Source organism: Sorangium sp. So ce124 (assembly GCF_051525235.1).
In the GTDB taxonomy this organism is placed as follows: Bacteria; Myxococcota_A; Polyangia; order Polyangiales; family Polyangiaceae; genus Sorangium; species Sorangium atrum.
Genome location: NZ_CP150312.1, coordinates 5,897,822 through 6,013,164, shown reverse-complemented (window position 1 = coordinate 6,013,164; position 115,343 = coordinate 5,897,822). Strand labels below are relative to the sequence as shown.

General features: G+C 71.9%; 75 protein-coding genes and 2 riboswitches (2 of these 77 running past the window's edge). Of the genes, 38 read left to right on the top strand and 37 right to left on the bottom strand.

All coding sequences use genetic code 11. The features are described from left to right. On the bottom strand, positions 1-610 hold the 5' portion of the coding sequence (locus WMF19_RS22480; RefSeq protein WP_437900952.1) for a Fic family protein. Its footprint begins 575 nt before the window's first position; the window shows 610 of its 1,185 coding nt (coding positions 1-610); the start codon lies at positions 608-610; its stop codon lies off the left edge, out of view. Between WMF19_RS22480 and WMF19_RS22475 the strand changes: the two genes are divergently transcribed. Continuing rightward, on the top strand, positions 564-1,472 hold the full coding sequence (locus WMF19_RS22475) for a hypothetical protein (protein ID WP_437900951.1): 909 nt from the start codon (positions 564-566) through the stop codon (positions 1,470-1,472). The genes WMF19_RS22480 and WMF19_RS22475 overlap by 47 nt on opposite strands. A gap of 95 nt (positions 1,473-1,567) precedes the next feature. Here the strand turns inward: WMF19_RS22475 and WMF19_RS22470 are convergent, their stop codons facing one another. Next, positions 1,568-6,865, bottom strand: coding sequence for a protein kinase domain-containing protein (locus tag WMF19_RS22470; protein ID WP_437900950.1), 5,298 nt, complete (start codon positions 6,863-6,865; stop codon positions 1,568-1,570). A gap of 310 nt (positions 6,866-7,175) precedes the next feature. Here WMF19_RS22470 and WMF19_RS22465 point away from each other — a divergent pair, with 310 nt between their 5' ends. The 5 genes from WMF19_RS22465 to WMF19_RS22445 all read left to right on the top strand — a co-directional run bounded on the left by WMF19_RS22465 (position 7,176) and on the right by WMF19_RS22445 (position 12,957). After that, on the top strand, positions 7,176-7,475 hold the full coding sequence (locus WMF19_RS22465) for an FtsB family cell division protein (RefSeq protein ID WP_437330597.1): 300 nt from the start codon (positions 7,176-7,178) through the stop codon (positions 7,473-7,475). A gap of 314 nt (positions 7,476-7,789) precedes the next feature. Next, entirely contained in the window at positions 7,790-9,427 is a 1,638-nt protein-coding gene (locus WMF19_RS22460; RefSeq protein WP_437900949.1) for a hypothetical protein, read from the top strand. Positions 9,428-9,925: 498 nt separating this feature from the next. Continuing rightward, positions 9,926-11,485 carry a pre-peptidase C-terminal domain-containing protein gene (locus tag WMF19_RS22455; protein ID WP_437900948.1) on the top strand — a complete coding sequence of 520 codons (1,560 nt, stop codon included), beginning with the start codon at positions 9,926-9,928 and terminating at the stop codon, positions 11,483-11,485. Between the two features lie 132 nt (positions 11,486-11,617). Next, on the top strand, positions 11,618-11,794 hold the full coding sequence (locus WMF19_RS22450; RefSeq protein WP_437900947.1) for a hypothetical protein: 177 nt from the start codon (positions 11,618-11,620) through the stop codon (positions 11,792-11,794). Between the two features lie 47 nt (positions 11,795-11,841). After that, positions 11,842-12,957 carry a DUF1566 domain-containing protein gene (locus WMF19_RS22445; protein ID WP_437900946.1) on the top strand — a complete coding sequence of 372 codons (1,116 nt, stop codon included), beginning with the start codon at positions 11,842-11,844 and terminating at the stop codon, positions 12,955-12,957. A gap of 97 nt (positions 12,958-13,054) precedes the next feature. Here WMF19_RS22445 and WMF19_RS22440 read toward each other — a convergent pair whose 3' ends face one another. Together WMF19_RS22440 and WMF19_RS22435 are read right to left on the bottom strand one after the other, a co-directional pair. After that, positions 13,055-13,930: a class I SAM-dependent methyltransferase gene (locus WMF19_RS22440; protein WP_437900945.1), complete on the bottom strand. Its 876-nt coding sequence runs from the start codon at positions 13,928-13,930 to the stop codon at positions 13,055-13,057. A 45-nt stretch (positions 13,931-13,975) separates the two neighbouring features. Further along, positions 13,976-15,574, bottom strand: coding sequence for a protein kinase domain-containing protein (locus WMF19_RS22435; protein ID WP_437900944.1), 1,599 nt, complete (start codon positions 15,572-15,574; stop codon positions 13,976-13,978). 317 nt (positions 15,575-15,891) lie between these two features. Between WMF19_RS22435 and WMF19_RS22430 the strand changes: the two genes are divergently transcribed. Further along, positions 15,892-16,716: an SDR family NAD(P)-dependent oxidoreductase gene (locus WMF19_RS22430; RefSeq protein ID WP_437331151.1), complete on the top strand. Its 825-nt coding sequence runs from the start codon at positions 15,892-15,894 to the stop codon at positions 16,714-16,716. 29 nt (positions 16,717-16,745) lie between these two features. Here WMF19_RS22430 and WMF19_RS22425 read toward each other — a convergent pair whose 3' ends face one another. Next, complete coding sequence (locus WMF19_RS22425; RefSeq protein WP_437900943.1) at positions 16,746-19,148, bottom strand: DEAD/DEAH box helicase; 2,403 nt, start codon at positions 19,146-19,148, stop codon at positions 16,746-16,748. 629 nt (positions 19,149-19,777) lie between these two features. On the opposite strand from WMF19_RS22425, the gene WMF19_RS22420 reads away from it, so the two are divergent. The 5 genes from WMF19_RS22420 to WMF19_RS22400 all read left to right on the top strand — a co-directional run bounded on the left by WMF19_RS22420 (position 19,778) and on the right by WMF19_RS22400 (position 23,394). Continuing rightward, positions 19,778-20,131: a DUF4398 domain-containing protein gene (locus tag WMF19_RS22420; RefSeq protein ID WP_437900942.1), complete on the top strand. Its 354-nt coding sequence runs from the start codon at positions 19,778-19,780 to the stop codon at positions 20,129-20,131. Positions 20,132-20,163: 32 nt separating this feature from the next. Beyond that, complete coding sequence (locus tag WMF19_RS22415; protein ID WP_437900941.1) at positions 20,164-20,631, top strand: DUF4398 domain-containing protein; 468 nt, start codon at positions 20,164-20,166, stop codon at positions 20,629-20,631. A gap of 199 nt (positions 20,632-20,830) precedes the next feature. Next, positions 20,831-21,514: a signal peptidase II gene (gene lspA, locus WMF19_RS22410; protein WP_437900940.1), complete on the top strand. Its 684-nt coding sequence runs from the start codon at positions 20,831-20,833 to the stop codon at positions 21,512-21,514. Between the two features lie 177 nt (positions 21,515-21,691). After that, on the top strand, positions 21,692-22,453 hold the full coding sequence (gene lspA, locus WMF19_RS22405; protein WP_437900939.1) for a signal peptidase II: 762 nt from the start codon (positions 21,692-21,694) through the stop codon (positions 22,451-22,453). 2 nt (positions 22,454-22,455) lie between these two features. Next, positions 22,456-23,394, top strand: coding sequence for a prolipoprotein diacylglyceryl transferase (locus tag WMF19_RS22400; RefSeq protein WP_437900938.1), 939 nt, complete (start codon positions 22,456-22,458; stop codon positions 23,392-23,394). Positions 23,395-23,566: 172 nt separating this feature from the next. Here the strand turns inward: WMF19_RS22400 and tatC are convergent, their stop codons facing one another. Genes tatC through rlmN form a run of 3 tightly spaced genes read right to left on the bottom strand, consistent with a single transcriptional unit; the run spans position 23,567 to position 26,489 of the window. Next, positions 23,567-24,457 (bottom strand): twin-arginine translocase subunit TatC, encoded by an 891-nt coding sequence (gene tatC / locus WMF19_RS22395; RefSeq protein WP_437900937.1) that lies wholly within the window; start codon positions 24,455-24,457, stop codon positions 23,567-23,569. Then, positions 24,454-25,203, bottom strand: a complete 750-nt coding sequence (tatB, locus tag WMF19_RS22390; protein ID WP_437900936.1) for a Sec-independent protein translocase protein TatB — start codon at positions 25,201-25,203, stop codon at positions 24,454-24,456. Before tatB ends, tatC begins: the two co-directional genes overlap by 4 nt. Positions 25,204-25,247: 44 nt before the next feature. Further along, positions 25,248-26,489, bottom strand: coding sequence for a 23S rRNA (adenine(2503)-C(2))-methyltransferase RlmN (gene rlmN / locus WMF19_RS22385; RefSeq protein ID WP_437900935.1), 1,242 nt, complete (start codon positions 26,487-26,489; stop codon positions 25,248-25,250). A gap of 51 nt (positions 26,490-26,540) precedes the next feature. Here rlmN and WMF19_RS22380 point away from each other — a divergent pair, with 51 nt between their 5' ends. The 6 genes from WMF19_RS22380 (at position 26,541) to WMF19_RS22355 (ending at position 33,798) form a co-directional block, all read left to right on the top strand. Beyond that, positions 26,541-27,863 (top strand): OmpP1/FadL family transporter, encoded by a 1,323-nt coding sequence (locus WMF19_RS22380; protein WP_437900934.1) that lies wholly within the window; start codon positions 26,541-26,543, stop codon positions 27,861-27,863. After that, the gene (locus WMF19_RS22375; protein WP_437900933.1) at positions 27,863-29,233 is read left to right on the top strand and encodes an OmpP1/FadL family transporter; all 1,371 of its coding nucleotides are present in this window, start codon (positions 27,863-27,865) and stop codon (positions 29,231-29,233) included. Before WMF19_RS22380 ends, WMF19_RS22375 begins: the two co-directional genes overlap by 1 nt. 144 nt (positions 29,234-29,377) lie before the next feature. Continuing rightward, positions 29,378-30,463 (top strand): hypothetical protein, encoded by a 1,086-nt coding sequence (locus tag WMF19_RS22370; protein WP_437900932.1) that lies wholly within the window; start codon positions 29,378-29,380, stop codon positions 30,461-30,463. A 182-nt stretch (positions 30,464-30,645) separates the two neighbouring features. Further along, complete coding sequence (locus WMF19_RS22365; RefSeq protein WP_437900931.1) at positions 30,646-32,109, top strand: alkaline phosphatase D family protein; 1,464 nt, start codon at positions 30,646-30,648, stop codon at positions 32,107-32,109. Positions 32,110-32,411: 302 nt separating this feature from the next. Then, positions 32,412-32,897 carry a hypothetical protein gene (locus tag WMF19_RS22360; RefSeq protein WP_437900930.1) on the top strand — a complete coding sequence of 162 codons (486 nt, stop codon included), beginning with the start codon at positions 32,412-32,414 and terminating at the stop codon, positions 32,895-32,897. 10 nt (positions 32,898-32,907) lie between these two features. Beyond that, positions 32,908-33,798, top strand: a complete 891-nt coding sequence (locus WMF19_RS22355) for a hypothetical protein (protein WP_437900929.1) — start codon at positions 32,908-32,910, stop codon at positions 33,796-33,798. Between the two features lie 77 nt (positions 33,799-33,875). On the opposite strand, the gene WMF19_RS22350 is transcribed toward WMF19_RS22355, so the two are convergent. The 5 genes from WMF19_RS22350 to mxcG form a co-directional block, all read right to left on the bottom strand. Beyond that, positions 33,876-35,255, bottom strand: coding sequence for an OmpA family protein (locus tag WMF19_RS22350; RefSeq protein ID WP_437900928.1), 1,380 nt, complete (start codon positions 35,253-35,255; stop codon positions 33,876-33,878). A gap of 293 nt (positions 35,256-35,548) precedes the next feature. Further along, positions 35,549-36,466: a trypsin-like serine protease gene (locus WMF19_RS22345; protein ID WP_437900927.1), complete on the bottom strand. Its 918-nt coding sequence runs from the start codon at positions 36,464-36,466 to the stop codon at positions 35,549-35,551. A gap of 137 nt (positions 36,467-36,603) precedes the next feature. Next, on the bottom strand, positions 36,604-37,914 hold the full coding sequence (locus tag WMF19_RS22340; protein WP_437900926.1) for an MFS transporter: 1,311 nt from the start codon (positions 37,912-37,914) through the stop codon (positions 36,604-36,606). A gap of 10 nt (positions 37,915-37,924) precedes the next feature. Beyond that, on the bottom strand, positions 37,925-39,247 hold the full coding sequence (locus WMF19_RS22335; protein ID WP_437900925.1) for an aminotransferase class III-fold pyridoxal phosphate-dependent enzyme: 1,323 nt from the start codon (positions 39,245-39,247) through the stop codon (positions 37,925-37,927). A 45-nt stretch (positions 39,248-39,292) separates the two neighbouring features. Continuing rightward, entirely contained in the window at positions 39,293-43,714 is a 4,422-nt protein-coding gene (gene mxcG, locus WMF19_RS22330; RefSeq protein WP_437900924.1) for a myxochelin non-ribosomal peptide synthetase MxcG, read from the bottom strand. A 601-nt stretch (positions 43,715-44,315) separates the two neighbouring features. Between mxcG and WMF19_RS22325 the strand changes: the two genes are divergently transcribed. From WMF19_RS22325 to WMF19_RS22310, 4 genes are all read left to right on the top strand, one after another. Then, on the top strand, positions 44,316-44,525 hold the full coding sequence (locus tag WMF19_RS22325; protein WP_437900923.1) for a hypothetical protein: 210 nt from the start codon (positions 44,316-44,318) through the stop codon (positions 44,523-44,525). 172 nt (positions 44,526-44,697) lie between these two features. Further along, positions 44,698-47,370: a TonB-dependent siderophore myxochelin receptor MxcH gene (mxcH, locus tag WMF19_RS22320; RefSeq protein WP_437900922.1), complete on the top strand. Its 2,673-nt coding sequence runs from the start codon at positions 44,698-44,700 to the stop codon at positions 47,368-47,370. Positions 47,371-47,419: 49 nt separating this feature from the next. Next, positions 47,420-48,709 (top strand): hypothetical protein, encoded by a 1,290-nt coding sequence (locus tag WMF19_RS22315; RefSeq protein WP_437900921.1) that lies wholly within the window; start codon positions 47,420-47,422, stop codon positions 48,707-48,709. Positions 48,710-48,807: 98 nt separating this feature from the next. Continuing rightward, entirely contained in the window at positions 48,808-49,704 is an 897-nt protein-coding gene (locus tag WMF19_RS22310; protein WP_437900920.1) for a PepSY domain-containing protein, read from the top strand. A 145-nt stretch (positions 49,705-49,849) separates the two neighbouring features. Here WMF19_RS22310 and WMF19_RS22305 read toward each other — a convergent pair whose 3' ends face one another. From WMF19_RS22305 to dhbC, 5 genes are all read right to left on the bottom strand, one after another. Next, a complete protein-coding gene (locus WMF19_RS22305) occupies positions 49,850-50,626 on the bottom strand; it encodes a 2,3-dihydro-2,3-dihydroxybenzoate dehydrogenase (protein ID WP_437900919.1) in 777 nt (258 codons plus the stop codon). Between the two features lie 12 nt (positions 50,627-50,638). After that, positions 50,639-51,499, bottom strand: coding sequence for a siderophore-interacting protein (locus tag WMF19_RS22300; protein ID WP_437900918.1), 861 nt, complete (start codon positions 51,497-51,499; stop codon positions 50,639-50,641). A 31-nt stretch (positions 51,500-51,530) separates the two neighbouring features. Further along, positions 51,531-52,517 carry an isochorismatase family protein gene (locus tag WMF19_RS22295; RefSeq protein ID WP_437900917.1) on the bottom strand — a complete coding sequence of 329 codons (987 nt, stop codon included), beginning with the start codon at positions 52,515-52,517 and terminating at the stop codon, positions 51,531-51,533. Positions 52,518-52,615: 98 nt separating this feature from the next. Continuing rightward, the gene (locus WMF19_RS22290) at positions 52,616-54,286 is read right to left on the bottom strand and encodes a (2,3-dihydroxybenzoyl)adenylate synthase (protein ID WP_437900916.1); all 1,671 of its coding nucleotides are present in this window, start codon (positions 54,284-54,286) and stop codon (positions 52,616-52,618) included. Beyond that, a complete protein-coding gene (dhbC, locus tag WMF19_RS22285; protein ID WP_437900915.1) occupies positions 54,283-55,533 on the bottom strand; it encodes an isochorismate synthase DhbC in 1,251 nt (416 codons plus the stop codon). The genes WMF19_RS22290 and dhbC overlap by 4 nt, the downstream gene beginning before the upstream one ends. A gap of 254 nt (positions 55,534-55,787) precedes the next feature. After that, a riboswitch (cobalamin riboswitch) is annotated at positions 55,788-56,014 on the top strand. A 243-nt stretch (positions 56,015-56,257) separates the two neighbouring features. Here dhbC and WMF19_RS22280 point away from each other — a divergent pair. Continuing rightward, a complete protein-coding gene (locus WMF19_RS22280; protein ID WP_437900914.1) occupies positions 56,258-58,252 on the top strand; it encodes a TonB-dependent receptor domain-containing protein in 1,995 nt (664 codons plus the stop codon). Next, on the top strand, positions 58,246-59,478 hold the full coding sequence (locus tag WMF19_RS22275; RefSeq protein WP_437900913.1) for a hypothetical protein: 1,233 nt from the start codon (positions 58,246-58,248) through the stop codon (positions 59,476-59,478). The genes WMF19_RS22280 and WMF19_RS22275 overlap by 7 nt, the downstream gene beginning before the upstream one ends. Positions 59,479-59,508: 30 nt before the next feature. Here the strand turns inward: WMF19_RS22275 and WMF19_RS22270 are convergent, their stop codons facing one another. Both WMF19_RS22270 and WMF19_RS22265 read right to left on the bottom strand, forming a co-directional pair. Further along, positions 59,509-60,465, bottom strand: coding sequence for a ribonucleotide-diphosphate reductase subunit beta (locus tag WMF19_RS22270; RefSeq protein WP_437901657.1), 957 nt, complete (start codon positions 60,463-60,465; stop codon positions 59,509-59,511). Positions 60,466-60,524: 59 nt separating this feature from the next. Continuing rightward, the gene (locus tag WMF19_RS22265; protein WP_437900912.1) at positions 60,525-63,041 is read right to left on the bottom strand and encodes a ribonucleoside-diphosphate reductase subunit alpha; all 2,517 of its coding nucleotides are present in this window, start codon (positions 63,039-63,041) and stop codon (positions 60,525-60,527) included. Positions 63,042-63,296: 255 nt separating this feature from the next. Continuing rightward, positions 63,297-63,504, bottom strand: a riboswitch (cobalamin riboswitch). A gap of 114 nt (positions 63,505-63,618) precedes the next feature. Here WMF19_RS22265 and WMF19_RS22260 point away from each other — a divergent pair. Then, complete coding sequence (locus WMF19_RS22260; RefSeq protein ID WP_437900911.1) at positions 63,619-64,485, top strand: NAD-dependent protein deacetylase; 867 nt, start codon at positions 63,619-63,621, stop codon at positions 64,483-64,485. Between the two features lie 30 nt (positions 64,486-64,515). On the opposite strand, the gene WMF19_RS22255 is transcribed toward WMF19_RS22260, so the two are convergent. Further along, on the bottom strand, positions 64,516-65,091 hold the full coding sequence (locus tag WMF19_RS22255; protein WP_437900910.1) for a prolyl hydroxylase family protein: 576 nt from the start codon (positions 65,089-65,091) through the stop codon (positions 64,516-64,518). A 123-nt stretch (positions 65,092-65,214) separates the two neighbouring features. On the opposite strand from WMF19_RS22255, the gene WMF19_RS22250 reads away from it, so the two are divergent. Together WMF19_RS22250 and WMF19_RS22245 are read left to right on the top strand one after the other, a co-directional pair. Further along, the gene (locus WMF19_RS22250) at positions 65,215-67,137 is read left to right on the top strand and encodes a helix-turn-helix domain-containing protein (RefSeq protein WP_437900909.1); all 1,923 of its coding nucleotides are present in this window, start codon (positions 65,215-65,217) and stop codon (positions 67,135-67,137) included. Beyond that, positions 67,089-67,991, top strand: coding sequence for a hypothetical protein (locus WMF19_RS22245; protein ID WP_437900908.1), 903 nt, complete (start codon positions 67,089-67,091; stop codon positions 67,989-67,991). The genes WMF19_RS22250 and WMF19_RS22245 overlap by 49 nt, the downstream gene beginning before the upstream one ends. On the opposite strand, the gene WMF19_RS22240 is transcribed toward WMF19_RS22245, so the two are convergent. Beyond that, positions 67,980-68,471, bottom strand: a complete 492-nt coding sequence (locus tag WMF19_RS22240; protein WP_437900907.1) for a type II toxin-antitoxin system RatA family toxin — start codon at positions 68,469-68,471, stop codon at positions 67,980-67,982. The genes WMF19_RS22245 and WMF19_RS22240 overlap by 12 nt on opposite strands. Positions 68,472-68,520: 49 nt before the next feature. Between WMF19_RS22240 and WMF19_RS22235 the strand changes: the two genes are divergently transcribed. Further along, positions 68,521-69,129, top strand: a complete 609-nt coding sequence (locus tag WMF19_RS22235; RefSeq protein WP_437901656.1) for a Uma2 family endonuclease — start codon at positions 68,521-68,523, stop codon at positions 69,127-69,129. A gap of 131 nt (positions 69,130-69,260) precedes the next feature. Here the strand turns inward: WMF19_RS22235 and WMF19_RS22230 are convergent, their stop codons facing one another. The 5 genes from WMF19_RS22230 to WMF19_RS22210 are packed head-to-tail and all read right to left on the bottom strand — an operon-like array spanning position 69,261 to position 87,870. Further along, positions 69,261-75,980, bottom strand: coding sequence for a hypothetical protein (locus tag WMF19_RS22230; protein ID WP_437900906.1), 6,720 nt, complete (start codon positions 75,978-75,980; stop codon positions 69,261-69,263). Between the two features lie 18 nt (positions 75,981-75,998). After that, positions 75,999-80,153 (bottom strand): hypothetical protein, encoded by a 4,155-nt coding sequence (locus WMF19_RS22225; protein ID WP_437900905.1) that lies wholly within the window; start codon positions 80,151-80,153, stop codon positions 75,999-76,001. Then, positions 80,150-82,405, bottom strand: coding sequence for a hypothetical protein (locus tag WMF19_RS22220; protein ID WP_437900904.1), 2,256 nt, complete (start codon positions 82,403-82,405; stop codon positions 80,150-80,152). Before WMF19_RS22220 ends, WMF19_RS22225 begins: the two co-directional genes overlap by 4 nt. Beyond that, positions 82,402-86,487: a DUF6603 domain-containing protein gene (locus tag WMF19_RS22215; protein ID WP_437900903.1), complete on the bottom strand. Its 4,086-nt coding sequence runs from the start codon at positions 86,485-86,487 to the stop codon at positions 82,402-82,404. Before WMF19_RS22215 ends, WMF19_RS22220 begins: the two co-directional genes overlap by 4 nt. A 21-nt stretch (positions 86,488-86,508) precedes the next feature. Continuing rightward, complete coding sequence (locus WMF19_RS22210; protein WP_437900902.1) at positions 86,509-87,870, bottom strand: hypothetical protein; 1,362 nt, start codon at positions 87,868-87,870, stop codon at positions 86,509-86,511. Positions 87,871-88,451: 581 nt separating this feature from the next. Here WMF19_RS22210 and WMF19_RS22205 point away from each other — a divergent pair. The 6 genes from WMF19_RS22205 (at position 88,452) to WMF19_RS22180 (ending at position 98,370) form a co-directional block, all read left to right on the top strand. After that, positions 88,452-89,837 carry a serine hydrolase domain-containing protein gene (locus WMF19_RS22205; RefSeq protein WP_437900901.1) on the top strand — a complete coding sequence of 462 codons (1,386 nt, stop codon included), beginning with the start codon at positions 88,452-88,454 and terminating at the stop codon, positions 89,835-89,837. A gap of 287 nt (positions 89,838-90,124) precedes the next feature. Continuing rightward, complete coding sequence (locus tag WMF19_RS22200; protein ID WP_437900900.1) at positions 90,125-91,492, top strand: serine hydrolase domain-containing protein; 1,368 nt, start codon at positions 90,125-90,127, stop codon at positions 91,490-91,492. A 221-nt stretch (positions 91,493-91,713) separates the two neighbouring features. Further along, positions 91,714-93,222 carry a metallophosphoesterase gene (locus tag WMF19_RS22195; RefSeq protein WP_437900899.1) on the top strand — a complete coding sequence of 503 codons (1,509 nt, stop codon included), beginning with the start codon at positions 91,714-91,716 and terminating at the stop codon, positions 93,220-93,222. Positions 93,223-93,461: 239 nt separating this feature from the next. Next, positions 93,462-95,546, top strand: a complete 2,085-nt coding sequence (locus WMF19_RS22190; RefSeq protein WP_437900898.1) for a hypothetical protein — start codon at positions 93,462-93,464, stop codon at positions 95,544-95,546. 8 nt (positions 95,547-95,554) lie between these two features. Continuing rightward, positions 95,555-96,541, top strand: a complete 987-nt coding sequence (locus WMF19_RS22185) for a hypothetical protein (RefSeq protein ID WP_437900897.1) — start codon at positions 95,555-95,557, stop codon at positions 96,539-96,541. Continuing rightward, positions 96,538-98,370, top strand: a complete 1,833-nt coding sequence (locus tag WMF19_RS22180) for an ArnT family glycosyltransferase (RefSeq protein ID WP_437900896.1) — start codon at positions 96,538-96,540, stop codon at positions 98,368-98,370. The genes WMF19_RS22185 and WMF19_RS22180 overlap by 4 nt, the downstream gene beginning before the upstream one ends. Positions 98,371-98,376: 6 nt before the next feature. On the opposite strand, the gene WMF19_RS22175 is transcribed toward WMF19_RS22180, so the two are convergent. From WMF19_RS22175 to WMF19_RS22160, 4 genes are all read right to left on the bottom strand, one after another. Further along, complete coding sequence (locus WMF19_RS22175) at positions 98,377-99,840, bottom strand: hypothetical protein (RefSeq protein ID WP_437900895.1); 1,464 nt, start codon at positions 99,838-99,840, stop codon at positions 98,377-98,379. A gap of 64 nt (positions 99,841-99,904) precedes the next feature. Next, positions 99,905-100,120, bottom strand: coding sequence for a hypothetical protein (locus WMF19_RS22170; RefSeq protein ID WP_437330541.1), 216 nt, complete (start codon positions 100,118-100,120; stop codon positions 99,905-99,907). A 136-nt stretch (positions 100,121-100,256) separates the two neighbouring features. Beyond that, positions 100,257-101,273 carry a tetratricopeptide repeat protein gene (locus WMF19_RS22165; RefSeq protein WP_437330540.1) on the bottom strand — a complete coding sequence of 339 codons (1,017 nt, stop codon included), beginning with the start codon at positions 101,271-101,273 and terminating at the stop codon, positions 100,257-100,259. A 268-nt stretch (positions 101,274-101,541) separates the two neighbouring features. After that, positions 101,542-101,994: a hypothetical protein gene (locus WMF19_RS22160; RefSeq protein WP_437900894.1), complete on the bottom strand. Its 453-nt coding sequence runs from the start codon at positions 101,992-101,994 to the stop codon at positions 101,542-101,544. A 183-nt stretch (positions 101,995-102,177) separates the two neighbouring features. On the opposite strand from WMF19_RS22160, the gene WMF19_RS22155 reads away from it, so the two are divergent. Then, a complete protein-coding gene (locus WMF19_RS22155; RefSeq protein ID WP_272099667.1) occupies positions 102,178-102,510 on the top strand; it encodes a hypothetical protein in 333 nt (110 codons plus the stop codon). A gap of 123 nt (positions 102,511-102,633) precedes the next feature. Here WMF19_RS22155 and moeB read toward each other — a convergent pair whose 3' ends face one another. Together moeB and WMF19_RS22145 are read right to left on the bottom strand one after the other, a co-directional pair. After that, entirely contained in the window at positions 102,634-103,797 is a 1,164-nt protein-coding gene (moeB, locus tag WMF19_RS22150; RefSeq protein WP_437900893.1) for a molybdopterin-synthase adenylyltransferase MoeB, read from the bottom strand. 206 nt (positions 103,798-104,003) lie between these two features. After that, complete coding sequence (locus WMF19_RS22145) at positions 104,004-105,554, bottom strand: hypothetical protein (RefSeq protein WP_437900892.1); 1,551 nt, start codon at positions 105,552-105,554, stop codon at positions 104,004-104,006. A gap of 96 nt (positions 105,555-105,650) precedes the next feature. Here WMF19_RS22145 and WMF19_RS22140 point away from each other — a divergent pair, with 96 nt between their 5' ends. Next, entirely contained in the window at positions 105,651-106,361 is a 711-nt protein-coding gene (locus WMF19_RS22140; RefSeq protein WP_437900891.1) for a cob(I)yrinic acid a,c-diamide adenosyltransferase, read from the top strand. A 21-nt stretch (positions 106,362-106,382) separates the two neighbouring features. Here WMF19_RS22140 and WMF19_RS22135 read toward each other — a convergent pair whose 3' ends face one another. From WMF19_RS22135 to WMF19_RS22125, 3 genes are all read right to left on the bottom strand, one after another. Next, positions 106,383-107,180 carry a CDP-alcohol phosphatidyltransferase family protein gene (locus tag WMF19_RS22135; RefSeq protein WP_437900890.1) on the bottom strand — a complete coding sequence of 266 codons (798 nt, stop codon included), beginning with the start codon at positions 107,178-107,180 and terminating at the stop codon, positions 106,383-106,385. A gap of 244 nt (positions 107,181-107,424) precedes the next feature. Then, complete coding sequence (locus WMF19_RS22130) at positions 107,425-108,591, bottom strand: hypothetical protein (RefSeq protein ID WP_437900889.1); 1,167 nt, start codon at positions 108,589-108,591, stop codon at positions 107,425-107,427. A gap of 355 nt (positions 108,592-108,946) precedes the next feature. Further along, a complete protein-coding gene (locus WMF19_RS22125; RefSeq protein ID WP_272099655.1) occupies positions 108,947-109,429 on the bottom strand; it encodes a MarR family winged helix-turn-helix transcriptional regulator in 483 nt (160 codons plus the stop codon). Between the two features lie 263 nt (positions 109,430-109,692). On the opposite strand from WMF19_RS22125, the gene WMF19_RS22120 reads away from it, so the two are divergent. Both WMF19_RS22120 and WMF19_RS22115 read left to right on the top strand, forming a co-directional pair. After that, positions 109,693-112,431, top strand: coding sequence for a transglycosylase SLT domain-containing protein (locus tag WMF19_RS22120; protein WP_437900888.1), 2,739 nt, complete (start codon positions 109,693-109,695; stop codon positions 112,429-112,431). Positions 112,432-112,628: 197 nt separating this feature from the next. Continuing rightward, complete coding sequence (locus WMF19_RS22115; protein ID WP_437900887.1) at positions 112,629-114,002, top strand: hypothetical protein; 1,374 nt, start codon at positions 112,629-112,631, stop codon at positions 114,000-114,002. Positions 114,003-114,114: 112 nt separating this feature from the next. Here the strand turns inward: WMF19_RS22115 and WMF19_RS22110 are convergent, their stop codons facing one another. Beyond that, positions 114,115-115,343, bottom strand: the 3' end of a protein-coding gene (locus tag WMF19_RS22110) for a protein kinase domain-containing protein (protein ID WP_437900886.1). It continues 3,199 nt past the right edge of the window; the window shows 1,229 of its 4,428 coding nt (coding positions 3,200-4,428); its start codon lies beyond the right edge, outside the window; it ends in the stop codon at positions 114,115-114,117.

Genomic DNA, 115,343 nt, shown 5'->3' with positions numbered 1-115,343 from the left:
CCGTGACGAGCGGCGCCGGGCCGGCGAGGGCCGCGCGCAGCTCGTCGAACGTGTAGACAACCCCTTCGAGCGCGCTGTCGTGGTAAATCCACGACATATCGAGGCTGTCGATGTAGCGCCGCCGGAAGTCCTCCGACTGCGCGTTCAACCGCTGCTCGATGATCGCGCTGCGCTCCTCGATGGTGGCTCGCCGAGGCGGCGGCAGCATCGGCAGCGGCAGGGTGACCACCCGCGGCGCCTCCCGGAGCGGGACGCGACCCGGACGGCGCTCGATCGACGCCCCCGCGCTCTTCCCCTTCGCCCCGCCCGGCCGCGCGCTCTTCTTGTCGGCGACCGGCTTGTCGCTCGTGCGTGACGGCCTGTCGCTCGCCCGGCGCGGTCGCTCGACCTCGCTCGGCGCGGCCTGCTCCGAGACGTCCTTGAGCTTCGGCTTCTCCTTGAGCTTCGGCTGATCGTCGAGCCTCAGCTTCAGCTTCTTGCGGAGCTTCGTCGGCTCTGCCGCCGGCGCCGCGAGCGCCCGCTCGGAGCGCGCCGCGACCTTTCTCCTGACGAGCCTCGGCTTCGTGACCTTGACCCGCACGAGCCTCGGCTTCGTGACCTTGACCCGCACGAGCCTCGGCTTCGTGGCCTTGACCCGCGCGGCCTTCGTCTTCGCGGCCTTCGCTTTCCGCGCCCGCCCGGCGACCGCCCTGGTCTTCGCGGCCCTGACCTTCGCGGCCCTCGGCTTTGCGACCCTGGCGCGGGTCACCCTGGCCTTCGTGGCCTTGGCCCTCGCCGTCTTCGCCCGCGTCGCCCTGGCCTTCGCCGCCCTCGCCTTGACCTTCGTCGCCCTGGCCTTCGCCCTGGCCTTGGTCGTCCTGAGCTTGGCGGCGGTGCGCGTCGACCTGGCCTTCGTCCTGGCCGCGGCCTTCTTCGCCTTCGACGCGCTCGCTCGCTTCGCGGCCGCGCGGGTGGCCTTCTTCGCCCTCCCGACCGCCGCTTTCTTCCTCGCGCCCGTACGGGTTGCCCGCGCCGGTGTGCGCGCCGCCTTGCGCCGCGCCGGGGCCGCCGACTTGCGGGTGGTCGCCCGTTTTGTCGTGGTTTTCCGCCGCTTTGCGGCCTTCACGGCAGCGGTGCGTCGCGCAGCAGGACGAGAGGATGCGGCCTTCCGCTTCGGCTTGCGCGCGGCCGAGCGGGCGGCAGGCTTCGCCTTCCGCGTCCGCGCTGTCGAGGTTGCTCGCCTCGAGCTTGCCGCGCTGGCCTTGGTCGCTCTCTTCCGGTCTTTTTTCGAAGTTTTTCGGGTCTTCTTTGCCGCCATGGGCGTGCTTTCACACAATCGCTCAGGCTGCCCGCTGCCACGCTGCGGCGAGCTAACATACGATCGAAAAGGGCCTAATGCCGGCCAGCAGCCTAGCAATTTGAGGATTTATCCGTCAACCAGTCCGGTGCGGAAGTGGGCAGGAAGCGACATCCCGCAGCTGGATCGCCGATGATCCAGTTGACCCGGCCTGCCAGATTCCGCCGGCGGCGGTCCCGGCCGGCGTAGCTCGAGGCCGGGCGCCAGCGCTCCGCGGCCGAGGGACGGCCCTCAGCTGTCGATGTTGATGCCGAGCCGCTGCCGGATGGCGAAGTACTCCTCGCTGGCCGCGTAGAGCGTGAGCTCCTTGAGCCTCTCCTTGTGGGGCAGGGCGGCGCTCGCCTCGTCGGTCGCCTTGATCATCTCCTGCGCCAGCTCGAGGTCGTTGGCGAGGAGGAACCCCGCGCGGTCGGCCGTCAGGTCGACGCCGGACACCCAGCGCTTCAGGTCGATGGCGCCGGCCTGGAGCAGCTTCGTCACGGCGCTCGCGAGCTGATCGCGCGCCGGCCCGACGAGGATGGGCTCCAGGACGGCCAGGTCGTCCATCACCGGCCCCTCCAGCTCCTTCGTGATCGGGAACGTGGGCGAGATCAGCTTGATCGCCGCGAACAGCCAGGCGCGCAGGCCGGTGCCCGTCGGCACCAGGTGCCGGAGGTACATGCCCGGCCGGTAGTAGGTGAGGTGGCGGGCGGCGATGAACGCGGCGGCCTGCGTGGGCAGGTCCATCTGGAGCGCCGCGGCGCCGAGCACGATCGCCGGGACGTGCGCGTGTAGGAACGAGACGCCGCCGCCGTCGTTCGGATCCTGGAACGTGAGCGGCGGCGAGAGCCCCAGGACGCCCGCCGCGTAGTAGAGCGTCTGCGACATCGGGTAGGGGTGGCGCGAGAGATCGAGCTGGTAGGCGAGCTGGTAACCGAGCTCCTCCAGCGGCTGCCCGTTCTTCCTGAGCACGGCCGGCTCGATGACGCCGAAGACCGCGGTCAGGAGCGGATCCGCGTCGGGGTGGACGAGCGCGGTCGCCCACGCGTCGTCGTCGAGCGGCTGCTGCGCCGCCGCGGCCGTGTCGGGGCGCAGGCGCCGGAAGAAGCGCTCCTCGTCCGGCTCGGCGGCGCTCAGGCAGCAGAGCACCTGGCACAGACAGAAGGCCGCGTCGGCGCGCTTCGCCTCTGTGTACATCTTCCGGAGCAGCCGGTACGCGTCCGGCTTGTACGGGTTGCGCCGCAGGATCGGGGCCTGCGCGACCACCGCCTTGTCCAGGTACTCCGCCGGGTTGCTGGCGTAGAGGTTCACAAGGAGCTCGTTCCGCGCCTCGCTGTCGGGATCGAGCGTCTGCGCTGCCTCGTAGGCGTCGATCGCCTCGCTCGTCCAGCCGAGCTTGTCCTTGTAGAGGGCGCCCAGCCGGTCGAACGTCTCGAGCATCTTCGCCGTGTCGTTCTCCTCGGTCGCCCTGTCGAGCTCGACCTTGAGCAGGCGCTCCACCTCCTCGTGGTCGCCCTTCTCGCCGCGGAGCTCGATCGCCTCCGCGAGCGCCCGGGTGAGCGACGGGTCGAGCGCCAGCACCTCGTCGTAGAACGTGGCGGCCCGGTCGAGATCGCCGAGCTGCCGCGCGCTCACGATCGCCGCCGTGTGCAGGTACTTCGCCTTCTGCCGGCTGTCGTCGATCTTGGCGGCGAGCTTGAGGACGATGTCGACGAGCTTCGACCAGTCCTTCTCCTCGCTGTAGAGCTGCATCAGCTTGGTGAGGATCCTCCGGTCGTCCGGGCGCTCGTCCAGCGCGGCCACGTAGCTCTTCGCGGCGCGCGCCCGGTCGTGGAGGTGCGCGGCGAGCAGGTCGCCGATCTCGAGCAGGAGCGCGCTCCGCTCCTCGCCGGTCACCACGTCGAGCCGCCGGTGCTTGAGGCGCACGACCTCCTCCCAGTCCCCCTTGGCCTCGAACACCCTGGAGAGCAGGGCGAGCGGGGCAGGGGACTCCGGGAGGAGATCGGCGGCGCCGTTCAGCGCGGCGACCGCGCCGTCCGGATCGCCGGCCGCAAGCCGCGCCTCGCCGAGCCCGAGGAGCGCCTCCGCCCGGTCGCGCTCCGGCAGGCCGGCGCCGAAGCGGTCCACGAGGCGGCCGTAGAGCTCCGCGGCCTCCCTGGCCCTGCCCGCGTCGAGGTTGACCCTGGCGGCCCGCGAGAGCGCGGCCGGGTCGTCCGGCGCGAGCGCGAGCAGCGCCTTCACCGTGCCGATCGCCTTGCCGCTCGAGCCGCTCTTGCCGAGCGCGTCGACGTAGCGGAGGAGCAGCTTGAGCCCCTGCTCCTTCGGCAGGACGTCGACCCGGCTCGCCAGGAGCTCGTAGTGCCGCGCCGCCTCGAGGAAGCGGCCCGCCTCGAACGCGAGATCGCCCGAGATCATGAGCCCGGGCACGCCCGTAGGATCGAGGTCGACCGCCCTCGTCGCGGCCTCCGCCGCGCGCCCGTCGTCCTTGAGGCGCTCCCGGAGCAGCAGCGCCATCTCGCCGTACAGGCGGCCCTTGGCGAGGTTGCCCTCCGCGGCCTCGGCCTCGCGCGCGATGAGCTCGACGGCGCTCGTCGCGTCGCCCCGGGCGAGGTAGGCCGCGCGCAGCGCCGAGGACGCGCCCGCGTTCTGCGGCTGCGCGTCGAGGGCCATCTTGTAGCGCTCGATCGCCCCGTCCCGATCGCCCTTCTCCTCGAGCATCTTCGCCGCGCGGATCCAGAGATCGGCCCGGCTCTCCGCGGTCTTCGCCGTCGCCGCGAGCGACTCGATCGCGCTCAGCGCCGCCGCGGCGTCGCCCGTCGCGGCCCGCACGTGCGCGAGCGACTCCAGGGCCCCGGCGTGGTGGGGATCGATCGCGAGCACCCGCTCGTAGGCCTTGCGGGCGCGCTCGGGCGAGCCGACCTGCTCGAGGAGCACGCGCCCCATCGCGAGCAGCAGCTCCTCCCGGCGCCTGTCGTCGGACACGATGACGAGCTGCCGCTCGTAGAGCGACACCACGTCCTCCCAGCGCTCGAGGGCGCGGTAGTGCCGCCCAAGCGCGGCGAGCGAGCCCTCGTGCGCGCTGTCGATCCCGAGGATCGCCTCGAGGGCCTCGGCCGCCTTCGCGTGGTCGAGGAACTCCTCGTCGTGGATGCCGGCGATCCGCTCGTAGAGGTTGATCTTCTGGCGCGGCGTCGCGCTGACGTCGATCTGGCGCGCCAGGTTCTGGAGGAGCGCCGCGTAGCTGCCGGCGCGGCTGTGGATGCGATCGAGCCCGCGCAGGGCCGTCAGGCTGGCCGGATCGAGCTCGAGCGCCGCCTCGTAGCGGCGCGTCGCCTCGCCCAGGTCCCCGAGCCGGTCCTCGTAGAGCTCGGCGAGCTTGCAGATCGTGTCGACGCGCTCCTCGCCCCGCTGCGCCTCCGCGCGCCGCTCGAGGATCTTGGCGTAGCCCGCGTGATCCTCGGCGCGCCGGTAGATCCTGAGCAGCGCCTCGCACGTCCTCGTGTGCCCCGGATCCTCGGCGAAGATCTGCTCGTACAGGTCGCGCGCGCGGCCTGCGTCGCTCAGCTTCGTCTCTAGGAGATCGGCCGCCGCGGCGCGGAGGTCGCGCGCCTCCCCCGGGGTCGCGGCGCGGTCGGCCCGCGACAGCAGCACCTGGACGAGCTCCTGCCACTGCTGGGCGCGGCGGTAGACCTGCGAGAGCCCCTCCAGCGCCTCCTCGTTCGCGGGGTCGAGCCCGAGCACGAACTGGAAGCACGGGATCCCGAGGTCCGCCCGCGCGATCTTCTCCGCATACCAGGGCCCGAGCCGGTTGAAGAGCGCGAGCTTCGCCTCGGCCGGCATCGCCTCGTCGGTGCTCGCCTGGCTCAGGATCTGGAGCGCCTCGGACCAGATCTTCATGTCGCTGCCGGCCGCGCGCTCCAGGTCGACGGCGTAGGCGTCCTGCTCCGGATCCTGCGCGAGCGCCTGGGCGAAGGCGAACACCCCCTGGTCCTTGTCGTCGAGCTCCCGCACGTAGAGGTGCCCGATCTCGTTGAGCGCCCGGGCGCGCTCGCCGGCGGTCTCGGCGCGCTCGCTCCGCTGGAGGAGCATCTCCACGAGCTCCTCGTGCTTACCCAGCGCCTTGCGGAGCTCCTCGAGCGCGCTGAAGGCGATGTCGTCGCCCGGCGCGAGCTCGAGCAGGCGCAGGTAGACCGCCTCCGCCTTGTCGTGCAGCCGCCCCTTCTCGTAGATCCTGGCCGCCCGGAAGTGCAGGAGCTTCTTCGCGGCGACGCCCTGGTCATCGCCCTGGCCGGGCGCCGAGCCCGCGTCGATCTGCTCCGAGGCCATCACGAGCGCCTCGGCCACGCGCCCCGGGTCCGCTCCCCGATCGACGGCCGCCTCGACGGCGAGCGCGAGCTCCGTGTCCATCGGGCTCGCGACGAGCCGATCGATGAGGTCGTTCAGCTGCGCGCCCTCGATCGCCGCCTCCTTCTGCTGCGGCTTGCCGAGCGGCTCGATCGCGTCGAGCACCGCGCGCGTCCCCCTCGGCCGGGCGTCCTGCGCCTTCGCGAGCAGGCGGCCCGAGAGCTCGTCGACGTCCTTGCCCACCCAGCCGCGCGGCGCGACAGCGCTCGGCGGCGGCGGCGGCTCGATGAGGTGCGCGACGGCGATGTCGACAGCGGCGGCGCCCGAGAACACGGGCTTGCCCGTGAGGAGCTCGAAGAGCAGCGCGCCGAAGGCGTAGAGATCGCTCGCGGGGCCGACGCTCTCGCCGCGCAGCTGCTCGGGGCTGGCCGCCTCGACGAGCTCCGGGCTGGACCACCCGGCGCCGAGCCGGTCGCCGCCGACGTCGACGAGGACCGGGAGCGGCTCCCCGTCCTCGCCGCGGGCCACGACGACGTTCTCGAGCTTGAGCGCGCCGTGGACGAGGCGCTGCTCGTGGAGCGCGGCGAGGCCGCCGAGGATCCCTCGGAGCAGCGGCTTCGCCTCGTTGATGTGGAGCGGCCCCGAGCGCGCGAGGCGCGCCGAGAGCGGCAGCCCGTCGACGTGCGCGTACGCCACGAACGCCCGGCCGCCCACGATCCCCGCGTCGACGCCGCTCGCCAGGTTCTCGTGGTGCACCTGCGCGGCCAGGCGGACGTGGGTGAGGTACCTGCGCACCGCCCGGCTGTCCCGGGTCGCCTCGCGCCGGAGCACCTTGAGCGTCCGCGGCTCGGTCCCCCGGGTCGCCGCGTAGACGAGGCCCCGCGGGCCCTCGCCGATTTTTCTCGTGACGATGTAGTCGCCGAACGCCTCGCCTGGCCCGATCTCTTCCGGCAGGCCGAGCCCATGCGCGCCGAGGGCGCGGACGCGCGCGTCGACCTCTGCGCGTGAGGCGATGACGGCATCGATCAACGCATCGATGGCGTCGAGCTCCACGCAATGATCCGTGAGGGCGCGCGCGAAGGAGGCCTTGGAGGCGCTGCCCCCGATCTCGGCCGGGTTGAAGCCGAGGAGGTCGGACGACAGGGCCATCATTTCATCGAGCGAAAAGAGGCGCTCGAGCTCGCCTCGAACGATATCAATGGACATGGGACTCCTCGGGCCGAGCCATCGTGCCGGCGTTGCGCGCGCAGCGGACCTACCGGACGGCGGGGGACGTGGGGCATGCTAGCGAAGCTTGGGGCTCCATGCGACATCCGACGATCGCCTGTTTTGCAGGGCGCTTCCGCGGCGCGCGGCGCGACGGCGGCGCTCGACGTGGGCGCAATCGACGTGGATCGACGTGGCGCGCGGGGTCGTGCTCACCGCGCCTGCCCGCCGAGAGCCCGGGTAAAAGGTAACGCGGAGTTGCAGGAACCCTGGAGGAAAGTTGACAGGAGCGCGGACGACGTGCGAGCGGATGTCTGTGCGTCGAATAGCGCAGTTCCTGGAGCGGACCCTCCCCATCGCGGTGCTCATCGTCGCCGTCGTGGGCGCACCGATCATGATCTTCTCGCCGCAGGGGCTGCCCCGCCTGCGAGAGCTCGAGAGAGAGCTCGCCGACGTCGAGGAGGAGAATGCCGACCTCGGGCGGCAAATCGAGGCCCTCCGCGGCAAGGTGGCGCGCCTGCGCGACGACCCGACCGCCGTGGAGAGGATCGCGCGCGACAACCTGGGTCTCGTGCGGCAGAGCGAGGTGGTCTTTCAGTTCTCCCGCTGAGGATTCGAGGTCTCTCGGCCCTTCCCAGGCCTGTTGTTGTATCGGCCACAGGGCTCCGCCGCGGAAGCGCTCGACGTGAGGGCGTGAGCCAGCGCTCGACGCCAGGACGTGAGCCGGCGCTCGGCGTGAGCGCATGAGCTCGCCTGGCCCGCTCGCTCGCCCAGCGCGCGCCACCGCGCGCCACCCCGCCGCCTGCGCTGGCGAGGGAACGCGCCCGCTGCCCCCCAGCCGCCCGTCCAGAAGGCGCAGCGTCCGTCGTGACCGGATGCGGGGCGCTGCACGCTGGCAGCGTCCTTTCTGGTATTGTGCAGCGAGTGTCGCTAGACCTGGGCCGCCTCCTCATCGCCGCCGGCGCCGTCTCCAAGGCTGAGGTCGAAGCCGCCCTCTTCGTGGCGGTCCTGCGGGGCATCCCGTTCCCTCGCGCCCTCATCGACCGCGCCGCCATCAGCGAGCGCGCCCTCGAGGAGGAGCTCGATCGCCACGGCGGCCTCGCGCTCCGGCAGGTCGTCGGCGCACGCGATCTCGTCGCGCGCTTGCCGCGCGCCATGTGCCGCCGCCTCGGCGCCGTCCCGATCCGCATCGATCCCGGCGTCGGCACCATCGACGTCGCGGCGGCCGATCCGCTCGATCGCCACATCGCCGACGAGTTCAGCTTCCACCTCGGCGCGCCGGTGCGCATCGTCCGCGCGCCGATCACGGCGGTCGAGGAGGCCATCCGCGCCCTGGATCTCGACGAGCGGGAGCAGGTCCCCTCCCGCGCGCGGCGCGCGACCCCGGCGTTTCCGCACGGCGCGCCCCAGTCGACCATCCCGCCGCCGCCGTCGTCCGAGGTGCCCATCCCGCTGATCCGTCGCGCCTCGGTGCCCTCGTTCGACGAGGCGGGCCTCGTCGAGGCGCCGAGCGGCAAGCACGGCCACCGCGGAGCGGCGCACAACGGTCACGCTCAGCGCGCGGACACGCCGGCGGCGCACGAGGACACGATCCTGCCGCTCCGCCACTCGAAGGCGGCCCCCGGCGCGCGCGGCTCTCCCTCGAGCGCTCGCCGCCCAGCGGACGCCGAACGCGGCGCGGGCGGGAGGGCGACCGGGCTTCAGGCGGCCCTGCGCGCGCCGGCGGTGGAGCCGCCCGCCGTCTCCTTTCCGCCGCCTCCGCCCGTGGAGATCTCGCCGCCCTTCAAGCTGCTCGCCTCGATCATGCCCCAGGCCTCGCCTGGCCCCGACCGCGCGCCGGACAGCGCCGGGCGGGAGCCGGCCCCCTCGACGCGGCGCCTCGGCCGGCTGCCGCTCGACGCGCCCTCCGGCCTCCCGCCGCTCTCGCGCCGCCGCTCCGCGACTGCAGAGGCCCCGGCGCCGGGCAGCGGCAGGGCTCGCCCGGAGAGCGCCGCGCCGCCGTCGAGCCGGCGCTCCGGGCGGCTCCCGGCGCTGCCTCCGGCGCCCGAGCCGGAGCTCGCCGATCCCCTCGACGACGATCCGCCGCCGCAGCCCTTCGTCGATCTGAGCGACGTCATCGACGCGCTGTACCTCGCGCGCACGCGCGACGACGTCGTCCGGCTCGCGCTCCGGGGGCTGCGGCTGTTCGCCGGGCGTGTCGCCATCTTCGCCGCGCACCGCGGGGTCTTTCGCGGGTTCGCGTGCAACGCGGAGTTCGGCGACCAGGAGGCGCTGCGCAAGCTCTCCCTCCCGATGGATCAGCCGAGCGTGCTCGCCACGGCCGTGGCGACCCACCTCTACGTCGGCCCGATCCCCGGCACCCCTACCCACGCGCCGCTGCTCGACGTCATGGTCAACCCGAGCCTCGACGTCGCCGCCGTCGCCGTGCAGGTCGTCGGCCGGCCCGCGATGATCCTGGTCGCCGATCGGATCCTCGACACCTCGAGCGGCTCGCGCCGGATGGTCGAGCTCGCGCGCGCCGTCGGCGAGGCGTTCAGCCGGATCCTGTCAGCGCGCGGGTGAACGCCCGCCGTCGTCCCGCGCGACGAGCGCTGCGCGCTGCTCCGACTGTTCCGACGCCACCCTGAACGATCGCGCCGCGCTCGGCGTCCGCGGAGGCGTCCGCGCGTCGTCGGCTGCCACGGCGCTCGCAGCTGCGCCCGCACGCGCCGCGCCGCAGCCGTCGCGTTGCATGCGTGCGTTCCGCGCCTTTCATCGGCGCAACGAAGGCAGGAGGATCCTGATGCCGCTGCGATGCAAGTACGCATTGCCCGAGCTCAAGATGTGTTGTTTTCCAGTGTATCTGTCCGACACGATCTCTTCACTTTGCGTGTTACAGGAATTTTCTCGTGACAAGGGAATTGCGTCCACTCTCTTCGAAATTTTTTACAATCCCGAACCCTTTTTATGAACGGTGGTCAGATTTGGCTATCCGACTGAGGGTCAAATCGGGTTAAGGCATTTGGGTCTCATCGAGTTCGCGTGGACAGCGTGATTCGCCTCCCCCGAAAGGAGCTCCAAATGCATCCTGCAAAGCCGCACGAGAGCAATGTGATCGCCCGTAAGCTCGTTTTGGTGATCGCTGGTTTGACCGCCGCCGCGGCCGGTTGCTCGGCAGACGTCGGTGGCGCCGACACCGAGGAAGTCGGCACGAATCAGCTGGGATTTGAGCGGTTCGAGCGGACGGTGTTCCGCGAGCCTGACACTGGCATCTACATTGTTAACGGGGACACGCCGGTCGTAGATATCAAGCATCTGCGCGAGTTCTGGGAGGCGCATGTGCGCGATGGTGCGCTGATCGTCAACCAGGAAGGGGGGGAAGACGTCATCTGGACGGCGGAGCAGCGGCACAACCTCTCCTACTGCGTGAGCAAGAGATTCGGGGCCAAGTACGAGGCGGTGGTGACGGCGATGGCGGATGCCGTCAAGGCCTGGGAGGACGTCACGGACGTCGACTTCATCCATGTCGAGTCGGCCGACGCGAACTGCACATCGAGCACCAGCCAGGTCCTGTTCGACGTGAACCCCGTCAACACCGGCGGTCAGTACCTGGCGCGCGCCTTCTTCCCCGGCCAGTCGAGGTACTCGCGGAACGTGCTGATCGACGGGAACGCTTTCGACAGCACGCGGCCCACGCTCACGGGCATTCTCCGCCACGAGCTAGGGCACACCCTTGGCTTCCGCCACGAGCACACCCGTCCTGAGTCGGGCACCTGCTTCGAGGACGACAACTGGCGTGCCCTCACCGAGTACGATGGCGCGTCCGTCATGCACTATCCCCAGTGCAACGGCACCGGCGACAGCACGCTCGTCCTCACGCAGAAGGACATCGCGGGCGTCCAATCGCTCTACGGCACGCCGAACGGAGGCGGCGGAGGTGGTGGAGGCGGCGGAGGCGGCGGAGGCGGCGGGGAGCCGACCGGGGAGCCGACCGGGGAGCCGACCACCGAGCACTTCAGCGGGCGCCTCGCCCGGGGAGCCTTCGAGGCGGTCGGGCCCGCCGAGGGGTTCGAGGTCGTGCCCGGGACGACCCTCACCGTCGTCATGACCGGGACCGGAGACCCCGATCTCTTCGTGAAGTTCGGCGACGCGCCGACGGCGAGATCGTTCGATTGCCGGCCTTACCTCAGCGACGCCAACGAGACATGCACGCTCGATGTGCCCGCGGGCAAGACGAGGGCCTTCGTCAAGGTGAACGGCTTCACGGCCTCGACCTACGACATCGAGGTGCGCTACTCCGCGCCGAAGGCGCCCGGTGGCGAGCCCGCAGGCGGTGGCACCGAGACCTCGAAGAGCTTCGAGGGCAGCGTCTCGCGGCGCGAGACGGCGTCCCATGGGCCGATCTCGGTGGTCCCTGGCACGACCTTCCGGGCCGTGATGAGCGGCACCGGAGATCCCGATCTCTACGTGCGGTTCGGCGAGCAGCCCACGCTGAGCGCCTTCGACTGCCGGCCTTACCTCGACGGGGCGGACGAGACGTGCGAGCTGACGGTCCCGGAAGGGCAGTCGGAGGCCTTCCTCCTCGTGCAGGGATACGCGGAGAGCACGTACACGGTGAAGGTCGATTACACGACGCCGTGACGCGACGGCCCCCCGGTCCGCAAAGGCGGAGAGGGCGCCAGACGCGACCTGCGTAGAAGAAATCGACGCGGCGGAGAGGCACCGAGGTGCAGGGGCTCAACCCCACTCTCCGCTGCGCGTCGTTCTTCCATCATGCTCGCTTCGCTTCTCACGGGCCGACCGACCCGCGCGGGCGGCGCGAACGCGGTCGACGCGGGCGCGGGCAGCCGCGCGCGGGGGGAAAGAAGCGGCGGGCGGCCGGCGGGCGGCAACGACGCGAGCCTGCCGCGCGAGGAGCCTGCGAGGAAGTCGACCCCCGTGCCCCGGTGAATGATAGGCTGCTGGCCCGGATCCTTTAGAGGCGCCGCCGCTTGCCCATGCCCAACGAGACCCCTCACGCCCTTCGCTTCACCTGGCTGTTGGCCGCGTTGCTCGTGGAGTCCGTCACGCTGGCCGGATGCATCGGAGAGCCCTTTCAGAGCGGCACCGGCACCGGCACCGTGGGCTCGACCGGCGGTGGCGGCAGCGAGCCGATCGGCGGCGGCGGCAGCGAGCCGATCGGCGGCGGGGGAGCCGGGGGAGGGACCGGCGGAGGGCCGCCGCCCGTGCCGGTGACATGGCCAGACTCGCCGACGACGCGGTGCTCGAACGGGACGACCGTGCTGGAGGAGTGCCCAGGACCCTCGGCGCCCTTCTTCGGACAGGACGGGAACTACGAGATCGCCGTTCCCTCCTACACAGAAGCGAACGGCGCGGTGAAAGACTCGGTGACCGGGCTCACCTGGGAAAAGGTGGCGGAGAACGCGATGTTCACGCTGGTCGGCGCGCAGGAGCACTGCGCGGCGCTCAGCGCCCAGGGGATCGGCGGCCTCTCGGACTGGCGCCTGCCGACGCGGATCGAGCTCGTCTCCATCCTTGATTTCGGCCATCCCACGGCGTTTCCCGACATCTTCTTCACGTCCAGCCAGGACAGCTTCTACTGGTCCGCGACCGACGTCGCCGCAGACACCTCGTTCGCCTGGGGCGTGCTGGCCAGCGATGCGTCCCTCGGCTTCTTCCCGAAGGACGACACGGCCGGCGCGCGGGCGCTGTGCGTCGGAGGCGTGAAGGGGATCGCGCCGGCCGATCTCTCGCCCGGCGAGGACTGGGTGCTCGATCGCTCGACGGGGCTCGTCTGGCAGCGCCACGCCTCCCAGACCCGGTTCATCTGGAGCGACGCGCTCGCGCACTGCGAAGGGCTCGACCTCGCCGCGAAGAGCGACTGGCGGCTGCCGAGCGCGAAGGAGCTGCTCTCGATCGTCGATGATCGGCTGTCCGGGCCGGCGATCGACCTGGAGGCCTTCCCGGGGACGCCGTCCGACGTCTTCTGGTCGTCGACGCCCGCCATCGGCAGCGCGGAGAAGGCCGTCCTCGTCAACTTCACGAACGGCGCATCGCAGGACCACACGGTCCGCGATCGGCGGCTCGCGCGCTGCGTTCGCTCCGACGGGTGAGCGCCGCCCTCGCCCCGAGGGGCGGCGGAGGCGGCGGATGGCGCGCGCCGCCGCCGCCCACCCGCTGCCAGCGATGAGCCCAGGCCGCCGCGGCGGATCAGCCTCCGGGCTTGACGAACTTCAGGACGAAGCGATCGCTCGTGCCCCGCTTTTCGCCCGCCACCATGGGCGAGGCGTTCCAGTCGCGCGTGTCCGCGGCGCTCCGGAGGAAGGTCGCCTCGGCCGCGAGACGGAAGCCGGCCCGCTCGATCTCCTCGCGCACGATCTTCTCCTCGATGCGGTGGAGCGTCTTCACCTCGGTGACGCCCGTCCCGGCGCGCCCCGCATGATCGACGATCGCGAACACGCCGCCGGGCTTGAGCGCGCGGAAGACCGCGCGGTTCATCGCGGCCCGGTCCGCCTCCATCCACACCGTGTCGTGGTAGAAGAGCACGAGGAACACGGCGTCGAGATCGCGCGCCTCGGGCGGCAACGGGTCGTCGAGCTCGCGATCGACCCGGACCACCGGCTTCATCACGGGCTTCTTGAGCCGCTCGCTCCACGGCTTCTCGGCGAAGCGCTCGAGGACGAAGCGGTTGTTCTGCGCATAGACGACCCCTCCCGGCCCGACCGCCCGAGCCAGCAGCTCGGCCGAGTAGCCGCCCCCCGCCGCGAGCTCCGCGACCTTCATCCCCGGCTGGATGCCGAAGAATGCGAGCATCTCCGCAGGCTTACGGCCGGCATCGAGCGCCCGGTCGGCGTCCGCGCGATCGGCGGCGTCGACGACGGCGCGCAGGGCAGCGGGCACGTCGACCGAGGTGGCCGGCGGCGGCGTCGAGGCGGCCGCGCCGCCTGAGGCGGGGGCCGCCGCAGCGGGCGGCGCGTCGGGCTGAGCCGGAGGCGCAGCCGTCGGAGGCGGCGCTGCGGGCGGCGAGGCGCTACAGCCGGCGAGCGCGGTCAGGGCGAGGGCGAGGAGGACGTGAGGGCGTCGCATGCCGCGCTGCTAACCGAGCGGACCGAGCGCCGCAAGCGAGGCGGCTCACGGGGTGTCCGTGGCCGGCGCAGCGCCCGCGGGGGAGCCCGTGGCCGGCGCAGCGCCCGCGGTGGAGCCCGTGGCCGGCGCAGCGCCCGCGGTGGAGCCCGTGGCCGGCGCAGCGCCCTCGGCGCGGCTCGCAGGGGAAGGAGCTCTTCGCAAGGGCAACAGCGCGGCCTGCACGGCGGCGGCGATCTGCGGCTGCACTGCCCGAACGACGCGGTGCACGGCCGCGGGGGAGGCTGCGCTCGGTCCGCCGCCGCCGACGCGCACGCTGGCGATCGCGATCCCCGCCAGCGCGGCGCAGGCGATCGCCCCCGCGAGCAGGCGCTGCCGCGTCGCCCCTGCCGGCGGGAGGACCGCGCCCGGCGCCGAGGATGGAGGCCGCGCCTCGTCGCGCGGCCTCGGCGCCAAGGAGACCGCCCCCTTCAGGCTCGAGGCCAGGAGCGGATCGAGCGAGCCGTCGTCGCCGGACGCCGGCGCCACGGCGTGGAACCCGCCGCTCACCGGGGCGCTCGACGGCGCCGGGAGCGCCGCGTCGATGCCATCGAGCGCATCGAGCGCCTCGGCCTCGCCGCCGAGCACCTGCGACGATGCGCCGGGGCGCCGCGTCGCGCGCAGGGTGAAGGGGCTGTCCGCGTCGGCGCGCGTCAGCTCGCCCCCCTCCAGGTCGTCCTCGTCCTCGGGGAGCTCGGGCGTGTGGGGGCCCGGCGGACGCGACTCCGGCGACTCCTTCAGCGCCGCGCTCACGAGCGCCCCGAGGTCCTCCGGCGTGCCGATCTCGTGGCCTGCCTCGCGCAGCGCCTCGATCGCCTCCAGCATCGCGCGCGCGTCGGGGAAGCGGTCGTCCCGGCGCGGCGCGAGCGCGCGCGCGAGGATCGCCTCCAGCGCGGGGCTCACCTCGGGGCGCAGCTCGCTCGCCCGCAGCATCTGCCCCTCGCGCGCCGCCGCCATCCGCGAGGCGGCGCTGCTCCCGGGGAAGGGCCGCGTCCCGGTGAGCATCTGGAAGAGGACCACCCCGAGGGCGAACACGTCGGCGCGCGCGTCGACGCGCTCGCCATCGAACTGCTCGGGCGGCATGTAGCTCGGCTTCCCGACCAGGTCGCGCCTGGCGGCGTCCCCCACCTCGCCCCGCATGGCGATCGCCACGCCGAAGTCCGCGATCTTCACGACGCCGCTCAGCGAGATGAGCACGTTTCCAGGGCTCACGTCGCGGTGCACCATCAGCCGCCCCTCGGCGGCCGAGCGCTCGTGCGCGTAGCCCAGCCCCTCGAGCACCTGGGCGGCGACGAAGAGCGCGATCGGCACCGGCACGGACTCCCCGCGCGCCCAGAGCCCCTTGCAGAGTCGCCCGAGATCCGTTCCGGACACGAGCTCGAGCACCAGGTAGAAGTCGCCCGCTTCGTCGACGCCGAAGTCGAGCACCTCATCGATGTTGGGGTGCTTGAGGCGGGTCATCATGCTCGCCTCGGCGATGAAGAGCTGCCTGAGATCGTCGCTGCCGGCGTGCATCGGGACGATTCGCTTGATGGCGACCGGGACCTCCTCGCCGTCCGGCCCGAGCGCGACCGCGCGAAACACCTCGCCCATCCCGCCGCGCGCCATCCGCGGTCCAATGGCGTAACGCCCCAGAACAACCCCCCTCGATGGCGCGCTCTCCACGGTGCCCCGACTCTAGATTGCACCGAGGGGCGGGGTAAAGGGGCGACAGCGCTCGATCTCCAGAGATGCTGCGGTCGATTGCACAAATCGACTCGCGGTGTTCCCCTTTGTGCCGAAACATGGCTGTCACGATCGCCAGCGCGGGCGGCGGCGACACGTCCACGACGAGCGCCCATCGCGAGCGCGGCAGGGGCTCGGGGGCGCGGAGCCAGGTGGATGTCGCTGGATCTGCGTGGGTCTGGTACAAGTCCGCTCCGGACATGATGCACGCTGCCACGAACGATCCCGCGCCGGTTGTCTTCATCACAGGCGCTTCTGCTGGATTTGGCGCCGCGATCGCCCGCCGCTTCGCCGGCCTGGGCGCCCGCCTCGTCCTCGCGGCGCGCCGCTACGAGCGCCTGGAGGCGCTCGCCGCCGAGCTCATGGGTGGGGCGGGCGCGTCACGCGAATCCAGCGACGGCGCGCGGCCGCGGGCCGCGGCGGTCCACCTCGTCCGGCTGGATGTGCGCGATCGGGCGGCGGTGGACCGGGCGATCGCGGAGCTTCCGGCGGAGCTGTCGGAGGTGTCGGTGCTCGTCAACAACGCGGGCGGCGCCATCGGCCTCTCGCCGGCGCACACGGCGGATCCCGACGACTGGGAGCAGATGGTCGACACCAACATCAAGGGGCTGCTCCACTGCACGCGGGCGCTCCTGCCCGGCATGGTGGCGCGCGACCGGGGGCACGTCATCAACATCGGCTCGGTGGCGGCCGAGACGCCGTATCCCGGGAGCAACGTCTATGGCGCGTGCAAGGCGTTCGTGGCGCAGTTCTCGCTGAACCTGCGCGCGGATCTCCTCGGCAGCCGGGTTCGCGTCACCGACATCGAGCCCGGGCTCGCCGAGACGGAGTTCTCGGTGGTGCGCTTCAAGGGCGATCGGGACAAGGCCGCCGCCGTGTACCAGGGAGTGAAGCCGCTCTCGGCCGAGGACGTGGCCGAGGCCGTCGTCTGGTGCGCGACGCTCCCGGAGCACGTCAACGTGAACCGGCTGGAGCTGATGCCCGTCATGCAGGCGTACGCCGGCTTCGCCGTGAAACGGAGTTAACGCGCGCGCCGGGGCGACCGCCGCCGGGCTCACGCCTGGTGGAGCAAGATCGCGAGGAGCCCGAGCGCCGCGCGCTTGCGCTTCGCGTCGATGGTCTCCGTGGCGCCGACGCAGAGCGGGCAGCCCGCCTCGTCGCAGCCGCACCCGGCGATGAGCTGCCGCGTGCGCGCGAGGAGCTCGTCGCGCTGCTCGTAGATGCGCTCGGAGAGCCCGACGCCGCCTGGCACGTTGTCGAACAGGAACAGCGTCGGATCGAAGACCCCGGCCCCCTCTCCGCCGGCCGGGGCCTCCCGCGCCTCGCTCCCGTCCTCGAGGGTCTGGCCGATGTCGCGCGGATCGCACATGAGCGAGAGCGTCGCGACCGTCTCCAGCGCCCGCGCGATCCCGCGCAGGCCGTCGATGGCGGTCGCGCGGCCGAGGCCGAGCTCCTCGCAGAGCGGCTCGGGCACGGTGAGCCAGAACGAGGTCGTGTGCATCTGGATGTCGGGCAACCGCACGTCGCCATATCCCGTGTTCTCGTGCGTGTAGAACTTGATCTTCTTGTACCCGACCACCTTCTCCACGATGCTCACCTCGCCGAAGGCGGCGGTCGCCCGGCCGAGCGGGGCGGCCGCGCTCTCGTCGAGGATGCTCACCTTCCGGTGGGTGAGCGCGGTCGTGAAATAGTCGGGGACGACCTTCGTCACGAAGGCCTTGTGGTTCTCGTAATCGAGCCGCTCGACCTGGTACTGCTCGCCGTCGTGCTGGTAGATGGCCTGTTCGTGGAGCATCGTCGGCGCCGCGCGCCAGTCGAGCTCCGCGAGCGTCTTGCCGAGGGCCTTGTCGATGATGACGAAGTTGTCCCAGCCCACCGAGCGCAGGCTCACGTGGTTCGCCGGATAAGCGTCGGTCGCCCAGTGGAAGCGATCGTTCGACTCGTGCACGACCCCGTTGTCCTGCAGGAAGCGGAGCGCCGCCACGGTGTCGTCGGGCTGCATCGCCGCGTACGGCTCCCCCTTGAGGAACGGCAGCTCGAACGCCGCGCACTTGAGGTGCTGCACGAGGATCTCGGTGTTCTGCGGATCGATCCGGGCCGACTCGGCCCCGCGCTCCAGCAGGTAAGCCGGGTTCCTTGCGAGGTACTGGTCGAGCGCCGCGCTGGTGGCGCACAGGACCGCGATGCTCGTCTTGCCGCGCCGGCCCGCCCGGCCGAAGCGCTGCCACGTCTCGGCGACCGATCCGGGGTAGCCGGCGCAGATCACCGCGTCGAGCTCGCCGATGTCGATGCCGAGCTCGAGGGCGTTCGTGGCCACGACGCACAGGATCTCGCCCTCGCGCAGCCCCCGCTCGACCCGCCGGCGCGTCTCCGGGAGGTAGCCGCCGCGGTACGCCATGATCGCGTCCTCCGCCCCGATCTCCTTGCCGACGCCCTCGCGCAGGTACTTCAGCATGATCTCGACCGAGTTGCGCGACTGGCCGAACACCAGCGTGGGCACGCGGGCGCGGGCGAGATCCCCGGCGAGGCGCACCGCGCTCTTCAGGGTGCTGGCGCGCACCCCGAGCTCCGCGTTCACCACCGGCGGGTTGTACAGGAAGAAGCGCCGCGGCCCCCGCGGGGCGCCGGACTCGTCGATGAGCTCGAGCTCGTCCTCGGCGATGCCCAGCAGGCGCGCGGCGTGCGCCCGCGGGTTGCCGATCGTCGCCGTGGCGCAGAGGAAGGTCGGGCTCGATCCGTGGAACGCGGCGACCCGGCGCAGCCGGGCGAGGACGTGGGCGACGTGCGACCCGAACACGCCGCGGTAGGTGTGGAGCTCGTCCAGCACGACGTAGCGCAGGCGCTGGAACGTCCGCGCCCAGTGCGCGTGGTGCGGCAGGATCCCCGCGTGGAGCATGTCGGGGTTGGTCATGACGATCGGGCTGCGCTCGCGCGCCGCCCGCCGGGCGTCGCCCGGCGTGTCCCCGTCGTACACGATCGCCGGGATCGTGAGCCCCGCCTCGCGGATGAGCGCGTGCAGGCCGGCCTCCTGGTCCCGGGCGAGCGCCTTGGTGGGGTACAGGTAGATCGCGCTGCCGCCCTGGCCCGACGCGGCGCCCTCGGCGAGCGCGTCGAGCACCGGGAGATGGAAGCAGAGGCTCTTGCCGCTGGCGGTGGGCGTCGCGACGACCACGTGCCGCCCCGCCTGCGCCGGCTCCGCCGCGGCGCGCGGGCCTGCGGGCTTCGCGCGGGCCGCCGCGAAGGCCCGCGCCTGGTGGTCGTAGAGCCGGGAGATGCCGCGCCGCTCCAGGGCGCCGCGGAGCGCCGGCGAGAGCGCGTCGGGCATCGGTGAGGTGCGCGCGTCGGCCGGCGGAAGCTCGCGATCCGCGGTGAAACAAGGGCGGACGTAGCCGGAGGCAAGCCACGACGAGATGACGGTCTCGACGCCGGTCTCGATCTTCCAGGGGGGCGACGGCATGACGCAGGTATACTAAACAGATGCGCCGTGTCACTCAACCGGATCGGGCGCGACGCACACGTCGGCCGGCGTGGTGCTGCGCTGGCCTGCGCGGCCGGGATCCTGGCAGGCGGCGCCCTGGCGAGGGGAGGGCGGCGCGGGCGAGGGGACGGCGGCGCGCGGGCGAAGCGCTGACGCGGCGGATCGGCGCGGCAGGCAGGCGTAGCAGACCGGCGCGGAACGCGGTCGCGGCGGGCCGCCGCGGCAGGCGGGCGTACAGCGGAGAGAGGGCCTCTCCCGTCCTCGAACGAGATCCGGTGTCTGGGGCTCTCCCGTGGTGCAGCCGCGGCGCGCGACATACGCGGGCGCTCCGGCGAATGGCTCGTTTGCGCGCAACGGATGGGAAGCCCGGATACGGCGCGTGAGGCGATGTCTCAGTGCCGTCGTGATTCCTCCCGCACCGACGGACGCAGGGCGGCGCCTCTCGCGGGCGGGGTCAGGCGACGCCCGGAGGGCGTCGGCCCTGGTGTGCTGGTTGCCTGAGGAAGAGCCGATCGACGACGGAGATCCGGAGTCGATGATCCCATCCGCTCTTTCACCCGCCTTCTCCGGGCGACCTCTCGTCCGGGGCTGGCAACGAGGTGTCGCACATGAAAAACGCAGTGTTCTTGACGCTCTTCGGCGCGTCGGCGGCGGGGTGCGCCGCGTACGCTCCGAGCTTCGGCGAGCGGCTCGGCGCGTCGGAGGCGATGATTCGAGCCGCCGAAGAGGTCGGAGCCGACGAGGACCCGCGGGCGGAAGCCCACCTCCGCCTCGCCCGGGAGCAGGTGCAGCGGGCGACGACGCTGTCGGCCGACGGCGTGCCCGAGCGGGCGCAACGCATGCTCCTGCGCGCGCAGGCGGACGCGGAGCTCGCGCTCGCCCTCCTGCGCGAGGCGCAGGCTCAGGCCCGCACGCACGAGGCGCTCGAGGCGGTCGGATCCATCCAGCGGCAGCTCCCCTAGGGCTCACGGACACGGAGAGGAGGCGCGGAATCATGCGAACCAATCACGGGACGGTGGCCATTCTGCTCGTCGGCGGTCTCCTGGGGTGCGCGAGCGCCCCGCTCCCGCCGAAGGAGCTCATCGACGCGAGGAAGAGCTACGAGCGCGCCCGGACGAGCGCGGCGGCAGAGCTCGCGCCCGCGGACCTGCGCGGCGCCACCGAGGCGATGGAGCGCGCGGAGCGCGCGTTCGCCGGGGGGAGCGAGCTCGCCGAGGCGAGGGATCTCGCGTACCTCGCGGGGCGCCGGGCGCAGCTGGCCGAGTCGCTGGGGCGCACGGCGGCCACGGAGCGGCAGCGCGGCGCGGCCCTCCAGGCGTACGGCGAGGTGCACCTCGCGTTGCGAAGGAGGGGGGCGCCGGCGGTCGACCCGGCCGCTCCGGCCGATCCTCCCGCACGGGAAAAGGCGCCGGCGCGATCGCGCGCCCCGGAGCGTCCGCTGGTGATCCTGAACCGGAGGTGAACCGGCGCGGCGATCGGCCGAGGAGGCGCGGGCGAGAACGGAAGATGGAACCGGAAGGCGCGAGACGGACGAACGGAAGCGTGGAAGCGCGGAAGCGTGGAAGCGCGGAACCATGGAAGCACGGAGGCAACCGCCGCCGGGCATCGCTCTGCTCGAGGCTGTTTGCTCCGTGCCACGCCATCGCGTAGAAGCGAGGACGATGTCCTCGGACGCACCGCACGCGTCGCCCGCCGCGCACCTTCCCGACGACCTCCCCAGCGAGGAGCGCGCCTCGCTCCGCTTCTTGGCCGTCGTGGCGCTCGTCTCGTGCGCCGCCGACCTGGTGACGAAGGGGTGGGCGCACGCGCGCCTCACAGGGTTCGACCCGAAGCGGTCGGGCGCGAAGGTCCTCACGATCATCCCGGACCACCTCGATTTCATCTTCGCGCAGAACCCCGGCGGCGCCTGGAGCTTCCTGCGCGGCCTTCCGGACGGCCTGCGGCGGCCGTTCTTCCTGTTCGTCTCCGCCGCGGCGATGGTCTTCATCTTCTCGATCTACCGGCGCGTCCACAGGGACCAGACCGGGATGAAGTGGGGGCTCGCGCTGGCGCTCGGCGGCGCGATGGGCAACCTGGTCGACCGGATCCGCTACGGCTGGGTCATCGACTTCATCGACGTGTACGTGATCCGCGGTGGTCGCGAGTTTCACTGGCCGACGTTCAACGTGGCGGACATCGCGATCGTCGCGGGGGTCCTCCTGATGTCCAAGGACATGATCGTCGCGACCCGCAGGGCGAACGCGCCGTCGCCAGACGCTCGCGGCGCCTCGGAGGGCCTGGCAGGCGGCGACCCCACCCCTCCGCTATCGACGGAAGCGCCTCCGCCCGTGCCGCCGGCCAGCTGAAGGACGCGAGCGGGCGGCTCGGCCGGAGCGGATGGCACGCGGCGCGCAAGTCACGCAAGTCGCGCAAGTCACGCAAGGCACCTGCGACGCGCAAGACGTGAAAGACGCGCGCGGCGGCGCCCGCGGAGGGAAGCCTTTGCCGGAGCGCTCGGTTTGTCGTAGAGGAACGCGCTCCGCATGACTGAAGAAGCGACGCCGCGAGACGCTCCCGCCGAGAACGAAGGTGCCCATGCGGAGTCGCATCGCTCCGCCCCCGTGAACAACGCGCCGGCCGGCGAGCCGCTGGCCTCCGCCGGCGAACGCGACCACGACGGGCGCGGCTCCTCGCAGGAGGGGGACGCCGACGACGTTGTCGCGCCGACGAAGCCCACCTACCGGCCGTCGTACGTGTTCCTGATCGCCGTCTCGGCCATCACCCTGGCCGCCGATCTCGGCTCGAAGTGGTGGGCCAAGGACCGGCTGGATCCGCAGGCGCTCACGGACCTCACCGCCGCGCCGCGGCCGCTCTCGTTCCGGAAGATCGAGGTGATCAAGGATCACCTGAACCTGATCTTCGCGAAGAACCACGGCGGGGCGTGGGGCATCCTGGGCGACGAGAGCGAGGCGATCCGCCGCCCGTTCTTCCTGCTGGTCTCGCTCGCGGCGATCGTCTTCATCGTCTCGCTGTACCGCAAGCTCCACCCCTCCCAGATCGCGCTCAGGTGGGGGCTGCCGCTCGTGCTCGGCGGCGCGCTCGGGAACCTCGTCGACCGCATCCGTTACGGGTACGTCATCGACTTCATCCAGGTCCGGCTCACCTCGACGTTCGTGTGGCCGACGTTCAACGTGGCCGACATCGCGATCGTCGTGGGCGTCGGGCTGATGGCGATCGACATGTTCTCCCCCCACCGCCCCGAGCTCGCCCGCAAGGCGTCCGGCGCGAAGGCGTCCGCGGGCTGACCATGCGGCCCGAGCTGTTCCGCCTGCTCGACGTCGCGTTCCCCGCCTACTTCCTGCTGCTGCTGACCGGCTTCCTCTTCGCGACGGCCATCGGCGCGCTGTGGGCGAGGCGGATTGGCCAGAATCCGGACGTGATCGTCGACCTGGGGCTCGCCTGCCTGCTCGCGGGCGTCGTCGGCAGCAGGCTCCTCCACGTCGTCGCCGACGGCTACTTCTGGGATTACGTGCACCTGTGCACCGACCCGTCGCTCGTCGACTGGAAGGTCGAGCAGGCGCTCTGCGCGTCGCGGTACCACGGCGTCTGGGACGCGGCGAAGGGGGTCTGCCACCCGATCGAGCGCGATTGCCTGGCGTGGGCGAAGTTCTGGGCCGGCGGCCTGACGTACTACGGCGGCTTCCTTGGCGCGTCGGGGATGGCGTACTGGCTGCTCAAGCGCGATCGGTTCCCGTTCTGGAAGGCGGCGGACATGGCGGGCTTCGCCGTCCCGCTGGGCCTCGGGTTCGGGCGGATGGGCTGCCTGCTCGCCGGCTGCTGCTTCGGCCTGCGCACCGAAGGGGCGTTCGGGCTCTCGTTCCCGCCGAACAGCCCCGCGAGCGAGGCGCAGTTCAAGCTGCTCGAGCTCACGAGCCCGCGCCTGCCGTCGCACCCGGTGCACCCGACGCAGATCTACGAGTCCGCGATGTCGTTCGCCATCGCGGCGATCTGCCTGCTCTACGTGCACGGGCGGAAGCGGTACGACGGGCAGGTCTTCGCGACGTTCCTCGGCCTCTACGCGTTCGGGCGCTTCGTGCTCGAGTTCGTGCGCGCCGACGACCGCGGAGGCCTCCTCGGCCTGTCCACGTCGCAGCTCATCGGGCTCGCGATGGCCGGCGTCGCGGTCGCGATCCACGTGGCGCGGACCCGGAAGGCAGCGCCCGTGGCGGCCGCGCCCGCCGCCTGACCTGCGCCGCCGCGGAGCAAGGTGCGCGGAGGAGAAGCGCAGCCGTCTGCCATGTGCCACGCGGCGCGGAGGACGGCGCGAGGAAGAGAAGCGCAGCAGGCTGCCACGCCACGGCGCCGCGGAGGGCGGCGCGCGGAGGATGCGGCGCATGCGGCCCGAGCCGCGCCGCCCGTCAGCCCTTGGTGACTTCCTTCTCCTTGCGCGACTTGTACGCCGCGCGCTGGGCGTCGGTCGGCGGCTTGCCGAAGACGTACGCGAGGCCGATCGAGAGCACGTAGAGCAGGCACATCGGCACGGCCATGACGAGCTGGCTCGTGATGTCCGGCGGCGTCAGGACGGCGGCCACGACGAAGGCGCCGAACACGAACCAGCGGCCGAACATGATGAGCTGGATGTAGTTGACGAGGCCGGCGATGGAGAGGAAGAGCACGATGAGCGGGATCTCGAAGATGATCCCGAAGCCGAGCAGGAGCTGGGCGACGAAGTCGAGGTAGTCGCCCATCATCACGGTCGGCGTGATCGTCACCCCGTCGCCGCCGACCGTGCCGGCCATGCTGAGGAAGTAACCGAACGAGATCGGGAAGGCCGCTCGCCAGCCGAACCAGCCGCCGCCGACGAACAGGATCGTCGAGAACAGGACGAACGGGATGACGTAGCGCTTCTCTTTGGCGTAGAGGCCGGGCGCGACGAACGCCCACAGCTGGTAGAAGATGAACGGCGAGGCCATCGCCGCGCCGCCGATCATCGACAGCTTGAAGTAAGCGACGAACGCGGCCGCGGGCGCGCCGAAGTGGAGCGAGGGGTTGCCTGGCAGGTTCTGCTCCCGCCACGCCTGCACGAACGGGACGGTCAGGAAGTGCAAGAGCTCCTCGCGCACCTCCCACCCCACGATGCAGGCCGCGAAGAAGACAAGGATGCTCCGGACGAGCCGCTTGCGCAGCTCGTCGAGGTGCTCCCAGAACGACATCGGCTTGTCTTCGTCGGGCTCCGCCGCGGCGTCGCTCGACGCGCCCGTCGCCTCCGGGGAGCCGCTCTTGACCGCCGCCGCCTGCTCCTGGCTCATGACGTCGCTCCGTTTCCGGTCGCCAGGCCCTGCGTCGCCGCGGCGGTATCTGCGGCCGCGGTCGCTGTGACCGCGGCGGTGTCTGGGGCCGCGGTCGCTGTGACCGCGGCGGTGTCTGGGGCCGCGGTCGCTGTGACCGCGGCGGTGTCTGGGGCCGCTGTCGCTGTCGCTGTCGCTGTCGCTGTCGCTGTCACCGCGGCTGACCCCGCGTCGGCCGTGGCGTCTGCCGCGCCAGCCGTGGTGTCTGCGCCGGCCACGCCGGCCGTGGCGTCCGCCGCGTTCGCTGTCTCCGTGGGGGTCGCGCTCTCTGCCGCGGCCGGCAGGCTGGTCGCGCCGTCCGGCGCCCCGTCCAGCGTCACGCCGTAGGCGTCGCAGCCGAGGACGGGGTACTCGCGCTCCCGGAGCGGCTTCACGTCGGGCGGCGGCGGCTCGGGATCCGGCGGCCTCACGCGCGGCGTGGACGAGGCGACCGTACCGGCGGTCACGGCGCCGACGACGGGGTTCACCAGCGTCTCGATCACGTTGACCCGCGACAGGGCGCGGAGCTCGCGGAGCTCACGCTCCAGCCCCTCCTGGCGGATCAGATCGTCGATGCCGCTCTGCGTCCGGAGATCGGTGCTCAAGCGGCGGAGCTTGGCGACCCAGCTCCCCGCCGTTCGCATCATCGCAGGCAACCGCCGGGGACCGACCACGATGATGCCCACGATGGCGAGCACCATGATTTCGCCGAAGCTGAAGCCGAACACGCGCGCAAGCTAGCGCGCGCGGGAGCGGGGATCCATAGCGACGCTCACACTGGCCTGGGCCGCGCGCCTGGCCCGGCGTCGGCTGCGCCCGCGGCCGCCCCGGCGCGGGGCGGCGCCCGGCGGCCGCCCGGCCGCTGCGCCTCCGCCAAAGGCCGCGCGAGCTGCCCGCACGCCGCGCCGACGTCGCCCCCGCCCGAGTAGCGCACGATCGAGCCGACGCCAGCGGCGGAGAGGACCGCGCGGAACGCGTCGAGCCGCGCCGAGCGCACGAACGGATCGGCCGACGCGCCGCATTCATCGCCGCCGCCCGGCGAGGGCAGGGGATCGCCGGGCGCGCCTATCGCGTTGTAGGGGATGAGGCTGAGCCGGGGAGAGATGCCGTGCTGCGCCGCGAAGCCGCGGGCGAGCGCGGCCAGGCACGCGGCGTCCTCGTCCGTGTCGTTCTGGTCCGCGAGGAGCGTGTACGCCCACATCGGCGCGTGCCCGCTCGCGCGCGCGTGCTCGCCCACGGCCGCGAGGACCTCGTCGAGCGGGTGCGCGCCGTCGATCGGCATGAGCAGGCGCCGCCTGCCGGGGCGCACCGAGCCGAGCGACAGGCCGAGCCGGACCGCGGGGACCTCGGCCGCGAGCCGCCGGATGCCGGACGGGAGCCCCGCCGTACAGACGGTGATGTTGCGCATGTCGATGGCCTGCGCGCTCGGCTCGGAGAGCACCCGGATCGCCTGGATGACCCGGTCGGCGTTGGCGAGCGGCTCGCCCATGCCCTGGAACAGCACTCCATGGACGCGCGCGCCGCCTCCGATCGTGGCGTCGAGATCGCGGCGGATGAGCCGCACCTGCTCGACGATCTCCCAGGCCTCCAGGTTGCGCGTGAGGCCCATGCGCCCGGTGGCGCAGAAGGCGCACGCGAGCGCGCAGCCGACCTGCGAGCTCACGCACGCCGAGTACCGGCCCGGCCGCTCGAGCGGGATGCGCACCGACTCGACCGTCGCCCCGTCCTCGAGGCGGAAGGCGTACTTCACGAACGGATCCTCGGCGCTCGCGCGCCGCTCGACGAGCGCGAGCGTCCTGATCTCGCCCGCCGACCGCGCCGCGTCGAGCGCGGCGCGCCGGACGGTCGCGGGCGCGCGCGAGGGGAGCTCGCCGAGGCGGTGCGCCAGGGAGACGATGCGGCGCGCGTCGGCGATGTCGATGCCGCACGCTCCGGCGAGCTCCTCCGGCAGCACGGCCTGGAGCGCGAGGCGGGGGCGGCGTTCGTCCGGGCTGCTTCGAGGGCTGAGATCCACGGCGGATACCGACTAGCGCGCCAGGGCGGCCCAGTCTACGGTCGCGCGCTCATGTTTCGCCGGATCCGCCGGAGGGGGCGCGGGTTCGCGCCGCTCCTGGCGGCGGGGCTCGCCCTCGCGCAGGGCGGCGCGGCGCAGGCGTCGCCGGAGGACGTGCTCGGCTTCGGCGCGCGATCGAGCGCCATGGGCGCGACGGGCGCCGCGGCCGCGGAGGGCTACGAGGCCGTCCACGCGAACCCGGCGCTCCTGTCGCTGTCGCGCGAGCGCCGGCTCACGCTGGGGCTCGCGGGCGCGATCTTCGACCTCCGCGCCGGGGACCTGCGGCTGTCCTACGCGCCGCTGCGCGGCAGCGTGATCGGCGCGACGGTGCCGATCCCGTTCGGCGGCGCGCTCGCGGATCGCGTGACGATCGGCCTCGGCTTCTTCGCGCCGCTCGACGTGGTGGTCCGCGGGCGGATCCTCTACCCGGAGACGCCGCAGTTCCCGCTGGCGGATCGCACCCAGTCGGTCGCGGTGCAGGCGGCGCTCGGCGCGCGGCTGGGCCGCGGCGTCCGGGTGGGCGCCGGCTTCGCCGCGCTGGCGGCGCTGTCCGGCGCGGTGACGGTGGCGACCGACGCCTCCGGCCGCGTGGGCACCCTCGTCGAGGACACGCTCGTCGCGAGCTACGGGCCGATCCTCGGCGCGAGCTACGACGTCGGCGCCTACCGCGTCGGGGCCACGTTCCGCGGCGCGCTCGTCGGGCGGTTCAACGTCGTCATCCACGCCGAGGATCTCGGGGGGATCGCCGTGCCGCCGCTTCACATCGCGGGGATCGCGCAGTACGATCCCGCGCAGATCGCGCTCGAGGTGGCGCGCGTGAAGGGGCCGTGGAAGGTGGCGATCGGCGCGACGTACAAGCGCTGGTCGGACTACCCCGGAGCGCTCGAGGCGACGGTGCGCTGCCCGGAGGTCGACCCCGAGACGGGCGAGCCGTTCGCCGGCTCGTGCGCGGCGCCGGCGCCCGCGGACCCTGGGTACTCGGACACGGTCGTGCCGCGCGCCGGCGTGGAGCGCAGCCTCGCGCTGGGGCGCGGGGCCACGGCGCACGCGCGCGCCGGCGCGTTCTTCGAGCCGTCGCCCGCGCCCGAGCAGACGGGCGCGTCCAACGTCTACGACAACGCGCGCGTCGCGCTCTCGCTCGGCTACGGGCTCGCGCTCTCGGCGCCGCTGCCGCGGCTGACGCTGGACCTGTTCGGCCAGGTCCAGCTGCTCCTGCCGCGGGCGCACCGGAAGCGGGAGGAGGGAGCGGCGGGCGCGGGGGAGGGAGGCGCCGGCGCCGTGCGCACGCGGGGCGTGCTCGTCGCGGGCGGGACGACGCTCGGGGTGGCGTTCTGATGCGCCGGCTCCCCTGCGCCGCTGCCGCGCTGCTCTCGCTCGCCGCGGCGGGGCGAGCGCGCGCGCATGCGCCCGACGCGTATGGCCTCGGCTCGCGCGGCGCCTCGATGGGCGGCGCGCTCGTGGCGGACGCGACCGATTTCTCGGCGAGCTATTACAACCCGGCGGGCCTCTGCGGCGCGACGGGCCTCGGCCTCTCGATCGGCTACGGCTACGCGTCGAACCGCCTGCGCACGAACGGCCGCGACAGCGGCGTGCGCGACGTCCACGGGCTCGCGGGCGGCCTTGTCGTGCCCGGCGAGGTGCTCGGGGTGCCGTTCGCGCTGGGCCTGGCGACGTTCCTCCCGGACGACGGGCTGTCGCGGATCAAGGCGATCCGCCAGGAGACGCCGCGCTGGGAGCTCTACGACGACCGGCTGTCGATCCTCTTCCTCACCGCGAGCGTTGCGGTCCGCCCGCTCCCGTTCCTCGAGCTCGGCGGCGGCGTCGCGTTCCTCGCCTCGACGCGGGGCCGCTTCGCGGTGACGGGCCGCGCGGACGCGCTGTCTCCCTACGACTCGGCGCTCCGGCACGAGGTGGACGCGGATCTCACGTCGATCCGCTATCCGCACCTCGGCGCCCGGGTGCGCGCCGGAGAGCTCGGCTTCGTGGGCATCGCCTACCGCGGGGAGGCGAAGCTCCCCCTCGCGATCGACGCGCGCTTGCAGGGGGTCGTGGACTTCGCGGGCATCGAGGTGCCGCTCCTGTACGAGCTCGAGTCGCGCACCGTCGACGCGTTCCTGCCGCGGCAGGTCGTCGTGGGGGCGAGCTTCCAGCGGATCCGCGGCCTCCGCGTGAACCTGGACGTGACGTGGGTGAACTGGTCGGCCTACGAGAGCCCGGTGGCGAGGACGCGGGCGCACCTCGAGGCGGCGCCTCCGCCGGAGGTGCCGATCGACCTGCCCGACGATCCGAGGCCCACGGCCGTCGCGCCGCTCCGGTTCGGGGATCGGTTCGTGCCGAGGCTGGGCGTCGAGTACGTCATCCCGGCGGCGGGGGGCCTGCGCAAGGTGGCCGGGCAGGGCGAGCGCCGCGCGATCGAGATCCCGCTCCGCGCGGGCTACGTCTACGAGAGGTCCCCGGTGCCGCCGCAGAAGGGCGTGACGAATTATATCGACGCGGACCGGCACACGATGTCGCTGGGGGCAGGCGTCGTCCTGAACCGGCCGCTGGAGGAGCTGCCAGGGTCGCTCCGGATCGACCTTCACGGGCAGCTGTCGGTGCTGCCCGAGGTGGTGGTCGAGAAGGACAATCCGGCGGATTTCGTGGGGGATTACCGGGCCGACGGGACGATGCTGAACCTGGGGGCGACGGTGACGGCGGTGTTCTGAGGCGGCGCACACATCGTGACATTTCACATGCAGATCGATGAACGTCGGCACACATGTCGTGTCACCGCCTGTTCGCCAGGGACTGGGCCACGTCTGGCGTTGCAGCCATCGTCTCTGCGGGCACTCGCGCTCGTCGCAGCAGGGTTGTTCGCCGCCTGCGCGACGCTCCCGTCGGAGGGCGGCGAGGGCAGCCTGCCGAACGCCCACGCCGGCCCGTTCCGGGAGATCGCGGGGGAGGAGCTCGGCAACGCGCGGACGGCCCCGCACGTCATGGAGGACGACGAGCGCTTCGCGCGCGACGCGTCCGTCGTCGATCTCGACGGCGATCCCTCGACGCTCGCCGCCGCCGGCTTCTTCGCGGCCACCCTCCACCCCGAGGACGCCCCGCCTGACCCCCTCGCTCCGCCGAACGCCGTCGTCCGCTACGATGCCGCGGACGGCCGCTCGTTCGAGCGATCGTCGGTGACGGTCCTCGCGCCGGAGCTGCCCTGGGAAGGCGGCACGGTGGCGGCCCCCTCGGCGGTGCTCGTGCGCGGCGAGATCTGGCTCTACTACGCGGCGGCGGGCGGCATCGGATTGGCGCGCAGCGCCGATGGGCTCGCCTTCACGCGCGAGCCGGCGCCCGTGCTCGCGCCGGCCGCAGACGGCGACGGCTGGGAGCGCGGCGCGATCCCGAGGAGCCCCGGCGTGGTCCGCCTGCCCGACGGCTCGCTGCGCATGTTCTACGAGGTCGCCGGCGAGGCGGGCGCCTCGTTCCTTGGCGAGGCGCGCAGCGACGACGGCCTCGCCTGGGAGCGCGTCGGCGGCGGTCCCGCGCTCGAGCCGGCGTCCATCGTCGGCGCCGGTGCCCCGGAGGGCGCCGGCGCGCCGGCGGCGGAGGGCGAGCCCTTCGACAGCGCGGCCGTCTCCGATCCCGCCCCGGCGCTCGCCGTCTCCGCCACGGGCCGCCCGCTCCTTCGCGTCTACTACGCCGGGAGGGACAGCGCCGGGCGCTCGGCCATCGGCCTGGCCGCCCGCCTGGGCCACGACGGCCCGCTGGAGCGCGCCGTCGCGCCGGTGTTCGGCGCGTCGTCCGCGCTCTCGCCGCGCGCGCCCGCGGTGGCTGTCTACCCCGGGTTCTCGCTGCTCTTCGTCACGCAGGCGGCCGGGACGCGCGACGGCCAGGGCTACCCCGTGGTCGCCGCCGGCGTCGCGCCCGCCGACGCCGCGCTCCCGCCCCCTACGCGGTGAGCGCGAGACGTGAGAGTGCCTCGGCGCGAGCCGAAAAACTTGCGTTCGGCCGCCCGCGACGAAACATAGGGGATCATGCCCGCCAGGTCGATGGGAGGCGGGGCCCCGGGCCCGATCGCGCGGGTTGCCCGGAACCGCAGGTAGACAACGAGGCTGACGAGCTCTCGCCAGGGAGGCGGACCATGGCGTTCAAAAGCGCAGTCATCGGACACACGACGCAGACAACCAGCAGGATCTTGGCCGTCTTCGAGAGGCCCAAGGCGAGGGCGAGGCTGGCGTTCGCGGACGACAACGGCGTTCGCACGCTCGACGTGCCGATCAACAGCGCGCCGCCCTTCGGGCTCGCCACGTTCGAGCTGAGCGGGCTGAGCGGCGAGAGGGTTCGCTACGGCGTCGTGGAGCACGACGCAGGAGATCCGCTCCCTACACCCGCGGACAACCTGAGCATCAACGGCTCCGCCTTCCGCACCGTCGCGAACGGGCCGATCCGTATCGGCCTCGTGAGCTGCAACGACATCGACAATCACGAGTTCCCCAAGGAGCGGCGCGGGGCGATGTGGCGGGCGCTCAAGGCGCTCGTGGACGAAGGCAAGGTGAACCTCCTTGTCCACGCCGGAGACCAGATCTACGGCGACGGCGATCCCACGGGGTGGTCGCCCTCGGAGGGGCGCACGGCCGCGTACCGCAGGCACTACGCGCAGACGTGGTCGCACCCTGACGTGGCGGCGGTCCTCGGGAGCTGCCCGAACATCATGATGTGGGACGACCACGAGATCTACGATGGCTGGGGGTCGAACAACAACGACGGCACCGCGCAGGCCGTTGAGCGCTACAGGGCCGCGGAGCAGGCGTTCAAGGAGTTTCAGATGGCGCTGAGCCCAAGGGACCGCCTGAGCAGCTCGGGGTTCGGCTGGATCGCGAAGTATGGCGACGTCGCCATCCTCGCTGTCGATGGGCGGTCGCAGCGCTCGTGGAAGAACGGTACGATCCTGGGCAAGCAGCAGCTCGACGACCTCGAGCTGAGGCTCAACGAGCTCGCGGCGCTCGATCTCAGGCACCTCCTTGTCGTGGTCGGCACGCCGGTCGTCTACCTGCCGCTCGCGGCCGCCGAGGCGCTCTCGAGCGTGTTCAGCAAGGCAACACTCGACGATATCCGGGACGGCTGGGCGGCCTCCAACAACCAGAACGAATGCAGGCGCTTCCTGATGTCTCTCATGAATTTCGCCGGCTTCAGCCCTGGCACCCAGGTGACGCTCCTGGGCGGCGATATCCACGTGGGCACCATGGCGCACATCGACACGGGCCTCGGGTTCGGGAAGCCGCGCTCGCGGCCTCGCCTGTACCAGGTGACCGCATCCGGCATCGCGCGCCCACCTCCCAAGGGGATGCTCGGCATGATCCTCTCGGTGCTGACCAACGGCGGTAGTCAGAACCTGTTCAACGGAGACATCAAGGGATCCCTCCGGGAGATCGCGGGATCGGACCACAAGTACTGCGTCACGCACCGCAACTTTGCGATCCTCGATCCGAGCGACGGCGGAGATGACTGGGACAAGAACAACAACCTGTCGGTCCGCTTTCACGTGGAGAAGGACAACGGCACCGTCGGCGTCCTCGAGCAAGTGCTCCCGAGAGTGCACACGTAAGCAGCGATAAGCCATGAGCTGGCCCTTCGCATAGCGGAGAACGCCCCGTGGGGGCGAGACGAGCGGGCGTCGCCGGCGGGACCGCGGTCACGCGCCGTCACGGCGGAGGGGCGTGAGCACGTCCTGCACGCCTATCCAACGAGCGGCCGCTCGTCACCATCCTGCTCCGAGACGGTGTCTCTCCTCGCCACGGCAGTCGCCGCGACATGGCACGGCCGATGCTCAGACGTTGACCGTTGGACGTTGGCCGTTGGCGATCGTCGCGGGGGTGCACGCAGCGCCAGCACCGGACCGGAGACACGATGAACACGAGAACGCCGTCCCTGCTCTTCTCCGTCGCGCTCTTGCTGGTCGCCTGCCAGAAGGAACCTCCCTCGCGCTGGGACGAGGCGGCGGCCAAGGCGCCCGCGCCTGCCGCGAGCGCCGCCCCTGACATCAAGCCAGGATCCGCGTTCAATGCGTTCTTCCCCCCGGAGGGAGCCGAGGGGACGAGCCGCGTCTTCACCGCGGAGAAGCCTGGCTACGCGGAGGCCAAGCTGCGAAAGGACGGCGGAGACGTGGCCTCCCTGGCCATCTCCGACACGGCGGGCGATCCCCAGGTCGTCGCCAAGTTCGCGAGCGCGACGGATCACCTCGCCGGCATGCCGGTCGTGACCGTCGGGAAGAACCAGTCCGCGCTCCTCGTCAAGAATCGTTTCCAGGTGAAGGTGTCATCCCAGACCCTGGACCCCGAGGCGCGAAAAGAATGGCTGAAGCGATTTGACCTGAGCGGTCTAGCGAACCTCTGAAGGGGCCCCCATGACGCGCGAATCGATTCACTCCATCCTCGAAGACCTCCCGAAGTCGAACATGACCACTCGGCTGCTGGGGGCGCTCGACTACATCGTGCCGGGCGAGTGGAAGAACGTCACGAGCTTCGAGGAGATGATCAAGCTCGTCACCGGCGAGGAGGATCAGGGCCTCATCCAGCAGGTCGGCGAGCGTGCGATCGCCCTCTATGCGGAGTCGGAGCAGGGCTACCAGCGCGCGGTCCGGATCTTCCGGCTGGTCGACGACACGAGCGGCCTCGCCGGCGTGGCGACGATCGCGCGCAAGATCGGCGATGCGTCCGATTTTCTCTCCTTCCTGTCGAAGATCACGCCCAAGGCCGACACCACCCAGGCCATCGATGCGGGCGTGAAGCTCGTCGCCGAGCTCGCGGCGTTCTGCTCGATCAACGGGCTGCCGGGCGACAGCATCGGCGACTTCGCCGCCTCGCTCGCCAGCTACGAGAAGGACGACGCGATGCGCCTCGCCGCCTGGATCGTGTGCGACGGCATGATCCCGCTCGGCCCCGACTTCCTCGCTCGGGTCGTGGACACCGTTTCGAGCGCGACGAACGAGCAGCTCGGCCAGCAAAGCCGCTTTGCGCGCCTGCTGGGATACCTGCCAGGCGGGAGCGTGGATGCCAAGCGCGAGATCATGAAAGAGAGCCTCGGCGCGTCGCAAACGGCGATCGCCGGCTTCATCGCGAAGAAGGGCATCGAGCGGCAGGGCGTGCTCGAGCGGATCAGCGGGCACCTCGGCGCGGCGGGCGGCAAGCTCGATGGCCTCGCGGCCGCGATCGATCTCGCCACCAACTACTTCGAGCACACCGGCGTCCAGTCGGTTGCCCGCCGGGTGATCGCAAGGGCCTACGGGGAGATCTGAAGATCGGCGCCGGTACCCCGCTTCCGCAGGCCGGCGCCGGTACCTTGCTCCTGGCGTGGAGGGGGTGAGCCGCGGCTTCAGCGGCTCAGGACCGTGACGTCGATCCGGCGGTTCTGCGCGCGTCCGCCGGCGGTGTCGTTCGGCGCCACCGGTTGATCGGCGCCCATCCCGGCCACCTCGATGCGATCGGGAGCGATCCGACGCGCGGCGAGCTCGTCGCGCACCGTCTGGGCTCGCGCCAGAGAGAGCGATTGGTTCCCCTCGGCGCCGCCCACGGAGTCGGTGTGCCCTTCGATGCGCACCCGCGCGGAGGGATAGGCGTCGAGGATGGTGGCCAGCGCGTCGAGCTTCGGTCGCGACGCTTCGGTCAGCTCCGTGGTCCCGAACTGGAAGTTGATGCCTTCCATCGAGAAGCGCTTGGGGCCATCCGCGGCTCCGGCGTCGAGGTACCGCGCGATCTCCGCCTCGGAGCCGTGCTCGTCGACGGAGAGGACCTTGCCGCCCGGGAGCGTCATCTCTCCGGCCGTGATCTTGAGCTGCTCGACGATCTCCGGCGCGCTGGGCGGCGCCTCGCTGGGCGCGGCGGCCGTGGGCGCTTCGGCGCGCGGCGGCTCGGCCTGCGGCGGCGGCGCGACGGGCCGAGCGAGGTCCTCCCTCGGAGCCGCCGCGATCGGGGCTTCGTGCGTGGGCTCGGCGGCGGCGCGGTCCAGCCTTCGTTCGCGGACGAACGCCCAGAGGCCTCCGAGCACCGCCGCTGCCAGCAAGGTCGGGAGCAGCCATTCTCGCGTCTGCGTGTTGCGGAGGAGCCCTTCACGTGAGGAAAGCGGGGTCGAAGAGGCCGCCATTCGGGACGGGACTGACGACACCGCATCGCGCGGCCGTTCGCGCGCCGCCGCGACGAAAGGAGCGCTCGCCGCGATCGAGGGAGCGAGGAAGCCAGGGAGGCCCGCCGGGGCGCGTGGATCGTCCTTGAAGGCTTGCTTCTGATGGGAGAGCAGATCGGACAGCCCCCGCGCGGTCAGCCCTCTCGACCTCACCTCGCGGCCGAGCACGCACGCGACGATGGGAGCGACCAGGCCCAGCATCGCCGTCGAGCACCGCTGCTCCGCGCCGGAGGAGCGGGAGATGAGCTCGATCATCCCGCCCGCGCGCTCTCCGAACAGGCGGGCGATCATCGACTGCCCATGATGCGAGAGCTCCTCGGCCTGCTCGGCGCGGAGGGGCCCTGCTCTCCCGAGGAGGCCTTCGTAGTCCCGCTCCGTGATCATCCTGAACAGCTGCGCTGCGCCGCCCTCCGAAGAGGCGACCTGAGCCATTCCGGCGAGCAGCGTCGGCACCGAGCTCTCCGCGGCGGCGCGCACGCTCGTCGGCGATTCATCGCTCAGGCCCAGCCCCTTCGTTGCGGCCGAGATGAGCTCGGGCGTCAAGAAGCCCCTGGTGGTGTCCAGCAACGACATGGTTCCGATCCCTCCGGGAAAGTGGTCATCGGCGCGGGCGAGGCAGCGTCATCGCGGACGCGATCCTGACCGCATGAGCGTCGATCCCGTGTCTGTCTTCGTCTGTCTTCGTCTGTCTTCGTCTGTCTTCGTCGGTCTTCGTCTGTCTTCCGGCGAGTCTGCGCGATGCGAGCGACGTGCCGGCACGACCGCGCATTGCGGGCTGTGCCGCGGCTGCACACGGTCTGCTCCTGCCGCGCGCGTCCCCACGCTCGTGCTCGCCGAGGCGAGCCGGCGGCGATGGCGCGCGGAGCTCAGCGCTGTGCGAGCGCGGCTGTGCGGGCCTCGGCCGTCAGCGCGGCGAAGGCGTCCGTGCGCGTATAAACGTGGTTGCCAGCCGCGGTGCACCCCGCGCCTCGCGAGGTGACGCCCACCACGTCGCCGCGGTCGGCGTCGATCACCGGACCTCCCGAGTCGCCGGCGCATGTCGCCCCCTCGATCTCGAACTCGCGCGGACCGAGGACCTTGCCGGTCGCCGGATCGGCGCGGGGCCCGACGGCGGCGACGAGGCGCGGACCGCGCGCGGCGCGGACGCCGAGCCGGTTGGACGCTCCGCCGCCGTACCCGACGGCGATCACGCTGTCGCCTGGATCGATCGCCCCGACCTCGCGCATCCGCAGAGGCGCCACGTCGGTGAGGGGCCGATCGAGCACGAGATAGGCGATGTCCGCGTCGCAGAGGACGCGTTCTTTCCCGTGCAGCGTGGCCACGGCGCGCGCCCGCGCGGCGTCGCGGGAGACATCGATATGGTCCCCTGTGTAAATGGCGATCTCGGAAGGATCGATGTCTGCGCCGACGTGATCGCCATTGTGCGACTTGCCCGAGCGATCGCAGCGAGGGGCCGCTGTCAGGTTGCGCGAGATGCAGTGACGCGCCGTCAAGACGAGGTTCGGCTCGACGAGCGCGCCGCTGCACAGGCTCACGCGTCGCTCGCCGCCCAGAGGACCCGGATGGGACACGGCCACGGCGACGACGCCGCGCGCGGCGCCGTCGATGAGGGACCCAGGCGCGCCTTCTGCGAGCGGCGGAGCCTCCGTGATTGGCGCGACCGCCGCCACCGGAGGAGGCGAGGCTCCGGCCGGGATGACGGCGACGACGATGCGGGGGACGAGGGCCGCGACAAGGCAGCCAAGGCATCCCGCGAGGCGCGGGACGAGAGACGGGGACGCCATTGATGAGGTCATCGACAAAGAGCATGTGAGGAGCGGCCGTGCAAGCCGACCCCTGGACCTTTTCTCCAGCATCAGAAGCGGAGGTGCCTCCGAGTGGTTGGTGTTTCTACCGAGGGGAATCGGAGATGGAAAGCAGGTCAGCCAGGTGAGGGGCGCCCGGCTGGAGTCGCGCTCTCTGGACTCTCGCGCTCGTCGACTAGCCCCGTCCCTCCAGCGCGCGCGGCGCCGGCGCTGCTCGACGCGCCGAGGGCGAGGTGTCGCTCGATCAGGAAGATCAGGCACGACGACGCGAGCGTGAACGCGATCGCCAGCGCGGCCACGGCGCCCATGCCGTCGAGGCGCTGATCGGGGAGCTCGTGCAGCATCCGGGCCGCGAGGAACGCGGCGAGCGCCGACGAGAGGTGATCCACGGCCGACTGGATGGATCCGAAGCGCGCCCGTTCGGAGGGGAGCGGCACCTTCGAGGCGAGCGTGCTGTGGGAGATGTTGCGGATCGCCGTTCCCGTCATGAAGGCGACGAAGACGACGAGCACGGGCAGCCCCGGCACGTACGAGTGGAACCCGGCATAGAGGACGGCCACGAGCGTCGCTGCCCCGACCAGGCTCGTGCGGAACGCGCCGATGCGATCGATCAGCGCGCCCGCCGTGCGCATCACGACGAAGGTGAGCGCGCCGCCCACGAGGTAGAGCAGGCCGAGCCGCTCGCGCGGATAGCCGAGGTTGTGCTGCACGTAGGCCGAGATGTTCGGGATGACGAGGAACGACGCCATCGTCATGGCCGCCGTCGTCGCGTACGAGAGCAGGACGAGCGGGCGGCCGACGAGCGCGCGGAGCTCGCGCAGGGCGTCCTCCTCGGCGCGCGCCCGCGCCCCGGCGAGGTGGCCGCGCATCGAGGGGAGGAGCAGCAGGGCGAGCCCCGCGACGGTGAGCCCGAGCGCCGCGACGGCGAAGAACGGCGCCTGGAAGCCGCCGCGCCGCGCGAGCTCGAGGCCGGCCGGCACACCGAGCACCGCGGCCAGGGCGTAGGCGCCCATCACGACGCCCATCGCCTTGCCGCGCCGCTCCGGCGGGATCGCGTCCGCGACGATGGAGAAGGCGATCGAGGTCGCGGGCCCCCCGAACGCGCCGGCGAGCACACGCGCCGCGAGGAGGCTCGGCAGGCCGGTGGCGAGGCCGCCCGCGGCCGTGCCGAGGACGAGGCCGAGCATCGCGACGGCGAGCGCGCTGCGCCGGTCGAAGCGGTCCAGGAAGAACGCGCCGGCGACCCCCGAGACCGCCGCCGCCGCGGTGTAGCTGCCGCCGATCAGGCCGATGTCGGACATCGGGATGCCGAGCGCGACAGCGAAGTCCGGCCCGAGCGGCATGACGACCATGAAGTCGAGCAGGTTGACGAACTGGACCGCGGCGATGAGGAACAGGAGGGTCCGTTCGGAGCGAGCGTTCTGCACGACCGTGGGCTCAGCTCTGGGCCTTCGCGCCCGCGCCGCGCTCGATGACGCCGCGGCTCGCCAGCTCGAGCAGCGCGTCGTGCGCCGCGTCGATCGTGTGATCGATCTGCGCCTCGGTGTGCGCGCCGCAGAGGAAGTTGACGTCGCGCCGCAGCAGGACGCCGCGCCTCGCCATCGCGCCGACGAACGGCTCCATGCGCTTCGTGTGGACCGCCAGATCCTCGGCCATGAGGAAGAAGGGGATCGCGTCGTACCCCACGACGCGCAGCGGGAAGCCGCCCTGCTCTGCGCGCCGGTTGATGCCCTCGCGCAGCCGCTTCCCGAGCGCGGCGACCTTCGCGATGTAGTCGGTCTCGCGGTACTCGCGCAGCGCCGCCCTGCAGACCTCCAGCGAGAGCATCTCGCCGCCGAACGTCGTCGACACCTGCAGCTCCGAGAGCCGGCTCATCACGTGGCGCGGCCCCGCGATCGCCGACAGCGGCATGCCGGCGGCGATGCCCTTCGAGAGGCACACGAAATCAGCCTCGATCTGGTAGAACTCCTGCGCGCCGCCGAGCGCGAGCCGGAAGCCGGTGACCACCTCGTCGAGGACGAACAGCACGCCGTGGGCGCGGCACGCCTCGCGCACCTTGCGCAGGTACTCCGCCGAGACGCACCGCTTGTAGGGCAGCGAGAGCAGCACGAGCGCGAGCTCCGGGCCCTTGCTCGCGATGAGATCGAGCAGCGGCTGCTCGTCGGCCTCGGCCATGAGCGGCATGCGGTGTGTGTACTCGCGCAGCACCGCCGGGACGCCGGGGGTGTCGAACATGAAGTGATCGTGCCAGCCGTTGTAGCCGACGATGACGACCTTCTCCTTGCCGGTCACGTGGCGTGCGAGCCGGACGGCCGCGGACGTCGCGTCCGCGCCGGTCTTGAAGAAGCGGGCCATCTCGGCGCCCGGGGTCAGCGCGACGAGGTCCTGCGTGGCGGTGACCTCGACCTCCGTCGGCAGCGAGTGAAGGATGCCCCTGTCGAGCCGCCGCCGGATGGCGTCGACGACCGCAGGGTGGTTGTGCCCAAGCGTGTTCGCCCCGAGGCCGCAGATGTAGTCGATGTACTGGTTGCCATCGACGTCGCGCACAAGTGCGCCCTCGCCGCCCTCGAGGTACACGGGGAACGAGCCGAGCGCGAACATCTCCGGCCGCTTCATGAGCGACTGCGTGACGCCGGGGATGAGCCTTCGCGCCTCGGCGAGCAGCGCGTTCGAGCGGTCGAGGCGAAGCCCCTCCGCGGCGCCTTGCGGCGCGCCGCCTCCCTGCTTCCTGTCCCGTGTGTCGATCGTCTGTGTGGTCATCGTGGTCGTTCTCTCAGGCTGGAGATTGTCGTCCGTGAGCCGGTGTCATGAGGGGCGCGGCGCCCGCTGCGCCGCGCTGGAAGGGGGCGGCAGGAGGCCTTCCTCGACGCAGCGATCGAGGTAGCGGTAGAAGAGCGCGCGATCGATCGGCGGGCACGCGATGCCGGTGCCGGCGAGGCCGCGCTCCAGGGTGTCGCAGCGCACGCGCCCGATGCCGAAGGTCGCCTCTCCGTCGGCCGGGGCCGACTGCAGATCGAAGAACGCGAGCGTCGCGCTGTCCGCGGCGTCGGCGCCGTCCTTCAGCCGCGCGCGCCACGCCGCGACCGGGCGCCGCTCGACCGGATAGCCGTAGTCGCGCGCCCAGTCGAAGAGCTCCGTCAGCCGGACCTCGGGCGCGGGGGCGACGTTGACCACGGCGCCCGTGGCCTGCGCGGTGAGCGTGGTGAGCGAGAGCCGCACGATCGCGCGCGCCACGTAGTCGACGGGCGTCCACACCTCCCGCACGTCGAGATCGGGCAGGACGCCGGCCGGGATGCCGGCCCGCAGCAGCCGGAAGACCAGGTCCTGCTCGTTGACGACGCCCGTGCCGGGCGCGCCGACGACGCGGCCCAGGCGGTACACGGCGACCGGCAGCCCGCGCTCTCCGGCCTGCTGCACGAGGCGCTCGGCCGCCCACTTGCTCTGCTGGTAGCCGTCGCGCAGGCCGGGGTGCGGCGGCACGAACGCCTCCGCGACCTCGGCGCTCGCCGCGATGCCCGGGGCAACGGCGAGCGTCGACACGTGGTGCAGCGGCTTGGGGCGCGCCGCCGCGGCCAGGCGGAGCGCCTCGCGCGTGCCGATCACGTTGGCGGCGCGCAGGCTGCGGTAGTCGCGCACGAGGCTGACCACCGCGGCGTTGTGGTAGATGGCGTCGCACTCCGCGGCGAGCTGGCCGAACCGCGCTGCGCTCAGGCCGAGCCGGGGCTGCGTCAGGTCGGCGGGCACGGCCAGCACCCGCGCGTCGATGCCGTCGACAGGCAGGCGCTGCTTCGAGAGCGCCTGCCGGATCCGCTCCGCGGCGCGCGCCTCGCTCTCGGCGCGCACCAGGCAGACCACTGTCGCGTCGGTCTGCGTCAGGAGCTCGTGGAGCAGGTGCGCGCCGACGAAGCCGCTCGCGCCCGTGAGCACGACCTGCCGCGGGCGACCGCGGCCGCCGGACCACGCGAGCGATCGGGGGACGACGTCCTCGGGGAGCTCGGCGTCGGCCAGCATGGCGCCGGGGGGCCCGCCGCTCGTCTGCGCCGCCGCCGCGCCCTGCGCCTCGTCGAGGGCGCGCGCGAGCGCCGCGACGGTCGGGTGGCGGAAGACCATCGCGACGGGGATCTCCCGCCCGAGATCGACGCTGAGCCGGTTGGCGACCTGGATCGTCTGCAGCGACTGGCCGCCGCGCTCGAAGAAATCGTCGTGCGCCGACAGGCCGCTCACGCCGAGCACATGCTCCCAGACCTGCAGCACCTGCCGCTCGAGCGCCGTCGCGGCGGCAGGCGGCTCCGCCGGCGCGGCGATCGGCGCCTCCCGCAGCGCCTTGCGATCGATCTTGCCGGAGCTCGTCCTCGGCAGCCGATCGGTGAGCACGAAGGCCGAGGGGATGGCGGCCGCGGGGAGCAGCGAGCGCGCGTGCCTGCGGAGCTCGGCCGGCGAAGGGGCTGGGTCCCCGGCGACGAGGAACGCGGACAGGCGCTTGCCGCCGCCGGCCGAGGCGTGCCCGATGACGGCCGCCTCCCGCACGGAAGGATGGCGCAGGAGCGCCGCCTCGATCTCGAGCGGATCGACGCGATGGCCGCTGATCTTGAGCTCGTCGTCGACGCGCCCGACGAAGACCATCTGCCCGTCGGCCCGCTGGAGGACCTGGTCGCCGGTGCGGTACGCGCGCGGGCGGCCCTCCAGCTGGTCGAGCACGACGAAGCGCGCGGCGTCGAGGTCCGGCCGCCCGAGGTACCCCCTCGCCAGGCCGGGCCCGATGAGGTGGAGCTCGCCCACGGCGCCCTGCGCGACCAGCCGGCCGTGCGCGTGTGTGTCGACGATGGCCGCGCGGACGCCGGGCAGCGGCGTGCCGATCGGCGCCTCGTGTTCCTCGTCCGGCGCGTCGCCGCCGCTCAGCGTGGCGGCCGAGGCGACGACCGTCGCCTCGGTGGGGCCGTAGGTGTTGAGCAGCCGCGCGCGCCGACCGACGGCGCTGCGGAAGCGCTCGACGCGCTCGGGCAGCGCCGCCTCGCCGCCGATGATGACGGTGCGGACGCTCGCGGGGAGCGACGCCGCGCCGGTGGAGAGTCCGTAGGCGAGCTCGTGCCAGAACGCGGTCGGCAGATCCAGGACGGTGATCCGGTGCCTTTCGCAGGCGTCGAGCAGCCGCGGCACGGACTGCAGCATCTCGTCCGTGCGCAGCACCAGCGCGGCGCCCGCGCACAGGGTCAGGAAGATCTCCTCGACGCTGGCGTCGAAGTGCAGCGGCGCGAACTGCAGCACCCGGTCGTCGCGGCGCAGATCGTAGCGGTGGGTCGCGGCCGCCACGAAGTGGGCCAGCGCGCCGCGCTCGATCATGACGCCGTTCGGGCGGCCGGTGGAGCCGGACGTGTAGATCACGTACGCCAGGTGCTCCTCCGCGCCCTGGACCGGCGCCCGCGCCGGCGCCCGCGCGCCGTGGATCGCCTCGTCCAGGAGCACGAGGTGCACCGCGCGATCGCTCCCCACCTTCGCGGCGTGCTGCGACGTCGTGACGACGATCGCCGGCCTGGCGTCGTCGAGGATCGCGGTGGTCCTCGGCTGCGGCCCGTCCGGATCGAGGGGGAGGTAGCCTGCGCCGGCGTAGAGCGCGCCGAGGATCGCGGTGATGGCGCCGACGCTGCGCGGCAGGAGCACCGCGACCAGCGTGTCGGGCCGGGCGCCGAGCGCGGCGAGGCGGGCGGCGAGCTGCCGGGCGGCCATGTCGAGCTCTCCGTAGGTCACGCGCTCGAGGTCGTGGTGGAGGGCGGTCGCGTCCGGATGCTCGCGCGCGCGCAGGGCGATCTGCTCGACGACGGGGCGCGCCGGCGCGGGCAGCGGGCCTCCGTCGAGCAGCGCGCCGGGCCGCCCGGCCGCGGCCACGTGCGCGCCCGGCGCGCGCGCCGCGGCCCGGGGGAGGTCGATCTCGGCGCGATCGAGGGCCTGCTCGGGTGCGGCGGCGACCGCCTCCAGGAACGCGAGGAACCGGCGCTGGTGCGCCGAGAGGTCCTCGTCGCCGTAGCAGGCCGGGTTGGCGTCGAGGTCGAGCCGCGGCCCGCGCCCGTCCGACCTCGCGTAGATGCCGAACGACAGATCCTCGACCGGGCCTGCGGCGATGTTGTGCGCGACGCCGCGATGCCCCGCGAAGCGCAGGTCGTAATCGAACGGCATGATGTTGATCACCGGGCCGAACAGCCGGCGGCTGCCGCCGATCAGCTTGAGATCCCGGCGGAGCTGCTCGTACCGATAACGCAGGTGGGGCCGGATGGCCGCGAGCTCGGCCGCGACCTGCCGGGTGACCGCGGACAAGCTCGCGCCCTCCGGAACTCGCACCCGGAGCGGGACGATGTTCATGACCATGCTCGGGATGCGGAGCGACACCGAGCCGAGGCGCCCCATCACGGGCAGCCCCAGGACGATCTCGGGCGCGCCGGTGAGCCGGTGCACGTACGCCGCGGTCGCGGCGACCACGACGTCCGGCCACGTCGCCTTGGCCTGGCGCGCTACCTCCTTCAGCCGGTCGACGGTGGACGGCGCGAGCGAGGCCGTCCGGCGCAGGCAGGCGCGCGACGCGGGCGCCGGCTCGTCGCCGAGGCTCACGGGCTCGGGCCGGTCGGCGAAGCGCCGCGTCCAGAAGGCGCGATCGCGCTCCAGATCGGGGGAGGCGCGGTAGGCCAGATCCTCGTCGACGACCCGGCGCAGCGAGCCGAAGGCGCCGCTCTCGCTCGATCGGCCCTCGGCGCGCGCGGTGTAGATCTCGGCCACCCGCCGCGCGATCAGCGAGAAGCCGTAGCCGTCCAGCGCGACGTGGTGCGCGCGCTGGTACCAGAAGAGCCTGTCGGGCCCCGCCGTGAACAGCGCCTCCGTGAAGAGGGGCCCGCGCGCGAGATCCACCGGCCTCGCGAGATCCTCGCGCATCCACGCCTCGGCCGCGGCGAACGCGTCCGGCGCCGCGCTGACGTCGACGCGGTGGACAGGGAAGTCAGGGGACAGGTCGAGTCGCTGGCGCGGTCCATCCGCCTCGCCCGTGAAGCGCACGTGCAGCGTCTCTGCCTCGGAGGCGGCCTGGCGTATCGCGGCCTCGAGGGTGGCGAGATCGATGGGCCCGCAGATCTCGACGCACTCGCCCGCGTTGTACACAGGGCTCGCCGGGTCGAGCTGCTGGCCTAGCCAGATACCGTGTTGCGCGGCCGACAGCGGCCAGCGCGCGTCCTGAGGAGCGACCATGACGACAACCCTCCTGGTTCAACCGGCGCTCGACGGGACAGCCGCCACAGGCACGCTCGCGGCAGGCGATCCGCGCCCCGCGATGGCGGCGCAACGGCGGCCGTGACGCCCGAGCCAGCGCCGTTGGAGCGAAAGCGGCGCCCGCCGGCGCAGCAGGGCCCGAGCCCCGAGAGCACGCAGGGCAGGGGCGCCGGACATCGTCCCGACGGCGGACACAGCTCGACGACCCCGCGATGGGCGCAGCCACCTCGGCATCGACGATTGAGTGAAAATGAAAACTACTTTCAAGTTCGTTTATGGTGAGGTAGGGTAGGCATTGTCAAGTGAATTCGCTGAGACCCCAGCCGCGGGCCACCGTCCCGTGCGGGGCCGCCCGCGCCATCGAGGCACCGCGCCGGCGACCCGAGCGAGCGCGCCGATCGCGCACATCGCCTCCGTTTTGGCCGCGATCTCGCGCTGCTCGGACCTGCGGACCATCGCGGCCCTCCGCGGACGTCGCGGACGCTGCCCGACCGCTTTCGCTTGACAACGTCGTTGGTAGCATGGCAGGTTCCGGATTGAAATTGAAAGTGACTTTCAATATTGAAAGTGGGGTTCCACGATGGACAACCTGATGTCGAAGGCGACGGCTCCGCTCGACAGCCGGTGTGATCACTGCGGCGTTGCTGGACATGGCGAGCCCAACGCCGTGCGCTGCGGCTGCGGCAGCCTGCTCGCCCGGTATGTGCCCGGCGGCGTCGAGCTGAAGTGCCGGCGGTGCAAGCGCGTCGTCGTCGTCCCGGTCCCGGCGGCGGAGGACGTGAGCGGTTGAATCCCCGAGAGCCCTGACATGACTGCTCGCGGCGGCGACCCCTGGCCAGCGCGGTTTGCGCCGTCCGATGAGGCCTGAGGAGCCGGCGAGCGAGACGCCACGACAACCAGCTTGCGCAGAGCCGGCCAGAGCGCCGCATCGTCACGCTCCGGTGAGCATGCCCGGTGATCTCATGATTCGATTACGCCCCTTGCGTTGCGCCGCGCTGGCCGGGACTCTGGTCCTCGTCCCCTGCGGTGCCCTGTTGGCCTTCGCAGCGGACGCGCGGGCGAGCGACGAGGCCCCTGCCGACGAGGGCGGCGATGGAGCGGCTCCCCAGGCCGAGACAGCGCCGTCGGCGCGCGCTCCGGGCGATGGCGCCGCGCCCGCGGTGCGCCCGCCCGAGCTCACGGGCGCCGTCGAGGCGGCGTATCCGCAGGCGGCGCGCGAGGCGGGGTTGGAGGGGAGCGTCGTGCTGCGGCTGACGATCGACGCGGAAGGGCGTGTCACCCGCGCAGAGGTCGCCGAGCCTGCGGGCCACGGGTTCGACGAGGCCGCGCGGGAAGCCGCGCTGCGCTTACGCTTCACGCCGGCCCGGCGAGGCGACCGGAGCGTCGCGTCGCGCATCCTCTACCGCCACGACTTCCGGCTGCCTGCGCCGCCCCCCGCGGCGGTCCCCGGTGCGGGGATGCCGGCCGGGCGGGCAGTCCCCGTGGCCGCGCCCGTCACAGGCGCCGCCGGTGCCACGCCGGTCGCAGGCGCCGCCGGGGCCGCGCCGGTCGCAAGCGCCGCCGGGGCGGCGCCCGCCACGGGCGCAGCAGGACCAGCGCTGCCCGCGATCGAGGTGAGCGTGCGGGGGGCCTCCGAGGCCGAGCGGCTCCGGACCTCAGCGCAGGCGGTCCAGGTGATCGAGACCGTCGAGGCCAGGCGGCAGGCCGCGGATCTCGGCGAGGTGCTGTCGCGCGCCGAGGGCGTGAGCGTGCGCCGCCTCGGCGGGCTCGGCTCCGACGCGCGCTTCTCGCTGAACGGCCTCACCGACGACCGGATCCGCTTCTTCCTCGACGGCGTGCCGCTCGACCTCGCCGGGCACTCCTTCGGGGTCGCCAACGTGCCTGTCAACCTCGTCGAGCGCGCCGAGATCTACCGCGGCGTCGTCCCGCTGCGCTTCGGCTCGGACGCGCTCGGCGGCGCGGTGAACCTGGTGACCGATCAGGACACGCGCGGCACGGGCGCTGCGGCGTCCTACCAGGTCGGCTCCTTCGGAACGTACCGGCTGACCCTCGGCGCGCGCCACGCGCACGCGCCGAGCGGCCTCTTCGCCCGCGCGAGCGGGTTCGTCGATCGCGCGCGGAACGACACCCCGATCGACGTCATGGCGTTCGACGAGAGCGGGCGCCCGTCGCCCGCACGCGCCCGGCGGTTCCACGATGGCTACGTCGCGGCCGGCGGCGCGGCCGAGGTGGGGGTCATCCGGCGGCCGTGGGCCGACCGCCTGCTCGTTCGCGCCTTCTTCACCTCGCACGACAAGGAGCTGCAGCACGGCCCGCTCGTCACCATGCTCGACGGAAGGGTCACGTCGCCGCCCTTCGGAGAGGCGACCTTCGGCAGGCAGACCGGCGGCGCGCTGCTGCGGTATGCGCAGCCGTTCTTCGGGAGGGCGCGGCTCGACGCCCTCGCGGGGTACTCGTACGCGCGCACGACCTTCCTCGACACGGCCACGTGCACCTACGACTGGTCCGACCGCTGCAAGGAGCGCCCGTATCGGGGGGAGGTCGGGGACGACGCGAACGACCAGCAAGTCCGTCAGCACACCGCCTTCGCCCGCGTCAACGCGGCGTGGCACCCCGCGACAGATCACCTCCTGCGCTTCGGGCTCTCTCCGACCCACGTGACGCGCACCGGGAGGAACCTTGTCGTGGCCGAGCGCGAGAAGGACCCGCTGACCGCGGAGCGGGACCTGTGGAGCGGGGTGGCAGGCGTCGAGTACGAGGCGAGGCCGCTCGACGGCCGGCTCGCGAACATCGCCTTCGCCAAGCTCTACCTGCAGTCGGTCCGCACCCGGGAACACCTGCCGAGCGGCCGGCTCGGCGACGTCGATCGGGCGACCCACCGCGTGGGGGCAGGGGACAGCCTGCGCTTCCGCTTCACCGACGCGCTCTACGCCAAGGCCTCGTACGAGGTCGCCACCCGCCTGCCGACGCCGGAGGAGCTGTTCGGCGACGGAGGGCTCGTCGTCTCGAACGTCCACCTGGAGCCGGAGGCGAGCCACAACGTCAACCTCGGCGTGACCCTGGAGCGCGCGGAGACCCCCGTGGGACAGCTCCGGTTCAACGTCAACGGCTTCGGTCGCTTCACCGAGGATCTGATCACGCTGCAAAGGTTCCTCGGCTACTCGGCGTACGGCAACACGCTGTCGGCGCGATCGGTCGGCTTCGAGTCGACAGCCGGGTGGACCTCTCCGGGTGACTGGCTGTCGGTGGACGGTCACGTCACATGGCAGGACTTCCGGGACGGCTCGACCGACGTTCGCATCCAGAACCTCCCGTACCTGTTCGGCGGCGTCGCCGCGCGCGCGCAGTGGCCCGAGATCGCGGCGCGGCGCGATGTCCTGTCGCTGATCTGGATCACGGATTACGTGCACGCGTTCTTCGTCGGCCCGGAGGGCCGCGGCGCGGCCCGCTCCAAGGCGGAGATCCCGTCGCAGCTCCTGCACACGCTCGCGCTCACGTACCTGGTCGAGCGCGGTGGATGGACGGTGAGCTCGACCGTCGAGGTGCAGAACCTCACCGACGAGAAGGCCTTCAGCTTCCACGGCATCCAGCGCCCCGGGCGAGCGGCGTACGCCAAGCTCGCCTTGAGCCTGTGAGCCGATGTTCGTGCGACGGCAGTTGAAACCCGACACAAGGAGATCCTTCATGTTATTTCGTGCGCGCTACGCGAATGCCCTCCTCTTGACCCTGCTCCTCCCGTGCTTCGTCGCCTGCGGCGACGACACGAGCGATGCCACGAGCAGCGGCGCGGGGGGCGGCGGCGGTGGAGGCACCGGCGCCGGCGGAGCCACCAGCGGCACGGGGGGGACACCCAGCGCGCGGCCGGCGTACGCCCTCACGATCCAGGTGTTCGGGCCGGACGGCGGCGACACCCAGAGCTACATCGCCGTGACGGATGACATCGACTCCGCCGAGGCGCTGTCGCTGGAGAACGCGATCGAGGTGCAGGGGCGCGCCCTCGGCGTCGGGCTGGACGGCGGAGGCGCGGTGTTCGTGGCGAGCGACGCCGCGGCGACCGTGACCCGCTACGACCTCCAGGAGGACGGCAGCCTCGAGGAAGGGGACACCATCAGCTTCCAGGGCAAGGGCCTCGCGAAGATCGGCGAGTACGGCACGCAGTTCCACTTCGTCTCGGAGACCAAGGCGTACTTCTTCGATGGTCCCACCGCCCAGGTGGTCGTCTGGAATCCCGCGGAGATGACGGTGACCGGAGACATTCCGCTCGAGGATCTGGTGATCCCGGACGCCACGCTCACCTATTCTTCCTCGCCGCCGCTTCGCCAGGGCGACGACGTGATCACCTTCGGCGGGTGGCGCGTCGGCCCGGAGGTCCCGAGCGTGGCCGCTGTCATTGTCGTGGACAGCACGACGGACGAGGCGACCGTCGTCACCGACGAACGCTGCGGTTACGTGCGCGATGGGATCGAGGGGCCCGACGGCATGATCTACGTGGCCACCGAGGCGTACGGCGCGGCGGTGCACCGGCTCAACCCCGACAACGCTGCTGCCCCGTGCATGCTGCGCTTCAACCCCGAGACGAGGCAGTTCGATCCCGAGTTCCACGTCGAGCTGAGCGCGCTGTTCGACGGCGACACCGCCGGCTCGCTCCTCGGTGGCCCGGACGGCAAGGCGTTCCTGCGCGTGCTCGACGAGAGCCTCTTCGCGATCGCCGACGACACCCACCCGCGCGTGCTGGCGAGCGCCGCGGCGTGGCGGTGGGCCAGCGTGACGCTCGGCGATACGCCGACCGCCACGGTGCTCGACGCCGCGCCCGGCGGCGGCAGCGTCCTGTCCGTCGCGCTCGGCGACCGCACCTACCTGCTGGAGTTCGAGGGCCAGGAGTCGACGACGCTCCGCGAGATCGGCGAGGACGGGCCCGGTGAGGCGGGCGTGAGCGCGCCTGGGCTCACGTTCTCCGTCGCGAAGATCCGATGACGCTCGCGCCCGATCACGAAGAAGCGATGAGGGACGACGCCGCGCGAGGGCCCCGTTCGCCACGGGGCCCTCGCGGGCGGCCGCGTTACGGCGCGATCATGAAGGTCGTGCGCCGCGTGCACATGTACCTGGGCTTGCTGCTGTTCCCCTGGATACTGCTGTTCGGGATCAGCGGCACGCTCTTCAATCACCCGCAGATCGGGCGAGACATCGACAGCCGGTCGCTCTCGGGAGAGCAGCTGTCGGCGCTCACCGGGTTCCAGCCCTGGGATCCCGGCGAGCTCGCGCGCCAGGTCGTCGAGCAGCTCAACGCCGGCTCGCCCTCGCGCTACACGCTCGATCCGGGGACCCCAGGGGCGTTCTCCGGGTGGCCGCTGCTCGCGGCGCCGAGCGCGGGCGGGGGACGCCAGGTGGTGATCCTGCGCCTCGACGACGGCAGCGCGACGGTCTCCAGCCATCCCCCCGAGCCCGAGGCCCCCGCGCCCCCGTTCGCCGGCGTCGCGATCGACCTGCCTGGATACAGGATGGCGGCGGTGCAGGAGCAGATAAAGGATCTCCTGCCCAGGATCGGCGTCGACGCCGCGGGGCCGCTGCGCGCGCACCCGAAGATCAACCCCGAGCTGCGCTTCGGTATGCGGGACGCGGACGGCCGCGCCTGGAACGTCACATACAACCTGGGCACGGGGCGGCTCGACGGGCGGCCCGCCGGCGCGCGGGGGTGGCCTCGCTTCGTCGAGGTGCTCGAGACGCTTCACAAGACGCATCATTTCCCCGTGCACGGCGGCGTGGCCTGGCTCTGGGCGCTCTTCGCGGACATCACCGGGATCACGCTGGTCGTGTGGGCGCTCAGCGGCCTCGCCATGTGGTGGCAGATGAAGCCATCGCGGGTCCTCGGCGCCCTCGCGATCGCCGCCGCCGTTGCGCTCGCCGCGGTGGTGATGGTCGGCACGGCGTCGGACGCGCTGTTCGGGAACGTCGCGAAGGAAGGCCCCTAGAACACCGAACAGCGCGGAACCAGAGAAATGAACCGCCAAGGACGCCAAGGACGCCAAGGACGCCAAGGACGCCAAGATTATAAATTCATTATCTTCTTGGCGTCCTTGGCGGCTCATTCCTCGCTCGAACGAAGCCAGACCACGATCACGCGCCCAGCGTGGCGCCGCCGTCGACGCAGAGGTCGTGCATCGTGATGTGCCGGGCCTCGTCCGAGAGCAGGAACAGCACCGCGCTGGCGACGTCATCCGTCGTGGCGATCCGGCGCAGCGGGATACCCAGCCGGAACGCCTCGGGGGCGCCGGCGATGACCGCCTGAGCGCCGCGATCGTCCGCCCAGAGCGCGCGCTGCATCGGCGTGTCCGTCGAGCCAGGGGACACCACGTTGCACCGGATGTTGTGCTGCGCGAGCTCCAGGCCGAGGCACTTCGTCCACTGGGCCGCGGCGGCCTTCGAGGCGGCGTAAGCGCCCATGTTCATCCGCGGCGTGCGCGCGGCGTTGGACCCGACCGTCACGATCGACCCCGATCGGCGCGGCACCATGCGGCGCGCCACGGCCCGGCTCACGTTGAACACCCCCCTGGTGTTGACCGCGAAGGTGCGCTCCCAGTCGTCGTCGCTCAGCGAGAGGGCGCCGCCCACGCGCAGCACGCCGGCCACGTTGACAAGGATCTCGAGCGGGCCGAGCTCGCGCTCGATCCGCTCCACCGCGCCCTCGACCGCCTCGCCGTCGGCCACGTCCACTACGAACGCCGCGGCGCGATGGCCGCTCGCCTGGAGATCGGCGACTACGGCGCCCAGGCGCTCCCGGTTCGCGTCCATGGCCGTCACCGCGGCGCCCCGCGCGGCGAGCCTCCGGGCGACGGCCTCGCCGATCCCCTGGGCCGCGCCCGTGACGAGCGCTGCCTTGTGTTTGAACTCCATCGCTCGCTCCCGTCAGGCCCTGTCGAGCCCGTCCATGATCCGGTGCCGCTCCGCGTGGTACGCCTCCTCGGACTGGCTGGCCTTCCAGTAGGGGATCGCGTACAGCGCCCCGCGCCCGAGCCCGCGCTCGTCGAGCAGGTGATCGCGGATCGCGACGACGGACGACGACTCGCCAGCGACCCAGGCGAAGACGCGGCCGTCTGGCCACCCCAGGGCGCGGACGGCCGCCTCGAGCCGGGGGCCCGGGGCGTGCTCGCCCTGCAGGTAGAGCCAGGTCAGCGCGACGTGCGGCGGGTGATCGATCTCCTGCACGTCCGCCGCGTCGGGGACCGCGACGACGGCGTGGCCGCGCGCCGTCTTCGGCAGGGCCTCGAGCAGCGCGCCGATGGCCGGCAGCGCGGAGAGATCGCCGGCCAGGAGGTACCAGTCCGCGGGACCGAGCATCGGATCGGGGCCGCCCGGTCCGGCGATGCCGATGCGGTCGCCCGGCCTGGCGTGGTGGGCCCACCGCGACGCGGGGCCGTCGTCCCCGTGCAGGACGAAGTCCACGCCCAGCTCGCCGGCCTGCGCGTCGTACCTGCGCACCGAGTACGTGCGCGTGATCGGCCGCCGCGGCATCGGAGGCCAGACGGGGCCGTCCGGGCCCAGCGTGGGCAGCTCCGGCGCCGCCTGGTCGCCGCGCGGGAAGAAGACCTTGATGTGCGCGCCGCCGCAGCGCGCGGGGAACCCCGCGATCGCCTCGCCGCCCAGCGTGATCCGCCGCATGCGGGGGGAGATCGCGGTCGTGCACAGCACCTCGAGCAGGCGCGGCGGGGTGCGCGCCACCGGCCCGGGCGGGGATGTCGCGACGCGATTCATGGTGACCTGTGCCATGGGGAAGCCGTCGTGGGGCAAGCTCGGCCGGTCAGCCTGTAGCTTCCTGGATGGGCGCCTCCGCGCGGTGCCGGGGCGCCGGCCTCGCCTCGCGCGGCAGCCGGGTCGACAGGAGCTCCCACCAGTGCCCGAGCGTCGGCAGCTCGGCGAGGTCGACGAACGCGACGTCGATCCCCGCGGCGCGCCACTGCTCGACGAGCGTCATGAGCCGTATCGAGTCGAGCCCCAGATCGAGGACGTTGTCGCGATCGGAGATCGCCGAGGGGAGCTGGTCGAGGACCTCGGCCACCTCGCCGCGCAGGCGCTCGACCCACGGCGTCCGGTCCTGCGTCCCCCCGAGCGGCGCCGGCGCCTCGCGCCGCAGGGTGCTCGCCCGCTCGCGGGGCGCGAGCGCGGCGAGGACGTCGCTCGTCGGCAGCGCGACGCCGCACCGCTGCGCGACGTAGGTGATGGCCATGTCGTGCTGCTGCCGGGAGAAATCGGCGGTCCCGTCGGTCACGAGGAACGGCTGGACGTCGTTCATGAACGCCTCGCACGCGGTCAGCAGGCACCCGATGTGCGCGTACACGCCGCACACGATCAGCTGATCGCGGCCCCACCGGCGCATGAGATCCAGGAGCTCCGTCCGCTGGAAGGCGCTGTAACGCCACTTGGTGAGCACGGTGTCGGCGCTTCCAGGCGCGAGCTCGCGCACGATCTCGTGTTTGTCGGGCTGCTGCGTCAGCCCGGGCCCCCAGAGATCCGTCAGCAGACCGCGCTGGGCCCTCGTCTGCTCGGCGGGCTGCTTCGTGTAGACGACCGGGATCCCGCTCGCCGCGCACCGCTCCCGAAGCAGGCGAGCATTGGCGATCAGCTCGACCATCGGGGACGCGCTCGCGTCGTAGAAGCCGAGGAAATACTCCTGCATATCGTGGATCAAGAGGACGGAGCGCCCCGGATCCGGCCGCCATGACGCCCGGCTCTCCGGGAGCTCGTCGGCTCGTGGCATGCGATAGGTCTGGATGCGGGGGATGGCCATGGTCGTTCCTCTCTCTCCTCGTCTCTTCTGGTCGCAGCGCTCCTGTCGATGGAACGGGCCGCGGGCGTCGCTGCGCCGCCTCGGCCCGCGCTGTCCTCTCAGGCGCGCGCTCCCTGCGCGAGCCTGTCGGCGATCCACCGGCGGAGCGCCTTCTTGTCCACCTTGCCGACGCTCGTCGTCGGGAGGGCGTCGAGCCACTCGATGCGATCGGGCACCTTGTACTGGGCGACGCCGCGCTCGCGCAGGAAGGCGTTGATCTCCCTCGCCGGCGGCGGCTGCCCGCGCGCCACGAGGAACGCGCACGATCGCTCGCCGAGGTGGGCGTCCGGCATGGCGACGAGCGCCGCGTCGCGCACCGCCGGGTGGGCGAGGACGTGGTTCTCGACCTCCTCGGCCGCGATCTTCTCGCCGCCGCGGTTGATCTGATCCTTGGCGCGGCCCTCCACGACGAGGTAGCCGGCGGCGGTCCGCCGCACGAGATCGCCCGTGCGGTAGAAGCCGTCGCGCGTGAACGCCTTCTCGTTGTGCGCGTCGGCCCTGTAATAGCCGCGGATCGTGTAGGGCCCTCGCGTGAGCAGGTGGCCGACCTGCCCGGGCTCGACGTCGCGGTCGTCGTCGTCCACGACGCGGACCTCGTCGTGGGGCGAGATGGGCCTGCCCTGCGTCTCGAGCGCGATGGCGTCGGGGTCGTCGAGGCGGGTGTAGTTGACGAGCCCCTCCGCCATCCCGAACACCTGCTGCACCTTGCAGCCCAGGGTCGGCCCCACGCGGCGCGCGACCTCCGCGGGGAGCCTGGCGCCGCCCACCTGGAGCACCTTCAAGCTCGACAGGTCGTGCCGCGCCGTCCGGGCCGACTCCAGCCAGACCGAGACCAGCGGCGGCACGAGCGCGGTCAGCGTGACCCGCTCCCGTTCGATCCACGGGAACGCCTCGTCCGGGCTGGGGCGGCGGCAGAGCACAACGCGGCCGCCGGCGTGGAGCGCGCCGAGGCTCCCGGGCGAGCTGAGCGTGAAGTTGTGCGCGACGGGGAGGACCGCGAGGTAGACGCTGCCCTCGTCGAGCCCGCAGATCTCGGCGCTGGCCCGCACGCTGTAGAGGTAGTCGTCGTGCGTCCGCGGGATGAGCTTCGGTACGCCGGTGCTCCCGCCGGACAGCTGGAAGAAGGCGACGTCCCCCGCGGCGGGCTCCGGGAGCTCGACGGGCTCCCGGTCCAGGCTCGAGAGCGCCGTGTGCTCGCCCGGCTCGCCGGCCACGAGCACGTGCCGCAAGGTCCCGACGTCGCGCCGGATCTGGCTCGCCAGCTCCCGGTAATCGAACCCGCCGTCCCGGTCGGCGATGACGTACGCGACCGCCCCTGTGTGCTCGCAGAAGTACGCGATCTCGGCGCGCCGGTGCGCGGGCAGGGCCAGCACGGGGAGCGCCCCGAGCCGGAAGAGCGCGAAGCACACCTCGAAGAACTCCGCGATGTTCGGGAGCTGGACGACGACGCGATCCCCCGGCCGGAGCCCGAGGTGCAGGAGGCCCGCGGCGAGGCGATCGGCGCGCCGATCGAGCTCACCGTAGCTCACCCGGCGATCGCCGCCGACGAGCGCGACCCGATCCGGGTGCCGCGCGGCCCGCTCGCGGAGCAGGCGCCCGAAGGTCTCGCCGCGCCAGTAGCCGGCGCGCCGGTAGAGATCGGCCATCTCGGCCGGCCACGGAGTCCAGCCGTCGAGCGCCTGCGTTCGCGCCTGCGCGGGCGCCTGCCGGCTTTCCTCCGGAGAGCTCATGCCCTCTCCGGCGCCTTGTCGAGGCCGAGCGCGTTCAGCATCGTCCCGAGCTTGGCGGTGGTCTCGGCGAGCTCGTGCTCGCCGTTCGAGCCGATGACGATCCCGGCCCCGGCATAGAGGCGGAGCGCCCGGCCGGCGACGTCGGCGCAGCGGATGACGACCGCCCACTCGCCGTCGCCGCTGGCGTCGGACCAGCCCACGAGCCCCGTGAAGAACCCGCGATCGAACCGCTCGATCGCCTCGATGGCGTCGCGGGCGCGGTCCGTGGGGTATCCGCACACCGCGGGGGTCGGGTGCAGCGCTGTGGCCAGCTTCATCGAGGAGATCGAGAGATCGCGCAGCTCCCCGGTGAGCCGGCTCGACAGGTGCCACAGCGTCGGGGTCTGCGTGAGCGAAGGCTCGTCGGGGACGCTGAGGCGCCGGCAGAACGGCCGGAGCGCGGCGGCCACGGCGTCGACGACGATGGCGTGCTCGTGCCGGTCTTTCTCGGACGCGAGCAGGGCGATCGCCCGCCGGCGGTCCTCGTCGGGGTCCGGGCTGCGGACCGCGGAGCCGGCGAGCGGATTGGCGATCACCCGGAGCCCGGAGCGCGACAGGAGCAGCTCCGGGCTCGCGCCGAGGAGCGTCCGCGCGCGCGACATCGCGACGCCGCGCTCCGCGCCGGAGAGCCCCGCGGTCGGATCCGAGAGGTTGGCGGCGAAGGTGTAGCCGTTCCGGTTCTGCTGCGAGAGGCGCTGGAGGACGAGGCGGAGATCGACAGGCTCTCGCACGACCATCTCCAGCATCCTGGAGAGGACCACCTTGCTCAGCACCTCGGACCGCATCAGGCCCACCGCCGTCTCGACGCCGCGCACGTAGTCGCGGGGCTCCGGGACCTGGCGCAGCTCCTGGATGGCAATCGGCAGGTGCGCTCTCGGCGACTCCGACGTGTGGTTGAGCGGGCCTGCGCTCTGGATCGTCCGCGGCACGATGAGGTGAGCGGGCGACGTGCTGTTGAACGGCACCGCGCCGACCACCATGGGGAGGCCCTGGCCGGCGCCGGCCCTCGAGGCCGCCGCGAGCACCCTTGTCACGCGGTCCGCGAGGCGATCGCCCTGATCCGCGCCGTTCGGCTCGAGGATCATGTCGTGTACGCCCTGCGCGAGGAGGGTGCGTGTCGGCGACGCGAAGAAGAACGCCGACTCGGGGGTGTATTGCTTCAACAGCTGCCCTGCGTTCACCGCGGGCAGCGCGGCAGAGGCCGGCATCGAGATGGAACTCGTCACATTCAGCTCCGATGGGCGTCGAGAGCCACGTGGGCTCGGGTCATCGGGCGCTGGACGTCAGGTCTCGGGCCGCTTGATTCTGATAAAGAAAATCAGTTTCAAGTAACTCATGGCACGGCCGAGCAGGACTGTCAAGGGACTCCCGATTCTGTCTCGGGTGTGTGCCGCCGGTGGGGCCCGTGGACGGGGCGTTCCGGGGCTTCGCTTCTGCGTTGACATCCTGCGTGACGGGTGCGACGAGTCGCCCCGCCATCGGTGCTCGTCCGGCCATCGCCGGGCGAGCTGAAAAGGGAACCCGGTGAGAATCCGGGACTGCCCCCGCAGCGGTGAACGGGAACGACGATCACCAAGAAGCACTGGGCATGCACCAGAGCAGCCTGGGAAGCGGTGATCCGTAGGAGAGCGGCCGGCGACGGCCGCAGCGCCCGTGAGTCCGAAGACCTGCCGAAGGTGCGCGCGCCGGTGCGCTGGCGCGCGCTGACCTGAGCCTTCGAGGGGAAGGCGCGCAGGCCCTCGACCACCTCGCTCGCGCGCGGTGCCGTGGCCCGTCACGCAGCCCCCTCGCTTCGGCTCTCGGCTCACCCGGAGCAGCGCGGGGTCGACGCGGGCAGGCGGCGCGTGAATGGTTGATTCCTCTGATCGTCGGTCGCGTCGGCGCCGGAGCGCCGGCGCGGCGTGCTGGCTCGCGCTCGCGGTCGGCAGCGCCGTGGCAGCCTCGCATGCCGCCCGGGCCGACGATCGGCGCAGGCCGGCGGGCGAGCAGGGGGGCGATCGCGCCGTCGCTCCGCCGGAGACAGCCCCGCTGGAGGTGCGCGTCGAGGGGGATCGCCTGCGCGCGCCCGCGCCGCCCAAGGACAGGTCCGTCGCGGGGTCGGTGCTGAGCCGCGATCGCCTCACCGGCGCGGGGCTCGGGGCGGCGGACGTGCTCCGCACGCAGCCGGGCGTCCGCGTGGAGGAGTCGGGCGGCTTCGGCGGGCCGGCGACCGCGGCCCTCCGGGGAGCGACCGCCACGCAGACGCCTGTGTACCTCGCCGGCGTCCGCCTGAACGACGACGTCGTGGGGACGGCGGATCTCTCGCTCGTGCCCCTCTGGCTCATCGAGCGCGTCGAGATCTACCGCGGCAACGCCCCCATCGAGGCCGACCGCCTCGGCCCCGGCGGCGCGATCTTCTTCGAGCCGCGGCGGCCTTCCCGGACGACGGCCGGCGTGGGGGCGACGGCGGGCTCGCTCGGCGCGCGGCGCGGGTGGGCGTTCGCCGGCGCCAGCGCGGGGCCGGTGAGCTCGATCGTCGGGGTGAGCGCCGAGGCCGCGGAGAACCGCTACACGTTCGTGGACGATCGCGGGACGCTCTTCGACGAGAGCGACGACACCCTGGAGCGCCGGCAGAACGCCGACGTGCGCACGATCGACGCGTGGGCGCTCGCGCGCGTCGAGCTCGGGGGCGGCGCGATCGTCGACGTGATCGCGAACGGCACCGATCGCGAGCAGGGGATGCCGAGGCTCGCGCTCCTGCCGTCCCGGAGAGCGCGGGGGGAGTCGCGGCGCGCGCTGACGTCCGTCGTGGCGCGGGTGCCGTTCGGCGGCGAGGCGCAGCACGCGATCGAGGCGCGCACCTCGTTCATCGAGGCGCGCTCGGAGGTCCACGACCCCCTCTTCGAGCTCGCGCTGCTCACGCCGGAGCTCCGCCTCGCCGGCCGCCGCCTGGAGCAGACGCTCGGGGCGACGCTCTCCTTCGTCGACCGGCTCCGGGTGCGGCCCGTGCTCTCGGTCGCGCGCGAGGGCATCTCGCGCGCGCCGGACGACGTCCCGCTCGCGCGGGCGCGGCGCTCGTTCGCGCGCGGCGCTGTCAGCGCGGAGGTGCGCCTCGGCGAGGGGCTCGCGCTGCACGCCCTCGCGAGCGGGGAGTGCCACGCCACCGGCGCGGACCGGGAGCGCCCTTGCGACGTGCTCGTCCCGACCGGGCGGGTCGGCGTGGAGGCGGGGAGCGACCGGATCCGGCTCCTCGCGACCGTGGGCCGCTACGTCCGCGTCCCGACGCTCGGCGAGGTGTACGGCGTCTCCGGCGTCGTCCACGGCAACGTGGAGCTCGAGCCGGAGTCCGGCGCCACGATCGAGGCCGGGATCCGGGCGCAGACGGGGCGCGGCGCCGTCGTGCGCGGCGCCTTCATCGACGCGTTCGCGTTCGGGAGCGCGGTCTCCGGGCTCGTCGCATACGAGAAATCCGGCCAGGGCTACGTGAGCCCGTACAACGTCGGCCGCGCCCGCGTCATGGGCGCAGAGCTCCTGGCCGGGGTCGAGGTGACCCCGTTCCTCCGCGCCGAGATCGCGGCGACGCTGCTCGACCCGCGGGACACGACGCCGGCGCGGACGACGAGGAACGACATCCTCCCGTTCCGCTCGCGCCTCGTCGTCGCGCCGCGCCTGCACGCCGAGTGGAAGCGCCCGGGCGGCGCCGTGTTCTCGGGCGCGTCGGGCGAGCTCCGGGCCGTGTACCAGTCGAGCCGGTACGCCGATCCCGCAGGCCTCGGCGTGATCGCGGAGCAAGCGACCGTCGACCTCGACGCGGAGGCGAGGTGGCTCGGCGGGCACCTCGCGGTGAGGGGTCGCGTCGCGGACCTCCTGGACGCGCGGCGCACGGATGTCGTCGGGTATCCGCTCCCGGGACGGAGCGTGTTTTTCACACTGGAGTCAACATGGTGAAGATCAGTCTATCTGCGATCGCGATCTCGATTCCGCTCCTCGGCTGCAACGTGGGTTCACCGCCGCCGTCGACGGGCGGCGTCCACGGCGGCGGCGACGGCGACGCGTGCGAGAGCGGCGTCGTCATCGTGACGAGCGACTACCAGTCGACGAACATCGTTGTGTCGGAGCTCGACGGGACCACCCTGTCGCCCTCCTTCGTGTCGAGCGGCGCGGCGAAGCCGGGGCTCAGCCTCGCGCTGTCCGGCGACGTCGACGTCCCGCGGGCGGCGCCGCCGTCCGGCCGCGTGGTCCTGCTCGATCGGTTCGGCACGAACGTGATCACCTGGATGGATCTCGAGACCGCCGAGGTCCTCGCGCAGCTCCCGGTCGGGCAGGGGTTCGAGTCGAACCCGCAGGACTACATCGAGGTGGACGCGGACCGCGCGCTCGTGTCGCGCTACGGGAGCAACCCGAGCCCGGGCGTGGAGCCGTTCGACGAGGGCGGCGATCTCCTGATCGTCGACACGAAGAAGTACTCCATCGCAGGGCGCATCGCCCTGCCGGAGGAGGAAGAGGGGCTCCTGCCGCGCCCGTCGGGGATGGCGCGCGTCGGTGACGACGTGGTCGTGGCCCTCGGCCGGCTCGCCGCGGACCTCTCGACCGCGGGTGAAGGGCGCTTCGTGGGCGTCTCGCCGGAGCAGGGCGCCGTCACATGGACTGTCGACGTGCAGGGGCTCTACGGCTGCGGGCGCCTCGCCGTGTCGCCCTCGGGAGAGCGGCTGGCGGTGGCCTGCTCGAGCCGCTTCAACGCCGAAACGATGGAGTACGACCCGGCGACGAGCGACATCGTGATCTACGACGCTCGCACCTCGCCCCCGGAGGAGATCAAGCGGCTCGGCGTGGCCCGGGCGCTCGGCGCCGCGGTCCAGCCCACGCTCGCCTTCGCCTCCGAGGACGTCCTCCTCGGGACGGCCTACGCGGGCAGCGCGTCCGCCGGGGATCGCGCCTTCTCCGTGAGCATCGCCACGGGTGAGGTCACGACGCTCGCCCTGGCAACCCAGGCCTACGCCTTCGGCGGCGTCCACTGCTCGCCCGGCTGCGGCGACGTCTGCCTGCTGAGCGACGCGGAGAGGAACAAGCTCCGGCGCTGGCAGGTGACGGCGAACGGCGCGCTCGAGCCGCTGGAGGACGCGACCGTCGACACGGAGATCGGGCTCCCGCCGCGAGGGATCGGCGGGCTCTGATCGGCCCCGCGGGCGGTAGGTTGATCGACGTCAGAACGAGGCGTCGAGGACGACCTCGCCGGAGACGCCGACCTGGTACGCGGAGACGCGGCGCTCGAAGAAGTTCGTGACCTCCTGGACGTCTTGGAGATCCATGAACGAGAACGGGTTCTTCGCCCCGTAGCGCTTCGGCATGCCGAGCGTGGCGAGCCGCTGGTCGGCGCAGAACTCGAGGTAGCGGCGCACGTCGCGCGCCGACATGCCCGCCACGCCGGCGCCGAGGAGATCCTCGGCGAACCGGGCCTCGCAGGCGATCGCCTCATCCATCATGTCGAGGATCGACTGAGAGAGCCCGGCGTCGAAGAGCTCGGGCTCCTCGCGCCGCACCGTGCTCACGACCTCGAAGGCGAAGCGCATGTGCGCGCTCTCGTCGCGGAAGACCCAGCTCGTCCCCGCGGCCAGCCCGTGGAGCAGGCCGCGCGAGCGCAGGAAGTACACGTACGCGAACGCGCCGAAGAAGAAGAGCCCCTCGACGCACGCGGCGAAGCAGATGAGGTTCAGCAGGAACCGCCGCCGATCGGCGCGCGAGTCCAGCCGGCCCAGCGACTCGATGGAATCGATCCACCGCATGCAGAAATCGGCCTTCTGGCGGATCGAGGGGATGTTCTCGACGGCCGCGAAGGCGCGGTGACGGTCCTCGGGATCGGGGATGTACGTGTCGAGGAGCGTCAGATAGAACTGGACGTGAAGCGCCTCTTCGTAGAGCTGCCGCGACAGGTACATCCGCGCCTCCGGGGCGTTGATGTGCCTGTACAGGTTGAGGACGAGGTTGTTCGCCACGATGGAGTCTCCCGTGGCGAAGAACGCGACGAGGCGCTGCACGAGGTGCCGCTCCGCGTCGGTCATCTTCCGCAGGTCGCCCACGTCCGTGGAGAAGTCGACCTCCTCCACGGTCCACGTGTTCTTGATGGAGGAGCGGTACATCTCGAAGAAGGTCGGATAGGCCATCGGGCGCAGCGTGAGGCACTGGCCCGGATCCAGGAGGCGCGCGGGGCGGCTGACGCGGCTCACTGGCAGGCCTCGCAGGCTTCGGGGTTCTCGAGCGCGCACGCCACGTCCGCGGCCGCCTTCGCCGGCGGCGCCTGTCCCCAGCCGCCCTCGCGGCGCGGCGCGGCGCCGCCCTCGGGCGTGCGGTCGGGCGCCGCCTCCACGGTCGCCTTGGCGATGCGCGTCGCGGGGCGCGATCGCAGGTAGTAGGTCGTCTTGAGCCCCTTCTTCCATGCGTGGAAGTACATGCTCGAGAGCTGACCGATGGTGGGGTTCTCGACGAAGAGGTTCAGCGACTGGCTCTGATCGATGAAGGCGCCGCGATCCGCGGCCATGTCGATGAGCGAGCGCATCGGGATCTCCCACGCGGTCCGGTACACGGCGCGCAGCTGCTCGGGCAGCTCGTCCATGCCCTGGACCGAGCCCTCCGCGAGCTTGAGCCGGGTGCGCGCAGCGTCGTTCCACGCGCCGAGCCGCTTGAGCTCCGCGACCAGGTAGCGGTTCATCTGCAGGAAGTCCCCAGAGAGCGTCTCGCGCTTGAAGAGGTTGGACACCTGCGGCTCGATGCACTCGTAGCAGCCCGCGATCGACGCGATGGTGGCCGTCGGCGCGATGGCGACGAGCAGCGAGTTCCTGAGCCCCTCGGCCTGGACGCGCGCGCGGAGCGCCTCCCAGCGGGCCGTGTCCTCCGGGACGACGTTCCACGCGTCGAACTGGAGCTCTCCGCGCGCGGCGCGCGTCTCGTCGAACGCCGGGTGTCGCCCCTTCTCCGCCGCGAGGTCCGCGGACGTCGAGAGCGCGTGGTAATACACCTCCTCCGAGATCCGCCTGGAGAGCTCCCGCGCGGCCGGGGCGTCGAAGGGCAGGCGCATCTGGAAGAACACGTCCTGCAGGCCCATGAGCCCGAGCCCGACAGGCCGCCAGCGGAGGTTCGATCGCCTCGTCGAGGGGATGGGGTAGTAGTTGAGGTCGATGACGCGGTCGAGCTGGCGGACCGCGGTCCGCACCGTGCGCGCGAGCTTCTCGAAGTCGAACGCGACCGCGCCGTCCGCCAGCGTGGTCGTGTGGCGAGCGAGGTTGATCGAGCCCAGGTTGCAGACGGCCGACTCCTCGTTCGAGGTCACCTCCAGGATCTCGGTGCAGAGGTTCGAGAGGTGCACAATCCGGCCCGGCAGCGCCGTCTGGTTGCAGGCGCGGTTCGACTTGTCCTTGAACGTCATCCAGCCGTTGCCGGTCTGCGCGAGCGTGCGCATCATCCGCGCGTAGAGCTCGCGGGCCTTCATCGTCTTCTTGGCGAGGCCCGCCCGCTCGGCCTCGACGTAGCGACGATCGAACTCCTCCCCGTAGAGATCGGGGAGATCGCGCACGTCCTTCGGGTCGAACAGGCTCCAGTCGCCGTCGGCCTCGACCCGCTTCATGAAGAGGTCCGGGACCCAGCTCGCGAGGTTCAGGTTGTGCGTGCGCGCGGCCTCATCGCCCGTGTTGTCGCGCAGCGAGAGGAACTCCTCGACGTCGGCGTGCCACGGCTCGAGGTAGACGCAGCACGCGCCCTTGCGCTTGCCGCCCTGGTTAACGGCCGCGACGGACGCGTCGAGCGTCTTGAGCCAAGGCACGATCCCGCTGGAGTGCCCGTTGGTGCTCTCGATGAGCGAGCCGCGCGAGCGCACCCGGTGGTAGGCGAGCCCGATGCCGCCCGAGAACTTCGAGAGCATCGCGACGTCGGTGTAGCGCTGGTAGATGGTCTCGAGGTGATCGTCCGGCGAGTCGAGCAGAAAGCAGCTCGAGAGCTGCTCGTGGCTCGTCCCGGCGTTGAACATCGTCGGTGAGCTCGGGAGGTAATCGAGCGACGAGAAGAGCCGGTAGAGCTCGACGGCCTGCGCCGCCGTCTCGGAGAGCGCGCACGCGATGCGCAGGAAGAACTGCTGCGGCGTCTCGATGACGAGGCGCGTCTCGGGGTGCTTGAGCAGGTAGCGGTCGTAGAGCGTCCGCAGGCCGAAGTACTCGAGCTCGTGGTCGCGCCCCGGCTCGATGGCGTCGTTCAGCTTGCGGGCGGTCTGCGCGACGAAGCCGTGGAGCCGATCGTTGATGAGGCCCAGCCGCCGCCCCACGGCGATCGACTGCGAGAAGGCGTGGATCTCCTGATTGCGGACCTCCTTGTCGATGTAGGTCGCGAGCAGGCGCGCCGCGAGCTTCGCGTACTGGGGCTCATCGGCGATGAGCGACGCCGCCGTCTGGATGGAGAGCTGATCGAGCTCGCGCGTCGTCGCGCCGTTGTAGAGGCCGCTGATGGTCTTTGTCGCGACGCGGAGCGCGTCGACGTCGGACAGGGCCGCGCAGGAGCGGCTCACCGCCCGGACGATCTTGTTGACGTCGACTGGCTCGCTCGAGCCGTTGCGCTTCTTCACGCGCATCGTCGTGTGCGGGTGCGTCTCCTCCGCGCCGGCGCTCGTCATGGCGGGCGCATGGGGCGCGTGGAGTGCGTGGGGCGCGCGCAACGGCGCCGCGCCGTTGCTCTTCACCAACGGTTCGTTCAGCATGGCATCCTCCTCGTCGTGCTCGTCCCGAGCGGTCACGGACCGCTCGCGTCGATGCCGCGAGAACGAGAAGGCCAGCCGATGCGCACGGGTGCGCCAGGCTCTTTGGAGGAGCCCTCGGACCGACCGCTCGCCCCCGCGGGCGAAAGGAAGACAACGCGGGAGGGGGTCGGAACCGGGACAAGCGCGAGAGTCTGCGCCAGCTCGGACCTACCCGCCTCCCACGAGGCTTCCAGGTCAAACCGGCGCGGGATGTCTCCCCAGCGCAGGATGTTGGCAGGTCTTCGGGCTCACGAGCGCTCCGGCTGTCGCCGGGTTCCTACGGTCCACCGCTTCCCAGCCCGAGGGCCAGTGCGCGTCGTGGAGGTCGTTCTCGCTTACCGCTGCGGGGCAGCCCCGGATTCGCACCGGGTTCCCTTTTGAGCCCCGGGCCGAAGCCCGAGGCACCAACATGGGCACTACATATGGTGGTGTAGTGAGCCGGTCAAGCGAGATGTTGTGGGGGAGCTCCTTTGCTCGGTTGCATGATTGCACGGTCGACGCTGGCGGTGCGCGCAGCGACGGGCCACAACCCGGGCGTATGCCGCTCAGCGAAGCGCGTCCGGCCGATCCGCTCGACGACCTCGTCGCGCTCCTGCGCGGCAAGCGGATCGTGGCGCTGACGGGCGCGGGGTGCAGCACCGAGTCCGGCATCCCGGATTATCGAGGTCCCGAGACGCGGCGCCGCGCGCGGAACCCGATCCAGGGGCGGGAGTTCTCCCGCTCGGCCGAGATCCGGCAGCGGTACTGGGCGCGCGCCGTGATCGGCTGGGAGCGGTTCTCCAGGGCCGAGCCGAACCCCGCCCACCGCGCCCTCGCGCAGCTCGAGCACGGCGGGCATCTCGACGGCCTCATCACGCAGAACGTCGACGGCCTCCACCAGGCCGCGGGCAGCCGCCGCGTCATCGAGCTGCACGGGACGCTCTCCGAGGTCGCTTGCCTCGCGTGCGGCGCGATGGAGCGGCGCGCCGCCCTCCAGGAGCGGCTCCTCGCGCAGAACCCCGGCTGGCTGCGCCTCGCGGCCGACCTCGCCCCCGACGGCGACGCCGACCTGCCCGCCGAGCACGTGGCGGGCTTCCGGGCGCCGCCGTGCCTCCGCTGCGAGGGGCCGCTCAAGCCGCGCGTCGTCTTCTTCGGCGAGAACGTGGCCCGGCCGATCGTCGACGCGGCCTTCGCGCTCGTGGACGCGGCGGACGCGCTCCTCGTCGTCGGCTCGTCGCTGGCGGTCTTCTCGGGCTACCGCTTCGTGCTGCGCGCCGCGCAGCGAGGCATGCCGATCGCCATGATCAACCTCGGCTCCGCGCGCGGCGAGGAGCTCGGCGCGCTCAAGATCGAGGCCCGGGCCGGCGAGGTGCTGCCGCGCCTCGCCGAGGCGCTCGGCGTCCGCGCGACCGCGGCGCCCTGGTGAGGCGCCGAGCGCCTCGGCGAGGCGCCGGCATCATCCGCGCCGGTACATCACATCGCTGCGGAGGACGTACTTGCTCCCGCGCGTCACGGGGGCGCCGCGGTGGAGCCGGCGGTGCTCGAACAGGAGCGCCATCCCGCGCCGCGGGGCGATGCTCCGACCGCCCCAGAAATCGGTCGTGCCGCCCTCGAAGTCGTCGTTCAGGTAGATCATCGCGGTGAACAGGCTCCGCTCGCCGTCGGATCGCACGAACGACCCGTCGCCGTGCCAGTTGAAATACTCGCCCTCGGTGTACCGATAGTAGCGGAAGCGCTCGTTCAGCCCGACGGCGCGGTGGAGGCCGAAGCTCGGTGGCATCCACCGCGCGAGCCTCTCCCAGAGGCTCGTGGCGAGGTCCGGATCGTCGACGATGACGCGGCCGTTCTTGCGCACCTCGAGGTGGATGATCTCGGTCCCTCCGATCGGCGCCTGCTCGAAGCCTCGCGCCTCGGCGAGCGCGATGAAGCCCTCGCACTCGTCGGGCGACAGGACGTTCGTCACCGTGAAGATGCGGAGATTGTCGGTGTAGTCGGTGCACTGGGCGGTTCGTTCGGCGTGCAGGGTGCTCATGCGTGGAGCGTGGGCCCGGGCGGACCGGATCCGGAAGGGCGGGACCCGGGCAGGACCGGGCAGGACCGGGCAGCGCGGTGGACAGGAGAGCGCCGCATCGCCGATGATCGAGCGCTCGCACCGATGGCACGGGTCTCCAGGGTGGGCCGCAGCGCGGAGCCCGCGGTCAGCTTCAACCACACGCTCCTCCAGCGGGCGCGGCTCGATCTCGACCTGACGCAGGAGCAGGTCGCCGCGTCGATCGGCGTCGACGTGCGGACCTACCGCCGCTACGAGTCGGGCGCCGTCAACGATCCGCGGCTCGGCTTCTCGGTCCGGAGCCCGTCCCGGCGGCGCATCATCGAGCGCCTCGGCGCCGAGCTCGGCCTCGCGGAGGCGGAGCTGCTCGTCGTCGGGGCCGAGGCGGCGCCGGGGGCGGAGCCCGCCGCAGAGGAAGCGGGGGCAGCGAGCCAGGCCGCGGAGGCGCTCGCCCCGGCGTGGCGCCCGCTGCACGCGCACACGCTCCAGCGAGCGCGGCACTTCGTCGGGCGCGGGGAGATCCTCGACCGGCTCTCCGCGTGGGCCGACGCGTCACCGCCGTGCCCCCGGGTGATCGCGCTCCTCGGCGTGGGCGGGGCGGGCAAGACCGCGATCGCCGAGCGCTTCCTCCAGGGGCTCGGCGATGCCCCACGGCCCGGCGGGGTGCTCGTCTGGAGCTTCTACGACGACCCCAGGAGCGAGGCGTTCCTCGACCAGGCGGCGGCCTACTTCGCGCCGGGCGCAGGCGGCTCGGGTCCGGGGGCGCCGCGGCCACCGGTGGCGCCCGGAGAGCAGCTCGCGCAGCTGAAAGAGGCGCTGGGGCAGGGGCCGCCGCACCTGCTCGTGCTCGACGGGCTCGAGACCGTGCAGGCCGAAGGGGGCGCCGGGCGCGCGCACGGCGAGCTCCACGACGCGCTCCTCCGGCGGCTGCTCTGCGCTGTCGCGTCCGGGCTCGGCGGCGCGCGGGCGCTCGTCACGTCGCGCTTCGAGCTCGCGGATCTGTCCGCCTGGGCCGAGGGCGGGCTCGCGACGATCCGGCCGGAGCCGCTCTGCGAGGGCGACGCTGCGTCGCTCCTGCGCCGCTGGGGCATCCACGGCGATGACGGCGCCCTCGGCGCGCTGTTCGAGAGGACGGGCGGCCACGCGCTCTCGGTCGCCGTCCTCGGCTCCTACGTGGGCGCGTTCCTCGGCGGCGACGCGGGGCGGCTCTCCGCGGCGCAAGCGGCGCACCTCGCCGAGGCCGAGCACGACGACGTCCTCGCCCGCCGCCTGAGCTCGGTGCTGTCGGCCTACGCGCGCGCGCTGCCGCCGGGCGAGCGGGACCTCCTCGCGCGCCTCTCGGTGTTCCCCGGCGGCGCCGGCGAAGAGGCGCTGCTTCAGCTGGTGCGGGCCGGCGGCGAGATCGCGGGCGCCATGGCGGGGTGGGGCGCCGCGGAGCTCGCGCGCGGGCTCGCCCGGCTGGAGCGGCTGGGGCTCGTGTTCGCGGCGCGCCCGGGCGAGCGCTGCTACTCGACGCACCCCTTCGTGCGGCAGCACTTCAAGTCGCTGCTCGGCGTGCCGCCGGAGCGCGTCCACGCCGCGGGGAGCGCCGCGCCGCCGCCGCGCCTCGACGAGGCGCCGCGCCGGGCGCCGCGGGAACGCGAGGCGGTCGACGCGTACGAGGCCATCCTCACCGAGCTGCTCGGCGCCGGGCGGGCGGGCGAGGCGTACGAGATCTACGCGCTCGCCCTCGGCGGCTTCGCGCACCTCGGGCTCAAGCTCGGCGACATGGCCCGGGGCGCCCGCATCCTGCGCGCGTTCGCCGGCGGCGACGATCCCCGCGGCATGCCGGCCTCGCTGCCCTCGCGGGTGCGCGCGTCGCTCGTGTACGAGACGCGGGGCTCTACGCCGGTGCGCTCGGGGATCTCGCGTTTGCCTGCGCCTGCTACGAGGCGCACAACGAGCTCGCCGGCGCGCTGGGCGACCCGGCGCTGCTCGCGATGGGTCTGCGCACGCTGGCGTACACCGAGCGGCTGCGGGGCAACCTGACCGGGGCGCGCGGCCTGCTCGAGCGATCGGCGGAGATCGCCGGAGGCGCCGCGGGGAGCGCCGGTCGCGCCGCGGACAAGGTCCACGCCGTGCGCGCGCTGGCGCTGCTCGCCGCGGTGCTGCACGACCTCGGCGAGGTCGACGCGGCGGGCGAGCGCTTCGCGCGCCTGCGGGAGCTGGGCGACGCGCCGGTGGGGCGCCGCGCGCTCTGGGAGGCGGAGCACGCGCTCGCGCTCGGGCGCCGCGACGAGGCGCGCGAGGCCACGGAGCGGAACATCGCCGAGTGCAGGCGGAGGGGCTGGGAGGGGCACGTCGCGCACGGTCACACGCTGCTCGGCCTCGCGCTGCTGGACGGAGGCGACGGCGGCGGCGGCGACGTCGCGTCGGCGGAGGCGCACCTCGTCGAGGCGCGCCGCTGGGCTTCCGCGACGGGCGAGGTGGAGGTCGTGCTGCGGTGCCACGAGCTCGCGGCGCGGATCGCGCTCGTCGCTGGCCGGCTCGACGACGGCGCGCGGCAGGCGCTGGAGGGGCTGCATGTCGCCGAGGCATGCGGGTTCGGCCCGTTCCGCGCGCGGCTCGCGGTCGTCGCCGCGCGGTGCGCGCTGGCCCGCGGCGCGGGGGCGGCGGCGTCTGCGACGGCGCTCGCCGACTCGGCTGTTGCGTGGGCGGGCGAGGACGCGTGGGCGAGGGCGGACGCGCTGCACTGGGCCGGCGTGGCGCGCGCGGCGGCGGCGCGCGGCGAGGAGCGCGCGCGAGGGCGGGAGCTGCTCGCCGAGGCGGCGGCGCTGCGGGCGCGCCTGCGCCACCCCGGGGCCGGAGCGTCGCGGGAGGCGCTCGAGCGGCTAGGCGGATGATGGCCGGGCGCGCCTCGGCAGCCGCTGCAGGATGTCCGTCGTCTCGGCGCTCTGCTTGAGCCCGGCGAGGCGCTGCTCGATGTCGCGCTTCAGCACGGCCGCCATCACCGGCTCCAGCACCGGGGCGAGGACCTGCGGGCGCGCGGTGAAGTTGTAGCGGAAGGTGACGCGGGTCCGTCGCGGCGACAGCGCCTTGAAGAGCCACGCGCCCGAGAACTGGCGGAAGATCCGCGGCCCCTCGACCATGGTGATGGCCACCTGCTCCGGCGGGTTCAGGGTGATGTAACGGGCCTCCATGGACAGCCCGTTCTTCGCCCGTACCCACACCCGCACGCCGACGGCGGGCTCGGTCGCGCCGTCGCGGTAGCGCATCTCGCGCAGGAACGGGTCCCACTCGAGCCGGAGAGCGTAGTCCTGGGACAGCGCGAAGAGCGCGTCGCAGGCGGCGTCGATCTCGGCGGTGCTCTGGATCGTGGGCATGGTGCCGAGCATAGGAGCGCGACGCGCTGGCGTGGCATACTGCCGGACCATGAACGAGCCGGCGCGCAGGATCGTCTGGACATACGCCGAGTATCTCGAGCAGGAGCGGGCGAGCCCGACGAAGCACGAGTTCCTGAACGGCGAGATCTTCGCGATGGCCGGCGGAACGCCGGAGCACGCGCGCCTGTGCGCGAACGTGATCGTGGAGCTCCGGGTGCAGCTCCGCGAGCGGCCCTGCGCGGTCTACTCCGCCGATCTGCGCGTCCGGGTGCAGGCGACTGGGCTCGCCACGTACCCTGACGTCAGCGTCGTCTGCGGGAGGCTCGAGCGCGATCTCGCGGACAACGACGCAGCGCTCAACCCGATCGTCTTGGTCGAGGTCCTCTCCGAGAGCTCGGAGGCCTACGACCGTGGGCAGAAGTTCGCGCACTACCGGCGGATCCCCTCGCTCCGGGAGTACGTGCTCGTCTCGCAGCACGAGCAGCGCATCGAGGTGTTTCACCGCAATGACGACGACTCCTGGACGCTCCGGGAGGCGCGCGCTGGGGAGGGCGTGCACCTGGAGGCGATCGGGTGCGCGCTGTCGGTCGACGAGGTTTACCGAGACCCGTTCGCGCAAGTCCCCTCCAAGGCGGAGGAGCGACTCCGCGGCTCGTGAGGAGCTCCTGAGTATCGGCAGGATGGGGGGCGCGCTCTGAGGGCCCTTGAGCGGCGGCATCGAGGTCGCGGGTGGTGTCGAGGTGAGGACGAGCACGCACCGCGATCGGTCGATCGCGGCGTGTCGCGTTTTCAGGTGGGGTAGGGGACCATGAGGAACTGCACCGTCGCTCCTGTGGGCGCAGCGGTGCTGCCTTGCCAGTAGCTCACGACGGCGCTGAGCGGAAAGCCCGCGGGGTAGGTCGCCGTCCAGACCACGGCCGCGTTCGGCGTCGAGGGATGGAAGCTCGGCACCACGATGGTGTTCGCGGCGTCGGGCCCCGGAATCGACAACGTGACGCTTCCGTCGATCGGGATGTTCACGAACTGGAGACCGACGAGGTACCTCCCCGCGGTCGTCACCGCCGTCGGGGGCTGGGGATACTGAGCGGTGAAGGTCGGCTTCGGGTCCGGCAGCGTGTTGATGACCCTGACCCAGCTCAGCTGCGGCTGCGTGGCGACGAACGTCTCGATGGCGTCGAACTGCGTGTAACCGACGGCAGAGAAATCAGGCGGCTGCGGGGTCGCGCTCCCGTCCACATACGTCAGGAGAAACTGCTGGCTCTGCGGCGTGGCCGGAGGCGGCGGGATCCAGACGATCGGCACGGTGGAGATCAGCACCTCGTTCTGCGTGTCGGCCTCGAGGTCGACCCAGTTCTGCGTCTTGCCTCCGACGGTGAAGCCCGAGTTGCTCAGCGCGCCGAAGGAGGGCGTGGCCTCGTCGCCGAGGTAGAGGTAGACGCGCGCTCGCTGGGCGCGGTTGTTGGGGTTGATGGCCCGGATGTAGACGAAATTCGGCACCCCGGTCGTGGCCGCGTTGCTGACGGTACCCGGGGTGTACGAGCTCGCAGCGGTGAACGCGCTCGCGTCCTGCGCCGCCGCGGTGCCGGCGAGGATGATGTCGGGCGACATCAGCGCGCCCGTCCCCGCCTGCGCCGCGGTCTGGCCCGGGAACTGGCGGACGAAGAGCCCGTCATAGCTCCCGTCCCAGAGGACGACGTTGCGCACGCCTCTCACGTAGTCGGCGAGCTCGTCGAGGCTTCCGAACGCGGGGAGCGAAGCGAACGGGGGAGGATTCGACCCGTTCGTGTCGTCGATCCACGCGATCACGGCGTACGTGGTCCCGGACGGGGGCGCCGCTGGCTGCCAGACGAGCGGCGTGTCGTTGAGCATGAAGTCGCCCGTCGCGTTCGACGCGATGGTGACGTAGTTCTGCGCCGTCCCGCTGTACGTCATCGCGTCCGACTTCCACGTGGACGGGTCGAGGAGCGGGTTCTTGGCCGCCGTCGGGTCGTTGACCGCGTAGAAGAACGCGACGCGCGCGTTCAGCGATCCGGCGGAGGCGTTGAAGCCGCGGATGTACAGGTAGTTCAGTCCTCCGGCAGCGGGCGGCTGGTGGACGCTCCAGGTGAGCGCGTCCTCGAGGAGCGCTGTGTCGTAGGCCTCCTTTCCGCTGTAGAGGATCAGGTCCGGCGAGCTGGACCAGCTCGTGTCGGCGCCGGAGATGCGGGGACCCTGACTCCCGTTCTGGCGTGCGAACATCCCGCTATAGGCGGTGTCGAGCACGACCAGATTGCCGTGCGCCTCGACGTACTGGCGGAGCGAGTCGAGTGTGGGGAAGGGCTTCATCTTCGTGAAGTCCGGCGGCGGCTGCCCGCCCGGGTCGATCCAGGCAAGGAGCACGTGCTCACTCGTCTCCGACGCCTGCGCGTCAGGTGTCCAGACCAGCGGGTAAGCGCCGAGCACGACGTCGCCCGCGTTCGCGGCCGTCAGGGTGACCGCATTCCCCGCCGTCCCGTCCACCGTGAAGACGCTGCTGTCCCAGCGCTGCGGGTACAGCAGGTCGCTGAACTTCCCCGCGAGCGGGTTGTGCTGCACCGAGTAGAGGTAGACCGTAGCGGTCTGGGCGGTTGCGCCCGTGTTCTTCCCGCGCACGTACAGGGTGTTCCCCTGCTGGGGGATGGGCGCCTGGACGAACCCGGTGTCGTAGCGCGCGGTCAGGAGCGCAGTGTCGCGGAGCGCGCTTGTGAACGGGAGCAGATCCGGCGAGTACATCCAGGCGGCGGGGGACGTCGCCGGCGGCGTGCCGAGCGCCTGCCGCACGACGATCCCGTTGCCGCTCGCCTTCTCTCCGAGGCGCGTGGAGCCGACATCGGGCTCGATGGTGTCCGCCGTGCCGAACTTGAGGTTCCATATCTGCTGGCCGAGGAGGAACACCGGCGAGGTGGCCAGCTTCCCGCCCCTTCGTACGATCATGTACGAGATCGGGAGAACGACGCCCGGCCGCGCGGCTATGGCGGCCAGCTTGTCGAGCATCGTCGAGGTGATGGGGTGTTGGACCCGCGCGTGGATCGAGGAGAACTTGCAGAGCGGTGTCGGCCCGGTCTGGTACGTGACGATGAGGAGCGCCCTCTGGTTCGAGTCGAACTGAAGCCCGTCCCAGCCGTTGACCGGGTACCCGCCGAGGTAGTTCGACACGGCGAGCGGCGTGGGGCCGCTGCTGAAGGTGACGTCACCGGTGACGTTCACCATGAAGGTGCCGTCGGTAATGTTGCTGAAGAAGATGGTGACGTTGAACGTCTCCGGGTTGTCCTGCGTGGAGAGGTAGGTGGTGTATTGGGAGTCGGGCGGAGGCGTGGTGTGATCGGTCGTGTTGCGCCACCCCATGTTCGGGTGGGTGGCGAGGAAGTACATGAGCTCGTCGCAGCTCTGGAAATGCCCGATGACGGAGAAATCGGGCGGGATCGGCTTGTCCTGCGTGCTGTTGTCCGCCCAGACGATGGTGCAGTAGTGCGCGACGTTGATGTCGATGTTCTGGGGTGTCCAGACGAGCGCCTCGGAGGTGACGACCACGCTGCTGCCGTCGAACGGCGGCGCCCAGGCCCAGTTCTGCGGTTGCGCCGAACTCCCGACCTGCACGTCGTCTCCCGACCAGTTCTGCGGCCAGAGCATGAGGTCGCTCGTGACGTGGTAGAAGAACAGGTTCGAGCCGTTGCCGGTGTTCGCCAGGAATCCGCGCAGGTAGACGAAATTCGGCTGGTTGAAGTTCACGTCGGCCGGCGACATCTGCGCATACGAGTCCGGCGTCGCGAACTGCCTCGGATCGCCCGCATCCGTCTGCCCGTGGAGGATGATATCGGGGCAGCTGCAGCTTCCGTTGCTCAGCGTGTTCGGCTCCTGCCCCAGGGCCTGACGGATGAAGGTGCCCGTGTACGTCGCGGCGCTCATGAGCTCGGCGCGCGTCGGAGCGGCGGCGACGTTGCCTGCCATCAAGATCTGGCGCAGGACGCTCATCGTCTCGCTGCCGCTGTTGGCGACGAAGATCCGCGACGCATCGGGTGAGATCGCCGCGCCCGACGCGCCCCTGGCCTGGCTGATGTCCTCGGCGAGGGGGAGCGTCTGGAGGATCCGCAGCGAGCTCGGATCGAGGATGCGGAGCGCGCCCGCGCTCTCGTCGGGGGCGTAGAGGCGGCGTCCATCCGGCGACGGGACGAGCTCCTGCAGGTTGACGTAGCTCTGCATCACCGACACCGACTCGGTCTGCAGGGTGGCGACGTCGATCACGGTGATCGTGTTCGGCGAGGTCGCGCCGAGCACGTACGCCTTCGACCCGTCGGGGAGGACGGCGACGTTCACCGCGCCGGGGATCGCGATCGCCGGGGCGTTGAGCGCGTACTGCCCGCCCGCGCCGCGCACCGCGACGTTGAAGGCGTGGCTCCTGAGGTCCGCGATGAACAGCTTCGCGCCGTCGGGGGTGACCGCCATGCGGACCGCGCCGGGAAATTGCCCGCCGGTGTAGAGGGGGAGCGATTGAGCCGCGTTCCAGTTCCCGCCCGCGGTGGAGCCGATCAAGAGCGTGTACTGATGCGACCGGTCCACCAGCACGACGAAGAGGGTCTGGCCGTCCCTGGAGAGCGCGAGCCCGAGCGTCCGTCCCAGGATCGGGAGCGGAACCTCGGTCTGTTGCGCGTTCATCGGATCGCTCAGGTCGAGGACGTAGAGGGTCGGCTCCATGCTGCCGATCGCGTACGCGGTGACCGAGGTGCTCCCGTCGGTAGGCGGCGGCGCGAAGACACACTCCACCATCGGCACGCTCGAGAGGATCTGCGTGGCCACGCCCGACGCGACCGGGTAGTACCGCGCGCCGGGCACCGGCTGCGGCGCGCCGAGAAGCGCGTTGTTCCAGATGAGGGCCGCCTTCCCGTCGGGGGAGACCACGACGTCGGTCGGCTGGCGTCCGACCTGGGTGGACACGGTCGCGAGCTCGTAGGTCTGGAGCGAGATCACGCCGAATTTCTGCGAGCCCGCGTCGGAGACGAGCACGACCAGGCCATCGGGGGAGACGGCGACGCCGCTCGGCGTCGTGCCGACCAGGATCGACTTCTGCAACACCGCGCAGGAGAGCGGGCCGTTCCACACGTCGAGGAGCGAGACGGTCCCATCACCGGCGTTGGCCACGAAAGCATAGGCGCCGCTCGGCGTGACCGCGATCGCGACAGGGCTCGACCCGACGGTGAGCTGCCGGCGCTGCCCCGTGCTCGGGTACTGCGCGTCGATCGCCCAGACGACTCCGCCCTGCGGGCAGGCGGCCAGGAGCGTCGAGCCATCGGGGGTGACCGCTAGCCCCGTGGGCTGGCCGCTCACGTCCCGCGCGAGCTCGGTGACCTTCAGCGAACCGTCGATTCCGATGCCGACGATCGAAATGGAGTCGTCCGCCGAGTCGGCGACGTAGAGCCGCGCGCCGGACGGGTCGGCGGCGAGCCCGCGCGGAGCATTCCCGACGACGACCTGCTGGCCCAGGGCGTACCCCTTCGGCCCCTTCGTCAGCTCCGCGAGCCGGCCGGGTTTGCCGTCCAACGTCAGGTAGATGCGGTCCGCGTCGGGAGTGATCACCGCTGCCTGCGGCTTGCCGTGGAGCGGGACGGAGCCGAGCGCGGTGAACGACGGCACGCCGCCGGAGATCTCGATCCGGTGGAGCGAGACGGTCGCGTCGCCGTTGAGCGTCACCATCAGCGAGCCGTCCTGCGAGAAGATCACGGCGCTCGGCGACGTTCCGACCGGGATCGTGGTGATGGCGGAGAACTGCACCGTGTCGACGGCGATCACCCGATTGCCCTCCGAGTCCACGAGGGCCAGGAAGGGCGCGGACGGCGACGCCGCGGCGCTGCTCGTGGCCGCCTCCGCGGCATAGCACTTCACCGCGGGTTCGAAGGCGCTGATCACCAGGTTGCGCGCCGGCGCGGTGACGCCGGGGTCGGTGACCGGAGTGAGGGTGATCATCTGAGGTTTGTCGACGGTCGCCGAGCTGTGGTCGACGGCGCACCCTCCGCCGGAGACCTCACCCGAGGTGCTGCCGAGCTTCACGTTCCCCGTTGTGTCGACGGCCCAGCTCAGCTGGATGTCGTGCGCCCTGGAGCCGGCGTAGATCTCGGTCGGCGCCCCGACGAAGGAGTTGATCACGGGGAGCGCGATCGCCTGCACGTTCGCCAAGGCGACGTTGTCCACGTCGGCGCCGGGGCCGGTGGCCCTCAAGCTGAACGCGGTGGTCTGCGCGGTGAGCGTGGCGTGATAGCTGGTCTCGCCGGTGACGTCACAGTGCGCGTAGTTCTGGATCAGCTCCAGGCTGGTGGCGTAGTCGACCTCCCACGTCACGGTCACCTTCGCCTGATGGTTCTGGAGGTACGTGGGTGACGGGCTCACGGAGAGACTCCGGATCACCACGTGCGGGATCTTGTCGATGACCAGCGTGTAGACCCCGTCTTTGTAGCCGGGGATGTTCTGGTACTGCACGAGCATCACGGTCGGCCCGGGCTGATACGAGGTGACGATCGAGGTGAAGTCCCAGCTCACCACCGCCGCCGCCCCGCTCCCCGCGATAGGCTTGCCCTCCGGCGGCTTGAGCGTCCAGTACGGGCTCTCGGCGCCGGTGTCGGCGGTGGGGACCCACTGCCCGGTGTTGTCGCCGTGGACGACGACGATGTTCTGCGCGCTCAACACATCGGTGAGCGCGCCGTAGCCGAGCGTGTCGTCCGCCTTGCCGTAGACGAAGCTCACCGTGAAGAGCGTGTCGGGGCCCGCCAGGACACCGATGTTCTCCGGCGTCTGGCTGAACTGCAGGGTGAGCTTGTTCTTCACCTCGCGCGCGGCGCCGCTGCTGTTGACCACCAGGTTCGAGACGAGGCTCACCGCGAGCACCCGCGTCAGATCGGCCTTCCCGCTCGGTGGGTTCTGGACCGCGACCGAGAAGTTCGAGGTCCAGCTCGTGTTCCCGCTCGTCACCCCGGGGACGTTGAAATAGGTCACGGCGAGCTGGGGCGTCTGCGAGGGCGGGGCGCGGTCGAGCTCCAGCCCCTCGATGTGGACCGCGATCGGCGTGCCGGCGACGAGGGTCGTCCCGCCCCTGGACGGGGCCATGCCGATCACCTGGTCGTCCGCGTAGACAACGCAGCTCCAGCCGTCGGCCGCCGGTTTCAGGAGCTTCCAGGCGTCGCTCGTGAGCTGGAGCGGGCTCAGGTCGAGGTAGAGGAGCGTCTGCTGCCCCGACGGCGGGAGCTGCGCCGGCGGGAGCACGTCGCCGGCGACGAGGATCGAGCTCCCGGTGTTGAGCATGATTTGGAGATCGATCCGGTTCGCGGTGGTGTTCGCGGCGATGTACACAACGTTGTCCACGCCCGTCCTGATCGACCCGTAGTTCACGAACTGGAAGCTGAGCTGCGGGAATTGCGACGCGAAGGCGGCCGCTTCATCCTTCGTCGAGCCCTCGCCAGGGCTTTCGTTCGAGCGCGGCTCCGGGGGTGTGGATTGGCTGTGCATCGCCTGCTCCTGGTCGGGTTAATCGTCTGGTGATGCCGTCGGCGGCGTGCCCGTCTGGATGGCGACGATCGCGATATCGACCCCGTCGTTCACCCCCTGGACGCCGTAGTAATCGAAGTAGATCTGCGCCTGAGACGCGGTGTTCACCGCGATCACGTCGGCGAGCGTGATGGTGAGGGCCTGTCCGGGCCCCAGCGTGACCGGTGAGCCCGCGGCAGGCGTCGCGGCCCAGTAGTCGCCGTACTGAGCGTCGTGGAGCGCCTGGAAGGTCCACCCGGCGGCGCTGGGCTGGACCGACGCAACCTGCGAGGGATCGATCAGGGCGCCGAAGTGGATGTAGAACACCGAACCGACCGGCGGCGTGCCCTCGTTGGCGAGCTCTCCCGGGTTGAAGGTGACGTCCGCCTGCCGCCGGTTGGTGATGGTCAGCGTGAGCGTGTTCGCCGCGCCGCCCTTCACGCTCGCTCGGCCGGACGCGTTCTGCAGCGTGAAGGCGAGGACCTCCGGGTTCAGTCGGAGCCATCCCTCGGTGAGCTGCTGTGGCGAGTACTGCCAGACCGCGTTCGCGGTCGGGGGGACGACGTTCGGAGTGACGACCCACTCCGAACCACCGTTCCCGCTCGGCTTCTCCTCGACCCACGACCACGTGTAGCCGCTCTCACGCGGGAGGGGGAGCGTGAGGCCCGCGAGTGGGCGGAGGACGGGCGCCGTGAGAAAGGTCATGTCCAGCGCGCCGAGCGTGTCGGCGTACTGGGCAGGCGGGATCTCGACGTACTGCGTTGGGAGGATCCCGGTGGTGAGGTGGATGCCCGCTCGCGGATCCATCAGCATCAAGAGCTTCTGCTCCCCCGTCCTGATGGACGGGAGCTGGCCTTCCGGCGTGGAGGTCGGCGTGAGCAGGAGGTTGTTGGCGGCGGGGCGCACAACGCCAGAGGTGGCGCCCGCGTCGGCGGCCTCGGTGTAGAACGTGCCGAGGTCGTAGTTGCCGCCGGGGCCCTGCTTGAAGTACCCGACGAGACCGTCGTCGAGCTGGTCGATGTCGCCCACCACCGCGGGGAACTGCACCGCCGAGAGCCCGTCGTCGGTGTCCTGGTACTTCTCTCCCGGAACGAGCGTGTTCCAGGTCTGGTCATAGGCAGTGATCCCCTGGAGTTCGAGGAGCAGCGAGGCCTGGACCAGCGCGACGGGGCGGCCCACCAGGACCGCCATCCCCGCGCTGCTGTCGGCGTTTGGCGGAGACACCGACGAGGCCGCGGCGTCGACCGCGTCGTAGAAGGCTCGGAAGAAGCCGACGCTCGCGTGGGCGAGCATCACGGCGAGGTCGCGCAGGTGGGGGTTCTGGTCCTGCATCGCCGCCTCGACTCCTTTGTCGATCGTGGCGTCGTTCCCCGGCGCGGATTGCCATGCGATCCCGGTCGCGTCTTCCATGACCGTGAGGGACCCGACCGGGCGCCCGAGCTGGTCGTAGAAGAAGAGCCCGCGCTGCAGGTGGCTGGGGAGGAGCCAGCCGCAGACCGGCGACGTGGCTGGATGGGCGTTCATCTCGTCGTATTCGAGCGTGTCGGCCGAGAGCCACCGGAAGAGGACGCGCGCGCCCTGCGCGAGCCGCGGCTGCAGATAGACGATCCCTGGTTCGACGTTCCCGCGGTAGGAAGTGGCGAGATCCTTCGCGAGGTAGAGGTTGCCGATCTGCACCGGCCGCTTCTCGCCGAACGTGTCGAGGATCTGGAGCCGGATCTTGGCAAAGCCGGCCCGCACCGGGTTGAAGCTCCCGTTGCCGAGCGGCGAGAGCGGCGGGATGAGCGACAGATCCGGAAGGACGGCCTGTACCTCTTTGGTCACGTTCCGGAGCGAGAAGGGCGCGCCGCTGCCGACGCCGATGTGGAGCTGAAGGCTCTGCTCCCGCGTGAGGAGCGCGGCGTTGAAGCCCGACATCGCCTGCATCAGGATGTTCGTCTGCTGGAGCTGCCCGAGGATGGTTTGCAGCGTCGCGTCGGAGGTCGTCTGGAGGTACTGATCGAGGAGCGCCTCCAGGTTGTCCGCGGCGGCCGCGGAGAGCACCGCCGAGCCGGTGTACCTGGCTGCGCGCCCGGCTCTCGGGTCGAAAGCGAGGGTCTGCGGATCGACGTCGATGCTCCCGGCTCCACCGCTCGGCGTGTAGGCGATGGTCCCCACATCGTCGGGGTCGACGGTGAAGTTGGCGGTGAAGAAGCCGGGGGCGTAGCTCTGCGCGGCGCCTCTGGAGGCGGTGGGAAAGAGGGGCGCGAAATCGAGCTCCCAGAGCATCATCAGCGGGAGCCACGGGTTCGTGGGCCCCCACCAGCTGATTTCGACCGGGGAGGGCAAGGCGCCGGCGAAGCTCTGGTACGCGTTCCCGCTCGGCGCAGAGCCGGCGGTGAGGCATTCGGTGAGCGCCGTCATGAGGGCGGCGTCGCTCCCGCCGGTGAGGGCGGCGGCGATCGCCGTGTCGAGGACGCAGGCCTCCGTGACGAGCGCGGCCACGTCGGCTGCATGGGGGAGGTGGTTCGGCGACGGAGGGAGCGCGGCCGAGAAGCGGGACCCGCTGATCGTCACGGGCGAGGTCACCGAGACCGTCGCGGCGGAGACGAGGTCGGTCGTGAGCCGACAGACCAGGTTCCCATTCGCCTCGTAGCGTCCATCGCCGCCGTGCCGTCGCGCCGCGGCGACGTCCGGGCCTGCCAGCAGGACCACCGGCTCGTTGGGCACCCAGAAGCGCGGCGCGGGGACCGGCTTCAGCGCCCACGCGGAGCCGAGCATCGACGTCACCACCGCGCGCTGCTTCTCGACCATGTCCTGCGCGGTCGCGAGGTTCCGTTGGATCGTCGGCCACAGCGCGAGCCGGCTGGAGAGCGTGGCGTTCGCCGCGGTGGTGTCGGTGGCGTTCACCTGCACGAGGCGATACCAGTCGGCGAAGAGCTGCCACCGGTACTGCTGCACTTCGGTGGTCGCCAGGTCGCGCTCCTGCTGGAGCTCATTCAGCAAGTTCAGCGCATCGGCCAAGGGCAGCGGGAGGTTGGGCGCGGGGGTATCGCTGCCGCCGGTGCGGACCGAACCTGCCGGCACGATCGTGTAGATCGTCCCGCCGTCGACGCTGTTGAAGCCTTTTTCGTGGATCGTCTCCGCGAGCTCCGCGAGCTGCCCCGGCGCCGGCTGCCCGAGGCGGCTCAAGAGGCCCATTTCCAGGGCGGTGAAGAGCTGCTCGAACAGCGGCAGCGACGGGTGATCGATCCCCCGGAAGTAGGCGGCCAGGGCCTCCGCGGGGTTGTTCCCGATCGCCACGTCGACCTGCACCGCCGGCTGGTCGTCACCCAGGTAGCGGGTCGCCGGGGTCCACCGGATGTCCTGCGCCACGCCGCTGTAGAGCGAGTACTGGGGCGTCGCGCCGCTGGGGGTATAGGTCCACTTGTAGTTTTGCTGGAGGTCGGCCGGGGCGGAGTGGGTCGTGAGCGGATCGTTCGTGGGGTCGCTGAACCACCCGGTGACCAGGTACATCAGGTTCAGCGGCTCGCTCCCGCTCGTCTGCAGATCCGACGTGTCATCGTAAAAGCCGAAGATCCCTCGCGCGTTCGGGTAGAACGCGGCGAAGGCGATGTCGCCGCTCGCGACGGCGTGGATCTCCGAGCCGAAGAGCGCCTTGATCGTCTGGCCCTGCGGGATGGTGGGCTCTTGCCAGCTCCCGTCGAACACCTTCCAGACGCCGAGGTACCGATAGTTCTGCGCGTTGTCTTGCACGGGGAGGGTGGGCGCTCGTTTCCCGCCCGGCGGCGTCGTCGATAGCGTGTCGCTCTCGATGATCCAGCTCTTGCCGGTCACGCTGCTTCCCTGAACGACCACGCGGGTGACGAGCCAGCGGTTGGGGAGCGCCGGGAACTCGAGGCCGTTCTGCGTCTGCGACGCGTGCGTGAGCCCGTCGGGGGCGGCCCAGTGCAGGTGGATCCCCGCCTCCAGCGGCCAGAGCGGCGGCTGAAGGTTCGGGTCGCGGGTCACGTTCGCGCCGAGGAAGGCCTGGGCCGCGTCCTGGCTGGCCTGCGCGACGTAGGAGGTGGTCGCGCCCGCGAAGGTGCCGGTCCGCTCGTGCGCGTCGATGCTCCCGACGCAGTACGCCACCAGATCGATCGGGACGACGAGGCCGCTGTTGCTGCTGGAGATCACGACCGGGCTCCCCGGCTCGAGGTGTTCTGGAACTCGACCATGAGGACGCCCTTGTTCAGCTCGAGGGCGAGCTCCGCCGAGGTGAAGCCCTGCGGGAAGGTCTGGCCGAAGGTCTTCGTCAGGCATCCCAGGAGCTCTGTGGCGGCGTCACGGATGCGCAGCGTCCGGCCGTCGGCGCGTGGGTTCACGAAGATCACGGGGTTTGCTGCGGTCGGGTCGCAGGCGGTGGGCTTCTGGCCCGGGTCGGTCCCGTATTGCTTGCCCGGGTTGGGCGGGTCGACCTCGCGGAGCGTCGTCCAATACGTGCCGTCCTTCCCTTCGATGCCCATGTGGAGCTGCTCGGGAGGCTCCGAGATCTGGAGGAGCTCGACCACGCCGTCGAAGAGGCAGAGGAGCGTGTCGCGCGTTAGATTGACGAGGCGCAGCGTGGGGACGGGCGAGGTCGCGGCGGCGTCGCTGTACCCTTTGAAGCGGAGGTTCGGCCAACCCGAAGCGGCCTGCGATCGGAGGATGAACCCGGTGACCTGGCCGGTGGGATTGACGTGGCCGGCCCGGGCCCCGGTCGGGCGCGCCGCGAGCGCACGGCGAAGCCCCATCCTGGCGCGGGCCGCCGATCGCAATGCGTGCAGCTGCGCGGCTTCGAGCTTTTGATCGGCGGTGCTCCGGCCGATGCTGAAGGCGCCGTCGATGAGCGCGTCGATCCAGTTGAAATCCAGATAGAAAAAGCGGAGTGACTCCGGGGGAAGCATCCGCTCGTCGGGGACGAGGTAATTGAAGGGGATGCCCTGGAGCGCCGCGAGCGCGCCGAACCACTCGGGGATCCCGCCGGGGAGCGGCGGCGGCCCGTCGGCGAGCCGCGCCCTGCGCGTCGCCATGAAGCTCTCGAGGATCGGCTCGTTCGCGAGCAGGTGCTGGAGGAGCTGTTGTTCCGCCGCGGTGGCCTGCTGTTGCAAGACGCGCTGCTTCCAGGTGTAAAGTGAGCTCGCTACCGCGGTGTTCTGCAGGGCGAGCAGCTGACCGAGCTGCCACGCCGCGCCGTAGGAGACGTCGAAGAGCCCTGCCTGCGGGTCGTATCGGTTGGCGGCGTCGGGCCCGCCGATCGGAACCGCGATCGTGGTGGCGACCGGAGATGGGACGAGCGGCCCGCGGTACCACGACACCGTCCTGCCGCCGTGCCGGAGGTGATGGTTGAACGGGACATAGCCCATCGCGAGCGCGTTCTTGACGATGACCGCGGCGTCGTCTGCCGAGAGCGTCCCCGCCCCCCGCGATGCGGCGGCCTGGTTCGCCGCGGCCTGCCGCACGCGGGCAGCGTCGGGCGCGTCGCCGACGATCGGCAGCCGCAGCGTGCTCGGGCTCCCAGCCGGGAACTTGTTGAGCCCTTTCAGCAGGTCGAGGAGGTTCTCTTCGAGGTCGTTCGCGGTGAAGGTCCACGACGTGTAGACCAGGAGCCGCACGTGATCGGTGCCGGCGGGAATCCGCGCGCTCGGCGTGCCGTCCTCGGCGGGGAGGTAGTCGGCCATGTTCTCGAGCGAGACCAGGAAGGCCCGGCTCGGCACGTTCACGGCTGGAATGCGGTTGCCGACGACCACCGCGTATTGGGTCTGGCGCGCGGCGGTGTCCACGCCGTCGGTGACGTCGACCTCGCGAATGTGCGCCAGATAGAAGAGGTCCGGAGCGGAAGGGGCAATTTGACAGAACGTGTCGAGCGGGATGTCGATCACCAGGCAATCGTCGTCCGGCGTCTCGCCGTAGCCCATCGGGACGAGCGTCGAGGCTCCGTACGACAGGATGTTCGCCGGCAGGGCGCCGGTGTCGGTGTCGGACGACGCGGTCACCGTGATCCGCGTGCCGAGAGGCACCAGCTCCTTCGCCTTGACCTTCGTCGGCGTGGGCGCGGTCGCGGCGTCGAAGAGGAGGACCGCCATCCACGGGTGCTTCGCGTAGCTCTGGTCGGCGTTCTTCAGCGACCGCTCCCAGGGCAGCGTGCGGCGGCTGAAGACCACGTGCGGGAGGACGCGGTCGAACTCCCCATTGGCGAGCGCCGGCGGAAAGACGCCGACGATCTCGCCCTCGGCGATCTTGAACCGCTCCCCCTGCACGACGAAGCTCGCGTTCGCCGTGAACCGCCCCGGGGTCTGGCCGGGCACGGTCTCCGTGGCCGCGAGCGTGTAGACCCCCGTGCGCAGCGGCGGGACGTCGGATTGGATGAACGAGATCTGCTTCTGGTCGTCGCTTGCGGGAGTGCTCATGGGGCCTCGCTCGCTGCCGCATGGGTGGTGCGCTGCTCTCCGAGCAGGCTGAGCTTCGGTGCCGCCATCAAGTCGTCGTTCGACGCGTCGGAGAGGCGCTGCACGTCGACGGCGGTGTCGACGGTGATCGATTGCCCCGCCATCGCGCCCAGGATCAGCCCGCGCACCATCGCGACGTTGGCATCGGTGATGGTGCCGGCCACCGTCTGGTCGGTGAAGCTGTCGGTGGTGGGGTATGTCGGATCGCTCCACGTGAAGGGCTCGACGTCTTCGAGGGTGACCTCGAGCGCGGGGAGCGGAATGGGCAGCGTGTGATCCGGCGTGGGCGGCTCGGGGATCAGCACGAAGCCGCTGAGCGCGTTCGGGATGGTGGTGCTGGTGAGCCCCGTGTTCGGATCGATCTGTGGGACGCCGTTGGAGAAGCTCTTCGTCTCCCAGAGTGCCTTTGGCGCGTTGCGGAGCATGCGCACGCCGTAGAACGTCGCGTCCTCCTCGCTCTCCACGTCGATCGACAGCGCGGGGTGGAAGTCCGCCGCCGAGATACCCGCGATCCCCGCCGAGAACGAGGTATTCGGCTGGATCACGTGGCCGCCTTCGTCGTGCGGCTGCTGGTCGTCGGGCGCGAGCTCGGCGATCCCTGCCCAGGTCGCTGTCTTGAACGGGATCGCGGTGCTGACCTGGCACTGGAAGGTCTCGCCGCTCACGAGGTACCAGGGGTGCGTCGGCGTGGTGTCGAGGGTCTTCACCAGACCCTGCGTGACCGAGACCTGCACGATCGCCGGCTTGCCGTCGTCGGGCGGCGCAGCGGTCGACTGCGAGCGTTGGAAGCGCGGCGCCGCCGTCGGCCGCCTCGCCGGGGGCGCCGAGGGGAGCAGCTCGTCGACGAACTGGTCCCAGGGCAGCGTCGTGTCCTGTTGCGGGTCGCCGTCCCCGAAGTGGATATCGAAGGAGATGATGTAGAGGTGGACTGTCGCCACACCCGCGAACGGCGGGCCCCAGAGGTTGAGCCCGACGCCCACGTGGATCGTCACGCTGACATGGACGAAGAGGATCTTGATCGAGAACGACGCCCCCAGGTCGATCCCGGCGCTGATGAAGTAGTGGAACGGCTTGAAGATCATCAAGAAGTCGGCCCACACCGTGAACCAGGCGCGGATCGGGCCGCTCGACCAGACCGCGCTCAGCTCGCCGCCTGCCATCACGGCGTTGGAGGTGAGCGCGAAATACAGGTCGCCCTGGATGGTCAGCTCGTCCGGGACCACCCGCCAGTTCAGCCCCAGGCGGGGGATCTTCGGATAATGCGCGGGGACCGTGAAATTCGGGTTGTAGCCGCCGAGGGTGACGACGAAGTCGCCCTCGTGTTCACCCGCGAACCACGAGTAGAAGGCGAAGCCGCCCGTGAGGTGCGCCGCCGGGTCGAGGACATACGAGTTGTTGGTGAGCTGTCCCTCGACGGAGAGGAGCCCCTCGTCGGGCGCGAACGAGGCCTCCAGCGCGAGCTCCGCACGCGCGATCGGCGTGTCGGCCTTCGGGGGGATCGCCAGGGTGGCGACGCCGAGGAGGTCGATCTCGAAGCGCGCGCCGAAGGTGACCGTGAGGAGCGCGAAGGCATCGATGATCTCGAACGACGTGAACCGCACCCCGAGCGCGAGCCAGTACGCGCCGAGCGCGGGTGCGACCACGCCGGAGGTGGACAGGGTGCTCACCACCTTCGTCACCTGCGCGCCGATGTCCCCGCTCGGGTCCATGCCGGGCGCGCCGATTCCCCGCGCCCAGGCGACCAGCGGGAAGGCGGTCACGCCGGTGATGTCCGGGATCACGAGGGCGCGGTTGAACCCGAGCCCCGCCGCGACGCCGGTGACGAAGAAGAACAGAGGCCCCCCGATCGGGTAGTCGACCACGGCATAGAGGAAGAACGACGGATGGCCCTCGTACTCGGCGTACCCGCCCAGCGCGGAGACGGTCACCGCGGAGAAGCCGAGCACCAGCTCGCCGTAGAAGCTCAGCGGGTCGACCGTGCCCATCAGCCCGCCGCTCACCTCCACCGGCCCTTCCGCCAGCGACACGGTGAGCCCGTCGATGTTGAACCGCGGCTGGAAAGTGGTGAGCGGCGAGCTGACGCCCAGGCCGAGCACCGAGATGGTCAGGCCTCCTGCGTCGAGCCCCGCGTTCATCAGGACTAAGAGGGCGCCGTCCTTCTTGTCCGCCGAGCTTTGGTAGCGGATTCCGACCTTCTGGAAGGAGACCGGCCCGAACTTCTTCTGTAGATCGTACCAGACGGTTCCGTCGGGCGATCTGCTCGAGGCGACGGTGCTGCCGCTCGCGGGCCCCGTGCGCGGGGGCGGCGACGTTCCCCCGTTCCCTCGTCGTGTGCCGCCTTCACCGGTGGAGATGCTCAGCGACTGCTTGTACGATCCCGCCTGGAACGTCATCGAGAGCGCCACGCCCGTGGAGAGGCCCGCGCCTGGCACCTGCGGCAGCCCTTCGCCCTTCAGCAGCTGGTTAATCGCGGCCGCCTCGATCGGATCGAGGTCGGAGGAGATCACCGCCTGGAGGTCTTCAATCACCACCGCCTCGTACGGGCTGAAGACGCGCTTCAGCAGCGGGAGATCGGTGAGATGGATCTTCTCGTCAATCCTCACGCCGAAGAAGTACTTGCCGTCGCGCGCAACGAAGGCGGCGCTCCCGTAGCTCTTCGATTTCGCGGTGATCGCGAGCGTCTTTGGGCCGAAGTCGTAGGTGAGCGACACCTCCACGAGCTGCAGGTCGAGCGACGCGGGGATCGGCGGCACGCCGGTGAAGCCGAAGCGCGCGGCTATGTCGGTGAACTCCAGCGGGTGCGCCGCGTCGGTCCAGGAGGCGGTGAAGGTCGAGGGCGATTCGCCGAAGGTCACCTCGAGCTCCGAGGTCCCCAGCATCAGCTTCGCGTCGACCGCCACCTTGTACGCGTTTGTCGCTGCCTGGTGCGTGAGCGCCGCCGACACGGTGAGGTCGACGGGGGTGCCGTTGACGTCGAACTCGAGGGTGAAATGCCCGCTCGCGTCGTACGTCTGGGTATCGAAGGCAAACTCGAAGTCGTTCAGCGTGAACGAGGTGAGCGCGTCCGGGAGCGTGACGCCGAACTGGTGCGCGAGACCGCCGACCAGCGCGCCGATCGGGACGCCATCGTCCTTCCCGATATAGCCGTTGAAGCTCCACCCTCCCGAGGCCGGGTGGATCGCCGACACCCCGATGTCTACCGACCCGAGCTTCCCCGTCGCGCGGATCAACCCGCCCACCTGCACGGTCTTCAGCGGGTCGACGATGTTGAGCCCGAGCGTGTAGCTGTCGAGCGTGAAGAAGCCCGGGATGATCGGCCAGCCGGGCTTCCCGTCGGTGACGTCCTTTCCGATCTGCACGCCGATCTGCGACACGGTCCCCGAGGACGGGTCGAAGCGGACGAAGAGCTCTTGCACCGAGAAGTCAAGCAGGCTGTTGATCGTGGAGGGGAGCTGGATGGCCTTCGCCCCTCCTCCGAAGGCCGCGAGCACATCGTTGATGCTCGGCAGCTCGATCGCGGAGGAGTCGAGCGTCAGCTGCAGCAGGCCGCTCGACTCCTCGCCAATGGTGATCGGGAACGTCGTCGTGACGTTCTTGATCGTCAGCGTGGCGCCAACGCTGACCGTCGCGGGCACGGCCAGGCCGGTCGACCACAGGGCGTAGCTCTGGCTGGCCCCGCGGATGTGCAGCGCCGTGAGCGCGAACCAATCGATGCCGGGGATGCTCAGCGTCGTCGCGGGCGGGGCCGTGATGTCGAGGGCGGCGAGGAACCGATTGCTGCTGGTCGCGTCGACGGCCGCGGTGATCACGACGCCGACGCCCTGGAACAGGCCCCAGTCGAGGGTCGCCCGCAGGGTGAGGGTCTGATTGGCTCCGGCGGGGGACAGCGCGAAGGTCGCGTTCGTGAGCGGCGCGAAGGATATCGGCGGGAGGCTGTCCATCATCTCGGCGATCGCCGGCAGGAGCCCGGCGACGGACGAGACGGTGAGCTCCCCGGACGCCGCGAGCTTCTCGAGTTGGGACTGCAGGGTATCGAGCGACATTCGGTCCTTCCAGGCTCGCGGTCAGATGCAGCCCATCATGGCGCGCAGCGTCTGCCGGGTCATCGGCGCGACCGGGGGCTCGTAGATCAGTCGCTGCGCCGGCGCGGCCCACACGTTCGACGGGTGGAGGTTGCCGACAGGGATCGTGTTCCACTGCGCGCGGATGGCGTTCTCGGTGATCGGCTGGGTGGCGAACGGGCCGATGCCGGCGAACAACAGCTCGGCGGCGGTCGTCGTGAAGTCGTTGATCTCGAAGCCGGGCGAGGTCCCGCGGCCGTAGTGCATCGCGTGCATGAGCTCGTGCGCGAGGCCGACCGCGGGCGGGCGGAAGCCGGCGGAGCCGAGGACGTTGTCGTTCTCGTTGATCACGTGGAACTTGACCCCGGCGCTGGCGCCGGCGCCCGGCGGGGCCACCGGATAGAGAATGATGTTGAGCGCCAGCAGGAAGTACTGGCGGACCGTGATGCCCTCGAACACGCGAGCGAAGGTGCGGACGTTGGCGTCGAAAGCCGAGAACCCGCCGTCGCTGAGCCAGTTCATCAAGTTCCTGCCGGTCATCCGCTCGCCCCGGAAGCGGAAGAAGCTGTACAGGAAGCCTGGCCCGGCGGGATTGTACTGGGTGAACAGCGATGCGAGCGGCAGATTGTTCATGTCGGTCGCGAGCTGGTTGAAGCGCGCCAGGAGCGAGTCGATCGTCGCGTAGCGCTGGTTGACGAGCGCGGTCAGCTGCGCGCGGTTGAACGGCCGGCCGCCGTCGTATGCCTGGATCGCCGCAGTCAGGCCGTTAACGTAGGCGGGCCCGCCAGCGAACGTCTGATTGCTGAACATCGACGGGCTGATGAACACCGATGTGGGCCCGCCGTCGAGCCGCTGCAACAGCTGCGCACCGGTGGCGGTAGCATTGATGCTGTTCAAACAGCTCGCCGCGTAGTCGAGGAAGCCGGTGATCTCGGCGAGGCGCTGCGGGGTGGCGTTGTTGAACAGCTCAGCCTGACCGGGCGGTGGGTTCGCGCGTCCCTGGTTGATCACCGTCGTCACCGCGGCGGATGGGACGCCCGGGACGACATAAACCGGCCCGGGGCCGCCGCCACCGCCGAACGGCTCAATCGTGTCGTCGAGGTTGATCGGCGCGAATGCCACATACAGACCGGGCGCAAGGCCGGCGTCGAGGTCGAAGGTCGTGAGCTCGTTCGGCACGCCCTGGAGGGCGCGCCAGCGGTACCCGAACGCCGCATTCGACGGCAGTTGCGGATTCGGCGGCGGCTGCGGGTAGAAGCGGTTGTAAATGTATGTCCGGAGTCTGCCGAACATGATCGCCTGCCCCCCTGTGGCGAACTCGAATGCATCGCTGGCCAAGCGGCTTCGACGTTCGTATTCGGGCATGAGACAACACGGGGTTCAGTCCTGTCAAGGCGATCGTCGCCTCGCAGGCGCGTCGGCGCGCTGTGTGAAAATATGGGGACCGGATACCTCAAGTCGGCGGAGCGACGTCGTCCGTGTGCGCTGAATCGAACATGTCCGCGATAACATGTCTGAAATTTGCAGCGGCTCACTCGCGCGGTCCGCCGGGCCTCGATCTCGGCCAGCGTGGGCATAATCGGTAGCGGCAGGGCGGGGGCCATGCACAGGCGGTTCGTGGCCTCGCGGGCGCTCGCGCCCGCGGCGCGGCCACAGCGCCTGGGCGAGCAGGACGCGCGCCTCGGCCTGCTTCAGCAAGGCGCCTCGACGGGGCCTCCTTCCTGAAACGAGTGCCGTCGACGGCGCGAGCGCGGAGGTCAACGCGGAGGGCGGTGTCGGCGAAGACGCGGCCGAGCCGTCTCCGGACGTGAACGATCCTCCCGGGTCCGGGAACAGAGCTCCGAAATCGAGCGGCGCGCTTCGAGCAACGTGGCGATGCCCGGGGGCGTGAGCCGCCGGTTCGCGACGGTGATTCGAGGGAGCCGGCACACGACCAGGAGCCGATCATGAACTCTCCGCACCATCGCTTCGCTTCCCCGAGAACACCGGCCGCCTGCGCAGCAGCCATGCGCTTGCGAAGCGCGCTCTCGACGGCCCTCGTCTCGGCGCTGCTCGGCGCTTCAGCCCTGCTCGCGGGCTGCTCCGACGGCAGCGGCGCGCCGGGGACGACGGACGCCGCGAGCGGCGCGGGCGGCAGTGGCGCCGAGAGCGGTGCAGGGGGAGACGAGAGCGGTGGTGGTGGCGAAGACGCCGGCAGCGGCAGCGGCGGAGGAAAACCGTCAGGCGAGTGCATCGGCGATCCCACCCTCCACGCCAATACCGATCCCGACGACGTTGTGCAGCAAGGCGCGGACCGCCTGGTGCGCGACGACAAGTTCCCTGCCGTCCTGGTCGCCGTCCGCGATCGCGACGGGCAGACCCGTCACTACACCGCCGGTGTCGGCGACCTGGAGACCAAGGCGAGCGTGCCTGTCGATGGACAGGTGCGCATCGGGAGCAACAGCAAGCCCTTCACCGCGGTGGTCGTCCTGCAGCTCGTCGGCGAGGGCAAGGTCGACCTCGACGCGCCGATCGAGACGTACCTGCCGGATCTCGTCCGCGGCGACGGCATCGACGGCCGCGAGATCACGGTGCGTCAGCTGCTGCAGCACACGAGCGGCTTGCCCGATTACGTCGGGCTGGCCCTGGGCGAGGACGTCTTCGAGGTCCTGCACACCTACTTCCAGCCCCGCGCCCTGCTCGACCTGGCGCTGACGCAGCCGGCGACGTTCGCTCCTGGCGCCGAATGGGCGTACAGCAACACCAATTACATCGTCGCCGGCTTGCTCGTCGAGAAGGTCACCGGACGCCCTCTGGCCGAGGAGATCACGCGCCGGATCATCGAGCGCATCGGGCTGCGCAGCACCTATATCCCCGACGTCGGCGAGCAGGGCATCCGCGGATGCCATCCCAGAGGCTATCACGCGGCGCTCGGTGAGCCGCTGCGCGACGTCACGGAGCTCGACCCGTCCCAGGCGGGGGCCGCCGGAAACATCATCTCCACGCCGAGCGACGTGAACCGCTTCTTCTCCGCCCTGCTCGGCGGCGAGCTGCTCGATGCGGCGCAGCTCGAGGAGATGCGCGCGACCGTCGACGCTTCCAGCATGTGGCCCGGCTACCGGTACGGGCTCGGTCTGAGCAGCAGCCCGCTGCGCTGCGGCGGCGTCCTCTGGGGCCACGGCGGCGACATCTTCGGCTACGAGACCAGCGGCGGCGTCACCGAGGACGGCCGCGCCGTCACCGTCGCCGTCACGGCGTTGCCCTCGGCCGTGCCGAGCGTCCACACCCGCGAGGAGGCCTACGCCGTGTACGCCAACGTCCTCGCGCTCTCCGACGCCGCGCTGTGCGAGTGAGCCCCGGGCGCGCCCCCGCGCCGGTGGTCACGACCGCCGCGTCGACGGGATCCAGAGGATGAGTTCTTAAGACAGACTCGTGGGAGGCATGAACGAACCTCACGAGTCCGGGAACAGCGTTACGAAAACGAGGGGCGCTCTCCGATGAACGCAGCGAGGCCCGGTGGCGCAAGTCGCCGGCTCGCGGCGGCGAACAGAGGGCGCCCGCACGCGACCAGGAGCCGATCATGAGATCTCTGCACCGTCATTTCACTTCTCCGAGAACCCGGGCTGCCAGCGCAGCAGCGATGAGCTTGCGAAACGTCCTTTCGATGGTCCTCGTCTCGGCGCTGCTCGGATCCTCGGCCCTGCTCGCGGGCTGCTCCGACGCCGGTGGGACGCTGGAGAACACGGGCGGAGGCGCCGGCGTGGGCGGAGACGCCGGCAGCGGGGGCCAGAACGCCGGCAGCGGGGGCCAGAACGCCGGCAGCGGCGGTCAGAACGCCGCCAGCGGCGGCCAGGACAACGGCAGCGGCGGCCAGGACGCCGGCAGCGGCGGCGGAGGCGATCCGTCGGGCGAGTGCACCGATGGTTCCACGGACGGCGCCAACACCGATCCCGACGATCCGGTGCAGCAAGGCGCCGATCATCTGGTGGGCGACCTCAAGTTCCCCGCCGTCCTGGTCGCGGTCGGTGATCGCGACGGGCAGACCCGTCACTACACCTCAGGCGTCGGCGACCTGGAGACCGAGGCGAAAGTGCCTGTCGACGGGCAAGTGCGCATCGGCAGCAGCAGCAAAAGCTTCACCGCGGTGGTCGTCCTCCAGCTCGTCGGCGAGGGCGAGGTCGACCTCGACGCGCCGATCGAGACCTACCTGCCGGACCTCGTGCGCGGCGACGGCATCGACGGCCGCGAGATCACCGTGCGGCAGCTGCTGCAGCACACGAGCGGGCTGCCCGACTACGACGATGTGCTCCTGGCCGAGGGCGTCTTCAAGCTCCAGCACACCTACCTCGATCCCCACGCGCTGCTCGACATGGCGCTGGCGCAGCCGGGGAAGACGCCCGGCTCCGAATGGGCGTACAGCAACACCAACTATGTTCTCGCGGGCATGATCATCGAGAAGGTCACCGGCCGCCCTCTGAACGAGGAGATCACGCGCCGGATCATCGAGCGAATCGGGCTGCGCCACACCTACCTCCCCGGCGTCGGCGAGCAGGGTATCCGCGGGTGCCATCCAAAGGGCTATCACACGGACGTGCCCGGTGAGCCGCTGCAAGACATCACCGAGCTCGACCCGGGATGGGGATGGGCCGCCGGACAGGTGATCGCGACCCCGAGCGACATCAACCGCTTCTATACCGCCCTCTTCGGCGGCGATCTCCTCGAGCCGGCGCAGCTGGAGGAGCTCCGCACAACGGTCGACGCCCCCGCCATGTGGCCCGGCGCCCGGTACGGGCTCGGCGTGGTCAGCACCCCGCTCAGCTGCGGCGGCCTCGTCTGGGGCCACGGCGGCGACATCCCCGGCTACCACACCCGCGGCGGCGTCACCGACGACGGCCGCGCCGTCACCGTGGCGATCACGGTTCTCCCGTACTTCCTGTACGGCGAAGAGGGCGCCGAGCAGGCGTACATGGACGTCCTCGACCTCGTCGATACCGCCCTGTGCGAGTGACCACCCGGGGGCGCTCGCATGCCCTGTGCGAGTGATCGCTCGGGGGCGCTCTCCCGCTCCGAGGAGCGGCGAGCCGACGGGCGCGTCGCTGCCGGCCGAGCCGTTCGCTCGACCGGCGCTCGCCCTCCTGCGGATCGTCGCGGCACGCAGCTTGCGACGCACGCCGGGTGGGGGACGCAGCCGCCGCTCATGGCGGGATCGCTCCACCCTGGAGCAGGGCAATGGATGGCGCAGCCAGGGATATCTTCGTCATCAGCGATCTGCACATCGGTGACGGCGGCGCTCGCGACAACTTCGAAGCAGGCAAGAAGACGTCGCAGCTGCGTGCATTCCTCGACCACGTGGGCAGCGAGGGGGGCGAGCTCTTCATCCTCGGGGACCTCTTCGAGCTCTGGCAGATGAACCTCAGCCTCCTGTTCGTGAAGCGGCGGGCGCTCCTCGACCAGCTCGCTGCGCTGAGGCTCGTCTACGTGCCCGGCAACCATGACGTCGATCTCGTGCACTTCATCGAGACGGACCTCCTCAATCACCCCTTCTTCGCGTGCATGCGCGCGCCGTTCACCCGGGAGCTCGACGGCAAGCGGTTCCACTTCTGCCACGGGCACGAGACCGATCCGTTCAACGCCGGGGACGAGCCTGGCTTCGGCCGCATGTTCTCCATCCTCGCCGGCGTCGCCGAGGACGAGAACGGCTCTCCTCTCCTCAAGGGCGGCGAGAGCGTGGAGGACGTCCTCGAGAAATTCGGCGACTCGATACTGACGATCTGGAAACGCACCCTGGCGACGATGAGCCAGCGCGTGACGGAGCGGGACCCGTCCCCCCGCGGGGCGTTGACGCCGGCGCAGAACCCGGACCGGCTCGGCGAGCACGTGATCGGGGTCCGCGCGGAGCTCGACACGGGCGCATACGACGTGGCTGTCCTCGGGCACACCCACAAGGCAGGCTCTATCGGTGACTGGTATTTCAACAGCGGTTCATGGGCCGGGCCTCTCAACTCGTTCCTTCGCATCTCTCCGGACGGACATGTCCGCTATCTCGAGTGGAAAGACGGTCGCGCCGTCGAGCGCGCGATGCCCCTCGTGCTCCCGGATGCGAAGCCCGATCGCGCACGTTCGGCGACGAAGAGCCCGGTCGCCGCGGCCATCTCCGCCGCGAGGACGATGTTCCCGAAGCCGACACGCCCGGAGCGCTCCCGATGGATCCTCATCGCGCAAGGCGCCCTCGCGCTCTCCGTGGGCGCCGGCGCCCTGGCGATCTCCGCCGGTCAGGGCTCCTCCGCGGGGTGGCGCCTGCTCGTCTCGGCCTTCGCTGCCTACGCGCTCGTCGATGGCGCCCTGTCGCTCGTCGGTGCGTTGCGGGAGCCGCCCATCCGACGTCTCCTCTCCCGCGTGCGCGGCGTGGCGAGCCTCCTTCTAGGCCTCGTCGTGCTCCGTCGCGGTACCATGGTCGAGATGTTCGTGGTCCTCGTGGGGTTCTTTGCGTTCATCTCCGGCGCGCTGCGCGTCGCGGCGTCGATCGTGCTCAAGGGAATGGTGGAGTCGAGGTGGCTCTTCGTCGTGGGCGCTGGCTCGACGGTCGCCGGCCTCGTCCTGCTGCTCTTGCCCGCGTCGGCCGTGCCGCTCAAGTTCGCGCTGGCCGGCTACCTCTGTTACTACGGCGCAGGGGAGCTCCTGGCAGGCATCTTCGGGCAGCGGCTGCCCAGGGCGGCAGGCGTCCGTCCCTCCGCATGAGGCCGCTCCCGCGTCGTTGATTAACGCTCCTTCCTACCCGCGCGTAGAAACACCCCCTCTCCGGGCGTCCTTGATCTACGCTCCCGCGTGCCTGGCAGTCCGGCGGCCGATCGCGCGGGGAGGCGTTCTCGCGGCGCGACCAGGGCGCCGGGCGCTCTCGCGGCGCGCCTCCTCGCTCTCGCTGGCCTCCCGGCCGTCCCGCGCGCCTCGCAGGTCAAGGGCCCCTCGGAGCTCCAGCCATGAAGATCCCCCTCCCGATCCCGCCGTTCCGCCGCGCTCCGCTCGCCGCCCTCGCCGCGCTCGCCGCCCTCGCCGCGGGCGCCGCCTGTTCTGCTCCGCACCCCCCTCTGCCAGCCGAGCCGCCCCAGGCCGCTCCTCCTGCGCCCACACCCACCCAGGCCGCGCCCCAGGCCCCGCGCTTCGATCAGATCCCCCGGCTCGAGTTCAACCGCATCGCCGTGGAGCTCGATCTCCCGCTGTTCTGGATCGCCGACCGCAACAGCTCGGGCGCCGTCGATCCCGACGAGGTCTCCGCCCTCTGGTATCACTCCCCGGCGCCGGCCTGGGTCGCCTCCGGGGCCTTCACCCCTGCGTTCACGTCGGCCTATGCCGCGATGACCAAGGTCAAGGCCGAGGGCCACCTGCGCGCTGGCCTCGACGAGGCCGAGGTGCGCCGCCGCGATGCCGTCCTCGCGGAGCTCGCGGCCGGCCGCCCCTCGCTCCTCCGGGCCGACTTCCGCGGCGCGTCGGCCGAGGACCGCGCCATCGTCGGCCACCTGCTCAAGGTGGCCGAGCTCATCGAGCAGATCCACGCGAAGCAGCTCGGCTCCGCCGGCATGGCCGACAAGATCCCGGCCGACGACCCCGCCAGCCGGGCGCTGTTCTGGCGCAACCAGGGGCCCTGGTGCCAGCAACCCAGGACGCGCGACGATCCGAACTGCAGCGCGCTGCCGAGCAGGCCGCCCCGCGTCACCGGCGTCTATCCGGCGCGCCTCCAGCAGGACAAGAAGTTCTGCGCCGCGCTCGAGGCGCGCCCGGATCAGAAGGCGCTGCTCTCCCCGTTCACCGTGGTGGTCGAGGAGCGCGGCGCCCTCAAGGCCGTGCCTTACAGCGAGGCCTACAAGCCCGAGATGGAGGCGGTGAGCCGGGAGCTCAAGGCGGCGGCCGAGGCGATCCAGAGCCCGAAGGAGGCCGCCTTCAAGGCGTACCTGCTCGCGGCGTCGCAGGCGTTCCTCGACAACCGCTGGGAGCTCGCGGACGAGCCGTGGGCGAAGATGAACGCCGAGAACTCCGCGTGGTACCTCCGCGTGGGGCCGGACGAGACCTACTGGGAGCCATGCAGCCGCAAGGCGGGCTTCCACGTGAGCTTCGCGCGCATCAACCAGGAGTCGCTGACCTGGCAGAAGAAGCTCGATCCGGTGAAGTCCGACATGGAGGCGGCCTTCGCGAGCCTCGCGGGCGCGCCGTACAGGGCGCGCAAGGTCGCCTTCCACCTGCCCGATTTCATCGACATCCTCTTGAACGCCGGCGAGTCGCGCGCCCCGACCGGCGGGACGTCGGGGCAGAGCCTGCCGAACTGGGGGCCGGTCGCGACCGAAGGCCGCGGCCGCACCGTGGCCATGGTGAACCTCCTGCAGGACGACGACAGCCGCGCCGCGCTCCGGGAGGCCGCCGCGTCGCTCTTCTGCAAGACCACGATGGAGAGCGTGTCCCTCGAGGGCCCCGTGGCAGCGCTCGGGACGGTGCTGCACGAGGCGTCCCACAACCTGGGCCCGGCGCAGGGCTACAAGGTGCACGGCAAGACCGACGACGAGATCTTCGGCGGGCCGCTCGCCTCGATGCTCGAGGAGCTCAAGGCCCAGACCGGCGCGCTCTTCTTCACCGGCTGGCTCGCGCAGAAGGGCGTCCTCGACCCGTCGCTCGCCCGCATGTCCGAGGTGAGGGACGTGATCTGGGCGCTCGGGCAGGCGGGGCAGGGGATGTACACAGCAGGCGGCGAGGCGCGTCCTTACGGCCAGCTCGCCGCGATCCAGCTCGGCAGCCTGCTCGACGCAGGCGCGCTCGGCTTCTACCGCGGCGAGACCGCGGCGAACGGCGCGGACAAGGGGTGCTTCTCGATCCAGGCGGACAAGCTGCCCGCCGCGGCCGAGGCGCTCGCGAGGACGGTGCTCGGGATCAAGGCGCGCGGCGACAAGGCCGGCGCGCTGCGCCTGCGCGAGACGTACGTCGACAAGCCCGGCGCCTGGAAGGCGCTCCGCGGGGTGATCGAGGAGCGCATGCAGCGCATGCCGCTCGGCAGCGTCGTCTACGCGATCGAGCTGTAGGGTTCTCCGTGATCCCGGCGCAACCCCGCGAGACCGCCTCGGCCGCGGGCGGAGCGACGAGCGCGCGCGGCCGTCGCCGCGCCCTCGGCCTGCTCGCCCTCCTCGGCCTGCCGGCGCTCGGCCTTGGAGAGCTCGTGGCGCACGTCTACTTCAGCGAAAGAGCTCCTGATTTCGACGCCTGGCGCGAGGTCGCGGCGCCCCTCGCGGCGATGAAGCAGCCCGGGGATCTCGTGGTCGTCGCGCCGGGATGGGCCGATCCGGCCGCGCGCCGCGCGCTCGGGGACGAGCTGATGCCGCTGCGCGACGCCGCCCGGCCCGACGAGAGCCGCTACGCGGCCGCGGTCGAGATCAGCGTCCTCGGCCAGCGCGCCGAGGAGCTCGCGGGCTTCCGCGAGGACGCGCGGCAGGAGCGCGGCCCCTTCGTGCTCCGGCGCCTGGTGAACCCGTCGCCCGCGCGCGTCGTCTACGACTTCGTCGACAACGTCGCGCCGGCGTCGGCCGACGTGCGCGTCACGGACCCTCCGGCCGCGTGCCGCTGGAACGCGCGCGCGCGGATCGCCGCCGGCGGGCTCGGCGGGAACCCGACGTTCCCTGCCGAGCGCTTCGAGTGCCCCGGCGGCCCGTTCTTCAACGTGGGCGTCACGGTGATCGCGGACGAGGAGTTCCGCCCTCGCCGGTGCATCTGGTCGCACCCGCCGAGGGACGGCGAGATCGTCACGCGCTTCCGCGGCGTCCCGCTCGGCTCGGTGATCCGAGGGCACGCGGGCATGTACTGGATGATCGAGCGGGAGCGGCGGGGCGCGCCGGTCACGCTGTCCGTGCGCGTGGACGGCGAGGCCGTGGGCGAGGCGACGCACGCCGACGGCGACGGGTGGGCGGCGTTCGAGTTCCCGCTCGGCGCCCACGCGGGCGCGGCCGAGGCCGAGGTGGAGTTCGCCGTGAGATCCGCCGACTACACGCACCGCCACTACTGCTTCGAGGCGGACACCCGATGAAGCGCTCGGCGCCCCTCGCGCCCTCCGACGGCCTGATCGCGCTCGCGTTCGCGGCGGCGTACGTCGCCCTGCTGCTCGCGACCGCGGGCGATCTCGGCTACGCGCGCGACGAGGGCTTCTACTTCTTCGCCGCGAACCGCTACGGAGCGTGGTTCCAGGCGCTCCTCGACGCGCCGCGCGCGGCGCTCGATCCGCAGAGCGTCGACGCCGCGTGGTCGGTGAACCACGAGCACCCCGGCCTCATCAAGTCGCTCTTCGCGCTCTCCAACCTCGTCCTGCAGAAGCGGCTCGGGCTCTTCGCCCTGGAGGGCACGAGCTACCGGTTCCCCGCGATGGTCCTGTCGGGCGTCGGGGTGGCGCTCGTGTACCTCTGGGGCACCCAGGCGCGCGATCGGCTCGCCGGCGCGTCCGCGGCCGCGCTCTTCGCGATGCTGCCGCGGTACTTCTACCAGGCGCACCTCGCCTGCTTCGACGCGCCGATCGTCACCGTCTGGGCCCTGTGCGCGTACACCTACTGGCGCTCGCTGCGGGACGGCGGCGCGCTGTGGCCCGTGCTCACCGGGGTCGCGTTCGGCCTCGCGCTCGACACGAAGCACAACTCCTGGTTCTTGCCGATCGTCTGCGTCTCGCACGCCGTCGGCATGGAGGTCAGGGACCGGATCGTCGCGCGCGCGAGCGCGGCGGGGGCGGCGCCCGCGGCCGCCGCGGCCTCGCCTGCGCGGGCCGGAGGCGCCCGGCGATCTCTCGCCGCGCTCGCCGCGATGGCGACGATCGGCCCCCTCGTCTTCTACGCGCTCTGGCCGTGGATCTGGCGCGACACGCTCCCGCGCCTCCGCGAGTACGCGTCGTTCCACCTGAACCACGAGTACTACAACATGGAGTTCCTCGGCCGGAACTACTGGACGCCCCCGATGCCGAGGGCCTACGCGCCCGTGATGACGGCGGCGACGGTCCCCCTCGTGACCCTGTGCCTCTTCGCGGCGGGGCTCTGCGCGGCAGCGCGCGAGCGCCTCCTCCATCCGCTCGCGTGCGCGGCAGCGCGGCTCGCCCCGGAAGGCGGGAGGCTCGCGCGCGCCGCAGAGCGGGCGCTCACCGCGCGGCTCCGTCCGCCCGCGGACGACCCCGGTGGCACGGCGCTCCTCTGGTTCCTCGCCATCGCCGCTGTGTACGGCGCCTGGCTCTCGTCGAGCACGCCGATCTTCGGCGGCACGAAGCACTGGATGACGGCCTACCCGTTCATCGCCCTGTTCGCCGGCGCCGCGTTCTCCGCGGCCGTGCGGCGCGCTCGCGTCGGTCTACGCGCGCTGCTGCTCGTCCGGCGCGGCTCCGGCGCGCGGGCCGGCGTCGCCACGCGCGCGGCCGCGCTCGCGCGCGGCCCGCTGGTCCCGGCGCTGCTCGGGGCGGCGGTGGTCGCGGCGCCCATCGCCGAGACGCTGCACGCGCACCCGTGGGCGCTCTCGAGCTACACGCCGCTGGTCGGCGGCGCGCCCGGCGCGGCGAACCTCGGGCTGAACCGCACCTTCTGGGGGTACACAACGGGCGCGGTCGTCGCGTACCTCAACGAGCACGTCCCGCCCCGAGGGACGGTGTACATCCACGACACCGCCGGCCCGGCGTGGGAGATGCTGGTGCGCGACGGGCGCCTGCGAAAGGACATCCGCGGCGTGGGGGCGGTCGCGGGCGCGGACTTCGCCCTCTACCACCACGAGAAGCACATGCTGGGGCAGGCGTACCAGGCGTGGGTCGCGTTCGGGACCACGAGCCCGGATCACATCGCCGGGCCCGACGGCGTGCCGGTGATCCTCGTCTACCGCAACCGCGCCCGCTGAGCGCGATCAGCGCTTCTTCGCCGCGGCCTTCTTGGCGGGTGCCTTCGCGGCCTTCTTGGCGGGCGCCTTCGCGGCCTTCTTGGCGGGCGCCTTCGCCGCCGCCTTTTTCACCGAGGCCGGCGCCGCGGTCTTCCCGGTCGCCGCCTTCTCTGCCGGCGCGCTCGCCTTCTTGGTCGCGGCCGCCGGCTTCTTCGCCGGCTCCTTCTTCGCGCCTCGGACCGCCACGGCCCTGGGCTTGCTCGCCGCGGGCTGCTCTACCACCGGCTCGGCCGGCTTGCGGGGCTTCTCACGCGGAGCGGCCTTCCTGGAGGGCGCCTCCTCCTCGTCGAGGTCCTCGTCCTCCTCCTCGTCGAGGTCTTCGTCCTCGTCGTCCGCGTCCTCGTCGAGATCTTCGCCCTCTTCCTCGAGGTCCTCGTCCTCCTCGTCGAGGTCCTCGTCCTCCTCGTCGAGGTCCTCGTCCTCCTCGTCGAGGTCTTCGTCCTCTTCCTCCACCGCCACCGGAGCAGGCTCGCGGCGCCGCGACGGCGGGACGTCGTTGCGCGGCGGAGCGGCGGCCGGCTTCCCGGCGACGTCGAGCTCGTCGAGCGGGTCGCCGAGCACCACCGCGATCTCGCGCTTGAAGTCGGTCATGTGGCTGTCGACCTCGAGCGCATCCTGCTCGGACAGCGGCGTGAGCTTGAGCTTGAGGACGCGGTCGCCCGCGAGCTCCCACGACGCGGCGCAGCCGCCCTCGCGCAGCATCTTCGAGGCGATGGAGTCGATCCGCTGGCGCAGACCGCCGCGCGCTCCGGCCTCGATCTTGCGCTGCAGCTCGAAGCGGCGCTCCAGCATCGGGAGCGTCACGACCTTCGCCTCGACGAGGTCGGAGAGCTCATCGGCCACCGCCTCCTCGATCTCGAGCCGCGCGTCGGGATCGCTGCTCTCGAGCGAGAACGTCGCCTCGCGGAGCTCGGCGTCGTAGCCCGTCAGCTTGCCGCCGGCGCTCTGGGCCGCGCGCGTCAGCGATTCGCGCAGCACCTGCGCCGGCGCGCGCTTGCCGACCGTCGAGGCGACGTAGCCGAGCATGTCCAGGCGCACGTGCACTGGGCCGTCGTCCTCGAGGCCGATCTCTGGCCGCGGCCCGAGCAGCGCGTCGCGCATCACGCGGAAGACATCCCGCTTGATCACGTTGTCCTCGGTGAAGATGTCCTCGACGTGCTCGGACTCCATCAACGTGCTCGTGAGGCTCGCCACGAGCTCCTCGACCTGGTCGTCGATCTCGTCGGTGCCGAACGTGGTCGTGGGCTCTCCGTCGACGAGGGCCCACGGCTCGAGCCGGGGCGTGATGGCCGCGATGTCCGCAGCCATCTTGTCCTCCAGCTCGCGCGCGAGCGCCGTCGCGCCGCCCCTGGCCACGAGGATGTGCCCGTGCGCCTTCAACGCGTCAACGATGCTCGTGGAAAGTCGGCGGGAGAGATTGCGCTCGTTCACGAGGCGCGCAGCTTACACGGTTTGCGCGGCCTGGCGATATTTGAAGACCCCGGATCGGCCGTGCTCAGGGGTCGTTCTCGATCACCTTGATCAGCACGCCGCCGATGCGGTCCGGGATGACCGCGCGCGCTGCGTCGGCTCCTCCGGACCGGATGCTGACGCGGACGATGAAGCCGACCCCGTCCTCCCGCTCGACGCCGATGCCGACACACCACGGCTCGCCGCCGATCTTGGCCTTGAGCTCGTCCTTGGCCCGCCGGGCCGATCCCACGTCGCTCATCTCGTTCACCTCTCCTGAATCGGAGCGCGCTGCAGCAACCTCTCGCGCTCACTCGCTGGTTCCGACCGCCAAGACCTGCCACGTCGCGGGCGCGTCGGCGACGCCCGCGCCGCTCGCCCCGAGCTCACCGCCCGCCTCAGAGGTGCCTGCGCGCGATCTCGGCCCACGTGCCGGTCGGCTCGATCTCGAGGTACCTGCGCCAGCACGGGCGCGCCTTCGTCGGATCGCCGATCTGCTCGTAGGCCATCGCGAGGTTGTAATAGGCGTCCGCGAAGCGCGGATCACTCTCGATCGCTCCCCGGAAATAGCGGATGGCCTCCGCCGCCTGGCCGCGCTCGAGCATCACGTAGCCGAGGTTGTACTGCGCCTCCGGCTGGGCCGCGTCGAGATCGAGCGCCTTCATGTAGAGCGCCTCGGCCTGCTCCTCGGCGTTGCGCCGGAAGCAGATATTCCCGAGGTTCGTGTAGGCGATGGCCAGCCACGGGTCGATCTCGAGCGCGCGACGGTAGAGCGCCTCGGCCTCGTCCATCGTCGCCGGATCCTCATCGAGCTGGCTGGCCTGCATGTAGAGCTCGTAGGCCGTGCGCGCGCGCTCCCGGCCCACCTTCGGGCGGAGCACGCGCACGACGTCGTCGCGCAGCTCCTTCACCTCGAAGTCGAGCACCATCTGCCCCGTGAGCGGCTCGAACGCGCCCGACGCGCCCCGGACCACGACCGCCTTGCCGTCGAAGGCGACGCGGAGCTCGGCGAGGGGGCGCGTCACCTTGGGGAGCGCGGTCCGGATGTTCTCGATCGCCCGCGCGACGTCGCGCAGGCGCACCTTGCGGGCGATCAGGTCGCGCGCGGCGCGCAGCGCGATCAGGTCCGAGAACGTGTACGCGCGCCGCCCCCGCCGCCGACCGCTCGGCGCCGCGATGCCGGCGCGATCGAGCGAGCGCAGCCGCCCGGGCGAGATGCCGAGCAGCCGCGCGACCTCGGTGCCGGTGAACATGTCGGTGACCGGCTCGCGGGCGCCCGGCGCAGGGAGCGGCGCCTCCGTCGCGCCCGCCCGCGGCGCAGGCGGGGGCTGCGACACCCGCCCGCCACCAGGGCCGAACACGACGTGGATCACCTTGTCGGAATTTCCGGAGGCGGAACGATCCTTCTTGCTCATCGCAGCGTCACCGGCTCCGCGTCGACGATCGGCGGGGGGCAGAGCGCGTCGTGGGGAGCGTACCCCGCCTCGAGCCGGATTGCTCCCGTTCTCCACGTCGACACGCGCGTCAAGGGGGCACGGCGCGCGGTCGCGCTCACGGTCTCCGGTGACACGGTCGACACGCTCGATCCCGTGTAGCGCGAGCCTGCAGCGGAGGGCGTCGTGCGGCGCGCTCGCGAGGGGCGCGCGCCGCCGAGCGGTCGTCGGGAAGGTCCTTGCATCGCCATCACGCGCGCGCCGTCCTGTCCGTCGTTATCAGCACGCGCGCCGTGACGTCCACGGTCAGCGCGAACGAGACCGCCGCCGCGCGTTGCGCGAAGCCGCAGCGGATCTCGGCCTGCATCGGCCCGAGCGGGCCCCCCGCGCGCGCGGCCGCCTCTCGGTGCGCCACGCGGAGCGCGCGCAGCCGGAGGTGGGGGTCGAGCGCGAGCGCCCGATCGAGCAGCGCCGCCAGCGGCGCGTCCGACGGCAGCGCGACGTGCAGGCTGGTCGACCCATAGTAGACGAGCGCGCCCCCCTCGTCGCGGGTGCTGCCCTCGCTCAGCACGTCGGCGCTGTCGAACAGCGCGTGGAGGCGCCCCGTCGAGCAGGTCACGAGCTCGATGTGCCTCCGCTGGAGGAGCGGGGGACGCTGGACCTTCGCCAGACCGGGACCGGGTAGACGCTCGCTGCGCGACATGGCGATCGCGATCGTGGCACCGCCGCGCGCCGCGTCCCAAAAGCGCGCGGAGATTCGCACAAAGTTGCTGCGGCGCCTGGTTTCGTGCGGGACGCCGCGGGCCGCGCGGCCGCGACGAATTTGGCCACGCGCGGCGCGCCTTGCCACGATGCGCGCCGCGCCGAAGGGCGCGAAGGAGCGAGCATGGACTACACCGGCAAGGAGCGCCGCAAGCACCGGGTCTTCATCACCCGCAACACGGAGTATCACGTCCGCGACGACATCTGCGTCGCGGTCCGCGATCGGGCCGCGCGCAAGTTCAGGCCGGCCCACCTCGCGCTGCACCTGAAGCTCCAGGGCGCGGTTCGGATCAACGCGAACGGCGTCGTGATCCCGGAGCCGCAGAACGCGCGCATCGGCTCCCCCATCTATTTCACCCAGATGGATCAGGACGGAATGGAGCGGCAGATCGTGACGAGCCGCGTGGAGTCGATCGAGCGGCCCGAGAAGGCCACGGTTCTCCAGTACCCCTCGTGACACGCCTGAGCGCCCCCGCCGCACGGCGCGGGCGCTCGTGGTCGTGGACGTGGTCGTCGTCGTGGACGAGCGCCCCGCAGCGCGGGCGCTCGTCGTCGAGCGCGCCGCGCGTGGCGTGTCCGCTCAGCCGAGCGAGCAGAAGCCTTCGTAGTCGATGTAGCTCGTGATGGTCGGCGACTCGCCGCAGACGGGGCAGCTCTTGTCGCGGCGCAGCTTGAGCTCGCCGAACTTCATCCGCAGCGAGTCGTAGGTGAGGAGCCGGCCGATGAGGGGCGTCCCCTTGCCGAGGATCAGCTTCACCGCCTCGGTCGCCTGGATGATGCCGATGATCCCCGGCAGGATCCCGAGCACGCCCGCTTCCTGGCAGCTCGGCGCGAGGTGCGCGGGCGGCGGCTCGGGGTAGAGGCACCGGTAGCAGGGGCCGACGCCCGGCATGAACGTCGTCACCTGGCCCTCGAAGCGGAAGATCGAGCCGTGCACGACCGGCTTCTTCTTGAAGACCGAGGCGTCGTTCACGAGGTAGCGCGTCGGGAAGTTGTCGCAGCCGTCGACGATGATGTCGAACTGCTCGAAGATGCGATCGACGTTGCCGCTGTCGACGCGCTCCTGGAACTTCACGACCTTCACGTCGGGGTTGAGGTCGCGGATCGCCGTCTCGGCGCTGTCGACCTTGGGCATGCCGACCCGCGAGGTCGCGTGGAGGATCTGCCGCTGGAGGTTCGAGTTGTCGACGACGTCGGCGTCGACGAGGCCGAGCGTCCCCACGCCGGCGGCGGCCAGGTACAGGGCCGCCGGGCTGCCGAGGCCGCCGGCGCCCAGCAGGAGCACCTTGGAGGCGAGCAGCTTGGCCTGCCCCGCCTCGCCGACCTCGGGCAGGAGCAGGTGCCGGGAGTACCGATCCCGCTGCGCGTCCGTGAGGTTGGGCGGCATCTCGACCGGGTACGCCATGTCCTTCCAGCGGGAGAAGCCCGGGTTGGCGCTCTCCACGTTGGTGTAGCCGAGCTCCTGGAGCGTCTTCGCGGCGAGCGCCGAGCGCGTGCCGCCGGCGCAATAGGCCACGATGTGGGCCGACTTGTCCGGCAGCCTCTGCTCGACCTGTATCTCCAGGAAGCCTCGCGGGATCGAGATCGCGCCCGGGATGAAGCCGGCGCGGTACTCCTCCTTCTCACGCACATCCAGGAGCACCATCGGGACCTTGTCGTCGAGGCGGCGCTTGAGCTCAGTCAGCGAGAGCTCGCGGATGGACTTGCGGACGTCGGAGATGAGGTCGCTATAGGTCGTGGGCATCGTGGCTCCTCAGGGATGCAGAGACTTAGGTGCCCGGCGCTACGAGTCAACGACGGACGGCCGGCGGTCGATAATTGTGGCCACGCGGGCAGAGCGATCGCCGCGCGCGTCGGCAGAGGCGAGGCGCGGCGGCCCGGTCTGCCGGCGCGGCGCAGCCAGACGCCCGGCGGCGGCCGGAGGGCCGGCGGGGCTCCGCGAGCGCGGCGCTAGCGACTGTGGGGCAAGAGCTCGGGCCGCGATCGGAGCGAGGCGAGGGGCTCCTCCTTCTGCATGCCTCCCTCGCACTGGATGAGCGCGACGCGGCCTGCGGGCGGCACGTCGATGATCGTCGCCGGCTCGTTCTCCGACTTGCAGAGCGCGAGCACCTTGGTGCCCGGGGCGAGGCGCCCGCTGCGGAGCTGCTTGCGCGGCAGCTTGATCTCGGCGTCGTCGGCGAGCCGCCGGACGATGATGTCGGCTCCCTGGACGTCGCTCACCACGCCGAGCTCGAGCGTCGGCTGCTTCTCCCGGAGCGGGCCCCACACGCGCTCGCCCTTCAGCTGGTCGTTCGGCGGCAGCCAGTCGACGGTCGGCTCCCGGGCGAGGCGCGCCAGCGGCACCCACCCGATCGCGACGTCGAACGCCGCCGTGACCACGGCCGTGCCGGGGTCGACCGCGGTCACCAGCGCGAGGTCCTTGGTCTGGCCGATGACCCATACGGGGGTCGAGGGCGGGAGGCTGCGCTTCGGCTCGCCGTCGCTGTCCGACGCAGGCGACGCCTCGACGGTGCCGTGAGACCAGCGCTGTTCCGGCTTCTTCATGGGCTTCATCCCGACCTTCCGCGCCTCGACCCACGCCGCGAGGGCGGCGCGCTTCCGCGCGAGCGGCTCGGGCAGCGCGCTGCTCCCTGGCAGCTCGGCCCCGTCGGGCGCGAGCGCCTCCCAGCGCAGGAGCGCGATGGTCGCGTCGAGCTGCCCGAGCGTCCCCTCTGCGTTCTGGGAGCCGAGCGCTCTGCCGGCGAGCTCGGCCAGCCGTGGCCCCGCGGCCGCGCGGACCCGCCCGAGGATCGCGCTCCCTTGCTCCTCGGAGACGTCTCCCCGCTTGACGGCGGCGTCGAGCTTCTCGACCACGCTCGCCCAGCGTCCGGCCGAGACGTCCGCCTCGACCTGGCCATACACGACCTCGGCGATGGTGGCGTCGAGCTCCGCCGTGAGCCGGTCCGTGGCGGCGTCGCCGAGGACCGTCCTCGTCGGCGGGGCCGCGAGGAACGCGCGCGCCTCCGCGAGCTTGCCGGCGATGGTCGCGTCGTCGACCTTCCTGCTCGCGCACGCCGCGGCCTGCGACGCCACGAGCCGCCGGACCTCGTGGGTGAACGCCTCGCTCTTCAGCTCGTCGATCCGCGCCGACAGCTTGTCGAACGCGGCTTCGCACTCCTTCTGGTCGAGCAGCTCGGCGGCGTCGTTGGCCCAGTCCTTCGCCTCGCGCCTGTCGACCTTCTCGCGCAGCTCGCCGATCTGGTACCGGTGCGAGTCGACGCCGAGCCCGCTCGCCTTGTCGAGCAGCCCGCGCGCCTCGGCGTACCGCTTGTCGGACAGCGCGCGGCTCGCCTCGTCGACGCGGCGCTGGCTCTCCGCGATGCGCGCCATCTCCGCCGTGACGGCAGGCTGCGGCGCCGGTCGCGCGGCGGGCTCGGCGGCGCAGCCCGCCGCGACGGGGATCGCGGCGAGGACGAGGACGAGGGAGAGGGGATGACGGAGCAGCGGCCCTGCTGAGCGCATAGGACAGGACTGTTCCACTTCCTCCGGAGGAACGTCAACATCGCCTCCGGCGGCGTTTCTTGACCCTCGTGCGACGACGCCTTACGTGAGCTCCCCGTGAGCGACGACGATACGCGCAGGACGGGTGACCACGAGCCGGCTGCCCGGGAGAGCAGCGGAGCGCGCGTCTTCAAGGAGCCGAAGATCACGATCAACCGCGTCTACACGCGGCAGGGGGACGGCGGGCTGACCCGGCTCGTCGGCGGGCAGCTCGTCCCGAAGGACGACGCGCGGATCGAGACCTACGGCACCGTCGACGAGCTCAACGCGCTCGTCGGCGCCGCGCGGCAGACGTTGATCGAGCTGCTCCCGGGGGCGCCGGGCGAGGGCGCCCAGCGCCTCGTGGAGCTCGGGCACACGCTGCTCCGCGTCCAGCACGAGCTCTTCAACCTCGGGTCGATCCTCGCGACGCTCCCGGAGGACGTCCACCCGAAGCAGCCGCGCGTCACGCAGGCCGAGATCGATCTCCTCGAGGCCGAGATGGACCGCTGCCAGGCCGAGCTGCCGCCGCTGCGCTCGTTCGTCCTCCCCGGCGGCTCGCGGCTCAACACCGACCTCCACGTCGCGCGGACGGTGTGCCGCCGGGCGGAGCGCTGCTGCGTGCGCCTCGCCCAGGCTGGCCACGCCGATCCGCACGCGGTCCGCTACCTGAACCGCCTGAGCGACGCGCTCTTCGTCTGGAGCCGCTGGGCGGCCGCGCTCCTCGGCACGCCGGAGCTCCTCTGGGAGCCCGACGCCTCGGCGAGCGGCAAGGCGCCGCCGGCCTGAGCCGCGCCGCCCTGGTCGGCATCACAGCGGCGCGCTCGTGGCCTTTCCGCTGCGGAGCAGGCGCGGGTGCTCTCCACCGGAGCGCGCGGTCGTCCTCGGCCCAGGCAGCGCCGCCGCGTCGGCCGCCGCGAGGGCGGCGCGCGTGCGCTGCACGAGCCGCAGGCCCGCGGCGAGGCCGACGCCTGCCACGAGGGCGAGGCAGCCGAGCGTGATCGGGAAGGGGAGGGCGCCGGTCAGCCGCATGGCCGGCACGGCCGGGCCGAAGACGAGCGCCGCGACGAGGTAGGCGAGCCGCTCGTGCCGGCGCATCAGCCCGTCGGGCAGCGAGATCCGGTAGGCGTCGGCCTTGGCGCGCGCGTAGCTCACGAGCGACGACGCGACCATCGCGACGAGCGGGATCGCGAGCGCCGCGGGGTGCTCCCTGTAGAAGACGGCGAGGCCGATGAGCGGCGCGGCGTCGGACAGGCGGTCGAGGCACGAGTCGAGCACCGCCCCGGCGCGCGACGCCCTGCCGCCTTCGCGCGCCACCATGCCGTCGAGCGCGTCGAGGACGGCGCCGGCGATGAGCAGCGCCGCGCCGGACCGGAAGCGGCCGGCCGCGAGCAGCGGCGCGCAGGCGAGCGACAGGCCGAGCGAGAGGTAGGTGAGCGCGTCCGGCGAGACGCCGAGGCGAACGAGCGCGCGCGCGGGGGCGTGGAAGGACCAGTAGAAGGCCTCGACCACCGGCCTGGGGAGCAGCGCGCTCCCTGGAGACGCGCCGAGCCGCGGCATCGCGGGTCGGCCGTGGCGCGCGACGCGCACGGCGTAGGCGCCGAGCACGGCTGTGCAGATTAGGATCGCAACGGCGCAGGGGAGGACGGCCACACCGAGGGCGGTTGCAGGGTTCGATCCGGGCCGCGTCAGGCGACGCGGGCGCCTCGCCGCGGCCGATCGAGCTGCGCTGCGTCGAGCGATGACCTCGCGCCGTCGCGGGCGGCCAGGCCGCGTCCCCGCGCGCCGCCGTGCGCGCGGCGCGGGATGCGATGAACCGCCGCGGCGGACCGCGCCGCGCGGGCGCGACGAGCTACGGGCAGCTGGCGCGCGAGAGCCGGATGCCCTGGTCTTGCTCCGTGTAGGCGATTCCGAGCTCCTGGCCTGTCCAGGCCAGCGCCGGGTACCGGGCGGTCGCGCCGCCGCTCGCCTCGATCTCGCCGCCCATGGGCTCGAGATCCCGGCTCAGCAGCGTGACGAAGACGCCGGGGGGGCCGTCGCGGAACTGGTAGTACGCGACGGCGAGGCCGTGCCCTGTCCACGCGAGCGCCGGCCAGTTGGCGCTGCCTTCGCCCCGCGAGACGATGACCTCGGGCGATACCTCGTCCTGCGCGGAGATCCGGAGCGCGCGGATCTGCTCCGTGCCGCTGCGGGTGTCCTCCCAGACGAGGAAGGCGTCGTCCCCGCCGAGCACGACGCGCGGCAGCTTCGCGGTGACGCCCTGGTGCGCGATCGGATCGAGCGGAGCGCTCTCCTGGCCCGGCCTGGCGAAGTCGAGCGCGTCGCCCTGGGTCCAGACCACCGCGGTCTTCTCGCCGTCCGAGGCGACGGCCGGAAATTGCGCCTGATCCAGCGGCACCGAGCTGCTCAGCGCGCCGCTGTCGAGGTGGCCGAGCTGCGACCCGCCCGCGTCCATCCACGCGATGAGCGTCCCGTCCTGGCTCGCCGCCGCGGTGGGCCAGGACTCGGCCGCTCGGCTCCTGGCCAGATCGAAGGCCGCGCCTTCGGCCACGCCTTCCAGCGTCGCGCGGCGGCCGCGCACCACGCTGCCCGCGCCGTCCTGATCCTGCCAGAGGACGAGCAGGCCCTGCCCGTCGCGGTGAACGCTCGGGTGGCTGGAGACGCCCGGCCCGTCATCGATCACCTCCTCCCGCAGCTTGTTGCCCTCCGCGTCGACCATGGCGAGGTGGATGTCGCCCTCGTCGGCCGCGCGCTCCTGCCAGGCGATGGCGAAGCCCGCCCCGGTCCACGCGATCGAGGGCGTGATCCCGCGGCCGCTGCTCACCTTCAGCCCCGCGGCCGTGATCGTGCAGGCTGCGGCCTGGCTGCCGGTCCCGCCGCCCCCCGCGGCGTGCCCGCCGCCTCCCCCTGCGTGCTCGCCGCCCCCCGACTCTGCTTTCCCGACTCGTTCGTCGGAGCCGCAGCCCCACGCCGCGGCGAGGATCGCCGCGCTGATGGAGCCAAGAACCCAGTGCCTCATTGTTCCCCCGTCGTGGTGATGGAAGGCGCTCGGCGCGGCGCGCGCCGCGCGGAAATCGCGCCGAATGCCTCGGTTCACGGGTCCGGCGCGGCGACATCCTCTGTCACGGAGACGGCGAGGAGCGGATCGCCGTGCGGGACGACCGCCGTTTCTCCGTTCGATGTCCGGAGGGGCTGCGGGTCGCGGTCCAGCCCTGCGCTTCGCGCGGATCACACCTGCGCGCCGAGCTTCGGGGCGCGAAGCGCCGTTCGCTCGGCGCGCGGCGGCTCCAGCGCCGTGCGCGCCTGCAGGCATTCTCCGATAGGCGCTGCCCTCGCTGGATCGCGCGCCGCGCGCGCCGATCCGACCAGCGGCGCTACTCGTCGCCCTGCTGCGGTTGCAGCGCCTCGGCGACGGCCGCGAGCACGTCCTGCGCGGCGTCGAGCTTGCGCCGCGGCACCGACTTCAGCGCCTGTCGCACGGCCGCCTCCACCGTGCCGGTGCGGAGGCTGTCGAGCTCGCGCCCGCGCGCGGTGAGGCCCAGGAGCGCGCGGCGCCCGTCCTTCGGGTCGACCCGGCGCTCGATGATGCCGCGCTCTTGCAGCCGCTTGAGCACGCCCGTGAGGGTGCTCGGGTGCAGCTGCATGATCTCGGCGAGCTGCCCGGCGGAGATCCCGGGGTAGCGCCCGACGATGCGGATGACGAGCCGCTGCGGGCCCGTCACGCCCATCTTCGCCTCCATGCGCTTCGACGTCGACTGCAGGCCGTGATCGACGGCCCACAGGAGCTTCATGAAGTCGAGCACCTCGCCCAGCCGAGAGCTCTTCTCTGAAGGGGGGCCGGCTTGAGACGAGCGCATCGCTGACGCTTGCTAGCTCGCCCGGACGCGGGCGGCTAGTGCTGGTCGCAGCGAGGGCCGTCGGCCCCGGGCGCGCGCTGGGCGCGGCGCCGGGGTAGATCGCCGAGGAAATCGAGCGGGAAGATCGCCGGAAGCCGCGGATCGCCGCGGGCGCGCCGGCACGCACCGGGAAGGGCGGCGATGTCGAGCTACCCACAGCGCCGTCGTTGTCTCCGCGCTTTGCCGTAGCGCCGGCGGGCGGTTTCGGAGCAAGATCCACGTCGATGAGCTGGGCACGGCGAGCCGCTCTGTGGACCGGGCTCGGCGCGCTGCTCTGCATCTCGGGCGCGGCCGTCGGCCAGGCGCCGTCGGTGCGCGCGTCCTTCTCGGCGGCGTACCGCGCCTTCCGCGATCCCAGCCTGCTCGACCGCGCGCCCGCCCTCGCGGCGACGGCCGACGCCTGCCCTCCGCCCGCTGGCGACGCGCCGCCTGCCCTCACGGCGCTCCTCGTGCACGAGTTCCAGCCCGCGGCGGACGAGGATCTCGAGGATCCCGAGGGCGCGGTGCTGGCCACGCTGGCGATGCCGGACCTCGACGTGCCCCTCACGCGCCGCGCGATGCGGTTCGTCCGCTTCTTCGCGCAGTCCGAGGAGGGACGCGCCCTCTTCCTGCGCCGCTTCCGGCGCGCCGGCGCGTACCGCGAGATCATCGAGCGCTCGCTCCGCGAGGCGGGCCTCCCGGAGGATCTGCTCTGGGTCGCGGCGATCGAGAGCGGCTTCGACCCGCGGGCGGTCTCGCCGGCCGGCGCGGCGGGGCTCTGGCAGTTCATGCCGAGGACGGGCGAGGCCTACGGGCTCGAGCAGTCCGAGTGGATCGACGCCCGCATGGGCATCACGCGGGCCACGGACGCCGCGACCGCGCACCTGCGCGACCTGTACGAGCGCTTCGGCCGCTGGGACCTCGCGCTGGCGGCGTACAACCTCGGTCACGAAGGCGTCCTCCGCGCGCTGTCGAAGGTCGCGGCGACGCGCGATCCCGAGGCCCGCGGGCCCATCGGGCTCGCGGAGCTCTCGCAGGCCGGCGCCATCCCCAAGGAGACCGCGGACTACGTGCCGCAGATCATGGCCTTCGCGATCGTCGCGGCGAACCGCGGGCGCTTCGGGTTGGACCTGCCCGACGTCGCGCCTCTCCCGCCGCTCGACCTCGGCGAGGTCGCGGTGCCGCCGGGGACGCGGCTCCGCACGATCGCGCGCGCCGCGGGCATCTCGACGGCCGTGCTGCGCGAGCACAACCCCGAGCTCCTGCGCGACCGTGTCCCGCCCGGCCGCGTCGACCACCTGATCTCGCTGCCCGCCGATCGCGTCGCGCGCGCGATGGCCCTCTTTCCCGCCTACCTCGACCACGAGGAGCTCGACGAGGACGAGGGCGGCGGCGCGGCGAGCGCCGGGCTGCCGCAGCGCGCCGCGACGGGCGAGCTCGCGCTGGACGGCGCGTCGCTGCCGCCCCGCCCCGTGTCGCTCGGTCGGAACCGGCTCCCCCTCTTCACCCCGCCCGGCCAGGCGCCGGCGCCCATGCCGCTCCTCGGCAACCCGGAGGCGCTCGACGCGAGGCTCCCGATCGTGATGATCGGCGGCGGCGTCGGCTTTCGCCCTGCCTTCGAGGACGACCCGCTCGGCGTCCGGAGCGGGCGCCTCGCCTCGACGTCGCCCTTCGACGATGTCGGAGGCCCGAGCGCGCGCCGCGCCCTCAAGGGGCGCGAGGCGGCGATCGAGAAGCAGATCGGGCTCCTCGCGGGGCGAGGCCAGGAGCAGGTGCAGCGCTTCCGCCTCCCGAACGGCATCGCGGTCGACCTGCGCGAAGACCCAGCGGCGCCGCTCGTCTCGATCAGCGCGGCGGTCGCCGTCCCGGTGCGGTCCGCGAGCGACGCCGGCGCGGCGGGGCCCGCGCTCGCCAGCGAGGCGCGCGTCGCGATCACCGTGCCTCCGCGGGATCTCGACGTCGGCATCGATCTGGTCGCCGCGCGGCTCAGGATGCTGCTCGGCGAGGCGAGCGGCGCGCGCGTGGCCGAGCTCAGGCGGCAGGCCAGCGCGGCCTCGCGGCGCGCGCTCGAGCGGGCGCCGTACGGCCCCTCGTGGCTGGCGCTCGGGGACGCGCTGTTCCCCGCCGGCCACCCGCTGGAGGGCACCTTGATCGGGGCGCGCGGCGACGCAGGCGCGGCGAGCGAGCTCCTGCTCGCCGAGTCGCTCCGGCGCGAGCGCGCCGCGGCCCAGGCGACGATCTCGCTCTCGGGCGACGTCTCTCGCGCGGCGGTCGAGCAGGCGCTCGCGCGCTCGCTCCAGCGCGCCGTCGAGGAGCCGGAGCGGCCCATCGGGCCGCATCCGCGCGAGGAGCGGATCGTCATCGACGACGCGGTGCCGGCGCCGCGGCTGCTCTATGGCTGGATCGCGCCGCCGGAGGGAGGCACGGACGAGGCGCCGCTCAGGGTGGCGATGGAGATCCTCGTCGGCCCGCGCGTCGCGCGGCTCGCGAAGGCCCTCGTGACGGAAGGGCAGCTCGCGTCGGAGGTGACGGGGCGCCTGTCGCTCGGCGCGCAGGCGAGCGTCGCCGCGGTCGAGCTCACCCCTGCGCCGTCGCGGAGCGCCGCCGAGCTGGAGCAGCGCCTCGACGCCGAGCTCGCGTCGCTCGCGGCGTCCGGGCCCACCTGGAAGGAGCTGGCCCTCGCGAAGGCCTTGCTCAAGCTGGATCTCGAGAGAGAGCTCACGCGGCGCGCCACGGTCGCGCCGCCGCCCGCGTCCCCTCGGCCGATCACGGACCTGCGGCTGCGCGCTGCGCTCGACCCAGGCAGCCTGCCGAGGCTGCTCCGCGCGCTCGAGGAGGTCGAACCGGCCGACGTCCGCGCCGTCGTCGCGCGGACCTTCGGCCGAGAGCGTCGGGTGAGCGTCACGACCTGGCCTCGCGGCGGAAGCGCCGTGGCGACGGCGGCCTCTTCAGCGCCCCCGCCCGCTCCTCCTCCGCAGCCCTGAGGCCGCTGGGCCTTGTTCACTCGACCGAACGCGGCCGAGCATGCCCGAACGTGGCTAAACGTGGCTGAACGCCGCTGAACATGCCGCCGTGTGACCGGCGTCACATGTTCAGCACCCCGTGTGCCAGCCGGCCTTTTTCATCATGAACTTATGGACAGGTATGGACAGCTGGTAGCGATCGGAGATAGCACGGGAGAATGACGACCCCTGTGAAGCCGCTGATGGCTGCGGTACCGGCGAGCGAGCACTCCGGCCATTTCCAGGATGGTGTCTATCGGCCTTCCCTCTCGTCGCCCGCGGAGGCGCCGGCGCTCCGGGTGACGCGAAGCGGCGTCGTGGAGCGCCCGGCGCGGACCACCGCGAGGACGCACTCCGGCGTGCGGCTCTCGGAGGTGTCCGAGCTGCCTTCGCTGCTCGACCATGTGCCTGCGGTCATCGCGCTGGAGCGGCAGCCGGTGCTGCGCAACCTGCTCATCACCCAGTGCTACTACGAGATCTCCGCGGAGCTCGTGAAGCTGCTCGGCGGACGCAACGCCCACTGGTGCACCTTCGCCACGTGGGCCTCGAAGACGGCCGGGCGTTTCATCCGCAACGAGGAGGTGCCGGCGGTGCTCCGGGAGCTGATCCTCTCGGACGAGGACGAGCGGGAGGTGATCTCGCAGCGCGCCGGCATCACGACGGGGCGCGGCAGGGGCGAGCCCGAGCGCGCTCCGCTCGTCAGCGGCGTCAACCTGCTCACGCCCTGGTGGGGTCATGGACTCGATCTGATGGAGATCCCAGAGCGGATCTTGCGCGAGCTGAGCTCGGACATCGCCCACGGCAATCTCAAGGTCTTCGAGGAGCTCGGACCCCTGTTCGTCCGCATGATCCAGGTCTATCGAGAGTGCCCGCGGCCCGGCGACGCGCAGCTCGCCGCCCTGCTCGACGGGCTGCAGACAGGGGAGTCTCGGGAGGGCGGACAGGGGCTGCTCCGCAGCGCCGTGGCGCGCTACCACGAGGCGATGCTCACGGAGGACAAGGACAGGAAAGCGGAGCTGATCCTCCTCGCCAACGCGCTCGTCGGGCTGCACGAGCAGGTGCGGCTCCAGCCGTACATCGCGCGGGCGCTCAACGCGCCCGTCCGCTGCGTGCGCGACTCGGTCGGCGTCCCCGGACGGCTCCTGCCCGAGGCGCTGAGGTCCGTCATCCGGGAGCAGGCCGAGAAGGTGCAGGAGCTCTGGCGCCTGCTGGCCACGAAGGAAATGATGACCATGCGCCTGCCGGACGAGCTCCTGGATCTCGGCCACGACCTGCCCGCGCCGCCCGGCTTGCCGCTCCACTGCGCCGAGCTCGCGACCATCGAGGATCGCGAGCTCCTCGAGCTCCTGAGCGAGTACGACGCGCACGACCAGACGACCTACGGCTGCGGCGCAGAGGACTGGGCGTCGCTGCCCGAGCGCATGGGCTACATCCTCGAGCTGTTCCGCTCACGGCAGTCCTGCTCGCGGCTCCTCGAGCGGCCCTTCAGCCGCGAGCAGCACGCCGAGATCGTCGCCTGGCGGGTGCCGATGCCCAGCCACGGCGCGCTCTAGCGCCGCGCTCCGGAGCTCCTGCGGCGTCTCCGGCGGTCGCATCGCGGCGAGACGCAGCGGGACGCGCCGCCTGGGCGCGCTGCTTCATCGCTTCCAGCGCGTCGCTCTCCGCTCAGGGGCGGGTCGCGCGGCGCTCGGAGAGGCGCGCCAGAAGGCCGAGCGCGCCCTGACCCTCCGCGATCTCGCGCCCGCGCCGGAAGGCCGCCTCGGCCCGATCTCGCGCCTCCGCGGCCGTCGGCGCGCCGCGCGCGAGGGTGATCTCGCCCTCGAGCCGATAGAGCTCTGGCTCGAAGTAGCGCTCGTCGCTCTTCTCGACGAAGGCCCGCGTGTCGGCGAGCAGCGCGCTGGCCTCGTCGACGTTGCCCGCGCCGAGCTCCGCCTCGATGAGCGCTGACCGCCAGTAGGTGAGCGACACGCGGCTGCCGACGCCCGTCAGCATCGCCAGGCCTCCGCGGATGCGCGCGGCGCCCTCCGCGTAGCGCGCGCGCGCCGCCTCGCCGGCCGGGCCTTCGGCCGCGCGCGCCGCCGTCGCCCAGCCGAGGTCGATCTGGCTGAGCGCCGCCCAGTGGGGCATGCCCACCTCCTCGGAGAGCTTGCTGAGCGCGTGCGCGTGCGCCTCAGCGCCCGCGAGATCGCCGAGCAGGCAGCACAGCACGGCCGCGAAGTGCTCGACGAAGCCGCGGCTCACGGGCTGGTTCAGCTCTTCGCACAGCGCGATCGCCTCGTCGACCGAGGCCCTGGCGCGGTCCGGCTCGCCGAGGTGGAACGCGATCCAGGCGAGGTGGGACAGGGAGAACGCCGCGGCGTCCTGGCCGAAGAGGAAGGCGAGCGGGAGGTGACGCGCGGGATCGTAGAGCGCGAGCACCTTGTTGAAGTGCTCGCGGGCCTCGCGGAGGTGCCCGCGGAGGAAGCGCGTCGCGCCGAGCGCCTGGTGGGCGCCCAGCGTGATGCCGGCGTCCCCCGTGCTCTCGGCGAGCGCGAGCAGCTGCTCGCCGTGCTGCTCCGCCAGCGCGTAGTCGCCGCGGACGTGGAAGAAGATCCAGAGCCCCCAGAGCGCGGGGAAGAGCTGCGGCGAGGAGCCCGCCTCGCGGCAGAGCGCGTGCGCGCGCGCGTACGTCGCCTCGACCTCCGGGGCGGCGTAGCCGCGCGTGATCATCAGCGGGACGCCGAGCGTGGTCTGCAGCGTGATCTCGTGGCGCGTCCGCTCGTTGGTCTCCGGCAGCTGCTTGAGGAGCTCGAGCCCGCGGCTGAGCTGGCTGATCGCCTCGGCGTGCGCCGACGAGAACAGCGAGGCCTCGCCCGCGCGCTGCCACGCCGCGACGGCGGGGCCGATCAGCGCGG

Bases quoted from the DNA above. Each gene is read 5' to 3' on its own strand.
- WMF19_RS22470 (WP_437900950.1), bottom strand. From the start codon at position 6,865: ATGTCCATTGATATCGTTCGAGGCGAGCTCGAGCGCCTCTTTTCGCTC.
- WMF19_RS22465 (WP_437330597.1), top strand. From the start codon at position 7,176: ATGTCTGTGCGTCGAATAGCGCAGTTCCTGGAGCGGACCCTCCCCATC.
- WMF19_RS22455 (WP_437900948.1), top strand. From the start codon at position 9,926: ATGCATCCTGCAAAGCCGCACGAGAGCAATGTGATCGCCCGTAAGCTC.
- WMF19_RS22450 (WP_437900947.1), top strand. From the start codon at position 11,618: ATGCTCGCTTCGCTTCTCACGGGCCGACCGACCCGCGCGGGCGGCGCG.
- WMF19_RS22445 (WP_437900946.1), top strand. From the start codon at position 11,842: ATGCCCAACGAGACCCCTCACGCCCTTCGCTTCACCTGGCTGTTGGCC.
- WMF19_RS22440 (WP_437900945.1), bottom strand. From the start codon at position 13,930: ATGCGACGCCCTCACGTCCTCCTCGCCCTCGCCCTGACCGCGCTCGCC.
- WMF19_RS22435 (WP_437900944.1), bottom strand. From the start codon at position 15,574: ATGGCGCGCGGCGGGATGGGCGAGGTGTTTCGCGCGGTCGCGCTCGGG.
- WMF19_RS22430 (WP_437331151.1), top strand. From the start codon at position 15,892: ATGATGCACGCTGCCACGAACGATCCCGCGCCGGTTGTCTTCATCACA.
- WMF19_RS22425 (WP_437900943.1), bottom strand. From the start codon at position 19,148: ATGCCGTCGCCCCCCTGGAAGATCGAGACCGGCGTCGAGACCGTCATC.
- WMF19_RS22420 (WP_437900942.1), top strand. From the start codon at position 19,778: ATGAAAAACGCAGTGTTCTTGACGCTCTTCGGCGCGTCGGCGGCGGGG.
- WMF19_RS22415 (WP_437900941.1), top strand. From the start codon at position 20,164: ATGCGAACCAATCACGGGACGGTGGCCATTCTGCTCGTCGGCGGTCTC.
- lspA (WP_437900940.1), top strand. From the start codon at position 20,831: ATGTCCTCGGACGCACCGCACGCGTCGCCCGCCGCGCACCTTCCCGAC.
- lspA (WP_437900939.1), top strand. From the start codon at position 21,692: ATGACTGAAGAAGCGACGCCGCGAGACGCTCCCGCCGAGAACGAAGGT.
- WMF19_RS22400 (WP_437900938.1), top strand. From the start codon at position 22,456: ATGCGGCCCGAGCTGTTCCGCCTGCTCGACGTCGCGTTCCCCGCCTAC.
- tatC (WP_437900937.1), bottom strand. From the start codon at position 24,457: ATGAGCCAGGAGCAGGCGGCGGCGGTCAAGAGCGGCTCCCCGGAGGCG.
- WMF19_RS22380 (WP_437900934.1), top strand. From the start codon at position 26,541: ATGTTTCGCCGGATCCGCCGGAGGGGGCGCGGGTTCGCGCCGCTCCTG.
- WMF19_RS22375 (WP_437900933.1), top strand. From the start codon at position 27,863: ATGCGCCGGCTCCCCTGCGCCGCTGCCGCGCTGCTCTCGCTCGCCGCG.
- WMF19_RS22365 (WP_437900931.1), top strand. From the start codon at position 30,646: ATGGCGTTCAAAAGCGCAGTCATCGGACACACGACGCAGACAACCAGC.
- WMF19_RS22360 (WP_437900930.1), top strand. From the start codon at position 32,412: ATGAACACGAGAACGCCGTCCCTGCTCTTCTCCGTCGCGCTCTTGCTG.
- WMF19_RS22355 (WP_437900929.1), top strand. From the start codon at position 32,908: ATGACGCGCGAATCGATTCACTCCATCCTCGAAGACCTCCCGAAGTCG.
- WMF19_RS22350 (WP_437900928.1), bottom strand. From the start codon at position 35,255: ATGTCGTTGCTGGACACCACCAGGGGCTTCTTGACGCCCGAGCTCATC.
- WMF19_RS22345 (WP_437900927.1), bottom strand. From the start codon at position 36,466: ATGGCGTCCCCGTCTCTCGTCCCGCGCCTCGCGGGATGCCTTGGCTGC.
- WMF19_RS22335 (WP_437900925.1), bottom strand. From the start codon at position 39,247: ATGACCACACAGACGATCGACACACGGGACAGGAAGCAGGGAGGCGGC.
- mxcG (WP_437900924.1), bottom strand. From the start codon at position 43,714: ATGGTCGCTCCTCAGGACGCGCGCTGGCCGCTGTCGGCCGCGCAACAC.
- WMF19_RS22325 (WP_437900923.1), top strand. From the start codon at position 44,316: ATGGACAACCTGATGTCGAAGGCGACGGCTCCGCTCGACAGCCGGTGT.
- mxcH (WP_437900922.1), top strand. From the start codon at position 44,698: ATGATTCGATTACGCCCCTTGCGTTGCGCCGCGCTGGCCGGGACTCTG.
- WMF19_RS22315 (WP_437900921.1), top strand. From the start codon at position 47,420: ATGTTATTTCGTGCGCGCTACGCGAATGCCCTCCTCTTGACCCTGCTC.
- WMF19_RS22310 (WP_437900920.1), top strand. From the start codon at position 48,808: ATGAAGGTCGTGCGCCGCGTGCACATGTACCTGGGCTTGCTGCTGTTC.
- WMF19_RS22305 (WP_437900919.1), bottom strand. From the start codon at position 50,626: ATGGAGTTCAAACACAAGGCAGCGCTCGTCACGGGCGCGGCCCAGGGG.
- WMF19_RS22300 (WP_437900918.1), bottom strand. From the start codon at position 51,499: ATGGCACAGGTCACCATGAATCGCGTCGCGACATCCCCGCCCGGGCCG.
- WMF19_RS22295 (WP_437900917.1), bottom strand. From the start codon at position 52,517: ATGGCCATCCCCCGCATCCAGACCTATCGCATGCCACGAGCCGACGAG.
- WMF19_RS22290 (WP_437900916.1), bottom strand. From the start codon at position 54,286: ATGAGCTCTCCGGAGGAAAGCCGGCAGGCGCCCGCGCAGGCGCGAACG.
- dhbC (WP_437900915.1), bottom strand. From the start codon at position 55,533: ATGCCGGCCTCTGCCGCGCTGCCCGCGGTGAACGCAGGGCAGCTGTTG.
- WMF19_RS22275 (WP_437900913.1), top strand. From the start codon at position 58,246: ATGGTGAAGATCAGTCTATCTGCGATCGCGATCTCGATTCCGCTCCTC.
- WMF19_RS22270 (WP_437901657.1), bottom strand. From the start codon at position 60,465: ATGGCCTATCCGACCTTCTTCGAGATGTACCGCTCCTCCATCAAGAAC.
- WMF19_RS22265 (WP_437900912.1), bottom strand. From the start codon at position 63,041: ATGCTGAACGAACCGTTGGTGAAGAGCAACGGCGCGGCGCCGTTGCGC.
- WMF19_RS22260 (WP_437900911.1), top strand. From the start codon at position 63,619: ATGCCGCTCAGCGAAGCGCGTCCGGCCGATCCGCTCGACGACCTCGTC.
- WMF19_RS22255 (WP_437900910.1), bottom strand. From the start codon at position 65,091: ATGAGCACCCTGCACGCCGAACGAACCGCCCAGTGCACCGACTACACC.
- WMF19_RS22250 (WP_437900909.1), top strand. From the start codon at position 65,215: ATGGCACGGGTCTCCAGGGTGGGCCGCAGCGCGGAGCCCGCGGTCAGC.
- WMF19_RS22245 (WP_437900908.1), top strand. From the start codon at position 67,089: ATGGGTCTGCGCACGCTGGCGTACACCGAGCGGCTGCGGGGCAACCTG.
- WMF19_RS22240 (WP_437900907.1), bottom strand. From the start codon at position 68,471: ATGCCCACGATCCAGAGCACCGCCGAGATCGACGCCGCCTGCGACGCG.
- WMF19_RS22235 (WP_437901656.1), top strand. From the start codon at position 68,521: ATGAACGAGCCGGCGCGCAGGATCGTCTGGACATACGCCGAGTATCTC.
- WMF19_RS22230 (WP_437900906.1), bottom strand. From the start codon at position 75,980: ATGCACAGCCAATCCACACCCCCGGAGCCGCGCTCGAACGAAAGCCCT.
- WMF19_RS22220 (WP_437900904.1), bottom strand. From the start codon at position 82,405: ATGAGCACTCCCGCAAGCGACGACCAGAAGCAGATCTCGTTCATCCAA.
- WMF19_RS22215 (WP_437900903.1), bottom strand. From the start codon at position 86,487: ATGTCGCTCGATACCCTGCAGTCCCAACTCGAGAAGCTCGCGGCGTCC.
- WMF19_RS22210 (WP_437900902.1), bottom strand. From the start codon at position 87,870: ATGCCCGAATACGAACGTCGAAGCCGCTTGGCCAGCGATGCATTCGAG.
- WMF19_RS22205 (WP_437900901.1), top strand. From the start codon at position 88,452: ATGAACTCTCCGCACCATCGCTTCGCTTCCCCGAGAACACCGGCCGCC.
- WMF19_RS22200 (WP_437900900.1), top strand. From the start codon at position 90,125: ATGAGCTTGCGAAACGTCCTTTCGATGGTCCTCGTCTCGGCGCTGCTC.
- WMF19_RS22195 (WP_437900899.1), top strand. From the start codon at position 91,714: ATGGATGGCGCAGCCAGGGATATCTTCGTCATCAGCGATCTGCACATC.
- WMF19_RS22190 (WP_437900898.1), top strand. From the start codon at position 93,462: ATGAAGATCCCCCTCCCGATCCCGCCGTTCCGCCGCGCTCCGCTCGCC.
- WMF19_RS22180 (WP_437900896.1), top strand. From the start codon at position 96,538: ATGAAGCGCTCGGCGCCCCTCGCGCCCTCCGACGGCCTGATCGCGCTC.
- WMF19_RS22170 (WP_437330541.1), bottom strand. From the start codon at position 100,120: ATGAGCGACGTGGGATCGGCCCGGCGGGCCAAGGACGAGCTCAAGGCC.
- WMF19_RS22165 (WP_437330540.1), bottom strand. From the start codon at position 101,273: ATGAGCAAGAAGGATCGTTCCGCCTCCGGAAATTCCGACAAGGTGATC.
- WMF19_RS22160 (WP_437900894.1), bottom strand. From the start codon at position 101,994: ATGTCGCGCAGCGAGCGTCTACCCGGTCCCGGTCTGGCGAAGGTCCAG.
- WMF19_RS22155 (WP_272099667.1), top strand. From the start codon at position 102,178: ATGGACTACACCGGCAAGGAGCGCCGCAAGCACCGGGTCTTCATCACC.
- moeB (WP_437900893.1), bottom strand. From the start codon at position 103,797: ATGCCCACGACCTATAGCGACCTCATCTCCGACGTCCGCAAGTCCATC.
- WMF19_RS22145 (WP_437900892.1), bottom strand. From the start codon at position 105,554: ATGCGCTCAGCAGGGCCGCTGCTCCGTCATCCCCTCTCCCTCGTCCTC.
- WMF19_RS22130 (WP_437900889.1), bottom strand. From the start codon at position 108,591: ATGAGGCACTGGGTTCTTGGCTCCATCAGCGCGGCGATCCTCGCCGCG.
- WMF19_RS22125 (WP_272099655.1), bottom strand. From the start codon at position 109,429: ATGCGCTCGTCTCAAGCCGGCCCCCCTTCAGAGAAGAGCTCTCGGCTG.
- WMF19_RS22120 (WP_437900888.1), top strand. From the start codon at position 109,693: ATGAGCTGGGCACGGCGAGCCGCTCTGTGGACCGGGCTCGGCGCGCTG.
- WMF19_RS22115 (WP_437900887.1), top strand. From the start codon at position 112,629: ATGACGACCCCTGTGAAGCCGCTGATGGCTGCGGTACCGGCGAGCGAG.